We start from the raw sequence: 110,473 nt of genomic DNA, 5'->3' as shown, positions 1-110,473 counted from the left end.
CGTCGACGACGCTCACAGGTGCTACTCGCTCTCGTCGGGCAGCAGCAGCCGTTCGTCGGTGTCGAAACAGGTGTGCGTGCCGGTGTGACAGGCCGGGCCGGTCTGGTCGACGCGCAGCAGGACGGTATCGCCGTCGCAGTCGATCCGCACCTCGCGCACGTGCTGGACGTGGCCGGAGGTCTCGCCTTTGACCCACAGTTCCTCGCGGCTGCGCGAATAGTAGGTCCCGCGCCGGGTGGTGAGGGTGCGTTCGAGTGCCTCGTCGTCCATCCACGCCATCATCAGGACGTCCGAGGTGGAGTGGTCGACGACGACGGCGGCGATCAGCCCGTCGGCGTTGCGCTTCAAGCGGTCCGAGAGGGCGGGATCAAGCGTCATTCGTGGCTCCGAGAAGGTGCCGTTTCACCGGCATCGAGTTGAGCAGGACCGCCGCGTAGATGTACCCGGCGAAAAGCAGGCCGGAGACGATCTTCACCCAGAAGAGTTCCGCCGCCAGCATGGACAGCGCGTGCAGCAACGCGAACAGGAAACTGACACCGAAACCGGCGAACCGCGCCGAAGACATCCTCAGCACCAGCCCTGCCACGACGAGACCGCCGAGCACCAGTGATGTCACCGGCAGCAGGAACGTCCGCGCGGTGGAGTACGGCGCGAACATGAGGATCACGGCCATCCCGACGTACCCGAGCCCGAGGCCGAGCAGCAGCGCGCAGACGACCTTGACCTCGGTGGCGGCCTTCCACTTGTCCACGATCACCGGACCACGACTCCCCCGGCGCGCAGGGCGCTCTTGACCTCGCCGATCTTCAACTGTCCGAAGTGGAACACGCTGGCCGCGAGCACCGCGTCCGCGCCTGCCTCGACGGCGGGCAGGAAGTGTTCGAGCGCGCCGGCGCCGCCGCTGGCGATCACCGGGACGCGGACCGCCTGGCGCACCTTGGTCAGGAGGTCGAGGTCGAAGCCGTTCTTGGTGCCGTCGGCGTCCATCGAGTTGAGCAGGATCTCGCCGACGCCGAGTTCTTCCCCGCGCGCGGCCCATTCGACCGCGTCGATCCCGGTGCCGCGGCGGCCGCCGTGCGTGGTCACCTCGAAGCCGGACGGGGTCGGTTCGGCCCCCGCCGGAACGCGCCGGGCGTCCACCGACAGCACGACGCACTGCGCGCCGAACCGGCGGGACGCCTCGCGCAGGAACTCCGGCCGCGCGATGGCCGCGGTGTTGATGCTCACCTTGTCCGCGCCCGTGCGCAGCAGCCGGTTGACGTCGTCGTTCGTACGGACGCCGCCACCGACGGTGAGTGGAATGAACACCTGCTCGGCGGTCCGGCGGACCACGTCGAAGGTGGTCTCGCGGTCCCCGGAGGACGCCGTGACGTCGAGGAACGTGAGTTCGTCGGCGCCCTCGGCGTCATACAGACGGGCGAGTTCGACGGGGTCGCCGGCGTCGCGCAGGTCGGCGAAGTTGACACCCTTCACCACTCGGCCCGCGTCGACGTCGAGACACGGGATGACCCTGACTGCGACTGACATGGGGACAAGCGTAGTCAAGGGCGTTCGAAGCTCGCGGAATGGCACAGGCGGGCGGCGGCCGGACACCACACGCGGCCAACCCGTGGCGCAGACCAGGGCGTTCGTCGACGACGCGAGCGCGGACCCGGCCAACGCGGACGTCGACGACCCGGCGATCTGGGTCCACCCGGAGAACCCTCCCAGAGCGTCGTGCTCGGCACGCTCAAGGAGGCGGGCTGGCCGCGTTCGATCTGCGGGTCCGGCAGCTTCAGAGGCCGGGACCGCGTACGCGTCCACCGCAGCGATCCTGCCGGTTCCTCCGCCGCACTGGCTTTCTTCTCCGCCTCGGAGTCCCGAACGCCGTCCGGCGGTCACCGGCCCCTCTGGTGAGGAACTGCCGACGACCGGGTTCGCCTTCGTCCGGCTGGAGACCGTCCTGAGGTGATCGTCTTCACCGGGAAAGTTCCGCTCCCGATGCATCAGCCAGGTGGTCTCGTGCGTCACTGGAGCGAGACCACCTGGCTGAGGGGGAGACGTGCCTGCGACCTTCGACGAGTTCGTCGCGGATCGCCTGGACGGGCTCCTGCGCTACGCGACCGTTTTGACCGACGATCCGTACCTGGCGCAGGACATCGTCCAGGAGGTGCTGCTGCGTGCTCAGCAACGCTGGCCGAAGATCGACTCACCCCCCACGTACGTCCGCCGGATGGTGACCAACGAGTACCTGTCGTGGCGACGGCGCCTGGCGGTCCGCCGCGTGACGCCGTCATCGCCGGAAGTACTCGACCTGGTGAGCCCGCCGGTCTCCGATCACACCATCGAGTACGACGAACGCGACGCGATGCTGCACCGGCTCGCGAAGCTCCCGCGTAAACAGCGCGCCGCGATCGTGCTCCGTTACTACGAGAACTACACCGACGAGGAGATCGGCGCGGTACTCCGCTGCGCGACGTCGACCGTGCGCAGCCAGATCTCGCGCGCGCTCGCGACGCTGCGGGAAACCGGCCCGGCCCCGTCCGTTCAGCCCACCACGGGAGCCCGCAAATGACCCGACTGAGTGACGAGCACACCGAGGACCTGATCCGGGAGAGCCTCGAACATCTGGCGACGCGGGCGCCCGACGGGGCCGAGATCCGCGACGCGCTGGCCCAGCATCCGCGAAGCCGTCCGACGATGGCCTTGGCGCTGGTCGCGGCGGCGGTCGCGATCATCGCGCTCGGGGTGCCGCTGGGCCTGCGGGCCTTCACAGCCGTTCCGCCTGCCTCGGCGCGCAACGCCGATTGGTCGGTGCTCCCGTACAAGCCCGGCTGGCTCCCCGACGGTTTCAAGGAGGCGAGCCGGGGCGGGAAGCCTTATCCCGCACCGTTGTCGAGGTCCTGGGCCGCCGGTGAGCTCGGCCAGATCGACCTGCTCATCACGCCGCTGAGCGACCGGTCCGCGCCGTGGACGATCGCGCCCGCGCCGAACCAGATCATCGTGCACGGCAGGGTCGGCATGGCGACCGAGGTCACCGCCTGGTCGACGATGCTGACCTGGTCCCCCGACGACGTCTATCTGCTGAGCATGACGTTGTCCCACCTGAAGGATCCGCGCGCGGTCGGTGAGCGGATCGCCGAAGCGATGGTCCCGGACGGGCGTGCCCGGGTCTCGGGCGAACTGCGGTTCGGCAGGCTGCCCGCCGACCTGGAGTTGTCGGGGGTCAAGACGTTCATGAAAGACAACGGAGGCGTGACCGAACTGGAAGCCACCCGTGCCGGGGAGCCCACCGCGGCGGCGGTCGTCACGGCGTCGCTCAGCGGTGACCGGCCGGTGCCGGACGGCGTGGAACCGGTCCCGATCGAGGTCAGGGGTCTCGACGGCGTCTATCTTCCGGAACGGGAAGGGCCGCTCGGACATCAGGACGGGACGATCGCCGTGCAACTCGAGGGCGGACGATGGCTCACGGTGTCGGGCGAGCGGGACCGGGCCGCCCTCCTCGACGTCGCGAACAGCCTCCAGATCATCCAAGGCGACTACAGCTGGTTCGGGAAACCGCCGGAATAGGCGCGGATGGGCAGGGGTTGTCGACGGCATGACGGACACCTACCGCTCCATCGCCGCGCTGGCCGCCGAAGGAAAGCTCGACCTGCCGATCGCCCGGGTCTACCCGCTCGCCGAAGCGGCCGCCGCCCAGGACGAGAGCGAAGCGGGCCACGTCCGGGGCAAGCTCGTCCTGGTGCCGTGAGCCTGCCCGCGGCGGCGAGCTGGCGGCATCGGGATTCGAGGACGGCCGGCCGAGATCTCCGCGCGGCTACGTTACGACGCCGAACGCCCTAGACTCTCCACATGGGATCGGAGTTCGAGCGGATCGCCGCCGAGAAGTACGTCGTCCTGACCACCTTCCGCAAGAGCGGTGCCCCGGTGCCGACCCCGGTCTGGGCGGCGGGCGACGGCGGCGAACTGGTGCTCTGGTCCGAGCGGAAGGCGGGCAAGGTCAAACGCATCCGCAACAGCGGCCGGGTCGAGGTCCAGGCCTGCGACCTCCGCGGCAACAAGACCCACGGCGACGTCGTCGCTGGCGAGGCACGGCTGCTGGACCTCGACGGGACCGAACGTGTGCGCAAGGTGATCGCGCGGAAGTACGGGATCACCGGGCGGGTGACGATGTTCTTCAGCAAGCTGCGGGGGCCGAAGGACCGGACCGTGGGCATCGCGATCAAGCTGGCCGAGTAACTCAGATCGCCGCACTTGACATTCTCGAACACAAGTTCGATCATTGCTCGCCCGGCGACTCTCAGACGCCCGATTGCGAGACCGCGGCGCGGTAGGATGAAGTGAATCCAGAGGAGGTGGTAGCCATGGCCGGCGTACGTGACGTGGCCGCTGCCGTACTGACCCGCACCGGCCCGATCACGACGATGAAGCTGCAGAAGCTGCTCTACTACGCACAAGCGTGGCATCTGGTGTTCCAGCGGAAACCGATGTTCGATGAGAAGATCGAAGCATGGCCTCAGGGGCCCGTCACGCCGTCGATCTTCGCCGGACACCGAAAGCAGTATCAGGTCACGAGTGGGCCGAGCGGTAATGCCGGAGCGCTGACAGCACCCGAGAACGCGACGTTGACCTGGGTGATGGACAAGTACGCCCACTACTCAGCCGAGACTTTGTCGCGGCTGACTCATATGGAGTCCCCGTGGCGAGTCGCGAGGGGGATCGTCGACGAAAACGAGAAATCTTCGCAGCCGATAGCGCACGACCAGATGCGTCACTTCTACGCACGCAGATCGCCGATGTCGACGTCGCGGTCGCCCAGGCCGCGGCCAGCACGGCCATGGAAGGTATCGATCTCGACGACGACTGGCAACGAACTCTCCGCGACGTCGCGACCAGCACCCGCACTGCCGACGACTTGGTCGCCGAAGAAATAGAGCGAGCCCGTCAGCAGTGACCGATCCGTACGGCTTTCCCGACGGCAAATGCCTTCGCAACAAGCTGGATATCGAAGACCCTGAGGCCTTCAAGCAGGTCGAGGCGCGCATCGTCAGTATTCGAGACGTCGAACTCGCTCGGCAAAGTCTCCCTGGCGATTCGTTGATGAGCGGACATCGGCGGTGCTGGGAACCCTGGAAACCGATGGCTGGCTGCTCGGCCTGAATCGGGAAAACTTCCTTGAACGCCTTGCCTGGTACTACGCCGAACTGAACGCCATGCACCCGTTTCGTGAGGGCAATGGACGGACGTTGCGAGCCTTCTTGCGACAACTGTCGGCAGCGGCGGGCTGGCGACTCGACTGGTCCGCTCTCGACAAGGACGACAACAACGCGTCCAGCCACAGCCTACGGACCACTGAGACGACCGAACTGATCAAGGTTCTCGCGCCCGTGATCGTCCGCATGTGATCAGCCTGATTTCGTGAGTGATGGGGACGGTTCCAACCCGAAACGCCACTCACGACCCGCCGAGCCGAGCCGGTAGTTTCGCGTGATCCGACGGACGACATGCGCATGGCGGGTCCAGCCGCGAGTCGTCCGTGTGGACACGTGTGCCGTCCGTCCAGTCACGTGCGACGTCCAGCCAGTCACGCGAAACCGCCAACTGTAGGTACCTGAGACACGGTCGGCTCTAACCGTCCCCGAGACCGGATCAAGCGGCCTGCATCGCCCGCATCGCCGCCGCCATCGCCGCCGAGTCGTGGTCCGGTCCGCAGCCGTCGACCAGGATCAGGTCACCCGGGATGTGGTCCGCCCGCAGGGGCAGGATCTCCCGGTACGCGGGCGAGTCGTACCACTCCCGCGCGACCTCGACGCTCGGGAACTCGATCATCACGAGCGCACCAGGCCACTCACCCTCCAGCACCTGCACCTCGGCTCCGTGCACGAGGAACTTGCCACCGAAGGGGTCCAGCGTGCCCTGGATCCGCTCCAGGTACTCGAAGACCTCTTCCGCGGTCACGGCGGGCGGGCGAAGGTGCGCGATTCCGTAGGCGGTCATGATGTCCCTCCAGGCTTTCGTTGTCCTGGAAGCAATCCTGACCTAACCGGGTGCGTGGCGTCGATTACCCGGGAGGTAAAGCTCAGAACTCCGCGACGGCCGCGAGCGCCTCGGGCAGGGTGAACGCCCCGGCGTAGAGCGCCTTGCCGACGATGGAACCCTCGACACCGTCGCGTGCCAGGGCGGCCAGTGCGCGGAGATCGTCCACACTGGACACGCCGCCGGAAGCGATGACCGGAGCGTCGGTGCGGGCGGCGACCTCGCGGAGCAGGTCGATGTTCGGGCCCTGGAGGGTGCCGTCCTTGCTCACGTCGGTGACGACATATCGCTGCGCGCCGTCGCGGTCGAGCCGGTCGAGTACCTCCCAGAGGTCACCACCGTCCTGCGTCCAGCCGCGGGCCGACAGCCGGTGCCCGGCCTCGGTGATCCGCACGTCCAGCCCGATGGCGACACGGTCGCCGTAGGAGGAGACGACCTTCGCGGTCCACTCCGGGTCCTCCAGCGCGGCGGTGCCGAGGTTGACCCGGCGGGCGCCGGTGGCCAGCGCGGCCTCCAGCGAGGCGTCGTCGCGGATGCCACCGGACAGCTCCACCTGGACGTCCAGCTTCGCCACGACCTCGGCGAGCAGTTCGCGGTTGGAGCCCTTGCCGAACGCGGCGTCGAGGTCCACCAGGTGGATCCACTCCGCCCCGTCACGCTGCCAGGCGAGCGCCGCCTCCAGCGGGCTGCCATAGGAGGTCTCGGTGCCGGCCTCGCCCTGGACGAGTCGCACGGCCTGGCCATCGGCCACATCAACGGCGGGAAGGAGCGTGAAAGTCACGCGCCCACTCTAAGCGAGGGTCTCGAGCCAGTTGCGCAGCAGGTGCGCCCCGGCGTCCCCGGACTTCTCGGGGTGGAACTGCGTCGCCCACAGCGGCCCGTTCTCGACGGCGGCGACGAAGTCCTGGCCGTGGTTCGCCCAGGTCACCTTGGGTTGCTGCCCGGCGAGGCCGGAGTCCAGTTCCCAGGTCCGCGCGGCATAGGAATGCACGAAGTAGAAGCGGGTTTCCGCGTCGAGCCCGGCGAACAGCTGCGAGTCCTCCGGCGCGCGGACGGTGTTCCAGCCCATGTGGGGCAGGACGTCGGCCTCCAGCCTGTCGACCGTGCCGGGCCACTCACCGGTGCCCGCGGCCTCTTCACCGTGCTCGACACCGCGTTCGAACAGGATCTGCATGCCGACGCAGATGCCCAGCACGGGACGGCCACCGGCGAGGCGCTTGCCGATGATCTTCTCACCCGAAACCGACAGCAACCCCTCCATGCAGGCGGAGAAGGCGCCGACGCCGGGAACGACCAGGCCATCGGCCTCGAGCGCGGCATGGGGGTCGGAGGTGACCTCGACGTCCGCGCCGGCGCGCTGAACAGCGCGTTCGGCGGACCGGAGATTACCGGACCCGTAGTCCAGGATCACCACACGAGAAGTAGCCACACGCTCAGGTTAGCGGACCGGACCTTCTGCCGATTCCCCGTTTGAACCGCCACTCGTCCGGGTAATAAAAACTCCGAGTGGAAGGCCGGCGCGGGACCGCCTGCACTTCTGGAGGAACGATGCGGGACGCCGACGAACTGACCTGCTTGCTACACGCGTGGCGAGAGGACATCGACAGCGTGCCTTTCCCTACCTTCGCGGAACTGCTGATCCCGGAACAGAAGCAGCGCTCCGCTCCCAGCCTGCCGGTCACGGCATCGGTTCAGGTGACGAATACCACCGGATGGCGCGATCTCTGACACCCGACTCCGGTCGTGTGTGTGGTTTTCTTCATGGGTCGTGACCCACCGAGCCGACCAGGAGTGACCGCATGAGCAGCAGCCCGGATCCGCGCGACTTCCTCGATCTCGACGCCGAACTCTCCGAGGAAGACCGGGCCATGAGGGACGCTGTCCGCGCGTTCGCGCAGGACCAGCTCCTCCCGAACGTCGCCGAGTGGTACGAATCGGGCGCCCTGCCCGCCGCCGAACTCGCCAAGGGCTTCGGTCAGCTCGGGCTGCTCGGCATGCACCTGGAGGGTCACGGCTGCGCCGGGACCAGCGCGGTCGCCTACGGCATCGCCTGCCGCGAGCTGGAGGCCGTCGACTCCGGGCTGCGCAGCTTCGTCTCGGTGCAGGGTTCGCTGGCGATGTACGCGATCCACAAGTGGGGCACCGAGGACCACAAGCGGGAGTGGCTCCCGCGGATGGCGGCCGGTGAAGCACTCGGCTGCTTCGGCCTGACCGAACCGGACGCCGGCAGCGACCCTGGCAGCATGCGGACCCGCGCGGTCCGCGACGGCTCGGACTGGCTGCTGAGCGGCACCAAGATGTGGATCACCAACGGCACCGTCGCCGACGTCGCGGTCATCTGGGCGCAGACCGACGAGGGTGTGCGCGGTTTCGTCGTCCCCACGGACACGCCGGGCTTCACCGCGAACGAGGTCAAGCACAAGCTGTCCCTGCGGGCCTCGCTGACCGCGGAACTCGTGCTCGACGGCGTCCGCTTGCCGGAGTCGGCGGCGTTCCCTGAGGTCAGGGGGCTGCGCGGACCGCTGTCCTGCCTGAACGAAGCGCGCTACGGGATCCTGTTCGGTGTCGTCGGCGCCGCTCGCTCCTGCTACGAATCCGCGCTGGAGTACACGCTGAGCCGCGAGCAGTTCGGCAAGCCGCTGGCCGGATTCCAGCTCACCCAGCGCAAACTCGCCGACCTCGTCGTCGAGGTCAACCGCGCCGGGCTGATCGCGCTGCGGATCGGACGGCTCAAGGACGCCGGAACGCTGCACCACAACCACGTCAGCTTCGGCAAACTCGCCAACGTCCGCTCCGCGCTGGAGGTCGCCAGGACCGCGCGGGCCATGCTCGGCGCCAACGGGATCTCGCTGGAGTACCCGGTGATGCGGCATATGTCGAACCTCGAAACCGTGTTGACCTACGAAGGCACCGAAGAGATGCACGCGCTCTCGATCGGCCAGTCGGTCACCGGGCTCGCCGCCTTCCGCTGAGCCGCCGAAACTGTCGGTGCGGGCCTCTAGGGTCCGCCGTATGACCGATTTCGCCGAGTTCCAGTCCGTCGTCGAGCTGCGCCGGTACACCCTGCGCCCCGGCCGCCGGGACGAGCTGATCGAGCTCTTCGAGCGCGAGTTCGTGGAGACGCAGGAAGCCTGCGGCATGCACCTGTTCGGCCTGTTCCGTGCACCCGCCGAGCCGGACAAGTTCGTGTGGCTGCGCGGATTCCGGGACATGGAGAGCAGGCGGGCGGCGCTGGAGTCGTTCTATTACGGACCGGTGTGGCGCGAGCACGGCCCGGCGGCGAACGAGACGATGATCGACGCTTCCGACGTGCTGCTGTTGCGGCCGTCCGGGCCGGGTTTCCCCGCTCCGGACGGCGGCCCGGATTCACGGGTGTTGGTGACGATCTGCCATCCCCTGGGGCCGGTCAAAGAGTTTTCCGAGTACTTCGCGGACACCGTGGCTCCGGCGCTGGGGGCGGCCGGTGTGGACACCTTCGGCCACTTCGAGACCGAACCCGCCGAGAACACCTTCCCCCGCCTTCCCGTGCGAGAGAACGAGACGGTGTTCGTCTGGTTCTCGAAGTCCACCGAGGACTCGGAGGCACAACGGGAAGTCCTCGACCGGGCAGGCGCCGGGCTCGCGGGAAGGCTCGAACGCCCGTGGCAGCGGCTGGAACTCACGCCGACCCCGCGCTCACCCCTGCGCTGAAAGGAGTTCCGCGAGCCCATCCGGATACAGGATCGCTTTGCCGCTCACCACGTCGGCCAGCGGCAGCCAGTGCACGCGCGTGCCCTCCTCGTCGAGCACCACGCCGACCTCGTCGCGTTCGTAGAACGCTTTGTCGGTCAGGTCGGCGGTGAACAGGAACACGATCTCGTGCCCTGGCCTGCCTTCGAAGGTGTACACGTTCTCCAGCACCGCGATCTGCTCGACAGCGGTCAGTTCCGCCGCGAGCTCTTCCTGGAACTCACGGTGCAGTGCCTCGGCGGCGGTCTCCCCGAACTCGATCCCGCCGCCGAGCGGGCGATGGTAGGTCTCCCCCTTCACCTCGTCGCGGCCTTCGAACACCAGAAGGTCTTCGCCGCGGCGGATGACCCCGAGCACGAGCGGGCGGATCTTCGTCATCCTGGTGACGCTAGCGGAGGAATTCCTTGACCGACAAGGCGATGGACCCCGCGTCGAGGCCGTGTGCGAGATCGTGGTCGGCCATCTCGCCGTAGATCCGCACCTCGACGTCACGCCGGACACCCAGTGACAGCAACCGATGCGGCGTTTCGGACAAGGCGTCGGACACCGCATGCGCCGAAGTCCCCGCGAGATAGGGCTCGATCAGCACAACGTCGCGTGCGCCCGCGGCCTCGACGGCCGAGCGCAGACCGGCGGCGTCGAACGGCCGGATCGTCGAGGTGTAGAGCACGGTCACGTCGAGATCGACGGTCGCCTCCATCGCCCGGTCGAGCATCGGCCCGACGGCCACTACGACACCTCGGTCGCCTTCGCGCAGCGTCTGCAGCCCGGCACCCAAATGCGGTTTCGCGTTCTCCTGCGCGGAAAGCCGAAGGTAGACACGTCCGTCACCCGGGATGGACTCCAGCAGCAGCCTCCGTGCTTCTTCGGGGTGACCCGGCACGTGCACGGTCCAGCCCGGCAGTGTGTCGATGAGGGCGACGTCTCCTGGTGCCTGATGTGTCCGCCCTGCGGTCGGCATGTCGTAGGACGCGCCGGACGACACCAGCACGGCACCGACGTCCTGATGCCCGAGGTCGAGTTTGACCTGCTCGAACGCCCGCTCCACGAGGAACGACGAGAAGGTGTGGACGATGGGGCGCATCCCGGCCAGCGCGAGCCCGCCGGCGGCGCTCATCATCAGCTGCTCGCGGATGCCGACGTTGAGCACACGGTCCGGATGCTTCCGGGCGGCGAAGTCCAGCTGCGCCGCGGAGATGTCGGCGAGCACGATGGCGACGTTCGGATCGGTGTCGAGTACCTCGGCGACGGCGCAAAGGAACGTTTCACGCATGTTCACGGTTTCAGGCCTTTCGCTCGACGGTCGCGACCACGGCGAGCGGCCGGTCCGGATGGGGTGCGGTGAAGGCTTCGTAGAGCGTTTCGTGATCGCGCCCGTCGACCGTGCGGGTCTCCCAGCCCTCGACCTCGAACCGGCGCGCGATCCCGCCCGGCCAGCCGTGGGTGGCGGAGGAGTTGTCGACGACGACAGCGGTCAGCTGCGGCATGCCGATGCGGCCCGCCACCGCGATGGCCTCTTGGTTGGAGCCTTCGTCGAGTTCCGCGTCGCCGACGAGGGTGACGACCTTGGCGTCACGAAATCCTTTGGCGCGCAGGCCGAACACGGTGCCGATGGCGAGCGGGAGGCCATGCCCCAGTGACCCGCTGGCGATCTCGGCGCCGGGCAACCTCGCCCGGTCGGGATGGTGCCCGAGCCGTGACTCCGCCGAAGTCCAGTCGGCGAGTTCGTCCTCGCGGATGAAGCCCTTCTCCGTCAGGACGGCGTAGTAGGCCATCGGACCGTGGCCCTTCGACAGCAGAAAGCGATCGCGACCGGGATCACGGAAGGTCTCCGGGGTGATGTCCAGTACGCGGTCGTAGAGCACCCACAGCACGTCCACAGTGGACTCCGCGGCGGCCTGATGCTTCTCGTCCCCGGTCATCAACGAGATCAGCCGCGGCAGATCCTCGTAGCCGGTCATGGTGTCGGTGGTCATGAACCGAGGGTGCAACCTCGACTAAGGTCGAAGTCAAGGCTAGTCTGGCGGCGTGACGAGATTGGCTGAACACCTGAGCATCGGACAGGTCGCCGACCGCAGCGGCGTGCCCCATACGGCTTTGCGCTTCTATGAGGACAAAGGGCTGATCAGCTCCGAGCGTTCGGCGGGTAACCAACGGCGATATCCGCGTTCGGTGCTGCGCCGGATCGCCTTCATCCGCGCCGCGCAGCGTGTCGGTCTCAGCCTGGACGACATCAGCTCGGCACTGGAGACCTTACCCAGGGACCACGCCCCCACCAAAGCCGACTGGGCACGCCTTTCGAAGGGCTGGCAGACCGAACTCGACGCGCGGATCGACGCGCTGCAACGCCTGCGGGACAGGCTGACCGGCTGCGTCGGCTGCGGTTGCCTGTCCCTGCGCAGCTGCGGGCTCTACAACGCCGACGACCAGATGTCCCGATTCGGCCCCGGCGCGGGGAAACTGCGCCCGGCTTCCGAGGGCGGCTTCTGAATTCCGTTGCCACGCGGGTGCCGGATGTGCGTCACTGTGACTCGAAATGGACAAGAAGAACCTCATCCGAGTCTCGAAACGACTCTCCCGGCACCTGCGGCACGCACCCGGTGACATCGGCATCACCCTGACCTCCGACGGCTGGGTCGAAGTCGGCGCGCTCTTGGCCGCCCTGCGGCGCGACGGCTTGGCCCTCACCCGTGCCGAACTCGACGAAGTGGTCGAGGGCAACGACAAACAACGGTTCGCCTTCGACGAGGACGGGCGGCGGATCCGCGCCAGTCAAGGACACAGCGTCGACGTCGATCTCGCGCTGCCCACCGCCACCCCGCCGGACGTGCTCTATCACGGCACCGTGTCCCGGTTCCTCGACGCGATCATGCACGAGGGTCTCCGGCCGATGAAGCGGCACGCCGTGCACCTTTCCGCGAACATCGAGACCGCCCGCACGGTCGGCGGAAGGCGCGGCGTCGCGGTCGTACTCCTCGTCGACGCGGCGGGCATGGCGGTCGCCGGGCACGAGTTCCAAGTGAGCGCGAACGGCGTTTGGCTCACCGCCGCCGTTCCGCCGGGGTTCCTGCGCCGTCTCCCCTAGATCAGGCCGTTGTTCCGCAGCAGCGACAACGTGCTCACGGTGAACAGCCCATTCCATTCCAGCGCGGCCGCGGGCGAATAGCTCGTGTAGTCGACGCGCCACCCGCCGTCTTCGTGCTGCGCCGCGGCCACGCGCCGCAGATCGGCCTCGATGACTTCGGGCCTGAAGAGCTTCCGTGCCGGGCCGTCCGGTTCCGGGGCGAAGTCGAGCGGGCGCATGGCCTCACCCTCGATCCCGCCGCCGACGGCGACCACTCCGTCGTCCGGGATGAACCTCCCGAGCTTCTCGGTCAGGCGCGTGTCGCCGATCCGGTCCACCAGCTTCATCGCGAAAGCGCGCACGAGCGCGTGCGGCGCCTCATCGATCTTCTCGATCGCGTCGAGGCAGTAGCGCGTGGCGTTCGCCAGCCACGGGTGCGCGGCGACCGCCGGATCGTGCACGGCGACGCTGTGCGCGACGACCGCGACGATCGCGGTGATCTGCAGCGAGGAGACCGACGAGTCCGCCTCCGCCCAGAACGGCGCGCTGCCCGCCGGGTCCGGCATCGGCAGGGCGAACGGGATACCGCCGTCGGGCAAGGAGATGGAGGCGAGCCAGTCGCAGAGTTCGGCCGCACGCGGGCTGATCGCCGGGCCGACGCCGGCGAAGACCTCGAAAGCGTGCAGCGCGCCACCGGGTTGGCTGGTCGCCGAACGGCAGTCCGGTTCGAGTCCGTGACCGTAGCCGCCGTCGGGATTGCGGTAGCCCTCCAGTGCCGCGAGCGCCGCCGCCGGGTCGCCGTCGCGGAAGAGGACCTCGAAGCGGCGCCTGTCGAGCAGCCGGGCCTGGGTGGCCATGAAGGTGGCCGCTGACTCCAGATCGATGTTCATACCGACAGCGTCGCGCGGATCGCGGCGCTTGTCTTGAACACATCGGTCACGTGCGGCGGCGCGGGCGGTTGTAGAGCTTGCGGCCGACGCTGAGGAGCGTTTCGCGCAGCGTCTCGTCGTCGAGCGGGGCCACGTCGGGCGAACCGCCGGCGATGGCGATCCCCGCCAGCAGCACCTGCGCGGTCACGATCGCGGTGAGGTCCGGATCGGGGCCGACCAGGACCTCCAGCAACCGGTTTTTGAAGCTTTCCGAGCGGTGGACGGATTTCTCGACCGCCCTGGCGATGCCGGGGTCGCTGGAAAACAGCGCGACCAGCGCGCGATGCCGTACTACGAGGTCGACGAACCCGTCGAGCAAATGGTCGATCTGCGCGCCGCGGGTGCGCTGTGCGCGGGCGTCGTCGACGATGCCCTCCAGCTCTCGCAGCACGGGCTCGGCGACGGATTCGGTGATCTCCGCCTTCGTCTTGAAGTGGTAGTAGACGGCGGCCTTGGTGACGCCGAGGGCGTCGGCGATCATCTGCAGCGAGGTGCCTTCCACGCCGTGTTCGGTGAACAACCGCAACGCCGTGCCCAGAAGTCGCGTGCGGGTGTCCTCCACGTGGACGACGTCCATTTTCCCTCCTTGTTCAGCCGTCGGAGGTTACGTCACGCGCAGCCCTCGAGCCAACCGAGTACTAGCCGTGCGGCTAGTCACATACTTGCCGATCGGCTTGTTGACCCCTAGCCGATCGGCTAGCTTGGAATACACCTGATCGAGTGAACGGGAGACTTCTGTGGCCAGCTTCCTGTACCGACTGGGCCGGTTCTCGTTCCGGCGCCGGGCATTGGTGGCGGCGGTGTGGGCCGTCGTCCTGGTGGCCCTCGGCGCGGGGGCGCTGACCCTGTCCGGCCAGCTTTCGAACTCGGTGACCATCCCCGGCACCGAGTCGCAGAAGGCGATCGACCAGCTCGCGGACCGTTTCCCGGAAGCCGCCGCCGGTGGTGCGACCGCCCGCGTTGTCATTTCCACGCCCGGCGACGTCACCGACGAGGCTGGGCGGGCGGCGATCACGCGCCTCGTCACCGGGCTCAAGGACGCGCCGAAGGTCGCCGGAGTGGTCGACCCGCTGCAGATGCAGGCGATCGCGCCCGACAAACACGTCGCGCTGGCGCAGGTCAGTTACCGCGTGCCGGGCTTCGAGCTCACCGAAACCGATCGCGAGGGCCTGATGGCCGCCGCGGCCCCCGCCAAGGCCGCCGGATACACCGTCGAGTTCGGCGGCGACGCCGTCCAGGCGATGCCCGCCACGAACGCCACCGAAGGCCTTGGTGTCGCCGTCGCGGCCGTCGTCCTGATCATCACCTTCGGCTCGCTGCTCGCGGCCGGTATCCCGCTGCTGACCGCGCTCATCGGCGTCGGCATCGGCATGGCCGGCATCACGACAGCGTCCGGTTTCCTCGAACTGAACACGAACACGCCGGTGCTCGCACTGATGATCGGCCTCGCCGTCGGCATCGACTACGCGCTCTTCATCGTTTCCCGCTATCGGCACGAACTCGGCATCGGACGCGATCCCGAGGAAGCCGCCGGACGCGCCACCGGCACGGCGGGCTCCGCCGTGGTGTTCGCCGGGCTGACCGTGATCATCGCGCTGGCCGGCCTGACCGTCGTCGGCATCCCGTTCCTCGGCGAGATGGGCGTCGCCGCGGCGATCACCGTCGCCATCGCGGTCGTCATCGCGCTGACCCTGCTTCCCGCGATCCTCGGCTTCGCGGGCGGCAAACTGGCGGGCGGCAAAATTCGCTTGCGCCGCAAGGAAGGCGCGACGACGCACGGCGAACGGTGGGCGCGTTTCGTGGCCCGCCACCGGATCCCGGTGCTGATCGCCGCGATCGCCGGGCTCGCGATCGTCGCCGTCCCGGCCGCGAGCATGCAGCTCGGCCTGCCGAACGACAGCACCGCCGCGCCCGACACCACCCAGCGCAAGGCCTACGACACCGTCAGCCGCAGCTTCGGCGAGGGCGCCAACGGCCCGCTGGTGATCGTCGTCGACCTCGGCGGCAGCACCGACCGGCAGGCCGCGCTCCAACAGGCCTCCGCCGGGATCAGCGGACTCGGGGAGCGCCCGATCGTCACGCCGCCGAAGGTCAACCGGAGCGGTGACCTGGCACTGTTGACCGTCATTCCGAAGAGTGGTCCGAGCAGCACCGCGACCGAAGACCTCGTCAGCGACATCCGCGGCCTGAACGCGGGACTGGGCACGGCCACCGGGGCTTCGTTGGCGGTGACCGGCCAGACCGCGGCCAACATCGACGTCTCGGAGAAACTCGCCGACGCGATGCTGCCCTACCTCGCGCTGATCGTCGGGCTCGCGTTCCTGTTGCTGATGCTGGTGTTCCGCTCGGTCGTGGTCCCGCTGAAGGCGACGCTGGGCTTCCTCGGCTCCGTGGTCGCGACGTTCGGCGCCGTGGTCGCGGTGTTCCAGTGGGGCTGGCTCACCGACCTGCTCGGCGTGAAGACGACCGGGCCGATCATGAGCATGCTGCCGATCCTGCTGATCGGCGTACTGTTCGGGCTCGCGATGGACTACCAGGTGTTCCTGGTGACGCGGATGCGGGAGGAGTACGTCCACGGCGCCGACCCGCAGCAGGCGATGGTCACCGGTTTCCGGCACGGCTCCCGCGTCGTGGTCGCCGCGGCGCTGATCATGATCAGCGTGTTCGCCGGGTTCGTCCTCGCGGAGTCCTCGCTGATCCAGTCGATCGGGTTCGCGCTGGCCTTCGGTGTGCTGGTGGACGCGTTCGTGATCCGGATGACCATCGTGCCGGCGTTGATGTCGCTGCTCGGCCGCGGTGCGTGGTGGCTGCCGAAGTGGCTGGACCGCGTGCTGCCGGACGTCGACGTCGAAGGCGAGAAGCTCACGAAGCAGCTTGACGCTCCTGACGAGCGAGAGCTGGCCCGCTCTTCGAGCTGAGATCCGTGAAGGCCTCCTTCCTACCTTGAGAGTCAGGGTCTCGGCAAAGTCGAGGTCTTGCAGATCAGCGGCTATCCGCCGCTGCGTGAGGCTGACGATGTAGGAATTGGGACGTTCAGTGTCCCAATTCCTACATCGTCGCGGGATCACACCGGTCGCGGAGCTTGCTCAACACAGGTTCAGAGACTTGCCCCCGGCACACGCCCGAGCGGGGAGGATTTCGGACCTTGAACGTCCCAAATCCTCCCCGCTCGGCCCCTCGCAGGCACTAGCGATGCCAGCCCGGACTACCACCAGCAGCAGCGCAGACCAACAGCTCCGCGACTTTGCCGAGACCCTGACCCTGCGAGTAGGGAGGAGGTCTTCACGGACTTATGCCAAGAATGTCCTGGCCTCTCCCAGCGCGAAGCCGAGCGGGTTCAGCCCGCGCCAACGGTCGGCGTTCTCGACGTATGGACGGTCGGCCGCGAGCCCGATGCCCCAGACGGCGTCGAGCGGGCTGGCTTCGACCAGCACGCGGTTCTTGGTGCCGAGCAGGAAGTCGCGGAGTTCCGGATGCTTCCCGAACTTCGCGATCGAGGCGTCGCGGACGATTCCGTAACGCTCGGTTTCCCAGGCCACCTGGTCAAACCCGCGGACTTCGCGACCCAAAGCCTTGGCCTCCCGTGGATGCCGGGCCTTGAGAACGCGCGCGGCACTCTCGGCGTCGTCGAACAGGAGCGCCTTGTGCCACATCATGTAGTGCTCGGCCGTCGGAAACGTTTCGTCGTCCACGGTGAACCGGGCTGGCCACCACTGGCTGAAGCATGCGGTCCGATCGTGCCGTCACGCCGAGGCTGATGTCCCCCAAGGACATGCCGGAAAGCATGATCGCCGATGTCCCGGCGCGCACGCCATTTACCGGACGGCGGGCCTCAGGCCAGCCAGGCGATGGCTCCGCCGATCGCCAGCAGCGCACCGATACCCAGCACCACGGCCAGGAACTTGACGCTCTTCCAGGTCGCGTAGACGCCGCCGATCAGGAAGCCGCCGAGTGCGAACAGCAGCACGGCGATGGTCGAGTTACTCACGCCCGCCACCCTGCCACACCCGCACGCGCCCGACCTCCCCGGGTGCACTCCGCAATTCGTCCTCTGGTTGCGGTAGTTGCACGTGCAAGGACCGCAACCAGAGGACTAATTGCGGGAGTCAGAGAACGCCCTTCGTGGAAGGGATCCCACCCGCCCGCGGGTCCGGCTCGGTGGCGGCACGCAAAGCGCGCGCGACGGCCTTGTACTCGGCCTCGGCGATGTGGTGCGGGTCCCGGCCGTGGAGCACCCGCACGTGCAGCGCGATCTGCGCGTGGAACGAAAGCGAGTCGAACACGTGCCGCGTCAGCACGAACGGGTAGTTCCCGCCGATGGTGAAGCTGTTGAACTGCTCCGGCTCACCGAGGTGCACGCAGTACGGCCGCCCGGAGACGTCGATCGCGGCGTGCGCGAGGGTTTCGTCCATCGGGATCCACGCGTCGCCGAAGCGGCGGATGCCGCTCTTGTCGCCGAGCGCCTGCCGCAGCGCCTGGCCGAGCACGATCGCGGTGTCTTCGACGGTGTGGTGCGCGTCGATGTGCACGTCCCCGGTCGCCTGCACCTTGAGGTCGAGCGAGCCGTGCACCCCGAACGCGGTGAGCATGTGGTCGTAGAACGGGACACCGGTGTCGATCTCCACCTGTCCCGTTCCGTCCAGGTCGAGCTGAACGGAAATGGACGATTCCCTGGTGGTGCGGTCCACCTTGCCGACGCGACTCATCGCGGCACCTCCTTGCTGGCCTCGAGAAAGGCGTCGTTCTCTTCCGGCGTCCCGATGGTCACCCGCAGGTGCCCTTCGATGCCGACGTCCCTGATCAGCACACCGTTGTCCAAATAGGACTTCCAGGTCGCGGGCGCGTCCGCGAAGCGTCCGAAAAGGACGAAGTTCGCGTCGCTCGGAACCGGCGTGAATCCCAAGCCCAGCAACGATTCCACCACTCGGTCGCGTTCGGCCGCGAGTTTGGCGACCGACGCCAGGGTGGCGTCGGCGTGCCGCAGCGCCGCCCGCGCGGCGGCTTGCGTGAGCTTCGAGAGGTGGTACGGCAGCCGCACCAGCTGCAGGGCGTCGACGATCGCGGGCGCGGCCGCCAGGTAACCGAGCCGCCCGCCCGCGAAGGCGAACGCCTTGCTCATCGTGCGCGACACGATGAGCCGCGACGGGTACTCCTCGAGCAGCTCGATGGCACTCGGCTGCGACGAGAACTCGGCATACGCCTCGTCGACCACCACGATGCCCGGCGCCGCTTCGAGCAGACCGCGCAGCTCACCGAACGGGATCGACCCGCCCGTCGGGTTGTTCGGGCTGGTCACGAACACGATGTCCGGACGGCGTTCCCGCACCAGCGCGGCCGCCTTCTCGGTGTCGAGCGTGAAATCGTCGCGGCGCGGCACGGGCAGCCAGTCGGTGCGGGTGCCCGCCGAGATGATCGGGTGCATCGAGTACGACGGCTCGAAACCCAGCGCCGACCGGCCTGGGCCGCCGAAGGCCTGCAGGATCTGCTGCAGGATTTCGTTGGACCCGTTGGCGGCCCACACGTTCGACTCCGACACCAGCACACCGGTGGACACCGCGAGATAGTCCGCGAGGTCCTGCCGCAGGGCGACGGCGTCGCGATCCGGGTAGCGGTGCAGCGACGCGGCCTCGACGCGGACGGCCTCGGCGACGGCGACCACCAGCGCGTCCGGCGGCGGGTACGGGTTTTCGTTGGTGTTGAGCCGGATCGGCACGTCGAGCTGCGGCGCGCCGTACGGGGTCTTACCCCGCAGGTCCTCCCGCAGCGGGAGCGCGTCGAGCGTGATCTCCTCGCCGACGCTCATGCCCGGTCTCCCTCGAACCGCGCCGTGATGGCCTCGCCGTGCGCGGGCAGATCCTCGGCGTTGGCCAGCGCGACGACACGGCCGGCGATCTCGCGCAGCGCGTCTTCGCTGTAGTCGACGACGTGCACGCCCTTGAGGAAGCTCTGCACCGAAAGCCCGGACGAGTGCCGCGCGAATCCGCCGGTGGGCAGGACGTGGTTCGAGCCCGCGCAGTAGTCGCCGAGCGAAACCGGCGCGTACGCCCCGACGAAGATCGCGCCCGCGTTGCGTACCCGTGCGGCCACCGAGCGCGCGTCCGCGGTCTGGATCTCCAGGTGTTCCGCGGCGTAGGCGTCGACAACGCGGAGCCCGTCGTCCACAGTGGACACCAGGATGATGCCGGACTGCTTGCCGCTCAAGGCCTCCGTCACACGCTCGGCGTGTTTGGTCGCGGTCACGCGACCGGTCAGTTCCTTGTCCACCGCGTCCGCGAGTTCCTCGGACGTGGTGACCAGCACGCTCGCGGCGAGCGGGTCGTGCTCGGCCTGGCTGATCAGGTCGGCGGTGACGTGCACCGGGTCGGCGGTCTCGTCGGCGAGGATCGCGATCTCGGTCGGTCCCGCCTCGGAGTCGATGCCGATGATGCCGCGCAGCAGCCGCTTGGCCGCGGTGAGGAAGATGTTGCCGGGCCCGGTGACGATGTCGACCGGCTCCAGCGTGGTGCCGTCGGTGTCGGTGCCGCCGTACGCGAGCAGCGCGACGGCCTGCGCTCCGCCGACGGCCCACACCTCGTCGACGCCGAGCAGTTCGGCGGCCGCCAGGATCGTCGGGTGCGGGAGACCGCCGAACGCGGCCTGCGGCGGCGAGCACAGCACGAGCGTGCCGACGCCGGCGATCTGCGCCGGGACGACGTTCATCACCACGGTCGAGGGGTACACCGCGAGCCCGCCCGGCGCGTACAGCCCGACGCGCTCCACCGGGATCCAGCGTTCGGTGACGGTGCCGCCGTCGACGACCTCGGTGGTGACGTCCTGGCGGCGCTGATCACCGTGGACCTTCCTGGTGCGGAGGATGGACTCCTCCAGCGCCTCGCGGACGGCCGGTTCCAGGTTCTCGAGCGCGCTCGTGAGCTCGGCGGCGGCCACGCGGACGCCCTCGGGGCGGACCTTGTCGAACTTCTCGGTGTACTCGAGAACCGCTTCGACGCCGCGATCACGGACCGCCTCGACCACCGGCCGTACACGATGCAGCGCCGCGTCCACGTCGTACTCGGCACGCGGGAGCGTGCTCCTGAGTTCGGCAACGGACGGGACCTGTCCACGCAGGTCGGTACGGTTCAGCATGCCTCAAGGGTACGAGGTGGCCGGATCGCGCCGAGCAGGCACACTGGGGTGGTGACCAGCGATCCCACGATGAGGGAGGCCGCCGTGCCGCGAATCGGGTTGTGCCAGCTCACAGCGGCCGAGGATCCCGAAACGAACCTGAAGCTGATTCGCGAAGGCGTGGTTGCCGCGGCGGCCGACGGCGCGCGGATCGTGGTCTTCCCCGAAGCGACGATGGCGCGCTTCGGTGTGCCGCTGAAATCGCTCGCGCAACCTTTGGACGGGCCATGGGCGTCCACTGTGGCGTCCATCGCGGACGAGCACGGGGTCGTGATCGTCGCGGGCATGTTCACGCCGTCACCCGATGGTCGCGTCAGTAACACACTGCTCGTCACCGGCGGCGGTCATCACCTCGGTTACGACAAGATCCATCTGTACGACGCGTTCGGGTTCGCCGAGTCCGACACGGTCGCCCCCGGAACCGCGCCGGTGACCTTCGAGGTCGACGGGGTCACCTTCGGCGTCGCGACCTGTTACGACATCCGCTTCCCGGAGCTGTTCCGGAAGCTGGCCGACGACGGCGCCGACATCGTTCTCGTGCCGACGTCCTGGGGCGCGGGTGAGGGCAAACGCGAGCAGTGGGAGGTCCTGGTGCGCGCCCGCGCGCTCGACTCCGGCTGCTGGGTCCTCGGCTGCGGACAGGCCGATCCGGCCGCGAGCGGGACACAGGTGAATCCGAAGGCGCCGACCGGGATCGGCCACTCGACGGTGTCCGACGGCTTCGGACGCGTCCACGCCCGGCTGGGCGCCGGGCCGGAGACCCTGGTCGTCGACGTGGATCCGTCGGTCAGCGGGAAGGCTCGGGCGGCGACGGGCGCTTTGGCGAACCGTCGACTCTAACGTCCACCCACCAGCCACACTTCAAGCGTCTCGGTCGGGTCTAGCGCAGCAGGCCCTCGCGGATCGCCACCCGCACGAACCCGGCCCGCCGCCGTTCCCCGGTCTTGTCCCGGATCCGGTCGAGATAGGACCGCACCGTCCGCACGCTGATGTTCAGGATCTCCGCCACGTCGACGTCCCGTTCACCCGCCGCGACCAGCCGCAGGACCTGCTTTTCCCGTTCGGACAGCACGATCTTGGGCCCGGCGTGGCGGTCTTCGCTGTCCTGGATGATCATTCCGGCCAGCGTCGGCGACACGTACGCGTTGTCGTCCGCGATGGTGCGGATGGCGCGCAGGAGTTCGTCGCCGTCGACGTCCTTGGACAGGAATCCCTTCGCCCCGGCCTGCATGGCGCCCAACACTTCGGGCTGTTCGGCGTGCGCGGACACCACGAGCACCTTGTGCCCCATCTGCCCCACTTCGAGTACCGCGGCGGCGTCCTGGACGCCGCGCAGCTTGAGATCGAGGACGACGACGCTGCCCGCGGGTTGTTCCTGGACGGCGAACCGCGCGACGGAGTCGGCGACGGCGCCCAGCGCGATGTCCGGCGCTTCGGTGAGGACACGCGCGACGGCGTCCCGGTACAAGGGATGATCTTCGATCACCCCGACGTTGATCGGTGTGCTGCGTTTCGGCTGCTGCTCGTCTGCGTTCACCGGCGTCCTTCGAATCCGCCCGCGTCGTCGCGGGGCGCGACCGGCCGAGACGGGCCTGGCACCTCCGGCGGAGACGCGAGCCCGAGCTGGATGGCCTTGCGGACCAGACCGGCCCGCCTTCTCTCTCCGAGTTTGTCACGGATCCGGTCCAGGTAACCACGGACCGTCCGGACCCCGATACCCAGGATGCGGGCGATGTCGACGTCGCGTTCGCCCGCCGCGACCAGCCGCAGGACCTGTTTCTCCCGCGCGGACAGCGCGACGTCCGGAGCCCGCACGGGGCGGTCGGCGTTGTCCTTGATGATCATTCCGGCCACCACCGCGGAAACATAGGCCCTGCCCTGCGCGACCGTCCTGATCGCGATCAGCAGTTCGTCGACGTCGACGTCCTTGGACAGGAATCCCTTCGCACCGGCGGCGATCGCGCCGAGCACCTGTTCGGACTCCGCCTGCGCGGACACCACGAGCACGTGATGCCCCAGTTCGCACACCTGGAGCACGGCCGCCGCCCCGGCGATCCCCGGCAGGCCGAGATCGAGCAGCACGACGCTGCCGGGTGGCTGCGGGTGGACGTGGAACCGGGCGACCGAATCGACCACCGCGCCCAGTTCGATCCCCTCCGCCTCGGTGAGGACCCGGACCACGGCGTGCCGGTACAACGGATGGTCCTCGATCACCGCGACGTCGACCCGGTCGGTCTCCGGCTTGTCTTCAGTCATCTGCACGCTTCCGCTCACCCCGTCCCACCCGCCGCGGACACCGCGCGTCCGGCCCGCGCCGGATCCAGCGCGGGCCCTCGCGGCACCAGTGCCAGCAACCCATTCGGAACCGGTTGCCGTTCGGCTTGGCCGTAACCGAGGGAAGCGAGTGCCTCAGTGCTCGCCACCGGGTATTTCAGGCCCGTGTCGGTCACGACGTAAACCGTGCCGGAACCGGATTCCGTCACCACCGCGCCTCCCGACGGAGGCACGAAAACCGCGTCGGCGACCAGCGCGTCCGTCCGCGCCGTCACCGGGATCGCCTTCGCACCTTGCGGCAACGGGACCTGTGCGGAGATAACAATTCGAGAACCCTGCGCGCATACCGTCACGGACTGTCCGGTAACGGGCGCTTTTCGCGGGATCCGGTCCGGATACTCCGCGGGATCGGCCCCGCCCGTCCTCGCCGTGCCGACCTTCGGCACCGCGGCGACGTCGGCCGCGCGCACCGCGACGGGGGCCGGGACGCCGGTGTAGGCGTCCGCGTTCTGCGGCGTGTTGATCAGCAGGCTCGCCGCGGTCTGGCCGATCGGTTCGAGTCCTTCGGGGCGGACGAGGTAGTACGACGTCGCGTCGTTGGGTGACGCCATCGCGTCGACGACACCGAGTACCGAACCGACCTTCGCCGTGGTGCCGCCGACCTGCGGGCCGGACCGTCCGGCGTCCTCGACCGCGCGGTAGGCCAGATCCCGTCCGGCGGCGACCGTGCCGATCCACCGGGAGGACACCGCGATCGCCGGATAGGTGTCGAACTGCAGCGCCGTGGCCGCCTCCGGGGTGAGTTTGTAGCGGCGCCCCGCCGTCACGAGGTAACGCTCGCCCTCGGGGACGCGGACCACGACGGCCTGGTCCTTCGGCAGGTCGACCCCGGCGGCGGGCGCGCCGAAAAGCACCGTTGTCTCGGGTTCGGCCGACGCGGGCGCATCCTGGGTCGTCCGCGAGCAACTCGTCCACGGCGTCTTCACCAGCACGGCGGACGAGGGCAGTGAATCGGGGGCGCCGGGGATGCCGATCTGCGAACCGCGAGGGGCCTTCGCGAGCTTGTCCGAAGGGACGGTCACCGTGGCCTCGCCGTTGCCGCCCGCCATCAGCCGCGCGGAGGCGTAGTTGAGCACGGGATGCAGCGCACCGTCCTTGCCGAGGATGTACCGGGCGCCGGTGCCCTCCTCGACGATGACCTTGCCGCCTGCGAGCCAGTCCTTACCGCCGGAGGGGTTCAGCAGGCCGATCACGCCGAAGACCGCGGTGACCAGCAGCGCCACGCCGAGGCCGCACAGGGTTCCGATCACGAGCCTGCGGCTCGGGGCGACCGGGTGGTTGGCGTCCGCCGAGACCAGTGCCGAAACCAGTCTCCTGCGGAGGAATTGGTAGGCCTGGATCTGGTCCCGCTGCGTCCACACGCTCCCGTCCCCCGCCGTTCGTACCCACCCGTCCGAAGGTCCATCACGTTAGGTTCCGTCAAGCTTCACGGTGAGGGTAATTTTTACGCCCCTCCCCCGCGCGGGACGGGATTACCGTCGGGCGCGTGCACGGAGGAGGGGAATTCCTTGTCGGTTGAAGCCCCGGCGGTGGCCACACCACGCCAGGCCCCGGAACACGGCACCGCGGGTGCGGCGCCGCTGCCCTGGCTGCTGCCGATCCGACCGCTGCAGGCGGCGCTCTGGGAGATCGCCGGGATCGCGATCCTGCTGGCCTTCACCGTCGACGGGTTCCCTCAGCCCGCGCGGATCAGCATTACCGCTGTGGCAGGGGTCCTTGTCCTGACGACGTCGGTCCGCTTCGCCGGGCGCCACGCCGCCGGCTGGCTGCTCACTTGGACCGGATACCGGCTGAAGCGTCGCGACAAGCGCGAAGTCCCCGATCCGCTGCACCGGCTCGCCGGTCCCGTCCGGGTCCGCCAGCACGTCGACCGCGCGGGTAACCGTTTCGGCGTCGCCGAGGTCGGCGACGGCTGGAGCGCTGTCGTGCGGCTGACCAGGGGTGCCGTCGCACCCGATCCGGCCACTTTGGTCGCCATCCTGCGTGACTCCTACGCGAGCACCGGGATCCCGTTGTCCAGCGCACAGCTGCTGACCTGGACCGTCCCCAATGGACAGTCGCTGATCAGGGTCCGCTGGCTCGCCGTCCGGTACCGGCCCGAGGACGCGCCGATCGCCGCGCTCGCCCGGGGTGGCGGAGAACTCGGCGCGCTGCGGAGCACCGCCTGCGCGGCGCTGGCTCTGATGGGCGCGCTGGCCGAAGCCGGGTTCGAGAGCACCGTGCTCGAGGCAGGCGAGGTGGCCGAAGAACTCCGCGTCGCGCTCGGCAGCGGCCAGGACGCGCCGGTGACCGGCTGGCGTTCCTGGGACTGGGGCGGTGCCTCGCAGGTCTGTTACCGGCCGCGGTCGGAGCGAGATCTCGCGCGGACACTGGATCTTCACGTACCCGGCTCGGCGTTCACCGCGACTTCGTACACGCTGCATCGCACCCCTGGCGGGCGCGAGAAGTCCGAAGTGACCATCCGGGTCGGCGGACGACCGGGGGCGGAGACGGTGCGGCCCGAAGGGATCGCGGTGACCCCGCTGCACGGACGGCACGCGGCGGCGGTCCGGCGGACCCTGCCGCTGGCGCTGGAGGACTGAGGGGACTGTCCGTGGAGGGCTCCTTTCCTCTCTGAGGGTAGGGAAGGAACCCTCCACGGACGTAAACGCAATTAGTCCTCTAGTTGCGGTCCTTGCGTGTGCAAGTACCGCAACTAGAGGACTAATTGCGTGGGGGTGGGGCCTAGCCGCGCACGGCCTCGTAGACCCCGGCGATCATGCCGACGAACGGGATCAGCGAGAGCAGCACCAGGAACTCGACGATATCGAGAGTCCGTGCCCAGTAAGGAGAACGGCGTCCCTTCGCGACCCGCGTCGCGTAAGTGAGGCAGACGCCCGCCGCGACGACGACGGCGCAGCCCGCGCCGAACACGAACGAACGCGGCCCGCCCGCGGCGAGCCAGAAACCGGCCGACGCCAGGGCCGCCGCACCGAAACCGATGAGCACGAGCCGCTGCGAACGGCCGGCGAACGCGCGCGAACGCAACATCAGCGCCAGCCCCAGCAACGCGCACAGGCCCGCTTCCCAGGCCCCGCCGGACGACGCCAGGACGATACACGCGGAGACCACGGTGAGCCCGAGCGCGACGAGCAACCCGGTCAGCAACGCCTGCGCGTACGTCGTCCCGCCGACCATGTCCTCGCCCAGCGAAGGGTTCTCGTCGGCGCGGAACGCGTCCATGTCGTCCGGCACCCGGGGCAGCGGCAGCCTGCCGAGCCGCAGCGCCATCATCGGTGCCACCGCGGCCAGTGCCGTCGCCACGACGCCGACCACGGCGGCCGCCGAGACCGCGCGGACGTCGGCAAGTCCGGCGATGGCGGTGGTGATCGCGCCGAGCCCGGCGGCGACCGTGACCGCGACGAACCACGGCAGCCGGTCCGCCACCGAAACGGCCGCGATCACGCCGTACACGGTCACCACGGCGAGCCCGGCGGCCAGCGGCCCGGCCGACAGCGAGAACAGCGGATGCGGCGGCAGGATCGACATCCCGGCCAGCAACGCCGCGCCGACCCCGGCGAGCGCGCCCGCCGCACCGGCCTCCGCGTCGCCGTACGCACGACTCAACGCGCCACCGCCCAGAACGAGGACCAGCGCGAGCAGCCCGGTCCCGATCGGCGCCAGCACACTGCCGGACGCGGCCGCCTGCACCAGCAGGCCACCGGTGAGCAGCAGGACGACCGACGCGACGATACCCGCCTTGCGCGCCACCGAAGGTCCCCAGCGGCCGGTACCCGACTCGGCGACACTGGCGATCGAGTCGACGACGTCGTCGAACAGCAGCGGACCCCGCGGGCGTTCGCGCGGGGTCAGGTGCAGTACTTCTCCGTCACGCACTTGCGCCGCGGCGACCGTGAGGCCGAGCGCGAGCGGAGCGCCGCCGAGCCGCGACAGCACCCAGCCCGGGTGCTCGGCCGACGCCTGCCCTGACGCACCCGCGAGCCGGACGAGCTGCGGGACGAGTTCGGCGAACGTGCTCTGCTGCGGCAGCGCCACATCGACCCGCGCCCGCGGTGTCACCACCGTGACGCGCCGGGTGGAGCCCGCGATCGCGGCCGTCATGCTTCGATCGACTTGGCGGACTCGATGACCGGGGCGAACTTGGCGCTGCTGGCCTCGGCCAGTTTCTGCAGCCCGTTGTTGACCGCCTCCAGGACGATCTCCGAAAGGTTGCGCGCGTCGTACTGACGCAGTGCGCGGGGGTCGATGTCGATCGAGGTGAACCGGCCGTCACCGCGCAGCACGACGGTGACCTCGTTCTGCCGTGAGTGCGCCTTGACCTCCATCGCCTCGACCGAACGCTGGATGCGCTGCACCTCTTCGGTCTGCTTGCGGACCTGGTCCAGCAACTCGTCCATGTCCGGCATGGCATAGGGGTCCGTGGTCACGAGTCTTCTCCTTCATCTGCGGTGAAATCCCGCCGGACGTGGACGCTGGCCACGAACCTGCGGAAGTCGTCGCCGAGCCGGCGTGCCGTCTCGGGCGCTGCGGTACAGGCGATCTGGAGGATCAGCCGGTCGGCCGGGCTCGCGCCTGGCACGGTCAGCTGCACCTGGGTCTGCACGAGTTCCTGCCCTTCGCCGGTGCGGACGCGCAGCATCTGCGTCACGCCGGGGGCGGCCCCGGTGCCGATCACCTTGCGCTGGACCACTTCGAGCGCGGCCATGGACCGGCCGAGGCGTTCGACGGCCTCGTCGGCGATCTCGGTGATCCGCGCCTGATCCGGCCGCTGCCCGACGCTCAGGGTGATGTTGGGGGTGAACTCCCCGTCCGGCACGGAGTGCACGGCCACGAAGACCGCGCCCTCGGCGCCGACGGACGACGGCTCGACCGGCACCCAGCCCTCGGGGATGTCGAAGCCGAGCGGAAGGGAAACCCGGTCCTGCGTCATCGCTTCGCTCATCCCTGTCACCACGTGCCCACGTAGGAGATCGCGTCGTCCCAAGCCTCGCCGACGGCGTCCGCCGCCTGGCCAGCCGCGCCGCTCACCGCGTCGACGGCGGCGCCACCGTACTCGCCGACGGTGTCCGCGATCTTCGGCAGGTCGATGTCGATCTTCGCGCCGATCCCGGCTCCGAGACCGAGTGCGACGCCCGCCTTGAAGTTGACCTTGAGGTGCCCGGCGTCGTAGACGGCCTGGCCGTCGAGCTGGGCGCCGAGTCCATATTGGAGGGTGCCGCTCGCGCCGACGCCCACCCCGGCCACGTCCGCCGCGAGCTCGCCTTCGATCTTGCCGCCGACGAAGGCGTTGGCGTGCACGCCGACGCCGTGCGCGCCCGCCTGGAACGAGCCGTTCACCTCGCCGCCGACGAACGCGGTCCCCTTGGCACTGCCCGAGGCGACGCCCCATTCCTTCTTGCCTTCGAGTTCTTCCTTGAAGGCGGCCAGTTCGGCGTGCCCGGACGCCTTGAGGTCCCAGCCCTGTGAGGAGACCTTGGCGTCCCAGCCCGGGGTGAAACCGTCCTGCTCCTGCTTCCACTTGGCGTAGGTGATCTCGGTGCTGTTCCAGGCTTTGTCGCGCAGGCCTTCCGGCTTCGGCCTGCCGAACGGGGTGTCGCCGGCACGCGGGGCGCGCGTGCCTTCGAGACCGTCCCAGGTGAGCTTCTTCCAGCCGGAATTGCCGAACCAGGAAGGATGCGTGCGCGGTCGCTTGCGGCCGTCGAGTGTTTCGCCGTTGAGCCAGTACAACGGGCCGCGGCCCCATTTGCCGAGTTCGTGTTCGATCCGGCCGGTGCCCTCCGGCGGGAACAGCCGCGCGAGTTCTTCGCTCAGCTCGTCGGCGATCTCCTGTGCCGCCTGCGCGGCGCGCTCGCCGAGCTGGCGGGCGGCGGAGATGAACGCGTTGACCGCGTTCGCGTTCGCCGTGCGCGCCTGGCTGGTGAGCTGCGCGGCGTACTGGTCGAACTGAGCGAGAATCGAGTCCACACAGGACTTCGCGCCCCGCAGTGCCTGCGCGCCCGCTCGCAGCCGGTTCGACTGGTCGCTTAGTTCGGCGCCGAGCTCACCGAGTTCCTGGCTCAGGTTCGCCGCGGCCCTGGCGAACGCGGTGTAGGCATCACCCTCCCAGGACGCGTTGAGCGCCTTCGCCGCCTTGGCGATCTCGTTTGCCCGGCCGGAAACCGTGGACGCCCGCTCGCCACACCGCTGCCCGGCCGCGTTCAGCGCCGCCGGATCACCGGTGACCCGCCGCTGGTACTCGACCACGAGCCGCCGGTAATTCGACAGAATCGAACTGACGACGCCCGACGCGTCGACCACACCGCTCCCCGACACGGTTACCTGCCCTTCGCCGGTGAGTCAGCCCCTGCGTCGATGTCGATGTGCTGCTCGAAGTGCTTGCCGCCGTAGTTCATGTCGATGTCGATATCGATGTCCTGACCGCCCGGCGCCTGGACGGTGGAGCGGCCGGTGTTCAGGTCGGTGGTGATGGTGACCTGGTTCCCGTTGCCCGCGCCCGCCCCCGGCAGGGCGCCGGAACCCGAGCCGCCACCGGAAGGTCTGTCCACCGGGATCCAGGAGTCCGCGCCGCCCGGCCAGTTGCCCTGGGAACCGGTGCCGCCCAGCGCGGGCGGCCGGTACTGGGTGAACGGTGGCGTCTCACCCGGTGTCGTCCCACCGGAGCCGCCGGAGCCGCCGGCACCGCCGCCACCGCCGCCGGAGCCGCCGACCGCGGCCTGTCCCGCGCCGCTGGCGACCGAACCCGGCGCCCGCGGGTCGGTGACCGGGGTGCCGGAGACGGCCGCGTTGCCCGCCGAACCGTTGCCGGAATCGCTGTGCCCGAACAATTTCTGGACCTCGCCGATGATGGTGGCGATCTGCGTGATCTGGTTGGCGAGGTCGACGACGCCGAGCGCCTTCAGCAGCGCGCCGATCGCGGTGATGAACGCGCGCAGCGAAGCACTGGTGGCGGTGGAAAGCGCGACAGCGGCGCCGTAGGTCCACGGATTCGACATCAGGCCCGCGACCGTGGGGTTCACCGCCGAGACCACCGCTTTGTAGGCCGTCTGGGCGGTCTTGATCAGTGTCCCGGCCATGCCGAGCAGCTCCGCGCCCTTCTGCACGACCTGGACGATCTTGGTCAGCGAGTTCAGGGAGTCCGTGATCTTCTTCATCGCGGAGTCCGAAGCGCCGCCGGACCAGATCTTCTTCAGCTGCTCGGCGGCCTTCGTCACCTCGTTGTACATGGTGAGGAATTCGTTGGCCTTCTTGAGCACCTCGAGCACGTGCTTCGCGATCTGCTCCGGCTGGCCGGTGAGGATCTGCGGCAGGATGGTGATCGGCCCGCCCGAGGACGCCGTAGCGTCCATCGCGCTGGAATTGGGGTAAGTCAGCATGTCGCTCCTCAGGCGGGAAGTCAGACGGAAGCCGGGCGGTAGACGCTGACCTTCGCCAAGCCGTTGATGTCCGCTTCGACGAGTCCGTGGTTGTAGAGCTGCCCGCCTTCTCCGGCGATGGCGATGATCGGCTTGCTGTCGGAGAACAGGAGCGGCTCGACCACGACGACGTCGCCGCTGTGCACCCCGCCCGGCACGTCGCCGAAGTTGCGCGCGGTACCGGCGTAGACCTCGATGACGCCGACCCGCGCCTGGTTGTCGGCGTCATCGGCCAGCCAGTCGTTGAAGTCCGAGACGCCATGGAACCGCGCGTCGGTGATCGGGTGGTCGCCGAGCTGCCCCAGCCGCGCGTCCCCCAGGTAGCGCAGGACGTTCCCGACCGACGACGGCTCACCGTTGCCGCCGGCGCTGTCGTTGATGGCCAGCGTCGCCAGTTCGGACGCGTGCGAGTTCCCCCAGATCGACGACGGCCCCGATCCCGCGCCGCCGCCGGGACGGCCGCCGTATCCGCCCGCGACCGCCTCGTCGGCGGCCTGGTAGGCGTCGGCGCTGCTCTTGATGAAGCCGTTGATCTGCTGCAGAAGTTGCAGGAGGGTGCGGACCGCGACCACCTGCTGGCTCTGCATGGCCGTGTTGGCCGCCGCCACCGCGCTGCCGAACGTGGCGAACGACATCGGCTGCAGGACGGTGCGTTCGAGATCGGCGACGACATTGATGCCCTGCATGATGATGCCGCCCAGGTTCCCGACCGCCGAGCGCATGGCCTCGGGCTCCGCCCGGTACTCGCCCGTGCCGACCATGGTTCTCCTTCTCTCGTTCCCCCACGTCGTCTGCGTGACCAGCAGCGTAAGTTCGTCACCAGACGCGAGCGGACGGCAAAAGTACCCACCGTGAGGGCGGCACGAGTGGCCAGAATGATCGGCAGGATTACCCACAAGCGGCCAGAAAGACCCTGATGAGCGCCACTCGCGACCGCCTGCCGTCCCTGGGCGACCAGCCCGGTGAAATCGTGCTGCAGTCCCCGCCGATGCTGCCGAAAGGCTCCTCCGGCGGAGCCATGCAGCTGCTGATGTTCATGCCGATGATGCTGGGCATGGGCGCCATGTCGTTCGTCTACATCGGACGCGACGGCGGGGTGATGACCTACATCTTCGGCGCCTTGTTCCTCACCGCGATGGCGGGCATGGTCGTGATGTCGCTCGGGCGCGGTGGCGCGGCGAAGAAGGCGCAGATCAACGAGGAGCGCCGGGACTACCAGCGGTATCTGACCGGTTTGCGCGGCCAGGTCCGCGAGATCGCGGACGACCAGCGCGCGGCCATGGCGGCGTTGCAGCCCGATCCGGCCGATCTGTGGGCGTACATCGAGACGGGGAAGCTGTGGGACCGCCGCCGGTCCGACTCGCAGTTCGGGCAGGTGCGCGTCGGGACCGGCCCCCAGCGGCTCGCGACACCGTTGAAGGCGCCGCAGACCGTGCCGCTGGAGGACCTCGACCCGGTGTGTTCGACGAACCTCAAGCACTTCATCCGGACTTATTCGACGGTCGAAGGACTCCCGGTCGCGGTCTCGCTGCGGTCGTTCGCGCAGGTCACGCTGTCCGGCCGTCGTCCGGACACCCTCGGGGCCGCACGGGCCATGCTGACCCAGCTCGCGACCTTCCATTCGCCAGGTGACCTGCGGATCGTGCTGTGCGTGAAGGACGACCGGCTGCACGACTGGGAATGGGCGAAGTGGCTGCCGCACGTCGCCTCCACCGCCGCCGACGCCGCCGGTCCGCGACGGCTCGTCGACGCCGACTCCGGGAAGCTCGCCGACCTCCTCGGCCCCGACCTCGGCGACCGGCCCGCGTTCAGCAGGCGCCCGGATTCCCGGCAGGACCTGCCGCATGTCGTCGTGATCGTGGACGGCGGGCACACCCTCGGCGACACGCGGCTCGTCGCCGAAGAGGGCAGGCTCGGCGTCACCGTCGTGGAGGTCGGCACGGAGCAACCTCGGTCGGTGTCGTCCGAACGGTCGTTGAGCCTGCACACGAGCCCCGAGCAGCTGGGGATGGTCGTCGGCGACGGGACCGAGAAGCGGCTCGGCTTCCTCGGCACCCCGGACACTTTGGACCGCGGGGCCGCCGAAGCGCTGGCCCGGATGCTGACGCCGCTGTTCCAGGGCACGGCCGTGGTCAGCGAGGCACCGATGTCGGCGACCTTCGGGCTGGCCGGGCTGCTCGGCATCGGCGACCCGCGTGACACCGACACCGCGGTCACCTGGGCGCCGCGTTCGGCGCGCGACCGGCTGCGGATCCCGCTGGGCATCAACCCCGAGGGCCGATCGGTCGATCTGGACCTCAAGGAGTCGGCGGAAGGCGGGATGGGCCCGCACGGGCTGGTCATCGGCGCGACCGGTTCCGGTAAGAGCGAACTGCTGCGGACGCTGGTCACCGCGCTCGCCGTCACCCATTCGTCGGAGAAGCTCAACCTCGCGCTGATCGACTTCAAGGGTGGTGCGACCTTCGCCGGGATGACCGGGCTGCCGCACACCTGCGCCGTCATCACCAACCTGTCCGACGATCTCGCGCTGGTCGACCGCATGGCGGACGCGCTGAACGGCGAACTGTTGCGGCGTCAGGAGCTTCTGCACGCGGCCGGGAACTACGCGTCGGTGCGGGACTACGAAAAAGCCAGGGAATCCGGCGTCAACCTGCGGCCGATGCCCTCGTTGCTGGTGATCATCGACGAATTCAGCGAGCTGCTGTCGTCGCGGCCGGAGTTCATCGACCTGTTCGTCGCGATCGGGCGGCTGGGACGGAGTCTGGGGATCCACCTGCTGCTGGCGTCCCAGCGGCTGGAGGAAGGACGGCTGCGCGGGCTGGACTCGCACCTGTCGTACCGGATCGGCCTGCGGACGTTCTCCGCGTCGGAGAGCCGCGCGGTGCTCGGCGTGGCGGACGCCTACCAGCTTCCGCCCGTGCCGGGCTCGGCGTATCTGAAGTCCGACAACGACACCCTCATCCGGCTCAAGGCCGCGTACGTCTCCGGGGAACTGCCGCCGCGCAGCAAGATCGTGCGCAAGGACGGCCGGAGTCTCGGGCTCATGCCGTTCACGCTGGCGCCGGTGGAGATCCCGGTGACCGTCGAGGCGGAGGAACCGGTCGAAAAGGGCACCGGCGAGACGATCATCGGCGCGATGCTGTCGCGGCTCGAAGGCAAAGGCCCGGAGGCGCACCAGATCTGGCTGCCGCCGCTGGCCGAACCGCCGACGCTGGACCAGTTGCTGCCGCCGCTCGGCGAGGACCCCGAACGCGGCCTTTGTCCGCTGGGCTGGGGCGGCAACGGCAAGCTGATGATCCCGGTCGCCCTGGTGGACAAGCCGTTCGAGCAGCGGCGCGACATGTTGTGGGCCGATTTCTCCGGTGCCGCCGGGCACGCGCTGATCGTCGGGGCGCCGCAGAGCGGCAAGAGCACCCTGATGCGGGACATCGCCGCGATGCTCGCCCTCACCCACACCCCGGAAGAGGTTCAGCTGTTCGTGCTGGACATGGGCGGTGGCGCGCTGGCGCCGATCGCCGGGCTGCCCCACGTGTCCGGCTACGCGACACGGCGCGACGCCCAGCGTTGCCGCCGGGTCGTCGCGGAACTGACGACCTTGCTCGAACAGCGTGAGGAGTTCTTCTCCGCCAACGGGATCGAGTCGATCACCACGTTCCGCCAGCGGCGTTCGGAGTTCCAGGAAAGCACGGAAGGCCGCGAGTTCGGCGATGTCTTCCTGTTCGTCGACAACTGGACCACGATCCGGCAGGAATACGAACAGCTCGAGGAACAGATCACCAGCCTGGCCTCGCGCGGGCTCGGGTTCGGGATCCACGTCGTCGTCTCGATCAACCAGTGGATGGGCATGCGGGCGCCGCTGCGGGACGCCATCGGCACCAAGTTCGAACTGCGGCTGGGTGAACCGGCGGACTCCCTGATCGACCGCAAGATCGCGCAGAACGTCCCGGCGGACAAGCCTGGTCGCGGGCTGACGGCGGACAAACTGCACTTCCTCGCGGCACTTCCCCGGATCGACTCGGATCAGCGTCCGGACACGGTCGGCGCCGGCGGGCTGGATCTCAACCGGCGAATTTCCGCCGCGTGGAAGGGAAAGCCCGCACCCGCGGTGCGCTTGCTCCCGTCCGAAGTTCCGCTGGACTCGCTGGAGGCCGGGCCGCGCAAGCAGGTCACGCTCGGTATCGCGGAATCGAATCTGCGACCGGTGTACCTCGATTTCGCCACCGAACCGCACTTCGTGGCCTTCGGCGATGTGGAATCCGGTAAGAGTTCGCTGCTGCGCGCGATCGCTCAGGGCATCGTTTCGAAGTACTCACCCACTGAGGCCGCGATCATCGTCGCCGACTACCGGCGAGGGATGCTGGGCGCGGTGCCGGAGTCGCATCTGCTGGGCTACGCGGGTTCCGAGACCGCGCTGACCGGACTGATCGAACAGTGCCGGCAGGCCATGCGGAACCGGCTTCCCGGCTCGGACGTCACGCCGGACCAGTTGCGCAACCGGTCCTGGTGGCGGGGGCCGGAGCTGTTCGTGCTCGTCGACGACTACGAAATGGTCGCGACCGTTGGCCGGAACCCGCTGCAACCGTTGCTGGAGTTCCTGCCGCAGGCACGGGACATCGGCCTGCACCTCGTCGTCGCGCGCGGGAGCGGCGGTGCCGGACGTTCGCTGTTCGAGCCGGTGCTGCAACGGATTCGCGAGCTGGGTTCGCCGGGGATCGTGATGTCCGGTTCGCGGGAAGAGGGCGCGCTGCTCGGAGAAGTGAAGCCGGGGCCTCAGCCCGCGGGCCGGGGTGTGCTGGTCTCGCGGCGGCATGGGACGGGGCTGGTTCAGGTGGCTTGGACGAAGCCTGTGGAGGATTGAGGCGTGCGGTCGTAAGCTGGGACGAATGCAGTGGACGACGCTACTGGCCACACTTGTCGGTGCGGCCATCGCCATGGGAACCGCACTGGTGGTTCAGGCCCGCAAGGACCGAAACGACGTGGCGGCAGATCCGGCGCGAGGTGTACATGACCTTCCGTTCCTTGTTGGCGAAGGCGCGCAGCGAATTGTTGGCGTTGTCCAAGAAAGGCGACCTGACCGGAGCCGAACTCGACGAGACGGCACGTCAGGTGTTCGCGCCGTGCTACGAGCAGCGTCATCATTTGGAACTGGTCGCACCGCCTGAAGTGACCACGGCCGCGCTTACCTACTTCCGGACCGTGCGCGGCTTGCGCAACGTGGTGGCCGGGGGCAAAGGCGTCACCGATCCCGAATGGGAAGCCAACGCCGGAGAGATGAAGCGCACCCGGGAGTCCGTCCAGGAAGCGATGCGGGAGGACTTGCGGCGGAGGTGACGGCCGATGCCCCGCTGGCTCGACTGTCCCGCTGGCTCGACTGAGTTGCTGATGGGCCGACACGGTGCTGCGTAACCGGTCTCTCCGGTAAGCGGCACCGAAGGGTTTCTCCCCCTTGGACCTGTTCTTCAGATGGTCAAGCGGGCGTACAGGGCGGCGGGTTCGGTATCGGACAGACCGTTGCGCGTGGACCATCCGAACGATATGGGTGGCTCACGAGACGATCTATTAGACATTCCATCCGCAGGCGAAGGGCGCCTCGCGGCAGGAGGTCAAGGATGCTTCGCGGAAGGGGCGGATCCAGCGTCGTCCGAGGTCGCGGTTGCCGGACGCGCCTGGCCGCCACAAGGACATGGTGTTGATCTCGGAGCGACCGGCTGAGGTGGAGGACTGGGCGGCGCCTGGCATGGGGAGGGTGATCTCATCATCGGAAAGCACTCTGGGTCGCAGATCGCGACCTTGACGGAGCGCACGACACAGCGGGGCACGAACGAGAACACCGATACCCTGCTTCGTCGATATTTCCCGAAAGGCACTCGACTTGTCGGTGCATACACGAGGCGAGCTGGATGCCGTCGCCGACGAACTCGATGACCGGCCACGGCAAACCCTGGGCTGACCGAAGCCCACGAAAGCCTTTCAGAATCTCGACGTGCACTGACCAATTGGCATCAGGCAACACATTACGTGGCGATCGAACTGATGTTCGAGTATGATTATAGACATGACCACAACTCTTGCTTTTGACCTGAGAGCCGCTCGTTTTCTTGAGGCCGCGTTCGATGAGGAGGTTCTGCTTCGTCAGGCGCAGGGTCGTCAGGTGCGTGCGTTAGCCGAGTTCGCTGCTGTCGGCGGGTCGCGAAGATCGGTGACCGAGGAGGTGGCCTTGCGCTTCTCGGTCTCCCGCAATCAAGCGTTCCTGCTCGTCGAAACCTCCTGTGCTCTGGTCGCCCGTCTGCCGAACACGTTGGCAGCGCTGGAGAAAGGTGACATCGACCTGTACAAGGCGTCGAAGGTCTCCCAGCTGACTCGGGAGGTGTCGGACCAGGTCGCCGAGCAGGTGGATGCGTGGTTGGCCCAGCGGCTGGCCGGTCGTGTCCCATCGGCGATCCGCCGATCGGTGAGCCGTGCGGTGCAGAAGTTCGATCGCGACGGCTATCGGGAACGAGCCGCGAAGAAACGTGCCGCGCGGCAGGTGTCACTGATCCACGACGACGAGACCATGTCCACGCTCTCGGGTCATCTTCCGGCGGAAGTCGCCAGCTCGATCTACGCCTCGCTGTGTCGTACCGCGCAGGCCCTCCGAAACAAGGACAAGTCCCGCACGCTGGATCAGCACCGCGCCGATATCTTCGCCGAACGACTGCTGGCCGAAGACGGCCGCGGGAAACCTCGCGCGCACATTCACGTCTACGTGGATTTCCTGACCCTGACCGGGGCGCGTGACGATCCCGCAACCCTCGCCGGGTACGGGCCTATCCCGGACTGGTTGGTCCGCGAGATCGCCTCCGACCCGAACTCGACATGGTCACGGTTGATCACCGACCCCGCAACCGGTCAACTCCTCGAAGCCGGCGCCGACAAGTATCGATCCCCGGCCTCCCTGGCCCGGTTGATCAAGGCCAGGGATCGGGAATGCACCCACCCCGGCTGCCACCGTCCGGCGGAGCTCTCCGAGATCGATCACATCACCGGCTGGGCACGGAATGGGACCACTGATCACCACAACTGCCGCGGCGCGTGCAAAACCCACAACCTCCTCAAAGAAGAACCCGGCTGGCACACCGAACCCACCGGCAACGGCGGCATGACCATCACCACCCCAAGCGGACACACCTACGACACCGCACCCGAACCACTCCACGACCCACGCCCCGAACCAGAGGGAGACGTCCCACCCTTCTGACCCGGCATTCTGTTGCCCTGTGGTCATTCACTGGACGAAACGTTCCCAGAGCCTCGCCCAGCCGGCACCGGGCCCGCCCATACCACGTCGGGCCGTCGATGAACGCTGTCTCAAAACTGTCCTCTCACGCCAACCCAGACTTCCCCGCATAGCCGAAGGGAGCGAGCGATAGCCTCGGCCACGCGGCGATCCTGGTGGTCTCCGCAAGAACCAAAGTGCAGAGCTACGTCCAAACAGGACCGAAAGACCTCGTCGTCGGGCACTGTCCAGTCGAAGCCGCCGTCCGGCCCGACGACATAGCCGGGAGCGGCCATCGAATAAGTCACGCCGCCGAATAAGTCACGCCGCGCATCAGGAGGTCTCGAAACTCACCCGCGAAGCGATCTCCCGAGCGCAGGCTAGGGCCTCAGCCGACCCCGTATCCACCTCGATGTCATAAGCCAGACCCCGGTGCACGACTTCGGCTTGCGACTCGGCCATTCCCGTGACCCGATCTCCCCGCGCCATCTCCCGACCGGCGGCCACGGCGCCGTCGCACCGGACTCCGACCCAAAGCACCTCGAGCCCGTTCAACACATCCCTCCACCGGCGTTGCGACTCTGCGCCGCCCAGGAACGCGTCGTCGACGATGACCCGCGCACCCGCCCGCACCATCGCCGCGACACCGGCCATCCACGCGTCCTCGATGCGCCGGAAACCGGCCCCGACATCCACCCGCCATCCGAGGCGAAGGAGATCCCGTCGGGCACAGAAGGCATCGCGTCGATCAGCGTGTCCACCCCGAGCGTGAGCCAGGGATTCGGCAGCACCGCCTGAAGGCACCGGGCGATCCCGGACTTGCCCGAACTGGAACCGCCGTTCACCACGATCACCTGAGTCACCGAATCACCCTAAAACAGACGTGACGGAGGCGGCAACGGCTCGCCCCGTTCGGCAGGAATTCCGCCACCGGATCGAACAATGCCGAAACCCTGCAAACCGGATGAAACGGAAAACCGCCACCCGGACGGCCCACTACTTTCCTCGCACCGCTTACCGACTTCGGTAGGTTACCAAAACCCTTATCGCCCCATAACTTGGTGAAACCGTTTCAAGTCGAAACGAACTCCCCGACGCAGGCCGAAGGGCGTATTCATGCGTATGTCCAAAATTGCCGCAACGGTGGCCGGTGCTGCCGCGACGCTCACCCTCGTAGCCACCCCCGCCGCGAACGCGGGCCAGGACATCATCGGCGGCGGCACCGTGAGTTCCGCGCCGTGGGGCGCCCAGATCTACTGGAACGACGCCACCGCGTTCGGCGGTTTCAACTGCTCAGGCACGATCATCGCCCCGCAGTGGGTCCTCACCGCGAAGCACTGCCTCAACAAGCCCGGCATGCACGTCAAGGTCGGCAACGTCAACCTGAACCAGGGCACGTCGGCCGCCGTCGACCAGCAGAAGGCCGCGCCGAGCGGTGACATCGCGCTGCTTCACCTCAAGACCGCGGTCAGCACGACGTACATGAAGCTCGGCACCGCGAACCCGGCCAACGGCACCACGAACCAGATCTACGGCTGGGGCCGCACGCAGGGCAGCAACCCGCCGTCGAGCGTCCTGAAGACGGCCAACGTCCGCATCACCGGCACCAGCGGCGACGCCTACGGCGGGCAGGCCATCGCCAGCGTCGGCGTCAACGGTTCGGCGTGGCACGGCGACTCGGGTGGCCCGCAGCTCTCGGGTGGCGTCCAGGTCGGTGTCTGCTCGACGGGCAGCAACTCCGGCACGAACCCGCGAGGCACCCAGAACTACGCCAGTGTCGCGGCCAGCCGTAGCTGGATCCGCACCACCGCGGGAGTCTGATTCAACAAAGTGTGATTCAAGAAGGGTAAAGGGGCCGTTCGCGACGAACGGCCCTCCACCCTTCTCTGGAACCCGAAAAAATCAGCCGCACTTCGACTTGGCGTTGATCATCGACACCGAGCCGACCTTGTCACCGCTCACGGTGAATTCGTAGACCCAGTCCGGCTTACCGTCGACAGGCACCTGGAAGCGGCCGTTGTCGCCGACCTTCATCCCCTTGGCGTCGTAGGCCGTCTTGAGGTCGGCCAACGGCGAACCGGCGCCGATTCCCTCGGCCGTCTTCGCGTCCGCGGGAGCGGCGAGCTCACGCAGCCCGTCCTTGCCGAAGGAAGCGCCACCGGCCGCGACGAACACCTTGTCGCGTTCCTCCCGCTTGCCGGCCAGATCGGCGGACGCCTGGACGGCGTCGGCGAACAATTGCGCGTCCTCGGCGGACTTCTCCGCCGACTTGGCGCTTTCCTCGGCGGACGCGCCCGGCTTCGGCTCCGGATCGGCCTCGAGTTCGTCGGCCTTCTTGTTCAAGTCCTTGGCCTCGACGTCGGCCTCCGCCTTCATCCGCGCCGGGTCGGGTGCCGGGCCGCCGGGGTAGGAGAAATCGGCACAACCGTCCAAAGTAGACGTCGGCGCCGCGGCGAGCTTCCCGCCGGCCAGCGCCGCGTCCTTGGCCATGCCCAAGGTCAGCCCGCGGTATCCCGCTGGGCCGAACACCTCGGGTGCCGTCGGAACGGCCGCGTCGGGAGAAGATTCCGACGAACAGGCCCCTCCGCCGATCAGTACTACCGCGGCGGCGAGCACGACGCCCGTGCATCTGCCCGAAAACCGCCGAAAAGTTCGCGTTCCCGGCACGCTTACCCTTTCATCGCCCCGAAAGCTATCCGATCTCAAAGGAAGTCCCGAGTGGATTTCGTGGCGGGACGGCGAAGATCACGTCAGCTGGTGCATCGGCCTCGGCACCCGGAGCGAAAGCATCGAACCGGCCGCCACGGCGGCGATGATCCCGGCGCCCGTGATCAGCGTCCAGAAGTCGGGGTGCACGATGGACTGCCCCCGCTGGGCCTGCCAGGTGAGCAGCGCCAGCAACCCCGCGAAGCCCACCGAAGCGGTCCGCACCAGATTCCTCCGCACGAACTCCGATTCGAGCACCGGGTACCGCCGGGCGAGCACGAGCAGTCCGCAGGCGACCAACGGCAGCACCTGGATCGCGTGGATCCCGACGAAATGCGGGATCCGCATGTCCCCGCCCACGGTGCTCCAGCCCACCAGCGGCAGCCCCGGTCCGCCGTCGGGCACACCGACCGCGTGGGCGCCGACGATCGACGGCTTCTCCCCGGCCCGGTACTGGGCCATCTGCTGCTCGTTCGGGGTGAACATCAGCATCGCGATCCCGATGCCGACGACCGACAACGCGGCACCCGCGCGTAACGCGGAATTCATCACTCGGTCGGGAAGACGTTGGAACAGCAAGAGAATCGCGATCGCCGCCGTCGCTCCCCAGCCGGCGAAGGCGCCGTTCGCGACCATGTTGTTGATCCACTGGTCGGCCGGGGTCTCCTGGTTGAAGTGGAGCGTCCTGCCGCGGCCGATGTTCTGCCAGAACAACAGCGCCATGTCCAGGCCGAGGCCGGCCGCGAACACGGTGCCGAGCCACCAGCCGAACCGCCGCCCACGGGTCAGCTGTCCGAGCAGCCAGGCCAGTGTCACCGCGTAGAGCCCCACGGAAATCGTGAACTTGAGCGGCTTGAGCCAGATAGGCGCGTTGACGAGGCTGCGATCGTCGAAAACGAGGCCGCCGAGCGCGATCACCCCGAGTACCGCCATCGCCGCCGCCAAGATCATCAACGGGCGATGTAGTACTGCCCTGGAACCCTTGTCCACCATGGACTCGAGCGTGCCGGTGGGCTCCGATTCGGACACTGGAGTCCTCCCCCGGATCGAAGGTGGGGAGGACCCTACCGCCGACCTGTGGGTAATAGTGCCGTCACCGCAACCGGCAGTTGTGCCGTTTGACCACACTCCCCTGTTTTCTAGCGTGTCCTTCACAAGAGCAGACAGGGCGTCCCCTGGTGCTCACCGGGATTTCCAGCGAGATGAGAGGAGGTGGCCCATCAATGACCGGTACGGGATATCAGGCAGACGCAGCTGCGATGGCGCGCGCCGTCCAGGGGTTCGAGGAAACCGCGTCGAACGCCAAGACCACGATGGCCAGCTTGGAGAGCGAGCTGACCCAGACCCTGCACAACTACAAGGGTGACCAGGCGGTCGCGTTCTGGGACCTGCAGCGCCGTCTGCAGGAGAAGATGACCATCGCCGTGAACGAGCTCAACACGATGTCGCGCCTCGTCCACGAGAGCAACCGGAACTACAACTCGGGTGACGAGCAGGTCCGGGAAAGCCTCACCGGGGTCAGCGGAACCGTCGACCAGACCGTGATCCACCGGCTGAACCCCTGATCCGCGAGAGGACCACCCATCATGGCTGACGTCGTCGAAATCAACTTCGCCGCGCTGCAGCACAGCTCGGCCTCGCTGGCCGCCAAGGCCAAGGCGCTCACCTCACAGCTCGAACAGCTGCACACGAACCTGCAGCCGATCACCCAGACCTGGTACGCCTCCGGCAGCTCCGCCGGTGAGGCCGCTCGCGGGTCTGAGACCCGCCTGCGCCAGGCCACCGCGGACATCGTGGCGATCATCGCGCAGTTCGGTGGCAAGGTCGGCGACGCCCACGATCTCCAGCACAGCTTGGAGAACCGTAACCAGGGCCTGTTCGCCGGCTGAGTCCCCATCCGTCGGCCGGCCGGTGCTTTCACCCCCTCGGCACCGGCCGGCCGGCTTCGCGCGTAGTCGTCCCTTGATGACATGGCCGATCACGAGAGAGCCGGGATCAATGCAAGACCAGTCGTACTACGTCCATCTGGAATCACTGAAGGACTTCGTGCGGGAACTGGAGACCCAGATCCACGCGATGTCCAAGCCGAACGACTTCCTGCTGACCCTGAGCGAGCAGCCGCTGCTGTTCGGCGAATTCGGGGAGGCGGGTTCCCTCGACAAGGCGCACCAGGCCGCGGTCGCCGAGATGCAGGGCCTGCTGGACCAGGTCAAGGGCGCGATCACCTTCGCGCAGGACGTCACCACGACCGTCGCCGACGGCTACGCGGCGGCCGACGACTCCGTGGCAGGCGACATGAACCACTCCAGCCAGCAGACCGGGCTGCTCGATCCGCTGCTCAACGTCCTCGGCGGCGTGCTGGGCGGCAACAGCGGCTCCAACGGCGGGGGGAACAAGGGATGACCGACACCGCGCACACGAACTTCGCCGCCTACTCGCACCAGCAGCTCTACGCGATGCTGCAGGCGGGCGACCCCAACACGGCACGCCACGCGGCCCACAAATGGCAGTCCACCGGCACCGGGCTGTTCGAACAGGCCGAGAACCTGACCGGCGAGCTGAAGGACTTCTCCGGCAACTGGACCGGCGGCGCCGCCGACAAGTACCACACGATGATCTCCGACCTGGTCGGCGGAATCCGCAAGGTCGCCCAGACCGCGCACGCGATGAACAACCTCCTCGAGGACGCGGCGGACGCGCTGGTGAAGGCCAAGAAGGAGATGCCGCCGCCGGTCGCGGTGCCGGACGTCTCCCCCGCCGACGTCTCGCTCGCGGTCAACCCGCCGCTGCTGCCGCCGGATTCCTCGCAGGCGACGATCATCAACGCCGCCCAGCAGCGGCAGCTGGCGATCGCGAACGTCGAGGCGCAGCAGCAGGCAGCCGGTGCGGCCAGCGCGGCGCACAGCAAGGCGATCGTGGTGATGACCCAGCTCGCGGGCGAGTACACCACGACCGAGGAGTCCATTCCCGCCTCGCCGAACGCCGTCACCCCGCCGCCGGTCACCGGTGGCGGCACGGCCCCGGGCGGCGGCTCCGTCGGCAACAACATCGGCAACACCCCCGGCGTCGGCGTGACGCCGGGCGACAACACGCACCCGCTGCCTTCGGACGGCTCCACCCCGCCCACCACCGGGCAACCGGGCCAGGTCCCCCTATCGAACCCGTTGTTCGGCGACATGTTCACCGCCGGTCTCGCCGCGGCCTCGGCCGCCGCGTTCGGCCGGTTCGGCTCGATCATGCCGCGCGTGCCCGGATGGGCCGCCGGCAAGAACCCGAACGACGGCAAGGGCAAGAACGGTGAACCCGTCGGCGGTGGCGCCGGTGCCGGTGCCGGTGGCGCGACCGCGGGTGGCGCCGGTGGCGGTATCCCGATCGGCGGTGGCGGCGCGCCCTCGCTGGCTGGCGGTGCGATCGGTGGCGGCGGGCTCGCGGGCCCCGGTGAGGCACCGGCCGCGTTCTCCGGTCTGGCGGGCGACGGTGCGGCGGGCAGCGCGATGAGCGGGCTGGCAGGCGGAGCCGCCGGTGCCGCGGGCGCGGCGGCGGCCAAGGGCGCGATGCCGATGATGCCCATGATGCCCATGGGCATGGGCGCGGGCGGCGACATGGGCTCCGGCCGTCGTATCCCGCCGTGGCTCGTCGAGACCGAGAACGTCTGGGGCCAGTCGGCCCCGGTCGCTCCGGCCGTGCTCGGCGAAGAACCCGAACAGTACTGATTCCCTGAACAGGAGGCGGCTCGGTGATGGCATCCAGTGCGGGCGGTTACCGAGTCGCTCCCACCAGGCTCGAAGCGGCGGCGGCCGAACTCGAACAGCGCGCCGGCGTGCTCAAGACCGCGCAGACCGCGCTGGCGGGTGAGAACGTCCCCGCCACCGCTTTCGGCCAGGTTTCGGCTTCCAGCGCGGCTTCCGCGACCTACGCCAAGACGATCAAGGACGTCGCGGGCAAACTCGACGGCCAGCTCACCAAAGCGACCGTGATCCACCAGGGACTCACCGCGGCGGCGGGCGGCTACCGGCGCGCCGACGTCCAGGTCGCCGCCTCGTACCGGGCGCTGATGCCGGAGAACCCGTTGCCCAAGGCCGGGAATCCGGCGGGTATCGGCGGCGCGGCCGACACCGGGCAGTGGGCGACCGCCATCGCCGAGAACCGCACCAAGGTCTCCGACGCGCTGACGGCCGAACGCGACAGACTCGCGAACCTTCTGGCACACGGAGGAAGACCCGACGACATCGCGAACGCCCGTAACCGGATCGCGCTGTACGAGGACATCCTCGCCAGCGACCGGCAGATCCTGCGGTTCGACCCGCGCGGGCTCGGCCGCATCGCCGAACTGGCCGGCCGGATCGAACCGGGTACCCGCAACGTCGGCCTGTTCGTCCCCGGCGTGAACACCTCGTTCGACAATTTCCAGAGCTACTCAGACCTCGGCAAGAGCCTGGTCGCCGCGGACGCCACCGGGCGGACCGCGATGGTGGTCTGGGCCGACGGGGTCTTCCCCCAGAACGTCATCACCGAAGGACCGGCCGCGCACTACGCCCAGACGATGGCGCCCGAGCTCAAACGTTTCGGCGACGAGCTGCGTGGCCAGATCGACAGCCACGCCGGCCCTGGCGTCGTGGTCACCGCCGTCGGGCACAGCTACGGCGGGGCGACCGTGGGGCTCGCCGAACAACTCGGGCTCCGGGCCGACCAGGTGCTGCACGTGGAATCCGCGGGCATGGGGCACGGCGTCTGGGGCCCGGACGATCTCCCGGCCAGCCAGGCCGGTGTGCAGCGCTACTCCATGACGGCCCCCTTCGACCCGATCGTGGTCGCACAGGGCAACGCGGGCCTGATCGAAGGGCTCGGCGCCGGGCACGGAGCGGACCCCGACCGCTTCCCCGGCGTCGTCGAACTGGAAACCGGCCGCGGCGCGAACGGCGATCTGCAGTGGGGCATGGACTCCCACAGCGGGGTGCTCAAGCCCGGTTCGGATTCGTGGAACAACATCTACGGTGTGATCACGGGTGGACCGCTCACGCACGAGGGCTTCACCGGCGGCTCGCTGCGTGAGACGGCCGTCGAAGGCGTTGGCCGAGGACTGTGAGGAGTTGGTCATGATCACCAGGAACACCGAACTCGACCCGCTGGCCAAGGACCTGACCGCGGTCATCGACGGCGTCGCGGGCACCTTCGGCACCAGCGCGGAGCGCACCGTGGAAGGCGAGCTGGACTGCGACCCGACGCAGCCGGGACGGCTGATCTGCTGGCAGTACGGCCTCCGTGTGGACGACGCGTCCGACACGGTCCGCAAACTCGTCGACGTCGTCCTGCCCCTGCTGGAAAGCCAGGGCTGGCGGACGCGCGATCGCAGCAACCCGCGTGAGCTGATCGCGCAGTTCAGCCGCGACGGCGCCGACTTCAACGTGCACGTCTCCCGCGTCGGTGACGGCGTGGCCATCGTGGGCTCGACAGCCTGCGTATCCGTCCCCTAAAACCCCGGGGGTCGCGAAAGACCTCGTGAGCGGCAGTGGTGTCCCCCAGTACACCGCTGCCGCTCACGAGGCGCGAAAGCGTGAAGGCCGCCAGCCTCGGCGCTTGCCCCGCCGGACCGCGGCCACCACCACACCCGCCGCGATGGCGGCAGCGACTCCGACGATCGCGAGCACTCCCGAAACCTTGTCCGCTGCCGCGCGGGCCGGGGCGGCCGCGGGGACGACGAAGGTGTCCGGGCCGACGCTCGGCGGCCCTCCCGGACCAGGCGTACCGGCCGGGATCGCGGCGGAAACGGCGGCGTAGGCGTCGATCGCACCCCAGCCCCGCCGGGAATCGTGGCCTCCGCTCGGGCCTCGGTGCGCGGTCAGCGTCAGCCGGGCGACGACCTGGTCCGGCGACAACCCGGGGTGATACGCCCGCACGAGCGCGGCGACACCCGCCACCTGCGCGGCGGCCAGGCTCGGGTCGCTCACCGGCCACCGGTGCGCCACGGTCCCGCCCGCGCCCGCGGACGTGCTGACCAGTTCCGCGCCGGGAGCGGAAACCCCTACATAGGAACCGGATTCCGTCTGGACCGCTTCACCGGCCTGATTGGTCGAGCCGACCGCGAGCACGCCCGGTGTCGCGGTCGGGTAGGACGTCTGGCCCTGCTGTGTCCCCGCGGCGGGAGAGACGATCAGCGCGCCTTTCTCCCTGGCGCGCGAGACGGCGCCGGTCAGCGCGGGACCGTCGGAAGCGGCCGGGACGGCGATCAGGATGATCCCGGCGTCGCGGTTCAGCGCGGTCTCGATGGCGGACGCGAGCTGCGCGGGATCGCCGCCGCCGTTCACCTGGGTGTAGCGGATCGGGAGGATCCTGGCGCCGGGCGCGATCCCGGTGAACGTCGTGGACGGATCCGGTTGCGCGCCGACGATCCCGGCGGCGATCGTGCCCCGGCCGTCGCAGTCGTCTGCCGTGGTGCCCTGGCCGCCGACGAGCTGACCGGGGGCGAACTGGCCGTTTCCGCCGTCCACGCCGGTGCCGATCACCGCGACCAGCTGACCGGTGCCGCGGGAGAGCGGCCAGATCCGCGCGGGATCGATCAGCCGCTGTCCCCACGGGACGGCCGCGGTGTAGGTGCCCGTCGGATTCGCGCACTGCTCGGCGATCGCCGTCGCCGGGACGGGAGCGCCGAGTACGGCCATGAACGCGGCGCATCCCGCGACGGCACTTTTACCGGCAATGCCCACCATTCCTCCAGAATTCCCTTGTCACACAAGGAAATTCTAGTGCTCCAGGTCAGCGTAGGTCCATCCCGAGGTCGAGGGCGGGTGAGGAATGGGTGAGCGCGCCGACGGCGAGGAAGTCCACACCGGACTCCGCGTAGGCCCGCGCGAGGTCCAGCCGCAAACCACCCGAGGATTCCAGGCGGGTCTTCGGTGAGACCTCGTCGCGCCTGTCGACGGCCTTCGCGCACTCGGCGGGCGTGAAGTTGTCCAGCAGTACTTCGTCGGTTCCCGCGGTGAGTGCCTCCTCCAGCTGCGCCAGGTCGTCGACCTCGACCTCACAGTGCAGTTCGGGCGCGTGCTCGCGGGCCGCGGCGAGCGCCGCCGTCACCGAACCGGCGGCGACCACGTGGTTGTCCTTGATCAGCACCGCGTCGCCGAGGCCGAGCCGATGGTTCACCCCGCCACCCGCGCGGACGGCGTACTTCTCCAGCAGCCGCAACCCGGGCAGCGTCTTGCGGGAATCCCTTACCCGGCAGCCGGTTCCGTCCAGCGCGGCCACCCAGGCGGCGGTCGCGGTGGCGATTCCGGACAGATGGCACAGCAAGTTCAGCGCGGTGCGTTCGGCCGTGAGCAGGCCGCGCACCGGGCCGCGGACGACCAGGGCGGGCTCACCGGCGATCAGCCGGTCACCGTCGTCTCGAGCGGCCAGGATCTCCAGGTCCTCGCCGAGGACGAGGTCGAACACCGCGAGCGCCACCGGGATCCCGGCGACCACACCCGACGTCCTCGGCGTGAGTTCGGCCAGCGCGTTGGCGGACTCGGGCACGGTGGCGTTCGTCGTCGCGTCGGGCCCGTACCGCAGATCCTCGGTCAGTGCGGTCGTGACGACGCGATGCACGTCGGCGACGTCGAGGCCGTGATCGGCCAGTGCCTTGATGACCCAAGGGGAGAATTCGCTCATGCCACACCTTCCAAAGCGATCGGATCGGCCAGCACCGGCTGCCCCGACGGGCTGAGCCGGATGAGCTGACCGCGTTGCCAGGTGACGTCGTCCCGCGCGGGGAAATCGGTCCGTACGTGACAGCCACGGGACTCCGTCCGGCGTGCGGCCGCCGCGACCAAGGCCTCCGCCACCACCGTGAGCGCCGCGTCCTCGACGATCCGAGGTGTCCACAAAGGACTTTCGGTCACCGAAAGATCCAGCACCGAACCGACGACCGACAGCCCTTCGGCGTCCCGGCCGATCGCGGCGTAGCGGCTCATCGCCCGCTGCAGCGCGTCCCTGTCGGCCACCGCGACCTTCGCCGGAGGCGCGAGCACACCGCGACGCGGGTCGGCAAGCAGCCCGGCGGCGAGGTCGGCGGCGACCGCGTCGGCCACCCGCCGCCCGACGACCAGGCCTTCGAGCAAACTGTTGGAGGCCAGGCGATTCGCGCCGTGCAGGCCGGTCCTCGCGACCTCACCCGCCGCGTAGAGGCCGCGAACACCGGACCGTCCGTCCACGGTGGTCACCACGCCGCCGCAGGCGAAATGCGCCGCGGGCGTGACCGGGATCGGGTCCTTCGCCGGGTCGAGCCCGATCGTCACGCAGGCCGCGTACACGGTCGGGAATCGCCTCGCGAACCCGGCGATGCCGGTGGCGTCAAGGAAAACGTGATCGTCGATGCCGCCGGGCGCCTGCGTCATCCGGCGCGTGATCGCCGCCGACACGACGTCCCGGGGCGCCAGGTCGCCGAGCGGGTGCACGCCGCGCATGACCGAAGCGCCCGTCGCGTCGTGCAGGGTCGCGCCCTCGCCGCGGACCGCCTCGGTGACCAGCGGGCACCGGCCGCGGGCGCCGGGGGTGAACAGGACCGTCGGGTGGAACTGGACGAACTCGACATCCGCGAGCTGCGCCCCCGCGCGCAACGCGAGCGCGAGCCCGTCACCCGTGGCGATCTCCGGATTCGACGTCGCCTGGTAGAGCTGCCCCAGCCCACCGCTGGCCAGCAAGACCGCCGGCGCCCGGACGGCGCCGGGAACGCCGTTGTGGTCCAGGACGGTCAGCCCGGCGACCTCACCGGCGGGCGTACGGATCGCGTCGACGGCGATGTGGTGCTCCAGCACCGGGATCCGCCGGTCACCGGCCTTCGCGACCAGCGTCCGCTCGACCTCCGCCCCGGTCGCGTCCCCACCGGCGTGGATGACACGGAACGCGCTGTGCCCGCCCTCCCGCGTACGCGCCAGTTCGTTTCCGCTTTCCACCGCCGGGTCGAAGCGGGCACCCTCGGCCCGCAGCCTGGCCACCGCCGCCGGGCCGCCGCCGATGATCGAGCGGACGGCGTCCTCGTCGCAGAGCCCGGCACCGGCGGTGAGTGTGTCCGCGGCGTGCTTGCCGACCGAGTCGCCCGGTTCGTGCTCACCCTCCAGCACGACGGCGACCCCGCCCTGTGCCCAGCGGGTGTTGCCGTCGGAGATCGCCGCCTTGGTGACCACCAGGACGTGCAGACCGAGTTCCCGGGCGCGCAGCGCGGCGGTGAGCCCGGCCACTCCGCTGCCGATCACCACGAGATCGGCGGCGGCCTCCCACGCGGGGCGGGTTTTCGCCTGGAGGGCACTAACCGGGTCGGTCATTCTCCGCCGCCAGGCTGCCCGATCTCGATCATGCGCTGCACGGAAGCACGGGCACGGGCGGCGGTCTCGATGTCGACGTGCACCTCGTCGGCACCCTCACGCAGCGACCGCAGCAGGGCGGCGGGCGTGATCATCTTCATGTACCGGCAGGACGCCCGGTCGTTCACCGCGCGGAAGTCGATCTCCGGCGCGGCCTTGCGCAACTGGTGGATCATCCCGATCTCGGTGGCCACGAGAACCGACTTCGCCGAGGTGGCGCGGGCGGCGTGGACCATGTCGCCGGTCGAGAGGATCTTGACCCGCTCGGGCGCGACGGCACCCTCGCCCGCGAGGTACAGCGCCGACGTCGCGCAGCCGCATTCCGGATGGATGAACAGGTCCGCGTCCGGATTCTCCGCGGCCCGCTCAGCCAGTTCGGCACCGTTGATCCCGGCGTGCACGTGGCACTCCCCGGCCCAGATGTGCATGTTCTCCCGGCCGGTCACCCGCTTGACGTGCGCGCCGAGGAACTGATCCGGCAGGAACAGAACTTCCTGGTCAGCGGGGATCGAGGCGACCACGTCGACGGCGTTCGACGAGGTGCAGCAGATGTCGGTCTCCGCTTTGACCTCGGCCGTGGTGTTTACGTAGGACACGACGACCGCGCCGGGGTGCTCGGCCTTCCAGTCGCGGAGTTGGGCGCCGGTGATCGAGTCCGCGAGCGAGCAGCCGGCCCGCGCGTCCGGGATCAGGACCGTCTTCTCCGGCGCCAGGATCTTCGCCGTCTCGGCCATGAAGTGCACGCCGCAGAAGACGATGGTGGACGCGTCGCTGCTCGCCGCGATGCGGCTGAGCGCGAGGGAATCGCCGGTGAAATCGGCGATGTCCTGGATCTCGGGGACCTGGTAGTTGTGCGCGAGCAGGACGGCGTCGCGTTTGCGAGCGAGGCTTCGCACCTCCTCCGCCCAAGCCGCGTCGGCGACGACGCCACCGTAGGGAGTCAGGTCGTTCTCATACGTGATCGTCATCGTTCTGGGCCTCCGGACCGATTTGTCCACTGTCGGTTTTCGCCTTACAATCGAAAACCGTGCGAAGTCATCTTAACACCCAGACCCCCCTCGCCCACGAGGTTTTGGGAGCGGTACTGCAAGTGCGCTCGGACACACTCCGGGTCCTGCTGTGGCGGCGCGCGCTCGATCCACATCTGGGCCGCTGGTCCCTTCCCGGCGGCAGGCTGCGTCCGGATGAAGACGTCGAGGCGTCCATTCGGCGGCAGCTCGCGGAGAAGGTCGACGTACGCCAGTTGAAGCATGTGGAGCAGTTGGCCGTGTTCAGCGCGCCGGACCGGGTACCGGGTCCACGCGTCGTGGCGACGGCGTTCCTCGGCCTCGTACCGTCCGATGTGGACCCCGAGATCCCGGAAGACACCGAGTGGCACGACGTTTCCGAGTTGCCGCGGACGGCGTTCGACCACGAGTCCATCGTGCTGCGCGCGCGGGACCGGCTCCGGTCGAAGCTCTGCTACACGAATCTCGGGTTCGCGCTCGCCCCGGAAGAGTTCACCGTTTCGGCTTTACGGGGTCTCTACTCGGCTGCGCTGGGTTACCGGGTGTCCGCGACGAACCTGCAGCGTGTGCTCGCCCGGCGAGGGTTGCTCCTCCCCACCGGGCGCACCGCGCCGCCCGGGCGCAGCGGCGGGCGGCCCGCGGCCCTCTTCTCCTTCGCGGGCAAGGGGATGCAGATCACCGACCCGTTCGCGGTGTTCCGCCCGCCCGCCGGAAAGTGACCGTCCTGCGAAGTGCGTGCCGTGCCCGTACCTTGAACGGGTGACCGAGCCGAGCGATGAGTCCACCAGGAAGGCGATCTTGCCGCTGTTCCCGCTACAGACCGTGCTTCTGCCCGGGACACACCTTCCTCTGCACATTTTCGAACCGCGATACCGGCAACTGATGACCGACCTCGTCGGCGACGTCGTCCCGGACCGCGAGTTCGGGGTCATCGCACTGCGGACGGCGATGATCAGGGAGGTGAGCGGGCCCGAGCACGTCCACGAGGTCGGCTGCACCACGGTGCTGCGCGAGGCGAAACGGCTGCCTGACGGCAGATTCGACGTCGTCACCACCGCACGGCGCCGGTTCCGGCTGCTCGAGATCGACCGTGTTTCCGCGCCGTACCTGATCGGCTCGATCGAGTGGGTGCCCGACGTCCGCGTGGCCTCGGTGCACGGCGAAACCGTCGCCAGGCTCGCCGACGTCGCGAAGGCCGCGCACCGGCGCTACTGCGAGTCCGCCTGGCATGCCGACGACTGGACCACACCACCCGATGACGGCGACATCAACGCACTCGCCTACCGCCTCACCGCGGACTGCCTGCTCCCCCTGGAAGACCGGCAGCGCCTGCTGGAGGAGACCAATCCGTTGCGGCGCCTGCGGATCGCGTGCCGTTTGCTGACGCGGGAGGCGGGGTTCCTGAACACCCTCGGCGCGGTGCCGATGCCGCCGGGGGAACTCGGCGAGTTCCCCCGCCCGTCGAACCTGAACTGAAACCCTCGTGAAGTGGTAAGGACAGTTAGAGTTGTCCCTACCACTTCACGAGATCCACTACTTGCCGGACTCTTTCGCTTCCTCGCCGGAACCGTTGCCGAACTTGTTCCACACCTTGCCCGCCGCCCCGGACACCGCCTCGCCGACGTCGCTGAACACCTTCGTCAGCGGGTCGGCCGAGCTGTTCCAGGAATCCTTGTAGGATTTCGCGGCCGACTTCAGATCGTCGGTCCAGGTGGAGGATGGCGCGTCGGCGTCGCGGCGCGGGTACTCGCCCGCCAGGATCGCCCGGTACTCCTCCGAAGCGGCCCACTTCTGCAGTTGCGCGGCGCGCACGACGGCAAGCGGATGCGACATCGTCTCGACGTAGCGCAGCTTCAAGTAGCTGTCACGGATGTCGTCGACCGACTCGTACTCCGCCGCCTGCTGCAGGAACGCCGGGATGTCGATCTTCGAGGGGTCGATGCCGCCCGCGACCAGGATCTGCGACCGCAGGGCCGCGGTCGGGTCCTGCGAGCACAGCAGACCGGCGCGGTCGCAGGACAGTTCGGCCTTGCGGTACCACTCGCGCAGCGCGGCGATGACGACGCGGATGCCGATCGCGCTCACCGGCGTCCACGACATCGACATCTGCAGGCCGATCAGGCGGATCATCATCGTGCGGTACACCGCGTGCCCGGACAGCACGTGCCCCATCTCGTGCCCGATCACGAACCGCAGCGACGCCAGGTCCATCGCCTCGACGGCCGCGGTGTTGAGCACGATGAACGGCTCGTCCATCCCGATCGTCTGCGCGTTGACCTCGGGACTGCGGGCGACGAACAGATTCGGCACGCGGTCGAGGTCGAGTGTCTCGGCGCATTCGTTGCGGATCTTGTCCAGTTCCGGGTACTGCTTCGGACCGACCCGGATCCCGGACGCGAGCGCCATGAGCCGCTCACCGCGTTCGGCGTAGAAGCCCGAGACCGCCTTCACGACCTGCGCGAACCCGGGAACCGCGCGCAGGGTGGCCAGCGCGCCGCGGTCGACGGGATGTTCGTAGGCGCGTGGGCTGATGCCCGGGAAACGGACGGCGTTGTGCCGGGAAACCTCGATGTCGTCAGTCAAGAAATGCCCCCTAGAGAAGTCCCCGTCCACCCTAGAGGAAAACGCTCAGCCGAGGCGGCGACCCAGATCTTCTCTGCCGTTCCACGCGGTGAGCAGCGTGTACGCCAGTGTGGTCATCAACGGCGCGGCGAGCATGATCCAGACCGACTCGATCTGCGGCGCCTTCGTGATGACGTCGCCGACGGCGGGCGCCGCGGCGATCTCGTAGCGGCCGTTGGCGAACGCGACACCCATCGTGGTGCCAAGCCAGCCCGCCAGGGTCGCGCCGCCGGTCGCGGCGATCAGCACGACCGGGCCGCGGCGCTCCCGCAGCATCCAGGTCACGATGCCGATCAGCAGCCCGGCGCCGAGCGCGAGGAATCCGTAGATGGCGAGGTCGTCGAAGCGGTGCCAGCTCTCCAGCTCCAGCGGCGTGAGACCACCGCGGTCGTTGACCACCCGCATGCGCTGCGGCGGCGCGAGCCGCGCCCAGAGCCAGGCCAGCGGGAAACCGAGCAGCCCGGCCGTGGACAGCACACTGATCGCCGGGAGCAGGTCGGCCTTGATCACGACCTTGGGATGCGGGCGGCGCGGCTTCGGCAGCACGGGCACCGACCAGGGGTCGGGCACACTGGAGGACAGGTGTGCCGGTTTGCCCGACGTCTCGCCCAACCCGGACTCCTCCCTCACGCAGCTTGTGCAGAGCGTAACCAATGACGCCCTCAGCGCACACAACCCTGGCACCGAGTCGCGCCCCCGGCCGCAATTCGTCCTCTACTTGCGGTAGATGCACGCGCAACTACCGCAACCAGAGGACGAAACGCGGGAAGGCTCAGCCGGCTACCGTGCCGTGACGGCTGCATCGGGCCGTCCAGCCGACCGGGGTGATCTGGACGACCATCCGCCGCGCGCAGAACGTGCAGTAGCGCGGCGGTTCGAGTGCCGTCCTGGGGTTGTGGCAAGCGGGATGTTCCGCGCCGCCGTCGGATGGCTGTCCACAATGGACACAGAACGCCGGTCGGTCAGAGGACGTCACTGATCGCCTTCACCGGCATCTTCAGCTCGTCGAGCATCTCCAGGTCCGCGGTGGCCGGGCGGCCGAGGTTGGTCAGGTAGTTGCCGACGATGATCGCGTTGATGCCGCCGAGCATGCCCTGCCTGGTGCCCAGATCGCCGAACGTCAGCTCCCGGCCACCGGAGAAGCGGAGCAGCGGGCGGGGCATCGCCAGCCGGAACGCGGCCACGGTGCGCAGCGCGTCCTTGCCTTCGACGACCTCGTATCCCTCGTACGGCGTCCCCGGCTGCGGGATGAGGAAGTTCATCGTGCACTCGTCCGGGTTCAGCTCGGCCAGCTGTGCGGCGAACTCGGCGCGCTGCTCGATGCTCTCCCCCATGCCGATGATGCCGCCGCAGCAGACCTCCATGCCCGCTTCGCGGATCATGCGCAGGGTCTCCCAGCGCTCTTCCCACGTGTGCGTGGTGACGACGTTCGCGAAGTGCGACCGCGCGGTCTCCAGGTTGTGGTTGTAGCGGTGCACGCCCATCTCGACGAGCTCGTCGACCTGCTCCTGGGTGAGCATGCCGAGCGAGCAGGCGATCTGGATGTCGTTGCCGTCCTCGCGGATGGCCTTGATCCCCTCGCGGACCTGCGAGAGCAGCCGCTTGTCGGGGCCGCGGACGGCGGCGACGATGCAGAACTCGGTCGCGCCGGTCTCGGCGGTCTGACGCGCGGCCTTGACCAGGCCGGGGATGTCCAGCCACGCCGAACGCACCGGCGTCGGGAACCGGCCGGACTGCGAGCAGAAGTGGCAGTCCTCCGGGCAGCCGCCGGTCTTGAGGCTGATGATGCCCTCGACCTCGACCTCGGGGCCGCACCAGCGCATCCGGACCTCGTGGGCCAGCGCCAGCAGGTCGGTCAGGTGATCGTCGTCGAGCCGCAGGACGTCGAGGATCTGCTCCTCGCCGAGTCCGACGCCACGCTCGAGGACCTGGTCACGCGCCACGGCGAGGATGTCGACGGTCTCCGGGGCTGTGGTCACGAGGCGGCTCCTGTTCGGGGTGGGGCATCAAAGCGAAGGCACATCATCGTGCACGACGGGACCGCTCGGCCACAGCGACGCAGATCACTTCTGGGCCGACGCGCGGCCGACGAAGCATTCCGGGTCGAACTCCCCGCCGAACCACGGCGAGAGACCCGCCCTGGCCAGCGCGGCGAACTCCTCGGGCTCGGCCGTGCCCAGCCCGGCGGGCAGCACGCCCAGTAGCGGGGCGCCGGCGGCGACCGGCAGGTCCTGCAGATTCGACACCGCCGCGAGGTCCGGGGCCTCCGGCCATGAGCCGATGATCACCCCGGCCACGGTGAGCCCGCGTCTGGTCGCGACCTCGGCGGTCAGTGCGGTCGCGTTGAGCGTGCCCAGCCCGGCCTCGGCCACGACGATGACCAGCGCGCCGAGCGACCACGCCACATCGGCCAGCGTGGCCCCTTCGGCGTCGAACCGGACCAGCAAGCCGCCCGCGCCCTCGATGAGGGTGAGGTCGTGCCCGCCGTTGAGCTCGCTCGCCGAAGCGGCGATCTCACTCGGGGAAAGCGTCGGCAGCCCGGAGAGCCTGGCGGCTGCCTCCGGCGACAGCGGATCCGGGTATCGCCGCAGTTCACGGGTAGTGACCGGACCGGCGAGCCGAAGGACGTCGGCGAGGTCGCCGGGCTCGTCCGGCCCCACTCCGGTCTGCGCCGGTTTCAGCACGGCGACGCGTTGGCCCTGCCCGGCGGCCAGTGCGGCGATGGCGGCGGTGGTGATCGTCTTGCCGACACCCGTACCGGTGCCGGTCATGACCAGCATGCTCACGTGGGTTGAATCTAGTCTGCGGGGCGAAACCCTTCCGTCGAGGGTGGGGGCGGGGCGGGGTCCGGGCTTGGTGGTCTCACTTCATCGGGCTGAAGGAGACCACTCCACCGGGGGCGAAAGCCGGGCTGCCGTCGTTGGTCAGGTAGACCTGAGCTGCCCCGACGTCGAAGTACATCCCGGTCAGGTGCAGTTCACCGCGTTCCTCCGCGTCGGCGATCAACGGGTAGTGACGCAGATGGTCCAGCTGCTGCAGCACGTTCTGCAACGCCAGCCGGTCGACCTCGGTGTCCGGGCGTTCGCCGTCGAGGGTCACCGAGATCCTGCGCTTGGCGCTCGGCTCGGCGTGCCGCAGCCAGGAGGTCAGCATCGGCGCGCCGTCGGGGGCGCCGGTGGCCAGCGCCTGCATGGCACCGCAGCCGGAGTGCCCACAGACCACGATCTCGCGCACCTTCAGCACGCCGACGGCGAACTCGACGGTGGCGCCCATCGACGGGTCGGCCTGCCGGGCGGGCACCAGGTTCCCGATGTTGCGGATGGTGAACAGGTCGCCGGGACCGCTCGTGGTGATCATGTTCGGCACGATCCGCGCGTCACCGCAGGTGATGAACAGGGTGTGCGGTGACTGGCCACCCGCCAGCTTGCTGAGCGCGGGCTGCATGAGCGCGGCCGTGCGCCGCTGGAACTCCGTCGCCCCGCGCAGCGTCGGCCCGCCACGCTGACCGGGCACCTCGACGTCCTTGGCCTGCCAGTCGGACCACGGCGCGAGGAACCTCGGCACCGAACGCACCGCGTCCGTCCTGGTCAGGGTGGGATCGCCGGATTTGCCGTTGGCGAACCACGGATGCCCGACCTCGTCGACGATCACCTCGCCGCCGGTGCGCTCGTGCCCCTGCTGCCAGTTCGAGAGGCTTTCGAAGGCGGCGTGGTCGAGGTAATCGACGATCAGCTCCAAAGTCACCTTCGCACCGTCGGGAACGGTCGCGAGCACCCGGCTGAGCCTCGGCACCGAAAGGAACGTCAGGACACCCTCCACGACGACGCGCCATTCGTCACCATCGCGTTCGGCGCGGATTCCGGACCACACCGTGCGCCGCAGCATCAGCAGCACCGACAGCGCGATGCCGAGCAGTACGCCCGTGAGCAGGTCGAAAACGACGACACCGGCGAGGGTCAGCAGGTACAGCCCCAGATCACCGTGCTTGAAGACCTGCTTCATGTGGCCGGGGTTCACCAGCTTCGCGCCGACGTGGACGAGCAGGCCAGCCAGCGCGGCGAGCGGGATGTTCTGGATCAGCCCGGCGAACGCCGCGACGAACACCAGGATCCAGACCCCGTGCAGGATCGCGGACGTGCGGGTGCGGGCACCCGCGGCGACGTTGGTCGAGCTGCGGACGATCACGCCGGTGACCGGGAGGCCGCCCAGCGCGCCGGAGGTCATGTTCGCGGCGCCCTGGCCGATCAGTTCGCGGTCGAGGTTCGACCGCGGCCCGGTGTGCATCTTGTCGACCGCGACGGCCGACAGCAGGCTTTCCACGCTGGCGATCAAGGCGATGGTGATGACCGCGAGGGCGAACGCGCCCCAGCCGCCGTCCGGGAGTTCGGGGGCGAAACGGATGACGAGCAGGTCACCGGGTAGTTCGACGCGGGGCAGGGTCATCCCGGTGGTCACGGACAGCACGGTCACCAGCGCGATGGCGGCCAACGGGCCCGGGGTCTTCCGGACAGACTTGGGCAGCCGCGGCCACAGCAGCAGGATGCCGATGGTGAGCACGCCGATCAGCGCGGCCGTGTCGTGATGGCCGATGACCTGCGATGGCAGTTCGGCGATGTTCTTGAGCGCGGAACTCTGCGCGGATCCGCCCAGTACGACGTGCAGCTGGCCGAGGACGATGGTGACGCCGATGCCGCCGAGCATGCCGTGCACGATGGCGGGCGAGATCGCGAGCGCCGCACGGGCGATGCGGCTCAGCCCGAGCAGGATCTGGAGCGCCCCCGCGGCGACGGTGATCGCGCAGGTCGTCTTCCAGCCGAAGGTCGCGATCGTTTCGGCCATGATCACCGTCAGGCCGGCGGCCGGGCCGCTGACCTGAAGCGGGGAGCCGCCGAGCGCGCCGGCGACCACACCTCCCACCACGGCCGCGATCAGCCCGCCGACGATCGGCGCTCCGGACGCGAGAGCGATCCCGAGCGAAAGTGGGACGGCGACGAGGAACACCACCAACGAGGCGGGCAGGTCGTGACGAAGCACGGTTAGTGGTCGGCTCATGATCACCATGCAACCGGTGAATTGTCCGATATGCACCACCTGATCGAGTGAACATTACCCATCAAGCGGGTGTCGTAGCCCACTTTTGCGTTCTTTCGTTGCCTGGAGATGTCACACGCGTTGCAAAAAGCCATACAGGCTCCCAAATGCTGGGAAGTGTGCATGACGCGTGCCGCAAGTCCGTGAAGGACTCCTTGAGGGACTCTGGGTCCCTCAAGGAGTCCTTCACGGCGCGTGAAGCGGGCTAGGACTTCACCGGCGAAGCGGCCGAAGTGAACGACCGGTGCGCCGCGTCGAGCAGGTACACGTTCGCCTTCCCGACGTCGAAGTACATGCCGGTGAGCCGGAGTTCACCCCGTGCCAGCGCGGCCTCGACGACCGGGTACGAGCGCAGGTTTTCCAGTTGCTGTACCACGTTGTGCAGGGCGAGCCGATCGGCCTCGTGGTCGGGACGGGCGCCGTCGAGCAGGACCGGGCCTTCGGTTTCCCTGCGCCGCAACGTCTCCTCGCCGTGGCGTAGCCAGCCGCCGAGTCGCGCGAGCCCGGTGGGCGCGTCCCCGAGCAGCGCCTTCATCGCTCCGCAGCCGGAATGCCCGCACACCACCACTTCTCGCACGCGCAACAGGCCGACGGCGTACTCGATCGCCGCCCCCACGGAGAAATCCGCTTCGACGCCGGCGTGCGGGACGAGGTTTCCGATGTTCCGCACCGTGAAAAGGTCCCCCGGCCCGCTGGTGGTGATCAGGTTCGGCACGATCCGCGCGTCGCCGCAGGTGACGAACAGCGTATGCGGCCGTTGGCCGTTCGCCAGCCCGTCCCAGGTCCGCCGCAGCAGCGGCGCGGTCCGTCGTTGGAACTCCGAAGCACCTCGGCACAACGGAACACTGCCGACGCGCTGGCTCGGCAGTTCGAGATGCTCAGCCTGCCATTCCGACCACGGCGCGAGCCAGCGCGGCACCACCTTGAACGCGACACCGCGCCGCACGGTCGGCACGCCCGCCTTGCCGCGTCCGAACCACGGATGCCCGATCTCGTCGACGACCACCACACCCCCGGCCCGCTCATAGGCGCGCTGCCAGCCGCGCAGGCAGTCGACAGCGGCGTGATCGAGGTAGTCGACGAAGAGTTCCAGCGTCACTTCCGAACGCTCGGGGACTTTGGCCAGGACGGTCGTGAGCCTTGGCACGGAAAGGAAAGTGAGCGCGCCTTCGATGACGACACGGGTCCGCGCGCCGTCCGGTTCGATGCGGATACCGGAGAACAGCATCCGGCGCAGCATGAGCACGAGCGCCACCGCGATCCCCGCGGCGACCCCGGTGAGCAGGTTGACGACGACCGCGCCCACCAGGGTCGCGAGGTAGACCGGCAGGTCACCGTGGCGGCGGACCTCACGGAGGCTGGTGACGTTGACCAGTTTGGCGCCGACGTAGACGAGGAGCCCGGCCAGGGCGGCGAGCGGGATCAGCCGCAGCGTGCCCGCCAGGAACAGGCAGCAGCCGAGAATCCAGGCGCTGTGCAGGATCGCCGACATCCGGGTGCGGGCGCCCGCTTCGAAGTTGGTCATGGTGCGCACGACGACGCCGGTGACCGGGAAGCCGCCGAGCGACCCGGCGGCGACGTTCGCCAGGCCCTGGCCGATCAGTTCGCGGTTGAGGTTGGTACGGGGCCCGTCACTCAGCTTGCCGACGGCGAGGGCGGAAAGCAGGCTTTCCAGGCTGGCGATGAGCGCGATGGTGAGTACGGCCGCGGTGATCGCGGCCAAGGACCCGGACGGCGCCTCGGGGACGAAACCCAGCCCTGGCAGGCCGTTCGGGAGGTCGACGCGCGGCAGGTCCATCCCCGCCGCGACGGAAAGCGCGGTGGCCAGCACGACGGCGGCCAGCGGACCGGGGACGCGGCGCACCGAACGCGGCATCCGGGTCCACGCCAGCAGGACGCCGACGGTGACCACACCGATCAGCGCGGCCTGGTCGTGGTGGCCGACGATCTGGCCGGGCAGCGCGAGGACGTTCGCGATCGCGGAACCCCGCGCCGCACCGCCGAGCACGACGTGCAACTGGCCGAGGACGATGATCAGGCCGATCCCGGCGAGCAGGCCGTGCACGATCGCCGGCGAGATCGCCAGCGCGGCCCTGGCGAGGCGGCTGACGCCGAAGAGGATCTGGACCACTCCCGCCGCGGCGGTGATGGCGCAGGTGGCGGCCCAGCCGAAGGTGGCGATGGTCTCCGCGAGGACGACGGTCAACGCGGCGGACGGGCCACTGACCTGGAGGGCGGATCCGCCGAAGAGGCTCGCGACGAGTCCGCCGACGACGGCGGAGACGAGTCCGGCGAGCAAGGGAGCCCCGGCGGCGTGCGCGACGCCGAGGGAGAGAGGGACGGCCACGAGGAAGACGACGACCGAAGCCGGGATGTCGTGGCGGAGATTCTTCAGGAGGGTCAAGGTGGAATTGCGGCGGCCCGGAGGCCCGGTGTCGTGCTCGTCACCAACGATGTCGATCATGGGGGCAGGAAACCGGATCGGCGCGCAAAAGTCCGCTACGCAAAGGTTTCTCAGGTTTGCTTGTGCGCCGGGGAACTAGGGCATACCGCACTTTCGCGACAAACTCGCCGTTAAACGTCCCGTTTGGACTCGCCCGTTCGCCTGACCATGATCAACCCGCGACCACGCTCTGTACCCAGCGTGGCCTTCCAGGTTTCCTGTGGCTACGGTCACACTCTTTGCGGTGAACCTGGCCGTTTTACGCTTTTCGCGCGGCCGCGACCATTGCGGAAGTGATCGCGGCCAGGTCGTCCGCGCCGGAAATGTAGGGCGGCATCGTGTAGATCAGGTTCCGGAACGGCCGCAGCCAGACCCCGTTCGCCGTGAGGACCTCGGTCGCCACCGCCATTTCGACCGGATGGTCCAGTTCCACCACGCCGATGGCGCCGAGCACCCGGACATCGGCGACCGAGGACAGCTCGCGAGCGGGTTCGAGCCCGGCTTTCAGCGCGGCCTCGATCCGCGGGACATCGGACTTCCAGCCGCCTTCGGCGAGGATCCCCAGGGAAGCGTTGGCCACCGCCGAGGCCAGCGGGTTCGCCATGAACGTCGGACCGTGTGCCAGCACCGGCAGCTCCCCGCGCGAAATGCCGTTCGCGATCTCCGGCGTGCACAACGTCGCCGCCATCGTGAGGTAACCGCCGGTCAGCGCCTTGCCGAGGCACAGGACGTCCGGCGTCACGCCGGCGTGCTCGGCGGCGAACATGGTGCCGGTGCGGCCGAAGCCGGTGGCGATCTCGTCGAAGATGAGCAGGACGTCGTTGGCCTCGGTGATCTCGCGCAGCGCGCGCAGGTACGCGGGCGGGTGGAACCGCATGCCACCGGCGCCCTGCACGACCGGCTCGACGATGATCGCGGCCAGTTCTCCCGCGTGCCGCTCGATTTCGGCCGCGAGCAGGTCGAGGTAGGCCTGGTCCGGCTCGTCGCCGAAACCACCGGGAGGCTTGGGCAGGAACAGCTGGTCCGGCAGGATCCCGCGCCACAGCGAATGCATCCCGCCGTCAGGGTCGCAGACGCTCATCGGCGTGAACGTGTCGCCGTGGTAGCCGCCGCGCCAGGTCATCAGGCGCCGCTTTTCCTTACGCCCCACCGACTGCCAGTACTGCAGGCACATCTTGACGGCGACCTCGACCGACACCGACCCGGAGTCGCACAGGAAAACGTGCCGCAGCCCGTCCGGGGCGAGGTCCACCAGGGTTTTGGCCAGGATGATGGCCGGTTCGTGGGTGAGCCCGCCGAACATGACGTGGCTCATCCGGCCCGCCTGATCGGCCAGCGCCGCGTCCAGCACCGGGTTCCGGTAGCCGTGGATCGCCGCCCACCAAGACGACATGCCGTCGACCAGTTCACGGCCGTCGTCGAGGGTGAGCCGGACGCCGCTCGCCGCACGGACCAGCAGGGAATCGATCGGGCTCGGCATCGGCCCGTACGGGTGCCAGACGTGTTCCGCGTCGAGCGCGAGGAGTTCGGCGGCGTCCATGCCGCGACCCTACGACACGCCTTTCTCAGCGCAGCGGCACAGGGAGCGTTTCGCGGCCGTGGACCAGGGCGCTTTCCCGCCAGCGCAAGTTTTCCGGGTCAGCGTTCGGCCAGCGCGGCCACTACCCGCTCGGTCACGTCGGTCCAGTATGCCCGCTGTTCCTCGCGCTCGTCGGTGCCCGTGAGCCACTCCTGTTGAAAACGAAGCGTGCTCTTCTGTTCGGTGCCGCTCACCGTGATCTGCAGGGTCGAATCGTGGTCCCAGTCCTTCGGCCGCCAGGTCAGCCGGAGCTTGTCGCCCTCTGTACGGGCGCGGATCTCTCCGGTCGTCCCGTTCGCCGTCTCGTACGCCGTGCCCAGCGCGTGGCCGAGTTCGGTACCCGGCCCGAGCCAGATCTCCACACCTTCGCGTCCGACCAGGAAGTCCCACACCTGCGCGCCGCTGTACGGCACTGTTTGGGAAACGCCTACCTGCCAACCACTTCCGGCTGTTTTGGCCACTGCTTTCGTCACCGGCCCATCATCCCACCGGGTGTACCGTGCGACAGTCACCGGCCCGGGTGGAGGATCTCTTTCTGTGCGCTACCGTCCGATTTCTCCCGCTCTGCTGGTCTCCGAACTGACCGAACGCGTCACGGCGATCACGGGTCGCCGCCGGATCGCGGTCGCCATCGACGGCGCGGCCGGTGCGACCGACACCACGGCACTCGCCGACGCACTGGTCGATCCCCTGCGGGTCGCCGGTCACGCGGCGTTGCGGATCTCGGCGAACGACTTCCTACGCCCCGCCTCGCTGCGCTTCGAACGCGGCAAGGAGGACCCGGATTCGCGTTACAGCGACTGGCTCGACCTCGGTGCCCTGCGCCGCGAAGTGCTCGACCCGCTCGCCGAGGGCGGCAGCGGCCGGGTCCTCCCCTCGCTGTGGGACCCGGTCCGCGATCGCGCCACCCGCGCCGAACGCGTCGATCTGCCCGAGGGCGGCATCGTCCTGGTGGACGGCGAGTTCCTGTTCGGCGCGGGGCTCGTTTTCGACCTGAGCGTGCACCTGTGGCTCTCGCCCGCCGCGCTCAAGCGCCGGGTACCCGACGCATGGGCTCTGCCCGCCTACGAGCGCTACGAACAGGAAGTGGACCCGGCTGCGCTGTCCGACGTGGTGATCCGCGTCGACGACCCGAACCATCCGGCGCGCTACGAACCCTGACCTCGCTCAGCGCACGGCCGCGACCGGGTCGCCGTCGAGCAGGCCGGAAAGCCTGCTCGCCATGGTGTCCCACCGCCAGTTCTCGCCGACCCATTCACGGCCGGCGGCCCCCATGCGCCGCGCCCGTACCGGATCGGCAAGCAACGCGGCCAGCGTCTCTCTCAACTGTTGTTCGTCACGGCCGTCGACGACGTGCCCGGTGACCTCGTCCAGCACCGTTTCCGGCGCACCGCCGGAATTCCCGGCGACGACCGGCAGCCCGGTCGCCGAAGCCTCCAGGTACACGATGCCGAGGCCCTCGACGTCGAGCCCCTTTCCGCGCGTCCGCGCGGGCATGGCGAAGACGTCGCCCGCGTTGTAGTGGGCGGGCAACTCCTTCCACGGCACCGATCCGGTGATGACCACGTTGTCCTCGACACCCAGCGCGTCGACGAGCCCGTGCAGCGTTTTGCGGTACGGGCCGCCGCCGACGAGCAGCAGCGCCACGTCCGGGATCCGTTTGCGGAGTTCGGGCAGGATCTTGATCAGCATGTCCTGGCCCTTGCGCGGCACCAGCCGCGAAACGCAGACGATCGTCGGACGGTCGCCGAGACCGTGCCGGTCACGGATCTCCTCGCCCGCGGCGGCATCCGGACGGTAGAGCGCGGTGTCGACACCGCACGGGAGCATTTCCAAACCCGCCATCGGGCCGAAAGCGGCCGAAAAACGGGACCGCGTGTACTTGCTGACGTACGTGATCACGTCGACGGTGTCGCCGATCCGCCGCAACGCCTGCCGTGACCCCGGCAGCATCGACCAGCCGACCTCGTGGCCGTGCGTCGACGCCAGCACGCGGCGTGCGCCCGCCGACCGCAGCGGATGCCCCAGCAACGCGAGCGGCGCGGCGGCACCGAACCAGACGGCCTCGCAGTCACGGGCCCGCATGATCTCCTTGGCCCGCTTGAGAACGTCCGGTGTCGGCAGCATCAGAGACGTCGGATGGCGCACCACCTCGAACGGGGCGGCGGCGTCGAACTCGTCGTGCGAGCCGGTGCTCGATTCCCAAGACGGGGCGTAGACGACGAGGTCGTCCGCGGGGAGGCGGGTGGCCAGCGAGTTCAGGTAGTTCTGGATGCCGCCCGGCCGGGGCGGAAAGTCGTTGGTCACCAGCAGGGTCCTCAGCACCCCTGCAAGGCTACTTGGCCCTCCGCGCGCGAAAGGGGCGGCACCGCCAGCGCGGTACCGCCCCTTTTCGTTGTTCGTCAGGCCGTCGGGCGACGGGCCCCGACGTAGTTGTTCTGCAGCGGCGACACCTTGACGACGTCACCGGTGGTCGGCGCGTGCACCATCATGCCGTTGCCGACATACATGCCGACGTGCGAGACCGGTGAGTTGTAGAACACCAGGTCGCCCGGCTGGAGCTGCGAGCGCTCCACCGGGGCGCCGAAGGTGGACTGCTGACGGCTGGACCGCGGCAGGGTGAGTCCCGCCTGCTTGTACGCCCACAGCATCAGACCCGAGCAGTCGAACGACGACGGGCCGACGTCGCCCCAGCCATAGGGGCTGCCGAGCTTGCTCTTCGCGGCCGAGAGGGCCGACGCGGCGGCGGGCCCCGGGGCGGGCAGGTTGGGGAACGCGCCGCCCTTGTCCTTCTGGGCGGCCTTGTCCGCGGTGCTCAGGTTGCCGCTGGCCCGCTCGATCTCCTTGAGCTGGTCGTTCAGCGTCTTCTGGCGCGCCTCGATGTCCGTCGTCAGCTTGGCGGCGGTGTCACGAGCGGCGGTGGCCGTGCCCTGAGCGTCCGACGCCTGCTTCGCGGCGGCCGCGGCCTGGGCGACAGCGCCGCTCAGGTTGTTCAGGGCGGTGTTCTTGTTCGCGGCGAGGACCTCGAGCGCCGAGGAGCGCTCCAGGAAGTCCTGGGTCGACGCGCCCGACAGCAGCGACGACAGCTTGTTCAGCTGTACACCGCTGGTGAACGACGCACCGGCGAACTTGTTGACCTCGGCCTGGAACGTCTTCTCGTCACCGGCCGCCTTGACGCCGGTCTCCTTGGCGGCGGCCGCGTCCGAAGTGGCCTTGTCGAGTTCACCCTGCTTCGCGGCGAGATCGTCCTTCGCCTTGAGGAGGTCTTCGTTTGCCTTCTCGGCCTGTGCCGCGAGATCGCGGTACTTGGCGAGCGCGTCCGATCCGGACGGGGGCTGCTGGGGGGCGGGGGCTGGGGCGGCAGTGGCGGCAGGCTGGGCGACCGTTACGGCTGTGATCACCGCGGCCGCGGCCAAAGCTCCTGACACCACACGCTTGACTGGATGCGACTGCACGGTCGCGCGTGTCTCCTTTGCTGTCGGCCACCTACCGAAACCCGGGACGAAGAGGTCGGGGGCCCTCTTCCGCGGAGCCGCGTCGCCGGCCGTGAGGCCCGCGCGGCTCTCCGCGTCCCCGCCTTGCGCCTGACCGAGTGCTATCGCAACAAGTTTGGCGCACGGCTGGTTCTGGTGCAGCTCCCCGACAAAGCTGCTTCAGTGGCGATCCCGTGTCGTCATCTGGCGACGACTTCCGGCCACGAGATCTCGGACAGGTTACGAAACCTCAGGCACCGCGTCCACCATGGCGGGGGCAAAAACTCTCCGTGATGCGCCGAAACACCTTCGGACCAGCATGAGCGGAAAGTTGTGACGGGCGTTACATCCTGGGGCTGGTCGCGACTACCTACCGTTCACCCGATCGGATCGACCACTCGCCGAACGCCACGGTCGTGGCGTGTCTCAGGCCGACATCCGGCGCTCCTGACCAACGATTTCGACCATCCGGAGGTGGGGGACCAACCCGGCCTCCGCGAGCGCGTCGACCGCCTTCCGCTCGTCGGCGTCCCATTCGAGCGACGGCGGCGCGCCCAAAAGGACACTGACGACGCAGTCATGGCATGCGTCACCGCGGACCGCGCAGCGGTCACAATCGATGACGAACGTCTCTATGTCCGCTATATCGGCGATGGCCTTGTCGTCCATCTCAGGGCTCCTCACTTTCAGTGGTGAGGTGCACATTAAGAGCGACCACCGACAGTTTCGGGCCAGGCGGCCGAAGGGGACTCTCCCCGCGTCTCACGCGGTGAAGGGCGCTTTCCCCGCATGGCACGCGGGGAAAGTCCCCTTCGGCCACGCGCGAGCCGCTACACCCGGCTGAGCCTCGACACCAGAACCGCCGAAGGCACCGGGTGCGCGCCCTTCCGCCGCACCGAGTCCGCCACCGCCCGGTCCGTACTCGCGACCACCATCGGCCGCCCTGGCGGCTCGGCCGCAACCAGGGCCCGGATGACGTCGTCCGCGAGCACGCCGCGGTCGGAGAACAGCACCCGCACCCCGCGCGGCACCGCCGCGGGCACGGAGAGCACACCGGCGCCGTCGAACACCACGGTCACCTCGGCGCCGGTCCGCGCGGCCAGCGCGGAAAGCTGGTGGATCAGCCGGTCGCGCTGGTCGGAGAGCGCCAGCTCCGGATAACCGGTCTTCGTGACGTTGTAGCCGTCGACGATCACGTGCACGTTGGGCAGCGCGAGGTACCTGTCGAGCGCGGTGACGTCCTGGATCCTGCCGCCCGCCCCCAGGCCCGACGTCGCGCCGCGGACCATGTCCGCCGGACGCTGGCCCCGCGCACTCACCGAGAGCTCTCGGCGGAGCCCCCCGACGGCACCCTCGATCGTGTCCAGCAGCAGCCCGAGCCGGACCTCGTCGGCCTGACGCGCCTCGCGCGCGGACTGACGGGCGATCTCGGCGTCCGTGACGGCCTTCTCCGCTCGCGCCCGCTCGGTGGCGACCCGCTGCCGCTCACGGTCCAACTGGGCCTTCAGTGCCTTGAGCTCTTCGGCGCGCTCGGCGCCGCCACTCTCCATTCGAGCGTGGACATCGGCGACCGCGTCCTTGGCCTGTCGAAGCTGGACACCTTGCTCTCGCAGGCGCTTCAACAGCTTCTCGACCTCGGCGTCACGTTCGCCCCGCGCGCCAGCGGCGATCTCCTTGGCCTCGCGCAACTCTTCGCGAAGCTGGGCCAGTTCGGTCTCGAGCCGCTGGTTGCGCGCCAGTGCGGCGTCGCGTTCGGCACGCAACGCCGTTTCTTCGGCGTTCTTCGCCACCAGCCGGACCCGGCCCGCCGCGCCAGCCTCGCCCAGCAGTACCGCGGCGGCCGCGGCGGTGACGGAATCGGAGTCGTTCGGGTCGAGGGCGTCCTTGCGGTGCTCGCGCAGCCATTCGGTGACCGCGACCCGGAACTGCGACGACTCCCCCAGCGCGGCGATCAGCGCCGTCCCGCCGAGTTTCGCGCGTTTCGCCGGGGCGAACTTCGCGACCGGGCGCAGCTGCCTCGGCACGTCGGCGACCGGCAGCTTGCCGACGGCGGCGGCCGCCAGCTCGGCGATCCGCTCCCGCACGGTCTCCGGCAGAGCGGTCCAGCCCTCGGCAGGCACCTCTTCGGACGGCTCCGCCCCACCCGCCGACGCCACGACACCCGAGGGTCCGCCAGTGGCGTCCTCGGGCAGTTCGGGCACTGCGGGCTGCGGTTGCATCGCTCCAGCGTAGGCCCCACCGGCTCGGGGCGCGCTCGACGGGACACCGTGCGCGGATCGTGAGATTGTCGGTGCCCACCCCTACTGTGCCCGATCATGGACACCGGACGGCGGCCGGGGGCGGCACAACTCGCCTTCGACGAACTCGGAACACCCTTGCGGGACACCACTTTCGTCGTATTCGACCTGGAGACCACGGGGACGAAACCCGGCCCGGACGGGATCACCGAGATCGGCGCGGTCAAGGTCCGGGCGGGCGAAATCGTCGGCGAATTCGCCACGTTCGTCAACCCGGGGATGCCGATCCCGCCGCAGATCGTCGAGCTCACCGGCATCACCAGCGCGATGGTCTACGACGCTCCCCGCATCGAACGCGTGCTGCCCGCGTTCCTCGAGTTCATCTCCGGTGCCGTACTGGTGGCGCACAACGCCCCCTTCGACACCGGGTTCATGCGCGCGGCCTGCGAGGGGCACGGCTACCACTGGCCGAAGACGGCCGTCGTCTGCACGGTCCGGCTCGCCCGCCGGGTCATTTCCCGGGACGAGACGCCCAGCTACCGGCTTTCCGCGCTGGCCGCGTTGTTCGGGGCCAGGACGACGCCCAACCACCGCGCGCTCGCGGACGCGCGCGCCACCGTGGACGTCCTGCACGCGCTGCTCGAACGCGTCGGCAACGTCGGTGTCCACACGCTCGAAGAACTGCAGGACTACCTGCCCGAGGTCACCCCGGCCCAGCGGCGCAAACGTTCGCTCGCGGAACACCTGCCGTCGAGGCCCGGCGTGTACCTGTTCCGCGGCCCCAGCGACGAAGTCCTCTATGTCGGGACGTCGTCCGATCTGCGCCGCCGGGTCCGGCAGTACTTCACCGGTTCGGAGAGCCGGGGCCGGATCCGGGAGATGGTCGCGCTCGCCGAACGGGTCGACGCGGTCGAGTGCGCACACGCGCTGGAGGCCGCGGTCCGGGAGTTGCGGCTGATCGCCGCCCACCGTCCGATGTACAACCGCCGTTCCAAGAACCCACGGCACGCCTGGTGGGTCGCGCTGACCGAGGAGGCGTTCCCCCGCCTCTCGGTGGTCCGCATGCCGCGAGACGGGATGCTGGGGCCCTTTCGCAGCCAGACGGACGCCCGCTCCGCGGCGGACACCCTCGCCGGTGCCTCGGGGCTGCGAACGTGCACTCAGCGCATCTCGGCCGCCGCGCCGAGCGGCAAGCCCTGCGTCCTCGCCGAACTCGGCCGCTGCGGAGCGCCGTGCGCGGGACTGCAGACGGTCGAGGCGTACCGGCCCGGTGTGCTGGCGGTGTCCGGCCTCATCGCCGGGACGGACGGCAGGCCGCTGCGGGCCGCCGCCGATCAGCTCGCCCGGCTCGCCTCGGCGGAGCACTTCGAACAGGCGGCCCAGCATCGCGATCAGCTGGCCGGGCTGATCCGCGCGGTCGGCCGGGCGCACCGGCTGTCGGCGCTGGCGGGCATTCCCGAGCTGATCGCCGCCGGACCGGACGGGAAGGGCGGCTGGGAACTGGCGGTGATCCGGTACGGCAGGCTCGCGTCGGCGGGCGTCGCGCGGCGCGGGGTGCCGCCGATGCCGGTGGTCGAGCTGCTGGTGGCCTCGGCCGAGACGGTGCTCCCCGGTCCCGGCCCGCTCTTCGGCGCGATCTCGGAGGAGGTCCGCATCCTGCTGCGCTGGCTGACCCGGCCCGGGGTCCGGCTCGTGCGCACCACCCACCCGTGGGCGGAGGCGGCCGTCGCGGGCGGCTGGCAGGAGTGGCTCGACCTGGCGGCGAGTGCGACGGCACTGGAACGGGTCGCGAGCTAGGATCGCGGCACCGGATTCCCGCAAGTAGGAGGCGCTGTAGTGATCACCGCGATCGTGCTGATCCAGGTCGAAGCCGATGCGATCCCCGAGGCGGCACAGGCGATCGCGGACATCGAGGGCGTCCGCGAGGTCTACTCCTGCGCGGGCGACGTCGACCTGATCGCTTCGGTCCGGGTCGCGGCCCACGAAGACCTCGCGGATCTGATCCCGGCGAAGATCGGCAAGGCCCCCGGTGTGCTGAGCACGGTCACGCACATCGCGTTCCGCTCGTACTCGAAGGCCGACAGCGAGTCCGCGTTCGACATCGGCGTCGAGGGCGCCTGAGCGTCCCCAAGTACAGGAAGGCCCCCTTACTCGCGCCAGGCGCGAGTAAGGGGGCCTTCCTGTACTTCTGACGGGCTAGTGCCCGGAGGTGATCTCCTTGCGCTCCGCCGAGGGCTCGCCGCCGATGTCGTCGACCTTGCCGTTGCCGTGCCCGTTGGACCGGGCGCGCTCCAGCGCGGTCGTCTCCTCGACCGGGTCCGGCGACCAGGTCGAACCCGCGACGGCGTGTCCGGCCGAGCCGAGCTTGTTCATCTTCTTCGGCACCGACGCGCCCTGGTACTCGAGCGGCAGCGGGTGGCCGTGGCCGTCCACCGGGCCGAGCGGCTGGTGGATTTCGATGAACTCACCGTGCGGCAGGCGCTTGATGATGCCGGTCTCGACACCGTGCTCCAGCACCTCGCGGTCGGCCCGCTGGAGACCCAGGCAGATCCGGTAGGTGAGGTAGTACGCGATTGGCGGCAGCAGCAGCACACCGATCCGGCCCGCCCACGTCGTCGCGTTCAGCGAGATGTCGAAGGCGAACGCGATGATGTCGTTGAAGCCCGACAGCATGATGACCGCGAAGAACGTCAGGGCCATGATGCCCAGCGAAGTCCGGACCGGGACGTCGCGCGGACGCTGCAGCAGGTTGTGGTGCGCGGTGTCCTTGGACAGCTTTCGCTCGATCCACGGATACATCACCAGCAACCCGATCAGCAGTGGCATCCCGACCGCGCCGGGGAAGAACACCGCCGGGACCGTGTAGTTCCCGAGGTAGAGCTCCCAAGCCGGCCAGATCCGCAGCATGCCGTCGGCCCAGGCCATGTACCAGTCCGGCTGTGAACCCGCCGAGACCTGCGCCGCGTTGTACGGGCCGATGTTCCAGATCGGGTTGATCTGGAAGAGGCCCGACATCAGCGCGATGATGCCGGTGACCAGCGCGAAGAACGCACCGCCCTTGAGCGCGAAGACCGGCATGATGCGGACGCCGACAACGTTCGTCTCCTTGCGGCGCACGCCGGGGAACTGCGTGTGCTTCTGGTACCAGACCAGCGCGAGGTGCGCGCCCACCAGGGCGAGCATGATGCCCGGCAGCAGCAGGATGTGGATCGTGTACAGGCGCGGGATGATCTCGTTGCCGGGGAACTCCCCGCCGAACAGCGCCCAGTGGATCCAGGTGCCCATGACCGGCACCGAAAGCACGATGCCCGACAGGGTCGCGCGGATACCGGTGCCGGAGAGCAGGTCGTCCGGGAGCGAGTAGCCGAAGAAGCCCTCGAACATGCCCAGGACCAGCAGCAGCGCGCCGATGACCCAGTTCGCCTCACGCGGGCGACGGAACGCGCCGGTGAAGAAGATCCGGAACATGTGCACCATCATCGAGGCCACGAAGATCAGCGCGGCCCAGTGGTGCAGCTGGCGGACGAACAGACCGCCGCGGACGTCGAACGAGATGTCGAGCGTGGTCGCGAAAGCCCGCGACATCTCGACGCCCTGCAGGCCGGTGTAGCTGCCGTTGTAGACGACCTCCTCCATGGAGGGGTCGAAGAACAGCGTGAGGTACACACCCGACAGCAGCAGGATGATGAAGCTGTAGAGCGCGATCTCGCCAAGAAGGAACGACCAGTGGGTCGGGAACACCTTGTTGATCTGGTGCCGCATGCCCTTGGCAAGGTGATACCGGTCGTCGGCCCACTTGGCACCCGCACCCGCGGCCTTCTCGACCGGGTTCGTCCCCTTCGTCGGGGTGGTGAGTGAACTCATGACTTACGCTCCCAAAAGGCCGGTCCGACGGCCTCGTTGAAGTCTCCGCGCGCGATCAGAAAGCCCTCTTCGTCCACTGTAATCGGAAGCTGGGCCAACGGCCGCGTCGCCGGACCGAAAATCGGCTTGGCGTAGTGGAGCGCGTCGAACTGCGACTGGTGACAGGGGCAGAGGATGCGGTTGGTCCGCTGCTCGTACAGGGAGGTCGGGCAGCCGACGTGGCTGCAGATCTTCGTGTACGCGTAGTAGTCGCCGAAGTTGTAATCCTCCTGGTTCGCCCGCTTGACGACCTTGGCGGCGTCGGTGGGGCGAAGGCGGATCAGCATGACGGGGTTGTCGACCCGCTTGAAGGCGGCCGACAGCGCGTGCTCGTCCTCCCGCTCGGACTCGCGGAACGGGAACACCGTCTCCATGGCACCCGCGTCGAGGTCCTCGACCCTGACCAGGGAGACCTCGTGCGGGCGGCCGGTGTTGCGGCGCAGGTAGACGACCTCTTCAGGGAAGTTCTTCTTCCAGCCCGAGTGCCACAGCGAGTCGCGGCCCTCGGTGTCCTTCCACGGGTCCTTGATGAAGGACGCCACCGGCAGGGCGGCCACGGCGAGGCCGAGCACACCGGCGCCGGCGCCCGCGGACCGCTTGATCAGCGACCGGCGCGCGATGGTGCTGTCGCTGCCCGAGTGGGCCAGCTGGGCGAGGATGGTGGCCTTGTCGACCTCTTTCGACCCGCCGTCCCCACGCTCCTGCACCGCGACCTCGGCCGGGATGAACTTCTTGGTGTAGAGGACGGCGCCGATGCCGATGGCGAGCACGGCCAAGCCGAGCGTGACACCGAGCAGCGGCGTGTACAGCGTGTACATGGTGTAGCCGGTCTTGCCCGGCTCCTTGTACTCGAACCAGTGCGGCCACGCGAGGAGGACCACGAACGCGAGACCGGACAACGCGGCCAGCACGAACCAGAAGGCGACGGCACGCTCTGCGCGCTTCTCCGCCCGCGTCCCCTCGACCGGCCACGGCTTCGGGTACTCCACGATCTCGACCCCGTCGAGGGCGGTACCCAGCTTGACGAGCTGGTCGCGATCCATGTCCGCCAACTCCGCCTCTGTCGGCGGCTTCGGCCCTTCGGCGCTCATGCCTTCGATCCAATCCACAACGTCACGCCGATCAGCGCGGCGATCCCGACGATCCACGCGATCGCGCCCTCCGAGGCCGGGCCAAGTCCGCCGAGCGAGCTACCGCCGGGGGAGTTCTTCCCGTCACTCACGGACTTCACGAACGCGATGATGTCCTTCTTCTCCTCCGGCGACAGCTGCCGGTCGGAGAACTTGGGCATGTTCTGCGGCCCGGTGAGCATCGCGGTGTAGATCTGCTCCTCCGTGGCCGGGTCCAGGTTCGGGGCGAACTTGCCCGACGAGAGCGCGCCGCCACGGCCGGTGAAGCCGTGGCAGGAGGCGCAGTTGAGGCGGAAGAGCTCGCTGCCGCGCGCGACGTCCTCGCCGCGCAGCGCGTCACCCTTCTCGGTGGGACGCTGCACGCCACCGCCGTTGGCCTGGATGTAGGCGCCCAGCGCGTTGATCTCGGCCTCGGACAGCTTCGGCGGCTTCCGCTGCGCCTGGGCTTCCTGGCGCACCGCGGGCATGCGACCGGTCGAGGTCTGGAAGTACACGGCCGCGTCGCCGATGCCGATGAGGCTCGGGCCACGGTCGGTGACACCTTCGAGCTTCGGCCCGTGACATTCGATACACGTGTTGTTGTAGAGCTTCTCGCCCTCGCGCAGGAGGGCGGACTCGCCCTGCGCCCGCGCGGTCTGCGGCTCCGGTGCGAAAACGGCGTACAGCCCGCCCACGCTCAACAGCGCGATCCCGAGTGCCAGCGCGCCGGCGAACCGCCGGTGCAGCTTGGACCGCGCGCGAAATCGGCGGCGCTCCGTCTTGTCCTTACTGGAGGTCATCTTGCGGCAACCCTTGCTGTCAGTTCAGGCCGATAGGTCGTGGTGGGGGCTTCGATCACGGAAGGATGTAGATCACCGCGAACAGGCCCACCCACACGATGTCGACGAAGTGCCAGTAGTACGACACGACGATCGCCGAGGTGGCCTGGGCCGGGGTGAACTTGCTCAGCTTGGTGCGGATGAGCAGGTACACGAACGCGACGAGCCCGCCAATGACGTGCAGGCCGTGGAACCCGGTCGCGAGGTAGAAGACCGTTCCATACGCGCCGGACGGGATGGTCAGCCCCTCGTGGATCAGGTTGACGTACTCGTAGCCCTGACCGCCGACGAAGATCGCGCCCATGATCAACGTGATGATGTACCAGCGGCGCAGGCCGAACACATCGCCCTTTTCGGCGGCGAACACGCCGAACTGGCACGTGAACGACGACGCCACGAGGATCACGGTGAACGGGATCGCCAGCGCGATGTTCAGGTGGAAGGGCTCACCGTGCAGCGGCGGCGGCCACTGGCCGGACGCGTTCTGCGCCTTCACGGTGAAGAACATGGCGAACAGTCCGGCGAAGAACATCAGTTCGCTGGACAGCCACACGATGGTGCCGACACTGACCATGTTCGGCCGGTTCAGCGAGTGGACCCGCTGGCTGATGGTGGGAGCTGCCGTTGTCACGCATCGCATTATGTCCTCTCACGCATGGCGCCCGCCGGGTGGGTCCACGGCAAGTCGCGTGCGTGTCGGGTCACATCTGAACGAAAGAGGGAACAGGGCTACTCATGGGTTTACTAGATCGGCTTCGTGACCTGGTCAAGAAGCCGAACCTCCCAGGTCTGACGGTCGACACGCCCGGCGTGGAGGTCGTCGCGGAGGCCTTCGAACCAGCCGAGGCGGACTCTTCGGTGCTGGCGAGATCACCCGCTTGGGTCGCCGAAGCACCGGCGATCCTGCGCCACCACTTGAAACTTCCGCCTGAAAAGGTGGCGGAGGCGACCGTGATCCTCGCTCAGGACGGCTGGGAGCTGCGAGAACAGGGGCCGGACGGCGACCTCACACTGGCGCACGCACTGCGCGTCCAGACCCTCGACGCGCTGCACTGCGCGCAGGAACGGTCGCGGATGGCGGGGCTCGCGCAGCGGCTCGGCGGCGATTCACTGGGCTGGGACGCGCTTCAGCTTCCGAGGCGGTACACGTGATGTCGGTCATGGCGGATAACATCGCGGGGTCGACATGACTAGACGAGGCGGAGGCGCGCTCATGGGCGAGCAGGCGATGCGGATCCTGGTGTTCAGCCACAAGCCGGAGGTGCGCGAGGCGATCATCAACGCCGTCGGCCGCCGTCCCGCCGCCGACCTCGGCCGGGTGGACTACACCGAGGCGTCCGGCATCTCCGAGGTGCTCGTCGAGATGGACGCGGGCAACGTGGACCTGGCCATCCTCGACGGGGAGGCGCAGCCGACCGGCGGTATCGGGCTGACCCGCCAGCTCAAGAACGAGATCGAGAACTGTCCGCCGATCGTGGTGTCGGTGCGGCGCAAGGACGACCGCTGGCTCGCGACCTGGTCACAGGCCGACGCGGTGCTGGTCCACCCGCTCGACCCGCTGACCGCCGCCGAGACGGTCGCCGACGTGCTGCGCGCCCGGCGAGTGCCGGCCGTGCACGGCTGAGCCGATGAGCGCGGCCGCCAAGACCTGGCCGTCCCTGCTCAACCAGCTCATCGCGCGCGCGGACCTCTCCGAAGAGGACACCGCGTGGGCGATGGACCAGATCATGAGCGGGGCGGCGACGCCCTCACAGATCGCCGGATTCGCCGTCGCGCTGCGCGCGAAGGGCGAGACACCGGCGGAGATCTCCGGTATGGCCGACGCCATGCTGGCGCACGCCAAACGGGTGACGATCGACAGGCCGTCGGTGGACATCGTCGGCACCGGCGGCGACCGGTCCAATTCGGTCAACATCTCCACCATGGCCACGGTGGTCACGGCCGCGGCCGGCGCCCCGGTGGCCAAGCACGGCAACCGCAGCGCGTCGTCGAAGTCCGGTGCCGCGGACGTACTGGAGGAGCTGGGCGTCACCATCGACCTGCCGCCGGAGATGGTCCAGCGCAGCGTGAACGAACTGGGGATCGGCTTCTGCTTCGCGCCGAAGTTCCACCCCGCCCTGCGCCACGCCGGCCCGACGCGCGGTGAACTCGGCGTGCCGACGACGTTCAACCTGCTGGGCCCGCTGACCAACCCCGCGCAGCCGCGCAGTTCGCTGATCGGCTGCGCCTACGAGGACAAGACCCGCGTGCTGGCCGAGGTCTTCGCTCGTCGCGGGATGACCGTGCTCCTCGTCCGCGGCGACGACGGGCTCGACGAGATCACCACCACGACCACGAGTTCGGTGTGGGTGGTCTCCGGCGGCGAGATCACCGAGCAGACCTTCGACCCGTCGTCACTGGGCATCCCGCGAGTGACCGCGGAGGACCTGCGCGGCGGCGACGCGGCGTACAACGCCGCGGTGTTCCGCCAGGTGATGGCCGGGAAGACCGGTCCGGTGCGAGACGCGGTGCTGCTCAACTCGGCGGCCGCGCTGGCCGCGTTCACCGGCTTTTCCGGGTCGCTGGAAGACGACCTCGCCGCGGGCCTGGCGCGGGCGGCCTCGGCCGTCGACTCGGGTGCGGCGGCCGACCTGCTGAACCGGTGGATCGCCTTCGCTTAGCTTCGCGCGTGCTATGAAAGGACCGTTCCTTGCAAATTTTGCAAGGAACGGTCCTTTCATAGCGTTGGGGAGCGGAGCGACCGTCCCCGGGAGCGACCCGTGAGCCGGCCGTAGGCGCACCTGCTTCAGCGGAGGTTGCGAAAGTGGCTTTCGCAACACGCGCGCTGCAGTGAAAGTCCCGTTCATCACACCGGGAGCCCCTAGGAAGCGGTACTGAACCGCGCCCGGTAAGCCGAAGGCGTCAGTCCCGTAGCCCGCCGAAGCTGGATCCGCAGGTTCGCCGCGGTACCGAAACCCGAAGCCCGCGCCACCCGGTCCAGCCGCTGCTCCCCGCGCTCGATCAGCCGGCACGCGAGCGCGATTCGTTCCGTCGTGAGCCACGCCAGCGGCGTCGTCCCCAGTTCGGCCCGGAACCGCCGGTGCAGCGTCGCCTGGCTGGCCGCCGCCCGCGCGGCGAGGTCGGCGACGGTGAGCGGCCGGTCCAGCCGTTCGCGCGCCCATTCCAGCACCGGCGCCAGTGAGGTGTCCGGCACCGACGGCACCGGGCGCTCGACGAACTGCCGCTGGCCACCGTCGCGGTGCCCGGCGAAAACCAGCCGCCTGCTCACCGCGTTGGCGATCTCGGCGCCGTGGTCGCGGCTGATCAGGTGCAGCCCCAGATCGAGCGCGGCGGCGCTGCCCGCCGCGGTCAGGACGTCGCCGTCGTCGACGAACAGGACGTCCGGTTCCAGCCGCACTTCGGGGAACAAGGCCCGGAACCGTTCGGCCCATCTCCAGTGCGTCGTCGCGCGCCGTCCGTCCAGAACGCCCGCCTGCGCGAGAATGAACGCGCCGGTGCAGAAGCTCACCAGCCGGGCGCCCCGCGCGGCCGCGTCACGGATGGCCGTCAGTACGGGTTCCCTGGCTGGGTGCTCCGGATCGGGCCGATTGGGCACGATCACCGTATCGGCGGATTCCACGGCTTCGAGCCCGGCGACACCGGTGAGGGTGAACATCCCCAGGTGCATGCGCACGGACGGCTCGGCGGCGCACAGCGTGAAGCCGTACCAGGGCCGGTCCAGTTCCGGCCGCCGCAGGCCGAAGAGCTCGGTCGCGACGCCCAGTTCGAAGGGGTTGGACCCCTCGTCGACCAGAACGGCGACCTCGTGCGAGAAATCATGCGACATATGCGATTCCTAGCACTCACCCCTCGGAGGGTCCAGTGGCCAGGATCGGGTCATGAGCAAGCAGCCGATCGATCTCCAGACCGCCTTGGCCGGATTCGACGAGATCTGGAGCCCGCGGATCGTCGCCAACGTCAACGACTACGACGTCCGCCTCGCCAAGGTCGCGGGCGAGCACGTCTGGCACGTCCACGAGAACACCGACGAGTTCTTCCTCGTCCTCGACGGGAACCTCGACATCACGTTGCGCGAGGAGGCGGGAGAGCGGGTCGTGACGCTGCCTAGCGGCTCGGTGTTCGTCGTCCCGCGCGGCACCTATCACAAACCGTCCTCAGTGGATGGTGCGTCGCTACTGCTCTTCGAACCGACCGGAACCCTTTCGGTCGGCGACAGGCACGAAGAGGTGCCCGACCATGTCACCGTCACCGTCGGACAAAAAATCTCCTTCTAGCCAACGGAAAACGTCCTGCGATAGGCGCTCGGACTTGTTCCGCGGAGCTTGCCGAACTGGTGCCGCAGCGCAGCCGCGGAAGCGTACCCGCAGGCGACCGCGATGTCCTCAATGGACAGACGGCCTTCTTCGAGCAGCGACTGGGCGCGATCGAGCCGGCGTTCGGTGAGCCACCGGTGCGGGGTCGTGCCGGTGGCCGCCGAGAACCTGCGCAGGAACGTGCGCTCCCCCAAGCCGCTGCGGCGGGCGAGTTCCGCGACGGTGAACGGCTGATCCAGCCGCCGCTCGATCCATTCGAGCGCTTCGGCGAGCACGGTGTCGTCCGGCGCGGCGGTCTCGGGGACCGGCGCCTGCACGAATTGCGCTTGCCCGCCGACCCGGTGCGGCGCCGCGACCATCCGCCGAGCCAGCGCGGTGGCCGCGGCGACACCGCGTAGTTCGCGCACCAGATGCAGGCACAGGTCGACGGCGGCGACGGTCCCCGCACTGGTGAGGACGCCGCCGTCGTCGACGTACAACGCCTTCGGGTCGACCTTCGCCGTCGGGAAGCGCGACCGGAATTCCTGCTCGTAGACCCAATGCACAGTGCAGTTGCGCTCGTCGAGAAGCCCCGCGTAGCCGAGTGAGAAGACGCCCGCGCAGAAACCCGCGACCCAGGCGCCCCGGCTCGCCGCGACACGCAAGACTTCGAGGACCGGCTCCGGCGGGCTCGCGCTCCGCGGTGCGCAGGTCGGGACGATCAGCAGGTCGGCGGACGCCGCGAAGTCCAGGCTCTCCAGCCCGTCGAGTCCGAATCCGGACCAGCTCAGGACGTTCTCCCCGCCTGGGGAGCAGACCGCGAAGTCCCAGCCCTCGATGCCGTCGGCGCTGCGATCGGTGCCGAAGACCTCGCACGCGACGCCGAGTTCGAACGGCGAGACCTGGTCGGCGAGCACCACCGCGACCTTCTTCACATCCATCCGAGCAGTGTGTCATAAGTTTTGCAGTCAATGTCATCTCTGACACTGGTCGGACCTTCGCGCGAGAGCGAAAGTGGTCGCCATGACCAAGAACAACCCCCTGCTGCAGTGGACGGCCGCGATGGCACTGTCCGGCACGATCGGCGCCGTCGTCCTCGAAAGCGGTGCCGACGCACCAGCCGTGGCGTTCGCGAGGAGCCTCGTCGGCGGCCTGCTGCTCCTGGTGTGGAGTGCGGCTCGCGGCTGGCTACGCCCGTGGACGCTGACCCGCCGTGACCTGCTGCTCGCCATCCTCGGCGGACTGTTCCTGGTCGGGAACTGGGTCCTGCTCTTCGCTTCTTACGCGCTGTCGTCGATCTCGGTCAGCACCGTCGTCTACCACACGCAGCCGCTGATGCTGGTCGGTCTCGCCGCGGCGTTCCTCGGCGAGAAGATGGTGAAGAGCCAGCTGGTCCGGGCGCTGATCGCGTTCGGCGGGGTGACGCTCATCTCGCTGTCCGCGCACGGTGCCGACGGCGAACCCGTGCGACTGGCGGGAATCGCGCTCGCCCTCGGCGCGGCCGCGCTCTACGCCGGCGCCTCGTTCGTCGCGAAGCAGCTCAAACACCTGCGCCCGCACGTCCTGGCGGCGATCCAGCTGGTGACCGGCACGATCGTGCTCGCACCCGCGCTGCTCGTCACGCCGCTGCCCACGGACACCTCGGGGCTGCTGTGGCTGGTTCTGCTGGGGACCGTGCACACCGCGCTGATGTACGTCCTGATGTACGCGAGCATCGGCAAGCTACCGACCGCGACGGTGGCGCTGCTGTCCTACGTCTATCCGGTGGTCGCGGTAGTGGTGGACATCCTCGCCTACGGGCACCGGCCGACGTGGCTCGAGAGTGTGGGAATGCTGGCCGTCCTGGCGGCGGCGCTGGCGCCGAAGCGAGCGGCCAAGCGGGCATCGGAGTTCGAAGTGAGGGAGGCTGCGGTGACTGGTCGGCACAGTGCCTCGTGAGTCCCGACCCACGCAAAAGCGGCGCCCCACTCCTTTTCCTGGAGCAAGGCGCCGTCTTCACTGCTTTCAAGCGTCACTCGTGGTTCGGACCGGTGTGGTACTCGAACACCAGCCCGCCGATGGCGACGATCACCAAGCCCAGCGCGATGATCAGCAGCCAGATGTGGAAGAACGCGAGCGCGACACCGGTCAGCGCGGCGGCCGCCGCGAGACCGATCGGCCAGTAGCTGCCGGGGCTGAAGAAGCCCAGCTCACCGGCGCCGTCGCTGATCTCGGCGTCTTCCCGGTCCTCCGGCCGCGGCTCGATGCGCCGCGCCACGAACTGCAGGTAGCTCCCGGCCAGGAAGGCCAGGCCACCGGTGAGGATCAGGGCCACCACACCGACCGGCTCGACGCCGTCCCGGGTCATCGTTCCGGTCATGTACGCGTAAACACCCGCCACGACGACGGAGAAGACCGCGACGAGGAAGAAAATCCGTCCTTCGACCTTCATGGACGTTGCCTCACTCCTGTTTCGGGCTCGAACAGCCGGGTCAGTTGGACGCGACCCGCGCGGTGCGGTCGGTGTTGAACGGGGTGGTGGTGACGGCGTAGGGCGCGCACAGGTCGCCGCAGTTCATCGCCGTCAGTGCCTCGGAGGCCGTGTTCGGCTTGCCGCTCTTCGGGTTCACCGCGCCGCGGAGTTGGATGTACTGCGCGTACTTGTCCGGCGACAGGGCCCTGACCTCGAAGTTCATCCCCGAGTGGTAGGTGCCGCACAGTTCGGCGCAGCGGCCGACGAACGAACCTTCCCGGTCGATCGAGTTCTGAAAGGTGAAGTCCTGGTTGTTCTTCTCCGGGTCCGGCATGACGTCCCGCTTGAAGTGGAACTCCGGCACCCAGAACGAGTGGATGACGTCCGCCGACCGCAAGTTGTACTGGATCGTCTTGTTCGTCGGGAGAACGAGCAGCGGGATCTCGGTCGAGCTGCCGACCGTGGTGATCTCGGGGTCGTCGTGGTTCTTGGAGTCGCTCTTGTACTTGAACTCCCAGTTCCACTGGAACGCGACGATGTCGACCTTGACGTCCGGTTTGTCCGTCTCGGCGAGCACGCGGTTCTCGGTGGTCGCGGTGAAGAAGAACAGCACGCAGACCATGATCGTCGGGACGATGACCGTGAAGAGCTCCAGCGGGATGTTGTACTGGAACTGGCGGGGCAGTTCCTCCTCCGCGCCGTCGGCGGTCTTCTTCTTGCGGTGGAAGATCGCGGTCCAGAAGATCAGCGCCCAGACGATGACACCGACGACCAGCGCGGCGACGACCGTCCACGTCCACAGGGTGCGCATGTCGTGCGCCTGCGGGGTCACCCCGACCGGCCAGCCGAAGCGAAGGATCTCGTCCCCGGAACAGCCCGTCGCGGTCAGCATCACCAGCGCGGCGAGCGCTGCGACGCGACCAGACCGCTTAACCGGGATGCGCTCTGGATTTCCCACTGCGCCTTGCCCTTTCACCCAGAGCCTCCTCGACCGATCTTTGTGACATGGCGGAGCCTAGCCGAGTTACGGGGCCGCGCTGACCAAGGGGTGACCACAACACGCGTATCCCCCACCACATCCGGGTGTACGTACGCACGGGCATACTGGGCCCTTCTCCCCCGCTCGGCCAACAAAGAGGTGTGTGAACTAGACGTGTGCGGCCTGCTTGGACTGATCTGTTCGACCGAAGCCGACGCGGCAGGCGCCCGTGAAGCGGTCGACGCCGCCATGCGCTGCCAGCGGCACCGCGGCCCCGACGAGCACGACACCTGGGCCGACGCCGAGGTGGTCTACGGCTTCAACCGGCTGGCCTTCATCGACGTCGACCACTCCCACCAGCCGCTGATCTGGGGCCCGCCGGAGGCTCCCGAGCGCTACACGCTGAACTTCAACGGCGAGATCTACAACTACCGCGAACTGCGTGACGAACTGGCCGCCGAGCACGGTGCGAAATTCACCACAGAGGGCGACGGCGAGGCGATCGTCGCGGCGTACCACTACCTCGGCGACGACGCGGTGAAGAAGCTGCGCGGCATGTTCGCCTTCATGATCTGGGACTCCCAGGAGAAGGTCGTCTTCGGCGCGCGCGACCCGTTCGGCATCAAGCCGCTGTTCTACTCCGCAGGCCCCGGCAAGGTCGCCTTCTCGAGTGAGAAGAAGAGCTTGCTGGAGCTCTCGAGTGTGCTCGGCGTCGAGGACAAGTTGGACCGGACGGCCCTGCAGCACTATCTGGTGCTGCAGTACGTGCCGGAGCCCGAGTCGCTGCACACCGGGATCCGCCGCGTCGAGTCCGGCACGTCGTTCCGGGTGGTCCCCGGCGGCGACGTCGAATTCACCCGCTACTTCCACCCGCAGTTCACCGCGAAGCCGGTCAACGGACAGGCCGAGGCGGAAGAACTGTACGAGCGCATCGCCGACGTGATGCGTGACTCTGTCGGCAAGCACATGATCTCCGACCCGGACGTCACGGTCGGCGCGTTCCTCTCCGGCGGCATCGACTCCACGGCGACCGCGACGCTGGCCAAGGAGCACAACCCGAACCTGATCGCGTTCACCACCGGTTTCGAGCGCGAGGGCTACTCCGAGGTCGACGTCGCCGCGGAATCGGCCGCCGCGATCGGGGTGAAGCACGTGATCCGCACGGTGTCGGCGGACGAGATGATGGAGGCGCTGCCGCTCATCGTCTGGTACCTCGACGACCCGGTGGCGGACCCGGCACTGGTGCCGCTGTGGTTCATCGCCCGCGAAGCACGTAAGCACGTCAAGGCGGTGCTGTCCGGCGAAGGCGCCGACGAGCTGTTCTGCGGTTACACGATCTACAACGAGCCGATCTCGCTGGCGCCGTTCGAGAAGATCCCCGGCGGGATGCGGAAGATCATCGGCAAGGTCTCCACGAAGATCCCCGAGGGCACCCGCGGCAAGGACCTCCTTCGGCGCGGGGCGCTGCCGCTGGAAGACCGCTACTACGGCAACGCCCGCAACTTCCGCGACGACCAGCTCCGCAAGGTGCTGCGCACGTACGAGGAAGGTGTCGGCTTCAAGGACGTCACCGCTCCTTGGTACAAGATCTCCGAGGACTGGGACCCGGTCGCGCGGATGCAGCACGTCGACCTCTACACCTGGCTGCGCGGCGACATCCTGGTCAAGGCCGACAAGGTGACCATGGCGAACTCGCTGGAACTGCGCGTGCCGTTCCTCGACGCCGAGGTGTTCAAGGTCGCCGCGACCATCCCGCTCGACCAGAAGCTCGCGCACGGCACCACGAAGTACGCGCTGCGCCAGGCGCTGGCGAAGATCATCCCGGCGCACGTGCTGAACCGGCGCAAGCTCGGCTTCCCGGTGCCGATCCGGCACTGGCTGCGCAACGAGATGTACGACTGGGCCAAGGGCATCATCTCGGACTCGCAGACCGACGCGCTGCTCGACAAGAAGGCCGTCCTGGCCCTGCTCGACGAGCACAAGGCCGGTCAGCTCGACCGCAGCCGTCAGCTGTGGGCGCTGCTGGTGTTCATGCTGTGGCACGGCATCTTCGTCGAGAACCGCATCAAGCCCGAGGTGCCGGAACCCGTTTACCCGGTGAAGCTCTAGTCAGCGTCCGGTAAGTCTGTTCGATGGCTTCGTGATCCAGACTTGCCGGACACAGCCTAGTCACGACTCGCCCTGACCGGACGCCGCTGAAGGGGCCCTTCACCGCATCTCACGCGGTCAAGGGCCCCTTCGCTGCATTACATGAGGGGAAAGTCCCCTTCAGCTCACTCCGGCAGGATCGCCGCGATCTGCTCGGCGGACTCCGGACCGAAGGCTTCCTTGAGACGGCCCAGGACGTCAGCGCGATCGAAGGCCCACTCCTGCGTCCCCACGGTTTCCAGCACCAGCACGGCGATCAGCGAACCCAGTTGCGCCGCGCGCTCCAGGCTGAGCCCGCCGTCGATACCGGCGATGAACCCGGCGCGGAAGCCGTCGCCGACGCCGGTCGGGTCGACCTTGCCGCGCTCCGGGACCGCACCGACCTGCAGCGCGAGGCCGTCCTTGCCGATGATCTCGACGCCCTTCTCCCCGAGCGTCGTGATCCGCATGCCGACGCGGTCGAGGACGTCGGCCTCGGTCCAGCCGGTCTTCTGGAGCAGCAGTTCCCATTCGTAGTCGTTGCTGAACAGGTACTTCGCGCCCTCGACGAAGTCGCGCACCTGCGCGCCGTCCATCCTCGCCAGCTGCTGTGAGGGATCGACGGCGAAGGTGTAGCCGCGCTGGCGGCACTCCTCGGCGTGGCGGACCATGCCTTCGGGGTCGTCCGGGCTGATCAGCACGAGCGACAGCTCACCGGCGTGCGCGGCGACCGGCTCGAGTTCGATGTTGCGGGATTCGGCCATCGCACCGGCGTAGAAGGTGGCGATCTGGCAGAGGTCCTCATCGGTGGTGCAGACGAAGCGGGCGGTGTGCGCGACCTCGGAGACCAGCACGCCCGTGGTGTCGACGCCGTGCCGCTCGAGCCACGAGCGGTAGTCGGCGAAGTCGGCGCCCACCGCGCCGACCAGGATCGGGTGCTTGCCGAGCACGCCGAGGCCGAAGGCGATGTTCGCGCCGATCCCGCCCCGCCGGACGACGAGGTCATCGGCCAGGAAGCTCAGGGACACGCGGTGCAGCTGCTCGGCGACGAGCTGCTCGGCGAACCTGCCTGGGAAGTGCATGAGGTGGTCGGTTGCGATACTGCCGGATACTACGATCCTGGCGCTGTCTGCCACCGGTTCTCCTTGATCGGTCGGCCTCGCCGAAAACGAGGACGGCTAAGTTACCCGCAGGTCATGCCCCATATGGGTTGCTTCAGGCACGGCCATGAACACTACCGGTTAGTAGTGGTGTCCTAGTCGAACGTGAGTCATTAACTTGTCGTTCGTGACCACTTCCGCGTATGACCTCGAACCGGACTCGATCGGCGAACTCATCGCCGACTGCGCCGGCATCCCGTCGTCCCTCCAGGCCGAGAATCTGCCACTGCCCCGGCAGATCGCTCCGCCCTGGACCGTGGACGAGCGGTGCCTCGCCCAGGTCGCCGATCTGGACGCCTACGTTTGATCTCGCTTCGGGCATGAAAAAGGGCCGCGACCTCGGGGAGGTTCGCGGCCCTTTTTCATGCCCGAAGCGGGTCAGTGGAAGCTGTCGCCGCAGGCGCAGCTGCCGGTCGCGTCCGGGTTGTCGATCGTGAAGCCCTGCTTCTCGATCGAGTCGACGAAGTCGATCACGGCGCGCGAAACGTACGGCGCGCTCATCCGGTCGACGGCCACGCGGAGCCCGTCGAAGTCCCGGAACAGGTCGCCGTCGAGCGTGCGCTCGTCGAAGAACAGCTGGTAACGCAGGCCGGCGCACCCACCGGGCTGGACGGCGATGCGCAGGTGCATGTCGTCACGGCCCTCCTGCTCGAGCAGGGCTTTCGCCTTGACGGCGGCGGCATCGGTCAACGTGACGCCGTGGGTCTCCTCGGCGGCTTCGGCCTGAGCTGCGGCTGCCTGCTCAGCGGTCGTCATGGTTCTCCCTCTGGTCGAACTCGCTGCGGGTACTCGTCTTGGTCCTTGGTCCAACACGGCGGAGTCCCGATCTGTTCCCCTCCATGGTGACATATCGCTCGGCCTGGTGCGTGGCACCGTGACGCCCGCGACTACCCTGGTGAGGTGAGGTTCCTGCGCCGTAGCACCACAGACTCCGCCACGACCGACACCGACACCCTCGACAACGAGGCCGTCGAGGTCCAGGCCAAGGCGTATACGCCCGGAAAGGGCAAGGCCACGCCCAAGCGGCGTGAGGCCGAGGCCAAGCGCCGCGGCCCGGTGGCGCCCCCGCCGACCACCATGCGCGAGGCGATGAAGCGCAACAAGGAACTCCGCAAGTCCGCGAAGTCCGACCCGGAGTACAAGGCGAAGCAGCGCAACGCCGCCAAGGAACGCCGCGAGAAGATGATGGCTGGCGACGACAAGTACCTGCTGCCGCGTGACCGCGGCCCGGTCAAGGCGTACGTCCGCGACCTGGTCGACTCGCGGCGCAACCTGCTCGGTCTCTTCATGCCGCTCGCGATCCTGGTGTTCGTCGCCCTGCTGGTGCCGTACCCGGACGTGCAGCGCTACGCGACGCTGCTGTGCACCGTGATGCTGCTCGGCATGATCGTCGAAGGCGTGCTCAGCGGACGCCGGATCTCGAAGATGGTCCGGCTGAAGTTCCCGAACGAGACGGTCAAGGGCACTTCGATCGGCTGGTACTCCTTCATCCGCGCGAGCCAGATCCGCAAACTGCGCGTCCCCAAGCCGCGGGTCAAGCCCGGCGACAAGGTCTGAGCAGGCGAAACCCAGGTCGTTAGCGTGGCTAACGGACTGGGGTAGAGTCGCGCCCATGGAGTTTCGACGACTAGGCCGCAGCGGCCTCAATGTCAGTGAGATCTCGTACGGCAACTGGCTCACCCACGGGTCCCAGGTGGAAGAAGACCAGGCCCAGGCCTGCATCAAGGCCGCGCTCGACGTCGGCATCACCACCTTCGACACCGCGGACGTCTACGCGAACACGGCCGCCGAATCGGTGCTCGGCCGCGGGCTCCAGGGCCTGCGCCGCGAAAGCCTGGAGATCTTCACCAAGGTCTACTGGCCGACCGGCCCCAAGGGGCCCAACGACCAGGGGCTGGGCCGGAAGCACATCATCGAGTCGGCGAACGCTTCACTGAAGCGGCTCGGCACCGACTACGTCGACCTCTACCAGGCGCACCGGTTCGACCGGACCGTCCCGCTCGAAGAGACCTTCCTCGCCTTCGCCGACCTCGTCCGCCAGGGCAAGGCGCTCTACATCGGCGTCTCGGAGTGGACCGCCGAGCAGATCACCCAGGGCGCGGCGATCGCCCGCGAGCTGCAGGTGCCGCTCGTCTCGAACCAGCCGCAGTACAACGCGCTGTGGCGGGTCATCGAGGCGCAGGTCGTCCCGGCGTCCGAGCGTGAAGGCCTCAGCCAGATCGTCTGGTCGCCGATCGCACAGGGCGTGCTCACCGGCAAGTACAAGCCCGGTCAGCCGCTGCCCGAGGGCTCCCGCGCGACCGACGAGAAGGGCGGCGCCAACATGGTCGCCCGCTTCCTCAACGACGACGTCCTCGAGCGCGTCCAGCGGCTCCAGCCGATCGCGGACAAGGCGGGCCTGACGCTGGCCCAGCTGTCCGTGGCCTGGGTGCTGCAGAACCCGAACGTCGCCTCGGCGATCATCGGCGCTTCGCGGCCGGAGCAGGTGCACGAGAACGTGAAGGCGGCCGGTGTGAAGCTGGACGCGGACCTGCTCGCCGCGATAGACGAGGCCCTCGACGGCGTCACCGAGACCGACCCCACCCTCACCCGCAGCCCCTGATCCACTGCAACTAGTCGACTAAACGCGGACACCTTTCCCGCATTTAGTCGACTAGTTGCTTGAGGTTGTCTTGCGTCTAATCCCCGTGCACACGGGACTGGTACGCGATCTGACCGTCTAGGTCGAGTGCGTCCCCCGGCGCGCGAAGCGGGTCGATTCCCAAGCCTCGCAACAACCTGCTCGCGCCGGCGACCCGGTCACCCGTCTGGCCGTCGAGCCGCTCCGGCCGGTGACCCCGCTGGATCAGCAGGCCCTCGACGTCGTCGATCAACCGGTACGGGTCGTAGACCTGCTGTTCAGGCATGGCCACCGCCGGGAACCCAGGTGTTCCCAGTGATCCTCTCGTAGACCTCGGTGTAGCGCCTGCGGGTCGCTTCGACGATCTCGTCCGGGATCGCGGGGCCGGGCGGCGTCTTGTCCCAGCCGGTGCTCGCGGACCAGTCGCGGACGAACTGCTTGTCGAACGCGTGCTGCGTGCGGCCGGGCCGCCAGTCGTCGGCAGGCCAGAAACGCGAGGAGTCCGATGTGAGAACCTCGTCCCCGAGGGTCAGCACACCGTCGGCGTCGAACCCGAATTCGATCTTGGTGTCGGCGATGATGATGCCGTTCTTCGCCGCGTGCTCCGCGCCCTTGGTATAGACCTCGAGCGTCAGGTCGCGGATGCGATCCGCGGTCTCCTTGCCGATGTCGTTCACGACGTCGGCGAAGGTCATGAACTCGTCGTGGCCGGTGTCGGAGATCTTCGTGGTCGGCGTGAAGATCGGCTCGGGCAGCTTGTCGGCTTCGATGAGACCGGCGGGCAGTTCGACACCCGACACCTTGCCGTCGCGCTGGTACTCGCGCATTCCGAGCCCGGTGAGGTAACCACGCGCGATGCACTCGACCTGGATCATCTTCAGCGGCTTGCACCGCGTGGCGCGGCCGGCGAATTCGACGGGCACGTCGGTCGTGGAGAGCACGTGGTTCGGCACCACGCCGGCCATCTTTTCGAACCACCAGGCGGAAAGCTGGTTCAGCAGCGCGCCCTTGTCCGGGATCGGGGTCGGCAGCGAGACGTCGTAGACCGAAACACGATCCGACGCGACGAGCAGAATGTCGCCGTCGACCTCGTAAAGGTCCCGTACCTTACCCGCGTGAATGTGCTTCATGCCCCGTCCTCGATGTTGTATTCGTAGAAAATCCACTGATTCGGCAACGCCGCGGATTCGCCGTACTCGAGCACGTCGCCCTCCGCGGACAGGAACCTGTTGCGGCTCAACAAGATCGCCGAACCCTCGGCCACTCCGAGTTCTGCCGCGTCCTCGGCACCCGCCAGCCCCGCGGCGTGCTGAGAATGAGTCGACGTCAGAACCCGGCCTGTCCGGTCCGCCACATATTTGACCGTGCCTTCGACTATCCGCACCGGTTCGAACAGCAACGGTGCCTTCGCCGCGATCGCGCCGTCGAACCACGAGACTGACGTCGACACCGGACGGTCTTCGCCCGCGTACGTGGTCCGCCGCCGCCGGATCGCGGGAGCGCCTTCATCGATTCCGAGCGCACCCGCCACCCGCTCCGGTGCCGGGACGAGCCCGGCCGCACGGATTTTCGCGTAGTGGCCCGGTGGATAGACCTTGCCGGTTCGCGCGATCGAGGTCGTCCGATCGTGCGCGGAGCGGTGCAGCGATCTGGTCTGCACCACTGTCCCGACGCCGCGGACCGCACGGACCAGACCTTCGGCCCGAAGCGTGGAGAGCACCTTCATCGCCGTCGCCATCGCGACGTTCCAGTTTCTGGCGATCTCACGCGCGGACGGGACCGCGTCGCCTTCCTTGAGCCTGCCCGAAACGATGTCGTCGCGAATGTTTCCCGCGATCTGGAGATACGGCGGTTCAGGTCGGTCGACGGCGGGCAAGGTGACTCCTCACAAGGTCGCGCGGTGCGCACAAGCGTTCTAGCACACCAATGGGCGAGCACCAAGGATCCTGCTCACACCCCATTATTACGTACTAGTACACATTCTGGACGGTGCTCTAGTACACCTGTTACTCTCCGCAGAGTTCCCAAAACCCGTTGGGGGGCTCGATGAACCATCTGAGCATCGACGAACTGCTCGAGGAGCTTCGAAGACGCCGGTGGGTTGTCTACATCTTCGGTCCCCGGGAGGAACCGGAGGTCTGTGCCGCGGTGTTCCAGTGGGACACCTGCGCCGACGTCCTCGTCCTCCGCGGTGAGGAACGGGCGACCGCCTTCCGGGTCACGACCCTCCCCGACACGGACGTCTTCCGCCCGGCGCTCGTCTCCTGGCAGTACCACTCGACGGCCGCCTGGACGCTGCGCGCGGTGCTCACCATCCCGCCACCCGGCGACGCCGCCGCGCCGATCCAGTTGCTGCAACCACATCCGGACTGCGTGATCCCGATGGAAGCGCGCCAGCCGGTCACCATCCTGCCCGCCAACGGGACCAAGGCCGACCAGGGAGATCCCTAACCTCGGCCGATCACCTGCTCGGCGACAACGAGGTCGTGCGGGTAGGTGATCTTGAGGTTCTCCGCGCTGCCTGGAACCCACCGCACCGGCAGCGCGGAGAACCTTTCCATGCACGAAGACGTGTCCGTGCCGACGAAACCTTCGCGCTCGGCCGTTTCGTACGCCTCCAGCAACGGAGCGGCGCGGAAACCCTGCGGCGTCTGCACCCGGATCGCGCCGGGCAGCGCGCCGGAAACGCTGTCGCCGTCCACGCGCACGATGTCGTCGGCCGCGACCCCTGGCACCGCTCCCCCGTACCGCCGCGTGTCGGCGAGGACGTCCGCGATCAGTTCCGGGGTGACGAGCGGACGGGCCGCGTCGTGCAGCAGCACCGCGTCGATCTCGCCGTCCTCGATGCGGGAAGTCAAGCGGCGCAAGGCGTTCAGCTCCGAACCCTGGCGCGTCGCGCCGCCGTGGACGAGTTCGACCTCACCCGGATGCGAGGCGAGCACCTCTTCGGCGAGTTCGGTGTCCTGCGGCCGGATGACCAGCACGAGCACGTCGACACCGGGCACGCGGGCGAAGGCGTCGAGCGACCACGCGACGACGCGCCTGCCCGCGACCGGCAAGTAGACCTTGTTGAGCTTGGCGCCGACCCGGGTACCCGCTCCGCTCGCGAGCACCACCCCGGCGGCCTTCGTCTGAGCCACAGGCAACTCTGGCACAGTCGGGTCGGTAGGTTGGGCGCGGCCACCAAAGCGATCCGAAGGGCAAGGCGTTGGACGACGAAATCCTCGAGTTCGCCGAAGCAGAACAGCCTGATGAACACGCACGCTCGGCGGCGATCGCCCTGCACTCGAAGCTGATCAAACCCGCGGGGTCACTGGGCAGGCTCGAAGAACTGGGCGTGTGGGTCGCGGCCTGCCAGGGCCAGTCCCCGCCGCGCCCGTTCACGCGGCCGCGGGTCGTGGTGTTCGCCGGAGACCACGGCGTCGCCGCGAAGGGCGTCTCGGCGTACCCGGCCGAGGTCACCGCGCAACTCGTCGGCAGCATGCTGACCGGCAGCGCCGCCATCAACGTGCTCGCGGCCTCGGCGGGAGCGAGCGTGCGCGTCGTCGACATGGCCGTCGACAGCGACGCTCCGGCGACGCGGTCGATCGGCGAGTTCAAGGTACGGCGCGGGTCCGGTTCGATCGACGTCGAGGACGCGCTGACCGACGACGAGGCGCGTGCCGCCGTGCGCGCGGGGCGCGCGATCGCCGACGCCGAGGTCGACGGCGGGGCCGACCTGCTCATCGCGGGCGACCTCGGGATCGGGAACAGCACCCCCGCCTCGGTGCTGGTCGCGGCATTGACCGGCAGCGAACCGGTGGCCGTCGTCGGCCGCGGTTCGGGGATCGACGACAACGCCTGGATGCGCAAGGCCGCTGTGGTCCGTGACGCGCTGCGGCGGGCGAGGACCGTGCTCGCCGACCCGGTCGCGCTGCTGCGTACCGCCGCCGGCGCCGACATCGCCGCGATGGCGGGATTCCTCGCGCAGGCCTCACTCCGGAAGACGCCGGTGATCCTGGACGGCCTGGTCGCCGGGGCGGCCGCGCTGGTCGCCGAGGAACTCGTCCCCGGCGCGCGGCAGTGGTGGGCCGCGGGCCAGCGTGGCGGCGAACCCGCGCACGCGCTGGCGCTGGAGCACCTCGACCTGGACCCGATCCTGGATCTGGATGTGCGCCTCGGTGAGGGGACGGGCGCGGTGGCGGCGCTGCCGCTGGTGTTCATGGCGACGCGCGTGCTCGCGGAGATGGCGACGCACGAGCAGGCCGGGGTGAGCGGGCCGCTGATAGAGGCCCCGGCTTCCTGAGGCTGTTCGGGCCCCGCCTGCCGCAAGTAGTCCTCTAGTTGCGGTTGGCTCGGGTGCCCCGACGTGTGATGAACGGGACTTTCATGGCGAATTTTGCACTGAAAGTCCCGTTCATCACACGCGCGTCAGCCTGACCATGGGAGCGATGCCGAGCACAGGGCTCAGCCCAGCGGGTACATCCAGCCTTCCGGAGCGGGCCGGGTGCCCTCCTGAATCCCGGTCAGCGCGCCGCGCAGCTTCATCGTCAGCTCACCGGGCTGCCCGCCCGCGACGGAGAACTCGCCGCCCGCGTGCTTCACGTGCCCGACCGGCGTGATGACCGCCGCGGTCCCGCAGGCGAACACCTCGGTCAGCTCGCCCGAAGCCGCCGCCTTCTCCCACTCGTCGGTGGAGATGCGCCGCTCCTCGACCTGGTGTCCGAACGACTTCGCCAGCTCCAGCAGCGACTTGCGGGTCACGCCCGGCAGCAGCGAACCGGTCAGTTCCGGGGTCACGACGCGGGCCTCGTCACCGGAGCCGAAGACGAAGAACAGGTTCATCCCGCCCATCTCCTCGACCCAGCGCCGCTCGACGGCGTCGAGCCACACGACCTGGTCGCAGCCCTTCTCGACGGCCTGCGCCTGCGCCACGAACGACGCCGCGTAGTTGCCGGCGCACTTCGCCTCGCCGGTGCCACCGGGGACCGCGCGCACATACTCGGTCGAGAGCCACACACTCACCGGCTTCACGCCGCCGGAGAAGTACGAGCCGGCGGGCGAGCCGATCAGCGCGTAGAGGTACTCGTTCGCGGGCCGGTTGACGCCGAGCCCGGCTTCGGTGGAGATCATGAAGGGCCGCAGGTACAGCGACTCGCCGGGCTTCGTCGGGATCCAGCGCGAGTCGACCGCGATGAGCTCGCGGATCGAGTCGAGGAACACCTCCACCGGCAGCTGCGGCATGGCCAGCCGCTCGGCCGAGTTCCGGAACCGGATCGCGTTCGCGTCGGGTCGGAACGCGGCGAACGTCCCGTCCGGCTGGCGGTACGCTTTGAGGCCTTCGAAGATCGCCTGACCGTAGTGCAGCACGGAGGTCGCCGGGTCGAGCGTCAAGGGCGCGTACGGCCCGACGGTCGCGTCGTGCCAGCCCTGCTCGGCGCTCCATTTCACGGTCACCATGTGGTCGGTGAAGTGCAGCCCGAAACCGGGTGCGGCCAATACGTCCGCGACGCGTTCCGGGCTCGCGGGGCTCGGGTGCGGGAGGTGGGTGAACTGCGTCGAGGTCGTCATGCCTAAGACGATAACGCTTGGTCGGACCCACGTTAGTCGGACGTCCGCATATCTTCACCTCCCGCGATCTGTCTGTCGGGACGACCACGCGGTGGCGCGCGCCCCTAAGATGGGCGGCGTGACGTTAAACCCGATGCAGCCCGCCCACCCGGCCAAGTCGGCCACCCCCGGCGCGGGGCCCGACATCAAGACGTTCGCGACGGCGGTGCTGCTGACCTTCGGCACCGGCGTACTGATGATGGACGGCTGGGCCCTGCTGGACAGCGGGTTCGGCGCGTTCCTCGGTCTGGTCGCCGGCGGTTTCGGCATCTACTGGTGGCGAAGCATCCAAGGCAAGGTGTTCCCGCGTGAGCTGTCCACTAAGTCGGTGGTCATCCTCGCGGTGATCAACATCGCGCTGACGCTGCTGCTGCTCCTCCTCGTGAGCTAGAGCAGCCCTCCCGGCAACCCCGGGGCAGGCCAGCCCGGATCCGGCCGGAAGTCGGTCCACGTCCCGTCGAAGGGGAACCGCCCGGCGTCCGCGAGTGCCCCGATCCGTTCACCCTCGGCGCGCAGCCGCTCGAGCTGCCCTGCCGTGATGCGGCCGGCGAGGACGGCCTCTTCGGCCTCGTCCTCGTCCTTCCACTGCCAGCGTCCGCCGGGCTCGACGGCGACGTCGAGGATGCCGTCGATCCGGTCCGGTCCGGACGCCGTGCGCCCCAGCGGCACCTCGAGGTTGACGTACCAGTTCATGAAGTGGCCGTCGGCGTCGAAGAACCACCAGACCGACGACCATTCGTCGTCGGCGATCCGGCGCAGCGTCGAGGTGTCGCGCCAGAGGTCGGGCACGCGCACCCGCGGCACCCGGAACCGCTCCGCGAGCGGCGCCTCACGGAAGAGCCGCCCGTCGGCGAGCCTGCTGCCGACGATCGGGGTGTCCGCGGGAAGCCAGCCGAGCAGCACGGTGCCGTCGTCGGCGATGACGCGCAGCGGGTGATGCTGGCCGATCGAGCCGTCCGGTCGCAGGAACCGTTCGACGACCGTGTCACCCGGGGTCCAGAAGGGATCACGCACGCCTTGCACGGTACCGACGGGCGCGGACCCGCAGTACCAGTTCGGCGAGCGTTCCCACTCCCGCGAGCCCGAGGGCCACGACCGGCCCAGCGAACCCGGCGGCGACGGCCACGATCAGTCCACAAGCGAGTGTCGCCTTCGGACGTTCCGGGGAAAGCCGCTCCCTGCCTTCGGTGAAGGCGTCCACCGCGACCGGCACGGTCGCCACGGCGACCACCACGGACAGCACCGGCACCAGCGAGACGGCGTCCGCCGCGGCGAGGAGTTCGCGGAACGACGTCGCCGAAAGACCCAGCCGGATCGGCCCCAGCTGGTAGAGGGCGACGGCGATGATCGCCACCGCCACGGCGCCCGCCGCGGCGGCGCGGCCCGCGCCGGGACGACGGGGCAGCAGGAACGGCAGCAGTACCAGCACGGCGAGGCCGAGACCGGGAACGGGCGGCGGGTCCGGCGCGATGAACTGCGCCAAGGGCGGGATGCCGACGCAGATCGCGATCAGGGACGCGGCCGCGGCCAGCAGCAGGCCGGTGACCCAGCGGGCGGCGTAGTCACCGAGGCGGACCCCGGCCAGGTCGGCGACGGCGACCACGACGGCGAACACCGCGGCGGCGACTCCCGGCGCGGACGGGAAGAGATACTGCCCGAACGTCGTCGCGAAGACCAAGACCAGACCCGACTTCGAAACGGAGCCCGCGATCCGCTCGAGTCGGGTGTCCCCCACCGGCGGCAGCAGTGCCTCCGCCGCGACGGCGAGCACGGCCGCGACCACGGCGGCGAGAAGTACCCAATAGTCCGCTCCGGAGGTGCCCACTGCGAGCGCGATGAGCAGGCCGCCAGCCAGCCGCACGCCGTCTCCCTTCCTCCTGCACCGAGTGACCCCGTCGGCCCCACTGTTACCCCAGGTCCCACTGTCATTAGCATGGCTCACGATCCAACCGGGCGGCCGCCCGGTACCACCGCGAACGCGCGAGGAGCCAGAAGTGACCGTGCCGAAGCTTGCCCTGACCGAGAACGCCGAAGCGGCGCTTGCCAAGACGCGCGCCGACGTCGTCGTCATCGGCACCCTGCAGGGCGAGGACGGTTTGGCGCTCGCCGCCGGCTCCTCCGTTGCCGACGCCGCCTTCGACGGCAAGCTCGCCGACGTCCTCGGCACTCTCGGCGCGTCCGGCAAGGCCGACGAGGTGGTCAAGGTCCCGACGCTGGGCAAGCTGTCCGCCGGTGTCGTGCTGGCCGTCGGCCTCGGCAAGGCCGGCGCGGACGGCGTCACCGCCGAGCAGGTCCGCCGGGGCGCCGGTGCCGCCGCGCGGGCGCTGAGCGGGACCGAGCGCGCGTTCGTCACGCTGTCGGCGATCGACCTGCAGGCCGCCGTCGAGGGCACCGCGCTCGGCGCGTACTCCTTCACCGAGTACCGCTCCGAGAAGGGCGACGGCCCGGTCGCCAAGGTGGACTTCGTGAGCCCCGAAGAAGGCACCGCCAAGGACCACAAGGCGACACTGAAGGCCGCCACCCTGATCGCGGAGTCGGTGATCATCGCCCGCGACCTGATCAACACCCCGCCGAACGACCTGTTCCCGGCCTCCTTCGCCGACCGCGCGAAGACCCTGGCCGAGGCCAACAACCTCGAGTTCGAGGTCCTCGACGAGAAAGCGCTCAAGCGCAAGGGCTTCGGCGGCATCCTCGGCGTCGGCGGCGGTTCCTCGCGCCAGCCGCGCCTGCTGCGTCTCGCCTACAAGCCGGCGAAGGCGTCGAGGAAGGTCGCGCTGGTCGGCAAGGGCATCACCTTCGACTCGGGCGGCATCTCGATCAAACCCGCCGCGAACATGGACCACATGACCTCGGACATGTCGGGCGCGGCCGCCGTGCTCGCCTCCGTGGTGCTGGCCGCGAAGCTGAAGTACCCGCTCGAGGTCGTCGCGCACATCCCGCTGGCGGAGAACCTGCCCTCGTCCACCGCTTACCGGCCGGGTGACGTGCTCAGCATGTACGGCGGCAAGACCGTCGAGGTGCTCAACACCGACGCCGAAGGCCGCCTCGTGCTGGCCGACGCGATCGTGCGCGCGGGCGAGGAGAACCCCGACTACCTGATCGAGACCTCGACGCTGACCGGCGCGCAGGTCGTCGCGCTGGGCAACCGCACCGCGGGTGTCATGGGCTCGGACGAGTTCCGTGACCGGGTCGCTTCGATCGCGCAGGCGACCGGTGAGGGCGGCTGGGCCATGCCGCTGCCGGAGGAACTGCGCGCCGACCTCGACTCGCGCCTGGCCGACCTGGCCAACGTCACCGGTCACCGCTGGGGCGGCATGCTCGCCGCGGGCGTCTTCCTGCGCGAGTTCGTCGCCGACGGACTGCCCTGGGCGCATATCGACATCGCGGGCCCGTCGTTCAACACCGCCGGGGTATGGGGTTACACCGGCAAGGGTGGCACCGGTGTCCCGGTCCGCACCATCGCCGCGGTCCTCGCGGACATCGCCGCCAACGGCTGACGGTCACTTTCGGCCAGCACATCCCTTACCGTCCACAAAGGACAATATCGAGTCCGAACTACCCGATGGGCTACCGGTTGCCCTTGTTCACAAGTCCGTGAAGGCCTCCTTGAGAGACTTGGTGACATCGGGGTGCGGAGCTGTGTGGAAATAGGGACGTTGAGTGTCCCCATTCCCACCCAGCCCTGCCGCCCGGCTACCTACGGCGGGGAGGGCCGTGTGGATTTTGGGACATCCAACGTCCCAGAATCCACACGGTCTCGACTCCGAACGCCTCCTTCCCTACTTTGAGAGTCAGGGTCCCGGCAAAGTCGAGTTCTGCGGGTCAGGCGGTTAGTCGTCGCTGCGTAGGCGTCCGATGTGGACGATGGCAGCTCGGCGTACTGGTTCAGGAGCGCGTTCGCGGTGGTGAGCGCGCGGTTCATCCGGGCGGTCACCTCGGCGACGGCGGCGAAACATCGCCCCGCCACAGCGAAAGCTCACCCCAGCCGCTGAACACCGCGGTCCGCCGTTCCCGGCTCAGCGACACGGCGTCGTCGGTCGCAGCGGCCGGGCCGTCGTCAGCAGCGAGCACAGGGAACCGATGAGCGGGGCAGCTCGAAGAAGCTGATCTTGCGGGGAACCCTTACCGTAAAGGACGTCCGTGCGCGGCCGCGCCTTCTCGATGACGACGCCGAGGATCCGGTCGTCGAGGTCGGTCCCTTCCGCCTGCTCCGCCGGAGGCACCGCCCACAGAGTACCTGGGGTACCGACGGATTTCCGGAGATCTCCGCGATCCCGGCGTCACAGAGCAGATCGACCTTCGGATCCGTCGTACGCGGGACCTTGCCCACCGGATGAGAGAAGGTGTTGCGGCAGGAGAGGAGAACTTCTTTCTCGCCGTCCAAGGTTCCGCGATACAACCCAGACTGCCCGCGCCGTCGACGCTGATTCCCCGTTTGGCCAAGACCTGCATTCCGCCGGCGAGTGTCCACTATCTGGTGCTGTCACCCATACGAAGTCTCCCCTCGCACCGCGTGGCCCGAAGAACTGCCCCATGAGGCAGCGCGCCGGGCGGAACCCGGTGTGGCAAGGTCGGTTCCGTGGACAAGGACGCGTATTTGGAAGGCGCGATCAGTGATGTGCTCAGTGGTGACGACGCGACGCTCGACGACCGGATCGGGCGAGCGGCGTTGGTGTTCGCCGCCTCCGGCGCGTTCGCGGAAGCCGACCGGCTGATCACGCATTGGCACGCGCTCACCGAACGTCCCGTCACCGCGCTCGTCACCGGTGCCGTGCCCGCCCGCGCGTGGGCGATGCTCTTCGAAGCACGCGGCGCGCGACCGGACTGGGCGGCGGCGATGACTCCGCTAGACCTCGACGCCGAGGAACGTGCGCACGACGAGTACCTCGCCCGGCGGGTGTCCGATCTCGACGGTCTGCTCGGCGGCTCCCCGATCGGCGAGGCCGTTTCCCATCTCGGGCCGACGCGCCCGGATCGATTGCGCGAGGCCGTCACACAAGGTGACCTCGACGCCTGGGCGGAGATCGCCTCGCGGCAGGTCCGCCCGGACGTCGCCGTCCTCGCCGCGACCCGACGGCTCGCGCCGCGCCTGGTCGCGGGTGCCGACCCGCTCGGACTCGGCGAGTGGACAGGGCTGTGCGCCGGAGCACTGGTCGCGGCGCTGTACAAGCGCTACCCGCCGGACACCGGTTCGTGGCGCGAGATGATCACGGGCATCCTCCGGCTTCGCGGCGCCGGCGCCGCGCCCCCGGCGGCGTCGGCCCGGAACATCGACGCGACCGAAGCACGGCTCGGGATCCAGCTACCTCCTGACTACAGAGAGTTCCTGCAGACCTGCGACGGCCTACCCGCCGACGTCGTCTTCCCGCGCTTGCTCGGGACGGCGGAACTGCGCGCGGAAGGCGGCGTCGTCGTGATCGCCGAGCCCGCCGTGGCACTGCTCACCGCCGCCGGCGAGCAGTGGCGGACGGTCGAGATCGACCCCGCGCTGGGCACGACGGTGCATCCGACGTTCCGGGCGCTGCTGGAGCGGCATCTACTCCTGCTGGCGCAATCCGCCTGAGGCCGGGGCGGCTCCGCGTTCCGGCGCGCCATCGTTGTGACTGGTGGGGGCTAGTGGGGCGACTGGCCGAGTGTCCGCGGTACCGGTCAGACTTCCCCGCGCTTCTTCCGCTCGGTGTACTCCCGCATCCGCTTCGGGTAGCCGACCCGCGCCACCTCGTAGACGGGGATCGACCGTTTGCGACCGAACTGCTGCGCCGCGTCGAAGCTCTCGACCCTACGCCGGGTCCACTCACCATCGTGTGCGATGAGGACGACTGTGGTCTCCGTGACGTTGGTCTTGGGCTCCACATAGGCCTCGACACCCGTCCGTGAAGCAGCCCACTCTTCAAGGTGCTTGAAGTCGTTTGAAGAGGCTTTCCGCAGCGTACCGGGTTTTTGCCCGCCTTTAGAGCGCCGGCGCAGCGAGTCGAACAGACCCACTCCGACCACCTCACTTCCCACTCGCGTCCAGCGTCCATTATCCCGACCGGGGCGTGTGCTCGCCGTCGCATACCCGGCTAGGTCGCAAGCCCGCCGCGCGTAGTGACAAGATGGCAAGTGTCCGCGCGCGCGTATACCGCCGCGAAGCGGCGCCAGAGCACCACCCCTACCGCTTGCCGAGGAGCTATTGAAGTGACCGACACCTCCGCCGACCTTGTGATCCTGGGTGGCGGATCGGGCGGCTACGCCGCCGCGTTCCGCGCGGCCGAGCTGGGCCTTTCCGTCACCCTGATCGAAAAGGACAAGCTTGGCGGGACGTGCCTCCACCGAGGCTGCATCCCGACCAAGGCCCTCCTGCACGCGGCGGAGGTCGCCGACGAGACCCGCGACGCCGAGACCTTCGGCGTCAAGGCCGTGCTGGAAGGCATCGACATCGCCGGGGTCAACAAGTACAAGGACGGGATCGTCTCCCGCCTGTACAAGGGCCTGCAGGGCCTGGCCAAGGCGCACAAGGTGAACCTCGTCGAGGGCACCGGGACGTTCGTCGGCGGCACGACCGTCGAGGTCGACGGCACCCGCTACACGGGCAAGAACGTCATCCTCGCCACCGGCTCGTACTCGAAGACGCTGCCCGGCCTGGAGCTGGGCGGCCGCGTCATCGCGAGCGAGCAGGCCCTTTCGCTGGACTACATCCCCAAGAAGGTCGTCGTCCTCGGCGGGGGTGTCATCGGTGTCGAATTCGCGTCCGTCTGGGCGTCCTTCGGCGTCGACGTCACCATCGTGGAGGCGCTGCCCCGCCTGGTCCCGAACGAGGACGAGTACGCGTCCAAGCAGCTCGAGCGCGCTTTCCGCCGCCGCAAGATCGCCTTCAAGACCGGTGTCCGGTTCACCGGCGCCAAGCAGGACGACAACGGCGTCAGCGTGTCGCTGGAGTCCGGCGAGACACTCGAGGCCGACCTGCTGCTGGTCGCCGTCGGCCGCGGCCCGAACTCGGCCGGGCACGGGTACGAGGAGGCCGGGGTCAAGATGGAGCGCGGCTTCGTCCTCACCGACGACCGCCTGCGCACCAACCTGCCGAACGTCTACGCCGTCGGCGACATCGTCCCTGGACTGCAGCTCGCGCACCGCGGGTTCCAGCAGGGCATCTTCGTCGCCGAGGAGATCGCCGGCCAGGAGCCGCGCGTGATCGACGAGAGCGGCATCCCGCGCGTCACCTACTCGCACCCCGAGGTCGCTTCGGTCGGTCTCACCGAATCGCAGGCGAAGGAGAAGTACGGCTCCGACGTCACCACCTTCACCTACGACCTCGGAGGCAACGGCAAGAGCCAGATCCTCAAGACCTCCGGTGGGGTCAAGCTGATCAAGGCCCCGGAAGGGCCGGTCGTGGGCGTGCACATGGTGGGCGACCGCGTCGGCGAGCTGATCGGCGAAGCGCAGCTGATCTACAGCTGGGAGGCGTTCCCCGAGGACGTTGCCCCGCTCATCCACGCGCACCCTACCCAGACCGAGGCCCTCGGTGAAGCGTTCCTCGCCCTGGCGGGCAAGCCGCTGCACGTCCACAGCTGACGTCTCACCGTCGAAGAACCAGACCAAGCAAGACATATCAAGGGAGTCAGCGAACGATGGCCTACTCCGTCACGTTGCCGGAGCTCGGTGAGAGCGTCACCGAGGGCACCGTCACCCGGTGGTTGAAGCAAGAGGGCGACACCGTCGAGGTCGACGAGCCGTTGCTCGAGATCTCCACGGACAAGGTCGACACCGAGGTCCCGTCCCCGGTCGCAGGCAAGGTCGTGAAGATCAGCGCGCAGGAAGACGAGACCGTCGAGGTCGGCGGCGAGCTCGCCGTCATCGACGACGGGACCGGCGGGGTGCCGGAGTCCTCCGGTTCCGCCGAGCCTGCCGCCGAAGAGGCGCAGCCGGAACCCGAGCCGGAGCCGGAGGCCGCGCAGGAGCAGGCCTCCGCACCGTCCCAGCCGGACACCGCGCCGGCTTCGGGCGGCGAAGGCACCGAGGTGAAGCTGCCCGAGCTGGGCGAGAGCGTCACCGAGGGCACCGTCACCCGGTGGCTCAAGCAGGTCGGCGAGAGCGTCGAGGTCGACGAGCCGCTGCTCGAGATCTCCACGGACAAGGTCGACACCGAGGTCCCGTCCCCGGTCGCAGGCACCGTCCTGGAGATCCGTGCCGGTGAGGACGAGACCGTCGAGGTCGGCGGCGTGCTCGCGGTGATCGGCGCGGCCGGTTCCGCCCCTGCCCCGAAGGCCGAGGCCCCCAAGCAGGAGGCCAAGCCGAAGCCGGAACCGGAGCCGGAACCGAAGCCCGAGCCGAAGCCGGAGCCCAAGCCGGAACCGAAGCCCGAGCCCAAGGCCGAGGCCGCTCCCGCGCCGAAGCCCGCCGAGCAGCCGAAGCCGGCCGCGGCGAGCAGCGACAACGGTTCGGACAGCGGGCCGTACGTGACGCCGCTGGTCCGCAAGCTCGCTTCGGAGAACGGCATCGACCTGTCGTCGCTGACCGGCAGCGGTGTCGGTGGCCGTATCCGCAAGCAGGACGTGCTCGCGGCCGCCGAGGCCAAGCAGAAGCAGGAAGCCCCGGCTCCCGCCGCACAGCCCGCCGCCGCTGCCCCGGCCGCCACGGCGCCGTCGGCTCCGCGGAAGGCCGCGGTCTCGTCGGAGCTCGCGGCTCTGCGCGGCACCGTGCAGAAGGCCAGCCGGATCCGGCAGATCACCGCCGTGAAGACCCGCGAGTCGCTGCAGATTTCCGCGCAGCTCACGCAGGTCCACGAGGTGGACGTCACGAAGATCGCCAAGCTCCGCACGCGGGCGAAGGCGGCCTTCAAGGAGCGCGAGGGCGTCAACCTGACGTTCCTGCCGTTCTTCGCGAAGGCCACCGTCGAGGCGCTCAAGCAGCACCCGAACGTCAACGCGTCCTACAACGAGGACACGAAGGAGATCACCTACCACGGTGCGGTGCACCTGGGGATCGCGGTGGACACCGAAAAGGGTCTGCTGTCGGTGGTCATCCACGACGCGGGTGAGCTCAGCCTCGCCGGTCTCGCGCACCGCATCGCCGACCTGGCGGGCCGCGCGCGTTCGGGCCAGATCAAGCCGGACGAGCTGTCGGGCGGCACCTTCACGATCACGAACATCGGCTCCAACGGCGCCCTGTTCGACACGCCGATCATCGTGCAGCCCCAGTCCGGCATGCTCGGTACCGGCGCGGTCGTGAAGCGCCCGGTCGTGATCGCGGACGCCGACGGCAACGACACGATCGCCGTCCGGTCGATGGCGTTCCTGCCGCTGACCTACGACCACCGCCTGGTGGACGGGGCCGACGCGGGCCGCTTCGTCACGACGATCAAGCAGCGTCTGGAAGAGGGCAACTTCGAGGACGAACTCGGTCTCTGATCCTCCAGTAGCCCGTGAAGGCCCTCGTCCCGCTTCGGCGGGGCGGGGGCCTTCTCCTTCCCCCGCGTTTAGTCCTCTAGTTGCGGTACTTGCGCACGACAACTACCGCAACTAGAGGACTAGTTGCGGGGTTTGACAGCCACCCAGAACTCTAGTATTCCGGAATTACGGAAAACGAGAGGGAGGGTATCCACCATGCTGACCAGACGCCATCTGCTGGCGGGGGCCGCGGCCGGATCGGCGGCGTTGCTGCTGCCGGGGACCGCGAGCGCGACCACGACCACGCCGGACACGTCGACCCAACAGGGCTGGCTCGACTGGATCACCGCGCACCGGCACGACGTCTCCGTCCTGATCGACGACGGCGCGGGCCGCCGCGCCGCGCGCAACGCGGACGTACGCCGGGTCATGGCTTCGTCGATCAAGGTCCTGCATCTCAGCGCGTACGCCACCGCGGTCGCCGAGGGCAGGCTCGACCCGAAGGAACAGATCCGAGTGGGCGACTGGGACGCCCACCACCCCTTCGTCGGCGACGGCCGCGCGCACTTCCAGGCGCTCAACTGGCTGGGAATCCCCTGCGACGACTACGGCATCGCCAAGGACGCCGAGCAGCGCGTCCCGCTGTCCAGGATTCCCGAAGCGATGATCTTCTTCAGCGACAACGCCGCGACCGACTATCTCCGCACCCGGCTCGGCGATCCCGCCCTCCAGTTCGCGGCCGCGCGGGGTGGCTGGATCAGGCCCGACACCCGATCACTTGGCGGCGAGATCCTGATGCTGATCATGCCGGAGTACGCGCCTCCGCCAGGGAGCCCGGCCGCGGTCCGGCGGGCGATGGGCGACGCGGTGGCGCACCGATTCGTGGCCGATCCCGCGTTCCGCGAACAAGCGTTCAACCGGGTCCCGGACAAACCGTGGCCCCCCGAAGTGCAGTGGGCGTGGACCAAGGGCCACGGCCAGGGTTCGGCGTCGGACCTGTTCGCACTCCACCGCAGTCTGGCGTCAGGCCGCTATCGGCCGGGAGGCGCGCTCGCCCGCGAGATTCTCGCTCTGCCACTCTCGGACCGTGTACCGGCTGGAGCGAGCGAAGTGCTCTTCAAGGGCGGGAACCTTCCACGTTCGCTGACGCTCGGTCTCTCCGTACGGTGGCCTGGCGGACGTTCGGGCACGGCGGCCGTCCTGCTCACCGGCGTGAGCGACCAGGACGTGGCGAACGCGTCACCGCTCGTCGACGCCCTGATCGCGGCGCTGGCCGACCCGGCGAAGTTCACCGCCCTGCAGCGTGCGCTCGGCTAGCCGACGGTATAGATAACCGGTATGAACGCTGAGCTCGCCGACCGGATAGCCGCCCTCGAGGAACGGGTCGCCGCGCTCGAAGAACAGAGCCAGGCCTCACCGCCGGCCGGTCCTGGGGGTCTGGTCGGGTATCGCGGCGAGCTCACCGATCCCATCGAACTGCGCTGGGGGATCAACGTCGCGCCGGGACCGATGCTGGCGCTGGCCGACGGGCCGCGGGTCGAGGTGCTCGCGGCCCTGTCCAGCACCGCACGGGTGGCACTCGTGCGGACGCTGGCCGCCAAGGGCGCCCAGTCCGCGCCCGCCTTGCAGGAGGCCGCCGAACTCGGCTCCCCCGGCCAGCTCTACCACCACCTCAAGGCGCTGACCGGCGCCGGGATCGTCGAGCAGGACAAGCGGGGCAGCTATCGCCTCCGTCCCGCCGCGACGATCCCGGTGCTGGTGCTGCTCACCGCCGCGTCGGACGTCGCCGGCCAACTGCCGACCTGAGCGTGCGACCGGATCGCGGATAGGACACGATCGGATCATGCGAGTTCTGATCGCGGGTGCGAGCGGACTGATCGGCACCTCCCTGGCCAAGCGGCTCCGCGCGTCAGGGCACGAGGTGATCCGCCTTGTGCGCCGGGAGGAACGGGCCGCCGACGAACGCCGCTGGGATCCCCCGGCGGGCGAAATCGCCGATGGCGCGCTCGACGGCGTCGACGCGGTGGTGAACCTGGCGGGTGCGCCGCTACTGCCTGGACGCTGGAGCGCGGCCCGCAAGCAGGTACTGCTCGACAGCCGGGTCGAACCGACCGAGGTCCTCGCCGATGCGGTCGCCGAACACGGGATCCCGGTGCTGGTGAACGCTTCCGCGGTCGGTTACTACGGCGATCCCGGACCGTCCCTTGTGGACGAATCGAGTCCGGTCGGCCGCGGTTTCCTCGCCGAACTCTGCACGGCGTGGGAAGGCGCCACCGACACCGCGGCCACCGCCGGCGCCCGTGTCGTGCGGATCCGCACCGGGCTGGTGCTCGCCCGTAAGGGTGGACTTCTCGACGTGCTGCGTCCGCTGTTCCGCCTGGGGCTCGGCGGGAAGCTCGGCGACGGCAAGCAGTACATGCCGTGGATCTCGCTCGACGACGAGGTCGGCGCGATCCTCTTCGCGCTGGAGAACGAGTCCTTGTCCGGCCCGGTGAACCTCAGTGGGCCGCAACCCGCCACGAACGCCGCGTTCACGAGGGCACTCGGCCGCGCCGTCCACCGCCCGGCGATCTGGCAGGTCCCCGGGTTCGCCATGAAGATCGTTCTCGGCCAAGCCGCCGAAGAGATGGCGCTGTTCGGGCAGCGCGCGATGCCCAAAGCGCTGGAGGAGGCGGGGTACGCCTTCCGCCACCCGACCCTCGAGGACGCGCTGGCCGCCGCGACATGACCTTGCGGCGCGGCCTCCACCTCCTCGCCGGAGCCCTTCTGCTGATCGGCTTCGTCACCCTCGGGCTGTTCGTCGACGACCGGCCGCCGCCGGTGGACGTCGCCCTCGCCGACGCGCTCCGCGGGGAGTACACCCGGCCCGCCGGACAGGTGGCCGACCTGATCACGAACGTCCTCGGCCCGGTCCTGCCGTTCGCGCTGGGCGCGTTGCTGGTGGTGATCGCCTGGCGCCGCCGTCAGCTGACCGTGTTGTGCGTCAAGCTGGCCGTCGTCCTGATGCTGTGCCGTCTGACCAGCCTGATCGCCAAACCGCTGTTCTACCGGGAACGACCCCGCGAATTCCCCGATCTGAGTTACCCGAGCGGGCATGTCGTCGCCGTCGCCTGCACCGGATTCGTCGCCGTCCTGCTGTGCGCGTGGACCCGCCCGCGCCTGGTGCGCCTTGCCATCATGATCGCCGTCGCGGCGACGGTGATCGGCGCGCTCTGCCGCGTCGTGCTGGGTGTGCATTGGCTGACCGACACAGCGGGATCCGTACTCGCCGTGGGCGGTGTCGGCCTGATCTCGTCGACCGCGCTGGGTCTGCTGCCCCGGCCACGGGACCCGGCGTAGTGTCGCGGATGTGAGCTCTTCGACCACGTCATGCCGCGCCGCCACCGAGCCCGTCGACGTCCGCGAGATCGGGACGATCGACTACACCGAAGCCTGGGAAATCCAGCGTCGGCACGTGACAGCCCGTGCCGACGGCGAAGGCCCCGACACCATGCTGCTGCTGGAGCACCCGTCGGTGTACACCGCGGGCAAGCGCACCGAAGCCGAGGACCGGCCGACCGACGGCACCCCGGTGCTCGACGTCGACCGCGGCGGCAAGATCACCTGGCACGGGCCCGGCCAGCTGGTCGGCTACCCGATCATCAAACTCGCCGACCCGATCGACGTCGTGCACTACGTCCGGCGTCTCGAAGAGGCCCTGATCACCGTCTGCGATCAGCTCGGCGTGCACACCGGCCGGGTCGAAGGCCGCAGCGGGGTCTGGATCCCGGCCGACGACCGCGGGGTCGAGCGGAAGATCGCCGCGATCGGGATCCGCGTGCAGCGCGGCGTGACCATGCACGGTTTCGAGCTGAACTGCGATCCCGACCTCGGCGCCTTCGACAAGATCGTCCCGTGTGGCATCCGGGACGCGGGCGTGACGTCGCTCTCGTACGAACTCGACCGTGAGGTCACCGTGGCGTCGGTGCTGCCGATGGCGCGCGAAGCCGTCCTCGCGGCGTTGGAGGGCGACCTCCCGGTGAGCGACGAGCGCTGGCTGCCGCGCCCCGAGGCACCCGCCGCCCCTGGTGTCACTTTCGCCTTGCAGAGCTGAAGGGGACTTTCTCCGCATAGGACGCGGTGAAGGGCGCTTTCCCCGCATGAGACGCGGGGAAAGTCCCCTTCAGCCCCCACCTCAGTCCAGCTGAGGAGCGACCTCGGAAGCGACCAGCTCGACCTGGTCCAGATCCGAGAGGTCCAGCAACTGCAGGTAGAGCCGGGTGATGCCGGTCTTCTCCCGCCAGTTCCCGATCTCCTCGACGACCTCCGACGGTGTCCCCGCGAGCCCGTTCTCACGCAGCTCGGAGACCTCACGCCCGATCACCGAAGCGCGCTTTGCGACCTCGGCGTCGTCACGGCCCACGGCGACGACGAGCGCGGCCGAACGGATGATCTCCTTGGGGTCGCGGCCGATCTCGCGTGCGGCGTCGTCGACGCGGCCGAACTGCTCGACGGCGAACTCCGGCCCCACGAACGGCAGGTTGAACTCGTCGGCGTAGCGCGCGGCGAGCGCCGGGGTCCGCTTCTTGCCGCCCCCGCCGATGATCACCGGCGGCCGTGGCCGCTGGGCCGGCTTCGGCAGGCCAGGTGAGTCGACGAGCTTGTAATGCTCGCCATCGAAGGAGAACGTCTCGCCTTCCGGCGTCTCCCACAGCCCGGTGACCACCGCGAGCTGCTCGGCGTAGCGGTCGAAACGCTCCTTGATCGGCGGGAGGTCGAGGCCGTACGCGGTGTGCTCGTCGTCGTACCAGCCGGATCCGAGGCCGAGTTCGACGCGGCCGCCGGACATCTGGTCCACCTGCGCGACCGAGATCGCGAGCACCGACGGATGCCGGAAGGTGGCGGCGGTGACGAGGGTGCCCAGCCGCACACGGCTGGTCTCACGGGCGAGACCCGCGAGGGTGATCCATGCGTCGGTCGGCCCCGGCAGGCCGGAAGCCGAACCCATCTTCAGGTAGTGATCGCTGCGGAAGAAGGCGTCGTAACCCGCGTCCTCGGTGGCCTTGGCCACCCGGAGCAGGTCTTCGTAGCTGGCCCCTTGCTGGGGCTCGGTAAAGATCCTGAGGTCCACGAACGCCAGCCTAACGACGGGTCCGTCAGCTCGCCTTCCCGTGCTCAGCGGGCGGAACGCGGCGGAATCCGACGAGCAGCCGCACCAGGACCTCCTCGACCTGGGCGCTCACCTTCTTCGGCTCCGGTGAAGAAGCGATCTCGATCGCGGCGCTCGACAACGCGCCGAACAGCAGCCGAGCGGTGACGTCCACCGGGACGTCGTCGACCTCGCCGACCTCGATGAGCGACTGGATCCCGGTGCGGACCAGGCCGAAACTGCACCGTTCCTCGGCCTCGCGCCAGCGCTCCCAGCCCATCACGACCGGCGCCTCGTGGATCGCGATGCGCTGGTACGCCGGGTCGAGGCAGCTCTGCAGGAATCCACGCAGCCCGGCGAGCGCCCGCTCCCATGGCGAATCCGGGCCGTTCATGATCTTTTCGAGCCGGTCGAACACCTGGCTCTCGACCGTGTCGAAGGCGGCCTCGAACAGCGCCTGCTTCCCACTGAAATGGTGGTAGAGCGCGCCCTTCGTCACCCTGGCCCGCTTGGCGATCTCGTCGAGAGAAGTGCCCGCGTACCCGCGTTTGGTGAACAGCTCCACGGCACTCTCGACGAGTGCCGACCGGGTGGACTCGGAATAGTCCAGCCGCCTTGACCTCATTGTCGCCACCTTCACAACTTTACGCCGCCGACCCCACTCCATACTCATGGTATGTTGGCTGCTGTCAGGTCCGTACCGGGAGTATGCCGCAAACCTGCGGTATGAACCGGGCCGCGGAGGGGAGCCCACATCATGAGCTGGAACGACTTCTACCAGCGGCGCGACATCCTCGAAGCCGCTCTGCGCCAGGCGGGTCACCACCCGGCCGGCCCCCTGTCACTCGACGAAATCCCGGGGGCCACCAAATACTTCGCGACCGAAGAAGAGCTTCTGGTCGCGCTTCGGTACAAGTGGAACCAGGTGTTCGCCGGCCACCTTCGCGCCGAGATGACCGATCCGGACTACGCCGATCAGGATTTCGCGCTCGACAGGGTCGAGGCCGTCACCCGCGCCTGGAACAGCGCCACAGCCGAACACGAGACCCTCCGCGCCGTCCTCGACGCGGCCCTCGAACGGTGCCCCGCGCTGATCCCGTCCCACGAAGCCGAACTACGCACTCTCGCGCTGACGGCGGGACTGGCCGACGGCAAGGAACCGACGGCGGAGATCACCAAGGTCGGCAGCGCCTTCGCCGCCTTGCTCCGGCACGGACGGCACGCGAAGCCCGCTCGCCGCCGCAACCCGATGGGCCACCTGCTCCGATTGCTCGCGCCGAGCGCGTGATCCCGCGTGGCGGGGCAGGCGACGATGTAGTTAGGTGACCGACATGGCTGCTCGCACGCGCTGGACCGAGGCCGACATCCCGGATCAAACCGGCCGGGCCGCGTTCGTCACCGGGGCCAACTCGGGGCTGGGACTGCGAACGGCCGAAGTGCTCGCGAGCAAGGGGGCCCGCGTGCTGCTCGGCTGCCGGTCGCCGGAACGCGGGGCCAAGGCGCTGGAGCAGGTGCGCGCGGCCGCGACCGGGGACGCACCCGAACTCGTCCGCCTGGACCTGGCCGACCTCGACTCGGTACGTGAAGCCACGAAGAAGGTCCAGGAGCTGTCGGGCGGCAAGCTCGATCTTTTGATCAACAACGCGGGTGTGATGGCGACACCGCGCGGCCACACCAAGGACGGCTTCGAGACCCAGTTCGGCACGAACCACCTCGGGCACGCCGTGCTGACCTGGCTGCTGATGCCGTCGCTGCGCGAGGGCGCGGGTGCCCGCGTGGTGACCGTGTCGAGCGTCGCGGCGACGGGCGCGCGTATCGACGTCGCGGACCCGAACTTCGAGCGGCGCATGTACAACCCGGGCGCGGCCTACGGTCAGTCGAAGCTGTCCAACCAGGTGTTCGCGCTCGAACTCGACCGCAGGCTCCGCGCCACGGGCGACGGCGTCGTCAGTGTGGCGGCCCACCCCGGCTACACCTGGACCGGACTCGGTTCGGGGATGGCCCGCTCCTACCGCAACCCGGTGGTGCGCGCGCTCGTCGGCGCGGGCAACCGGGTCGGCGAGGTGCTGATCGCGCAGAACGCCCGCAAGGGCACGCTCCCTCAACTGTTCGCCGCGACCGCTCCCGAGGTGGTGGGCGGCGACTACATCGGCCCCCACGGCCTCGGCGGATTACGCGGCGACCCGGTCAAGGTGCGGCCCCTGCCCGCCGCGAGGAGCGAATCGCTCGGCGCCGCGTTGTGGGACGTGACCACCAAGTTGACGGGCGTCACCCCCGACCCCGCGTGAGCGGCGACCACTACTACGGCGGGCGTAGGGTGACGGTGTGAGTGCTGCCCCAGATGGCCGCAAGCTGTTGCGGCTCGAGGTCCGGAATTCCCAGACTCCCATCGAGAAGAAGCCTTCGTGGATCAAGACGCGTGCGCGGATGGGGCCGGAGTTCACCGAGCTTAAGGGCCTGGTCAGGCGTGAGGGTCTTCACACTGTGTGTGAGGAGGCTGGTTGTCCCAATATTT

The 110,473-nt window shown here is 68.9% G+C and carries 119 protein-coding genes and 3 pseudogenes; 55 read left to right on the top strand and 67 right to left on the bottom strand.

Features of this window, described 5'->3' with window-relative positions:
- Positions 1 to 21: 21 nt before the first annotated feature.
- Genes hisI through hisF form a run of 3 tightly spaced genes read right to left on the bottom strand, consistent with a single transcriptional unit; the run spans position 22 to position 1,527 of the window.
- Positions 22 to 378 (bottom strand): phosphoribosyl-AMP cyclohydrolase, encoded by a 357-nt coding sequence (gene hisI / locus ACM6LR_RS16665; RefSeq protein ID WP_414938079.1) that lies wholly within the window; start codon positions 376 to 378, stop codon positions 22 to 24.
- Positions 368 to 757 carry a hypothetical protein gene (locus ACM6LR_RS16660; RefSeq protein WP_414938078.1) on the bottom strand — a complete coding sequence of 130 codons (390 nt, stop codon included), beginning with the start codon at positions 755 to 757 and terminating at the stop codon, positions 368 to 370. Before ACM6LR_RS16660 ends, hisI begins: the two co-directional genes overlap by 11 nt.
- On the bottom strand, positions 754 to 1,527 hold the full coding sequence (gene hisF, locus ACM6LR_RS16655) for an imidazole glycerol phosphate synthase subunit HisF (RefSeq protein ID WP_414944064.1): 774 nt from the start codon (positions 1,525 to 1,527) through the stop codon (positions 754 to 756). The genes ACM6LR_RS16660 and hisF overlap by 4 nt, the downstream gene beginning before the upstream one ends.
- Before the next feature lie 514 nt (positions 1,528 to 2,041).
- Between hisF and ACM6LR_RS16650 the strand changes: the two genes are divergently transcribed.
- The 7 genes and pseudogenes from ACM6LR_RS16650 to ACM6LR_RS16620 form a co-directional block, all read left to right on the top strand.
- Complete coding sequence (locus tag ACM6LR_RS16650; protein WP_414938076.1) at positions 2,042 to 2,554, top strand: RNA polymerase sigma factor; 513 nt, start codon at positions 2,042 to 2,044, stop codon at positions 2,552 to 2,554.
- On the top strand, positions 2,551 to 3,549 hold the full coding sequence (locus ACM6LR_RS16645) for a hypothetical protein (RefSeq protein ID WP_414944063.1): 999 nt from the start codon (positions 2,551 to 2,553) through the stop codon (positions 3,547 to 3,549). The genes ACM6LR_RS16650 and ACM6LR_RS16645 overlap by 4 nt, the downstream gene beginning before the upstream one ends.
- A 28-nt stretch (positions 3,550 to 3,577) precedes the next feature.
- Entirely contained in the window at positions 3,578 to 3,730 is a 153-nt protein-coding gene (locus ACM6LR_RS16640; RefSeq protein ID WP_414938074.1) for a zinc-binding dehydrogenase, read from the top strand.
- A gap of 101 nt (positions 3,731 to 3,831) precedes the next feature.
- Positions 3,832 to 4,218, top strand: coding sequence for a PPOX class F420-dependent oxidoreductase (locus tag ACM6LR_RS16635; protein ID WP_414938073.1), 387 nt, complete (start codon positions 3,832 to 3,834; stop codon positions 4,216 to 4,218).
- Positions 4,219 to 4,343: 125 nt separating this feature from the next.
- Positions 4,344 to 4,913 (top strand): Panacea domain-containing protein, encoded by a 570-nt coding sequence (locus ACM6LR_RS16630; protein WP_414944062.1) that lies wholly within the window; start codon positions 4,344 to 4,346, stop codon positions 4,911 to 4,913.
- Between the two features lie 16 nt (positions 4,914 to 4,929).
- A complete protein-coding gene (locus ACM6LR_RS16625; protein WP_414944061.1) occupies positions 4,930 to 5,139 on the top strand; it encodes a hypothetical protein in 210 nt (69 codons plus the stop codon).
- Positions 5,076 to 5,384: pseudogene (locus ACM6LR_RS16620) on the top strand (Fic family protein); the annotation flags it as partial. The gene ACM6LR_RS16625 and the pseudogene ACM6LR_RS16620, both read left to right, overlap by 64 nt.
- A gap of 244 nt (positions 5,385 to 5,628) precedes the next feature.
- Here ACM6LR_RS16620 and ACM6LR_RS16615 read toward each other — a convergent pair.
- From ACM6LR_RS16615 to hisH, 3 genes are all read right to left on the bottom strand, one after another.
- Positions 5,629 to 5,976 (bottom strand): DUF1330 domain-containing protein, encoded by a 348-nt coding sequence (locus tag ACM6LR_RS16615; protein WP_414938070.1) that lies wholly within the window; start codon positions 5,974 to 5,976, stop codon positions 5,629 to 5,631.
- Positions 5,977 to 6,058: 82 nt separating this feature from the next.
- Positions 6,059 to 6,796, bottom strand: coding sequence for a bifunctional 1-(5-phosphoribosyl)-5-((5-phosphoribosylamino)methylideneamino)imidazole-4-carboxamide isomerase/phosphoribosylanthranilate isomerase PriA (gene priA, locus ACM6LR_RS16610; protein ID WP_101609431.1), 738 nt, complete (start codon positions 6,794 to 6,796; stop codon positions 6,059 to 6,061).
- Between the two features lie 9 nt (positions 6,797 to 6,805).
- The gene (hisH, locus tag ACM6LR_RS16605; protein ID WP_414938566.1) at positions 6,806 to 7,429 is read right to left on the bottom strand and encodes an imidazole glycerol phosphate synthase subunit HisH; all 624 of its coding nucleotides are present in this window, start codon (positions 7,427 to 7,429) and stop codon (positions 6,806 to 6,808) included.
- A 134-nt stretch (positions 7,430 to 7,563) separates the two neighbouring features.
- On the opposite strand from hisH, the gene ACM6LR_RS16600 reads away from it, so the two are divergent.
- The 3 genes from ACM6LR_RS16600 (at position 7,564) to ACM6LR_RS16590 (ending at position 9,705) form a co-directional block, all read left to right on the top strand.
- Positions 7,564 to 7,743, top strand: a complete 180-nt coding sequence (locus ACM6LR_RS16600) for a hypothetical protein (RefSeq protein ID WP_414938069.1) — start codon at positions 7,564 to 7,566, stop codon at positions 7,741 to 7,743.
- Between the two features lie 71 nt (positions 7,744 to 7,814).
- Positions 7,815 to 8,987: an acyl-CoA dehydrogenase family protein gene (locus ACM6LR_RS16595; protein ID WP_414938068.1), complete on the top strand. Its 1,173-nt coding sequence runs from the start codon at positions 7,815 to 7,817 to the stop codon at positions 8,985 to 8,987.
- A 40-nt stretch (positions 8,988 to 9,027) separates the two neighbouring features.
- The gene (locus ACM6LR_RS16590) at positions 9,028 to 9,705 is read left to right on the top strand and encodes an NIPSNAP family protein (protein WP_414938067.1); all 678 of its coding nucleotides are present in this window, start codon (positions 9,028 to 9,030) and stop codon (positions 9,703 to 9,705) included.
- Here the strand turns inward: ACM6LR_RS16590 and ACM6LR_RS16585 are convergent.
- From ACM6LR_RS16585 to ACM6LR_RS16575, 3 genes are read right to left on the bottom strand one after another with little or no spacing between them, the layout of a single operon-like run.
- The gene (locus ACM6LR_RS16585; RefSeq protein ID WP_414938066.1) at positions 9,691 to 10,122 is read right to left on the bottom strand and encodes an NUDIX hydrolase; all 432 of its coding nucleotides are present in this window, start codon (positions 10,120 to 10,122) and stop codon (positions 9,691 to 9,693) included. The genes ACM6LR_RS16590 and ACM6LR_RS16585 overlap by 15 nt on opposite strands.
- Positions 10,123 to 10,132: 10 nt before the next feature.
- Entirely contained in the window at positions 10,133 to 11,023 is an 891-nt protein-coding gene (locus ACM6LR_RS16580; protein WP_414938065.1) for a transketolase family protein, read from the bottom strand.
- A gap of 4 nt (positions 11,024 to 11,027) precedes the next feature.
- Positions 11,028 to 11,720 (bottom strand): transketolase, encoded by a 693-nt coding sequence (locus tag ACM6LR_RS16575; RefSeq protein ID WP_414938064.1) that lies wholly within the window; start codon positions 11,718 to 11,720, stop codon positions 11,028 to 11,030.
- Between the two features lie 52 nt (positions 11,721 to 11,772).
- Between ACM6LR_RS16575 and soxR the strand changes: the two genes are divergently transcribed.
- On the top strand, positions 11,773 to 12,234 hold the full coding sequence (gene soxR, locus ACM6LR_RS16570) for a redox-sensitive transcriptional activator SoxR (protein WP_409494210.1): 462 nt from the start codon (positions 11,773 to 11,775) through the stop codon (positions 12,232 to 12,234).
- Between the two features lie 46 nt (positions 12,235 to 12,280).
- Entirely contained in the window at positions 12,281 to 12,829 is a 549-nt protein-coding gene (locus tag ACM6LR_RS16565) for an RNA 2'-phosphotransferase (protein ID WP_414938063.1), read from the top strand.
- Here the strand turns inward: ACM6LR_RS16565 and ACM6LR_RS16560 are convergent.
- Both ACM6LR_RS16560 and ACM6LR_RS16555 read right to left on the bottom strand, forming a co-directional pair.
- The gene (locus ACM6LR_RS16560; protein ID WP_414938062.1) at positions 12,826 to 13,698 is read right to left on the bottom strand and encodes a hypothetical protein; all 873 of its coding nucleotides are present in this window, start codon (positions 13,696 to 13,698) and stop codon (positions 12,826 to 12,828) included. The two genes, ACM6LR_RS16565 and ACM6LR_RS16560, sit on opposite strands and share 4 nt — an antisense overlap.
- A 46-nt stretch (positions 13,699 to 13,744) precedes the next feature.
- Entirely contained in the window at positions 13,745 to 14,314 is a 570-nt protein-coding gene (locus tag ACM6LR_RS16555; RefSeq protein ID WP_414938061.1) for a TetR/AcrR family transcriptional regulator, read from the bottom strand.
- Positions 14,315 to 14,474: 160 nt separating this feature from the next.
- Between ACM6LR_RS16555 and ACM6LR_RS16550 the strand changes: the two genes are divergently transcribed.
- Positions 14,475 to 16,655: an MMPL family transporter gene (locus ACM6LR_RS16550; RefSeq protein WP_414944060.1), complete on the top strand. Its 2,181-nt coding sequence runs from the start codon at positions 14,475 to 14,477 to the stop codon at positions 16,653 to 16,655.
- Positions 16,656 to 17,027: 372 nt separating this feature from the next.
- Here the strand turns inward: ACM6LR_RS16550 and ACM6LR_RS16545 are convergent, their stop codons facing one another.
- The 5 genes from ACM6LR_RS16545 to hisD form a co-directional block, all read right to left on the bottom strand.
- Positions 17,028 to 17,429 (bottom strand): NADAR family protein, encoded by a 402-nt coding sequence (locus tag ACM6LR_RS16545; RefSeq protein ID WP_414938059.1) that lies wholly within the window; start codon positions 17,427 to 17,429, stop codon positions 17,028 to 17,030.
- Between the two features lie 140 nt (positions 17,430 to 17,569).
- On the bottom strand, positions 17,570 to 17,725 hold the full coding sequence (locus ACM6LR_RS16540) for a hypothetical protein (protein WP_414938058.1): 156 nt from the start codon (positions 17,723 to 17,725) through the stop codon (positions 17,570 to 17,572).
- 118 nt (positions 17,726 to 17,843) lie between these two features.
- On the bottom strand, positions 17,844 to 18,443 hold the full coding sequence (hisB, locus tag ACM6LR_RS16535) for an imidazoleglycerol-phosphate dehydratase HisB (protein ID WP_005155296.1): 600 nt from the start codon (positions 18,441 to 18,443) through the stop codon (positions 17,844 to 17,846).
- Entirely contained in the window at positions 18,440 to 19,540 is a 1,101-nt protein-coding gene (locus ACM6LR_RS16530) for a histidinol-phosphate transaminase (protein ID WP_414938057.1), read from the bottom strand. Before ACM6LR_RS16530 ends, hisB begins: the two co-directional genes overlap by 4 nt.
- Positions 19,537 to 20,862 (bottom strand): histidinol dehydrogenase, encoded by a 1,326-nt coding sequence (hisD, locus tag ACM6LR_RS16525; protein ID WP_414938056.1) that lies wholly within the window; start codon positions 20,860 to 20,862, stop codon positions 19,537 to 19,539. The genes ACM6LR_RS16530 and hisD overlap by 4 nt, the downstream gene beginning before the upstream one ends.
- A gap of 84 nt (positions 20,863 to 20,946) precedes the next feature.
- Here hisD and ACM6LR_RS16520 point away from each other — a divergent pair, with 84 nt between their 5' ends.
- Positions 20,947 to 21,741, top strand: coding sequence for a carbon-nitrogen hydrolase family protein (locus ACM6LR_RS16520; RefSeq protein ID WP_414938565.1), 795 nt, complete (start codon positions 20,947 to 20,949; stop codon positions 21,739 to 21,741).
- 40 nt (positions 21,742 to 21,781) lie between these two features.
- Here ACM6LR_RS16520 and ACM6LR_RS16515 read toward each other — a convergent pair whose 3' ends face one another.
- The 3 genes from ACM6LR_RS16515 to eccB are packed head-to-tail and all read right to left on the bottom strand — an operon-like array spanning position 21,782 to position 24,596.
- Complete coding sequence (locus ACM6LR_RS16515; RefSeq protein ID WP_414938055.1) at positions 21,782 to 22,438, bottom strand: response regulator; 657 nt, start codon at positions 22,436 to 22,438, stop codon at positions 21,782 to 21,784.
- Positions 22,435 to 23,157, bottom strand: coding sequence for a response regulator transcription factor (locus ACM6LR_RS16510; protein ID WP_414938054.1), 723 nt, complete (start codon positions 23,155 to 23,157; stop codon positions 22,435 to 22,437). The genes ACM6LR_RS16515 and ACM6LR_RS16510 overlap by 4 nt, the downstream gene beginning before the upstream one ends.
- A 14-nt stretch (positions 23,158 to 23,171) precedes the next feature.
- Complete coding sequence (gene eccB, locus ACM6LR_RS16505) at positions 23,172 to 24,596, bottom strand: type VII secretion protein EccB (protein ID WP_414938053.1); 1,425 nt, start codon at positions 24,594 to 24,596, stop codon at positions 23,172 to 23,174.
- Between the two features lie 147 nt (positions 24,597 to 24,743).
- Between eccB and ACM6LR_RS16500 the strand changes: the two genes are divergently transcribed.
- Positions 24,744 to 25,817, top strand: coding sequence for a type VII secretion protein EccE (locus ACM6LR_RS16500; RefSeq protein ID WP_414938052.1), 1,074 nt, complete (start codon positions 24,744 to 24,746; stop codon positions 25,815 to 25,817).
- Positions 25,818 to 25,959: 142 nt separating this feature from the next.
- Here ACM6LR_RS16500 and eccD read toward each other — a convergent pair whose 3' ends face one another.
- Genes eccD through ACM6LR_RS16470 form a run of 6 tightly spaced genes read right to left on the bottom strand, consistent with a single transcriptional unit; the run spans position 25,960 to position 31,408 of the window.
- Complete coding sequence (gene eccD / locus ACM6LR_RS16495) at positions 25,960 to 27,336, bottom strand: type VII secretion integral membrane protein EccD (protein WP_414944059.1); 1,377 nt, start codon at positions 27,334 to 27,336, stop codon at positions 25,960 to 25,962.
- Positions 27,333 to 27,662, bottom strand: a complete 330-nt coding sequence (locus tag ACM6LR_RS16490; RefSeq protein WP_233223736.1) for a YbaB/EbfC family nucleoid-associated protein — start codon at positions 27,660 to 27,662, stop codon at positions 27,333 to 27,335. Before ACM6LR_RS16490 ends, eccD begins: the two co-directional genes overlap by 4 nt.
- On the bottom strand, positions 27,659 to 28,177 hold the full coding sequence (locus ACM6LR_RS16485; RefSeq protein WP_414944058.1) for a hypothetical protein: 519 nt from the start codon (positions 28,175 to 28,177) through the stop codon (positions 27,659 to 27,661). Before ACM6LR_RS16485 ends, ACM6LR_RS16490 begins: the two co-directional genes overlap by 4 nt.
- Positions 28,178 to 28,182: 5 nt before the next feature.
- Complete coding sequence (locus tag ACM6LR_RS16480) at positions 28,183 to 29,532, bottom strand: WXG100 family type VII secretion target (RefSeq protein WP_414944057.1); 1,350 nt, start codon at positions 29,530 to 29,532, stop codon at positions 28,183 to 28,185.
- Between the two features lie 17 nt (positions 29,533 to 29,549).
- Positions 29,550 to 30,608, bottom strand: a complete 1,059-nt coding sequence (locus tag ACM6LR_RS16475; protein ID WP_414938048.1) for a hypothetical protein — start codon at positions 30,606 to 30,608, stop codon at positions 29,550 to 29,552.
- Between the two features lie 20 nt (positions 30,609 to 30,628).
- Positions 30,629 to 31,408, bottom strand: coding sequence for a WXG100 family type VII secretion target (locus ACM6LR_RS16470; RefSeq protein ID WP_414938047.1), 780 nt, complete (start codon positions 31,406 to 31,408; stop codon positions 30,629 to 30,631).
- A 155-nt stretch (positions 31,409 to 31,563) separates the two neighbouring features.
- Here ACM6LR_RS16470 and eccCa point away from each other — a divergent pair, with 155 nt between their 5' ends.
- The 4 genes and pseudogenes from eccCa to ACM6LR_RS16450 all read left to right on the top strand — a co-directional run bounded on the left by eccCa (position 31,564) and on the right by ACM6LR_RS16450 (position 37,884).
- Positions 31,564 to 35,505 (top strand): type VII secretion protein EccCa, encoded by a 3,942-nt coding sequence (gene eccCa, locus ACM6LR_RS16465; protein ID WP_414944056.1) that lies wholly within the window; start codon positions 31,564 to 31,566, stop codon positions 35,503 to 35,505.
- Positions 35,506 to 35,669: 164 nt separating this feature from the next.
- Positions 35,670 to 35,978: a hypothetical protein gene (locus tag ACM6LR_RS16460; protein WP_414944055.1), complete on the top strand. Its 309-nt coding sequence runs from the start codon at positions 35,670 to 35,672 to the stop codon at positions 35,976 to 35,978.
- A gap of 244 nt (positions 35,979 to 36,222) precedes the next feature.
- A pseudogene (locus ACM6LR_RS16455) lies at positions 36,223 to 36,597 on the top strand (transposase); the annotation flags it as partial.
- Between the two features lie 249 nt (positions 36,598 to 36,846).
- Positions 36,847 to 37,884, top strand: a complete 1,038-nt coding sequence (locus ACM6LR_RS16450; RefSeq protein ID WP_414944258.1) for a DUF222 domain-containing protein — start codon at positions 36,847 to 36,849, stop codon at positions 37,882 to 37,884.
- A gap of 351 nt (positions 37,885 to 38,235) precedes the next feature.
- Here ACM6LR_RS16450 and ACM6LR_RS16445 read toward each other — a convergent pair whose 3' ends face one another.
- On the bottom strand, positions 38,236 to 38,538 hold the full coding sequence (locus tag ACM6LR_RS16445; RefSeq protein WP_414944257.1) for a phosphotransferase-like protein: 303 nt from the start codon (positions 38,536 to 38,538) through the stop codon (positions 38,236 to 38,238).
- Complete coding sequence (locus tag ACM6LR_RS16440; protein WP_414944256.1) at positions 38,454 to 38,747, bottom strand: phosphotransferase-like protein; 294 nt, start codon at positions 38,745 to 38,747, stop codon at positions 38,454 to 38,456. The genes ACM6LR_RS16445 and ACM6LR_RS16440 overlap by 85 nt, the downstream gene beginning before the upstream one ends.
- A 277-nt stretch (positions 38,748 to 39,024) precedes the next feature.
- Here ACM6LR_RS16440 and ACM6LR_RS16435 point away from each other — a divergent pair, with 277 nt between their 5' ends.
- Positions 39,025 to 39,723 (top strand): S1 family peptidase, encoded by a 699-nt coding sequence (locus ACM6LR_RS16435; protein ID WP_414944054.1) that lies wholly within the window; start codon positions 39,025 to 39,027, stop codon positions 39,721 to 39,723.
- 81 nt (positions 39,724 to 39,804) lie between these two features.
- Here ACM6LR_RS16435 and ACM6LR_RS16430 read toward each other — a convergent pair whose 3' ends face one another.
- Together ACM6LR_RS16430 and ACM6LR_RS16425 are read right to left on the bottom strand one after the other, a co-directional pair.
- Positions 39,805 to 40,431, bottom strand: coding sequence for a hypothetical protein (locus ACM6LR_RS16430; protein ID WP_414944053.1), 627 nt, complete (start codon positions 40,429 to 40,431; stop codon positions 39,805 to 39,807).
- Between the two features lie 216 nt (positions 40,432 to 40,647).
- A complete protein-coding gene (locus tag ACM6LR_RS16425; protein ID WP_414944255.1) occupies positions 40,648 to 41,601 on the bottom strand; it encodes a hypothetical protein in 954 nt (317 codons plus the stop codon).
- A 230-nt stretch (positions 41,602 to 41,831) separates the two neighbouring features.
- Here ACM6LR_RS16425 and ACM6LR_RS16420 point away from each other — a divergent pair, with 230 nt between their 5' ends.
- The 6 genes from ACM6LR_RS16420 to ACM6LR_RS16395 all read left to right on the top strand — a co-directional run bounded on the left by ACM6LR_RS16420 (position 41,832) and on the right by ACM6LR_RS16395 (position 46,082).
- Positions 41,832 to 42,173, top strand: a complete 342-nt coding sequence (locus ACM6LR_RS16420; RefSeq protein ID WP_073848466.1) for a WXG100 family type VII secretion target — start codon at positions 41,832 to 41,834, stop codon at positions 42,171 to 42,173.
- Positions 42,174 to 42,194: 21 nt separating this feature from the next.
- Complete coding sequence (locus tag ACM6LR_RS16415) at positions 42,195 to 42,497, top strand: hypothetical protein (protein WP_364023878.1); 303 nt, start codon at positions 42,195 to 42,197, stop codon at positions 42,495 to 42,497.
- A gap of 109 nt (positions 42,498 to 42,606) precedes the next feature.
- Complete coding sequence (locus ACM6LR_RS16410; protein WP_414938041.1) at positions 42,607 to 43,011, top strand: hypothetical protein; 405 nt, start codon at positions 42,607 to 42,609, stop codon at positions 43,009 to 43,011.
- Positions 43,008 to 44,321, top strand: a complete 1,314-nt coding sequence (locus ACM6LR_RS16405) for a WXG100 family type VII secretion target (protein WP_414938040.1) — start codon at positions 43,008 to 43,010, stop codon at positions 44,319 to 44,321. The genes ACM6LR_RS16410 and ACM6LR_RS16405 overlap by 4 nt, the downstream gene beginning before the upstream one ends.
- A gap of 26 nt (positions 44,322 to 44,347) precedes the next feature.
- On the top strand, positions 44,348 to 45,694 hold the full coding sequence (locus ACM6LR_RS16400; protein ID WP_414944254.1) for an alpha/beta hydrolase: 1,347 nt from the start codon (positions 44,348 to 44,350) through the stop codon (positions 45,692 to 45,694).
- Positions 45,695 to 45,704: 10 nt separating this feature from the next.
- Positions 45,705 to 46,082, top strand: coding sequence for a hypothetical protein (locus ACM6LR_RS16395; protein WP_414938038.1), 378 nt, complete (start codon positions 45,705 to 45,707; stop codon positions 46,080 to 46,082).
- 63 nt (positions 46,083 to 46,145) lie between these two features.
- Here ACM6LR_RS16395 and ACM6LR_RS16390 read toward each other — a convergent pair whose 3' ends face one another.
- The 4 genes from ACM6LR_RS16390 to nadA are packed head-to-tail and all read right to left on the bottom strand — an operon-like array spanning position 46,146 to position 50,911.
- The gene (locus tag ACM6LR_RS16390) at positions 46,146 to 47,315 is read right to left on the bottom strand and encodes a S8 family serine peptidase (protein WP_414938037.1); all 1,170 of its coding nucleotides are present in this window, start codon (positions 47,313 to 47,315) and stop codon (positions 46,146 to 46,148) included.
- Between the two features lie 46 nt (positions 47,316 to 47,361).
- Positions 47,362 to 48,252 (bottom strand): carboxylating nicotinate-nucleotide diphosphorylase, encoded by an 891-nt coding sequence (gene nadC, locus ACM6LR_RS16385; protein ID WP_414938036.1) that lies wholly within the window; start codon positions 48,250 to 48,252, stop codon positions 47,362 to 47,364.
- Positions 48,249 to 49,904 carry an L-aspartate oxidase gene (locus ACM6LR_RS16380; protein ID WP_414944052.1) on the bottom strand — a complete coding sequence of 552 codons (1,656 nt, stop codon included), beginning with the start codon at positions 49,902 to 49,904 and terminating at the stop codon, positions 48,249 to 48,251. The genes nadC and ACM6LR_RS16380 overlap by 4 nt, the downstream gene beginning before the upstream one ends.
- A complete protein-coding gene (gene nadA / locus ACM6LR_RS16375) occupies positions 49,901 to 50,911 on the bottom strand; it encodes a quinolinate synthase NadA (RefSeq protein WP_414938034.1) in 1,011 nt (336 codons plus the stop codon). Before nadA ends, ACM6LR_RS16380 begins: the two co-directional genes overlap by 4 nt.
- Positions 50,912 to 51,033: 122 nt before the next feature.
- Between nadA and ACM6LR_RS16370 the strand changes: the two genes are divergently transcribed.
- Both ACM6LR_RS16370 and ACM6LR_RS16365 read left to right on the top strand, forming a co-directional pair.
- Positions 51,034 to 51,669, top strand: coding sequence for an NUDIX hydrolase (locus ACM6LR_RS16370; RefSeq protein ID WP_414944253.1), 636 nt, complete (start codon positions 51,034 to 51,036; stop codon positions 51,667 to 51,669).
- A 40-nt stretch (positions 51,670 to 51,709) separates the two neighbouring features.
- Positions 51,710 to 52,426 carry an LON peptidase substrate-binding domain-containing protein gene (locus ACM6LR_RS16365; protein ID WP_414944051.1) on the top strand — a complete coding sequence of 239 codons (717 nt, stop codon included), beginning with the start codon at positions 51,710 to 51,712 and terminating at the stop codon, positions 52,424 to 52,426.
- Between the two features lie 57 nt (positions 52,427 to 52,483).
- On the opposite strand, the gene ACM6LR_RS16360 is transcribed toward ACM6LR_RS16365, so the two are convergent.
- The 9 genes from ACM6LR_RS16360 to ACM6LR_RS16320 all read right to left on the bottom strand — a co-directional run bounded on the left by ACM6LR_RS16360 (position 52,484) and on the right by ACM6LR_RS16320 (position 63,098).
- Complete coding sequence (locus tag ACM6LR_RS16360) at positions 52,484 to 53,533, bottom strand: M48 family metallopeptidase (RefSeq protein WP_414938032.1); 1,050 nt, start codon at positions 53,531 to 53,533, stop codon at positions 52,484 to 52,486.
- Between the two features lie 45 nt (positions 53,534 to 53,578).
- Complete coding sequence (locus ACM6LR_RS16355; protein WP_414938031.1) at positions 53,579 to 54,184, bottom strand: DUF2567 domain-containing protein; 606 nt, start codon at positions 54,182 to 54,184, stop codon at positions 53,579 to 53,581.
- Between the two features lie 160 nt (positions 54,185 to 54,344).
- A complete protein-coding gene (locus ACM6LR_RS16350) occupies positions 54,345 to 54,548 on the bottom strand; it encodes a hypothetical protein (RefSeq protein WP_414944050.1) in 204 nt (67 codons plus the stop codon).
- Entirely contained in the window at positions 54,535 to 55,551 is a 1,017-nt protein-coding gene (gene bioB, locus ACM6LR_RS16345; RefSeq protein WP_414938029.1) for a biotin synthase BioB, read from the bottom strand. The genes ACM6LR_RS16350 and bioB overlap by 14 nt, the downstream gene beginning before the upstream one ends.
- 84 nt (positions 55,552 to 55,635) lie before the next feature.
- Positions 55,636 to 56,352, bottom strand: a complete 717-nt coding sequence (bioD, locus tag ACM6LR_RS16340) for a dethiobiotin synthase (RefSeq protein ID WP_414938561.1) — start codon at positions 56,350 to 56,352, stop codon at positions 55,636 to 55,638.
- Positions 56,353 to 56,434: 82 nt separating this feature from the next.
- Positions 56,435 to 58,633: a SulP family inorganic anion transporter gene (locus ACM6LR_RS16335; RefSeq protein WP_414938560.1), complete on the bottom strand. Its 2,199-nt coding sequence runs from the start codon at positions 58,631 to 58,633 to the stop codon at positions 56,435 to 56,437.
- Between the two features lie 235 nt (positions 58,634 to 58,868).
- Positions 58,869 to 61,127, bottom strand: coding sequence for a bifunctional SulP family inorganic anion transporter/carbonic anhydrase (locus ACM6LR_RS16330; protein WP_414944049.1), 2,259 nt, complete (start codon positions 61,125 to 61,127; stop codon positions 58,869 to 58,871).
- A gap of 238 nt (positions 61,128 to 61,365) precedes the next feature.
- A complete protein-coding gene (locus ACM6LR_RS16325) occupies positions 61,366 to 62,646 on the bottom strand; it encodes an adenosylmethionine--8-amino-7-oxononanoate transaminase (protein WP_414944048.1) in 1,281 nt (426 codons plus the stop codon).
- A gap of 98 nt (positions 62,647 to 62,744) precedes the next feature.
- Positions 62,745 to 63,098 carry an SRPBCC domain-containing protein gene (locus ACM6LR_RS16320; RefSeq protein ID WP_414938559.1) on the bottom strand — a complete coding sequence of 118 codons (354 nt, stop codon included), beginning with the start codon at positions 63,096 to 63,098 and terminating at the stop codon, positions 62,745 to 62,747.
- Positions 63,099 to 63,222: 124 nt separating this feature from the next.
- Between ACM6LR_RS16320 and ACM6LR_RS16315 the strand changes: the two genes are divergently transcribed.
- A complete protein-coding gene (locus ACM6LR_RS16315; protein ID WP_414938026.1) occupies positions 63,223 to 63,846 on the top strand; it encodes a uridine kinase in 624 nt (207 codons plus the stop codon).
- A gap of 6 nt (positions 63,847 to 63,852) precedes the next feature.
- On the opposite strand, the gene ACM6LR_RS16310 is transcribed toward ACM6LR_RS16315, so the two are convergent.
- The 4 genes from ACM6LR_RS16310 to ACM6LR_RS16295 all read right to left on the bottom strand — a co-directional run bounded on the left by ACM6LR_RS16310 (position 63,853) and on the right by ACM6LR_RS16295 (position 68,377).
- Positions 63,853 to 65,010: a glycosyltransferase family 4 protein gene (locus tag ACM6LR_RS16310; protein ID WP_414938025.1), complete on the bottom strand. Its 1,158-nt coding sequence runs from the start codon at positions 65,008 to 65,010 to the stop codon at positions 63,853 to 63,855.
- 77 nt (positions 65,011 to 65,087) lie between these two features.
- Complete coding sequence (locus tag ACM6LR_RS16305; protein ID WP_414938024.1) at positions 65,088 to 66,140, bottom strand: C40 family peptidase; 1,053 nt, start codon at positions 66,138 to 66,140, stop codon at positions 65,088 to 65,090.
- A 444-nt stretch (positions 66,141 to 66,584) separates the two neighbouring features.
- A complete protein-coding gene (locus ACM6LR_RS16300) occupies positions 66,585 to 66,827 on the bottom strand; it encodes a hypothetical protein (protein ID WP_414938023.1) in 243 nt (80 codons plus the stop codon).
- Positions 66,828 to 66,988: 161 nt separating this feature from the next.
- Positions 66,989 to 68,377, bottom strand: coding sequence for an NYN domain-containing protein (locus ACM6LR_RS16295; protein WP_414938022.1), 1,389 nt, complete (start codon positions 68,375 to 68,377; stop codon positions 66,989 to 66,991).
- 96 nt (positions 68,378 to 68,473) lie between these two features.
- Between ACM6LR_RS16295 and ACM6LR_RS16290 the strand changes: the two genes are divergently transcribed.
- Complete coding sequence (locus tag ACM6LR_RS16290) at positions 68,474 to 70,192, top strand: DEDD exonuclease domain-containing protein (protein WP_414938021.1); 1,719 nt, start codon at positions 68,474 to 68,476, stop codon at positions 70,190 to 70,192.
- A gap of 39 nt (positions 70,193 to 70,231) precedes the next feature.
- On the top strand, positions 70,232 to 70,516 hold the full coding sequence (locus ACM6LR_RS16285) for an Lrp/AsnC family transcriptional regulator (protein ID WP_414938020.1): 285 nt from the start codon (positions 70,232 to 70,234) through the stop codon (positions 70,514 to 70,516).
- Positions 70,517 to 70,591: 75 nt separating this feature from the next.
- Here ACM6LR_RS16285 and ACM6LR_RS16280 read toward each other — a convergent pair whose 3' ends face one another.
- Genes ACM6LR_RS16280 through ACM6LR_RS16265 form a run of 4 tightly spaced genes read right to left on the bottom strand, consistent with a single transcriptional unit; the run spans position 70,592 to position 74,886 of the window.
- Positions 70,592 to 72,259, bottom strand: a complete 1,668-nt coding sequence (locus tag ACM6LR_RS16280) for a cytochrome b (protein WP_414938019.1) — start codon at positions 72,257 to 72,259, stop codon at positions 70,592 to 70,594.
- On the bottom strand, positions 72,256 to 73,389 hold the full coding sequence (locus ACM6LR_RS16275) for a ubiquinol-cytochrome c reductase iron-sulfur subunit (RefSeq protein ID WP_414938018.1): 1,134 nt from the start codon (positions 73,387 to 73,389) through the stop codon (positions 72,256 to 72,258). Before ACM6LR_RS16275 ends, ACM6LR_RS16280 begins: the two co-directional genes overlap by 4 nt.
- A complete protein-coding gene (locus ACM6LR_RS16270; RefSeq protein WP_414938017.1) occupies positions 73,386 to 74,207 on the bottom strand; it encodes a c-type cytochrome in 822 nt (273 codons plus the stop codon). Before ACM6LR_RS16270 ends, ACM6LR_RS16275 begins: the two co-directional genes overlap by 4 nt.
- A 55-nt stretch (positions 74,208 to 74,262) precedes the next feature.
- Complete coding sequence (locus ACM6LR_RS16265; protein WP_414938016.1) at positions 74,263 to 74,886, bottom strand: cytochrome c oxidase subunit 3; 624 nt, start codon at positions 74,884 to 74,886, stop codon at positions 74,263 to 74,265.
- 95 nt (positions 74,887 to 74,981) lie between these two features.
- On the opposite strand from ACM6LR_RS16265, the gene ACM6LR_RS16260 reads away from it, so the two are divergent.
- The 3 genes from ACM6LR_RS16260 to trpD all read left to right on the top strand — a co-directional run bounded on the left by ACM6LR_RS16260 (position 74,982) and on the right by trpD (position 76,906).
- Entirely contained in the window at positions 74,982 to 75,398 is a 417-nt protein-coding gene (locus ACM6LR_RS16260; protein ID WP_414938015.1) for a hypothetical protein, read from the top strand.
- A gap of 61 nt (positions 75,399 to 75,459) precedes the next feature.
- On the top strand, positions 75,460 to 75,870 hold the full coding sequence (locus ACM6LR_RS16255; protein WP_414938558.1) for a hypothetical protein: 411 nt from the start codon (positions 75,460 to 75,462) through the stop codon (positions 75,868 to 75,870).
- A 4-nt stretch (positions 75,871 to 75,874) separates the two neighbouring features.
- Positions 75,875 to 76,906, top strand: coding sequence for an anthranilate phosphoribosyltransferase (trpD, locus tag ACM6LR_RS16250; protein WP_414938014.1), 1,032 nt, complete (start codon positions 75,875 to 75,877; stop codon positions 76,904 to 76,906).
- 200 nt (positions 76,907 to 77,106) lie between these two features.
- Here the strand turns inward: trpD and ACM6LR_RS16245 are convergent, their stop codons facing one another.
- Positions 77,107 to 78,072 (bottom strand): helix-turn-helix domain-containing protein, encoded by a 966-nt coding sequence (locus ACM6LR_RS16245; RefSeq protein ID WP_414944047.1) that lies wholly within the window; start codon positions 78,070 to 78,072, stop codon positions 77,107 to 77,109.
- 52 nt (positions 78,073 to 78,124) lie between these two features.
- On the opposite strand from ACM6LR_RS16245, the gene ACM6LR_RS16240 reads away from it, so the two are divergent.
- On the top strand, positions 78,125 to 78,520 hold the full coding sequence (locus tag ACM6LR_RS16240; protein ID WP_414944046.1) for a cupin domain-containing protein: 396 nt from the start codon (positions 78,125 to 78,127) through the stop codon (positions 78,518 to 78,520).
- Here the strand turns inward: ACM6LR_RS16240 and ACM6LR_RS16235 are convergent.
- The gene (locus ACM6LR_RS16235; protein ID WP_414938011.1) at positions 78,517 to 79,479 is read right to left on the bottom strand and encodes a GlxA family transcriptional regulator; all 963 of its coding nucleotides are present in this window, start codon (positions 79,477 to 79,479) and stop codon (positions 78,517 to 78,519) included. The two genes, ACM6LR_RS16240 and ACM6LR_RS16235, sit on opposite strands and share 4 nt — an antisense overlap.
- Before the next feature lie 82 nt (positions 79,480 to 79,561).
- Here ACM6LR_RS16235 and ACM6LR_RS16230 point away from each other — a divergent pair, with 82 nt between their 5' ends.
- Complete coding sequence (locus tag ACM6LR_RS16230; protein WP_414938010.1) at positions 79,562 to 80,476, top strand: DMT family transporter; 915 nt, start codon at positions 79,562 to 79,564, stop codon at positions 80,474 to 80,476.
- A gap of 73 nt (positions 80,477 to 80,549) precedes the next feature.
- Here ACM6LR_RS16230 and ACM6LR_RS16225 read toward each other — a convergent pair whose 3' ends face one another.
- Together ACM6LR_RS16225 and ACM6LR_RS16220 are read right to left on the bottom strand one after the other, a co-directional pair.
- Entirely contained in the window at positions 80,550 to 80,969 is a 420-nt protein-coding gene (locus ACM6LR_RS16225; protein WP_414938009.1) for a cytochrome c oxidase subunit 4, read from the bottom strand.
- A 40-nt stretch (positions 80,970 to 81,009) separates the two neighbouring features.
- Positions 81,010 to 81,948: a cytochrome c oxidase subunit II gene (locus ACM6LR_RS16220; protein WP_414944045.1), complete on the bottom strand. Its 939-nt coding sequence runs from the start codon at positions 81,946 to 81,948 to the stop codon at positions 81,010 to 81,012.
- A 195-nt stretch (positions 81,949 to 82,143) separates the two neighbouring features.
- On the opposite strand from ACM6LR_RS16220, the gene asnB reads away from it, so the two are divergent.
- Positions 82,144 to 84,078, top strand: a complete 1,935-nt coding sequence (gene asnB / locus ACM6LR_RS16215) for an asparagine synthase (glutamine-hydrolyzing) (protein WP_414938007.1) — start codon at positions 82,144 to 82,146, stop codon at positions 84,076 to 84,078.
- 164 nt (positions 84,079 to 84,242) lie between these two features.
- On the opposite strand, the gene ACM6LR_RS16210 is transcribed toward asnB, so the two are convergent.
- The gene (locus ACM6LR_RS16210) at positions 84,243 to 85,232 is read right to left on the bottom strand and encodes a carbohydrate kinase family protein (protein WP_414938006.1); all 990 of its coding nucleotides are present in this window, start codon (positions 85,230 to 85,232) and stop codon (positions 84,243 to 84,245) included.
- Positions 85,233 to 85,374: 142 nt separating this feature from the next.
- On the opposite strand from ACM6LR_RS16210, the gene ACM6LR_RS16205 reads away from it, so the two are divergent.
- Positions 85,375 to 85,563 carry a hypothetical protein gene (locus tag ACM6LR_RS16205; RefSeq protein ID WP_414938005.1) on the top strand — a complete coding sequence of 63 codons (189 nt, stop codon included), beginning with the start codon at positions 85,375 to 85,377 and terminating at the stop codon, positions 85,561 to 85,563.
- A gap of 71 nt (positions 85,564 to 85,634) precedes the next feature.
- Here the strand turns inward: ACM6LR_RS16205 and ACM6LR_RS16200 are convergent, their stop codons facing one another.
- Complete coding sequence (locus ACM6LR_RS16200; RefSeq protein ID WP_414938004.1) at positions 85,635 to 86,012, bottom strand: HesB/IscA family protein; 378 nt, start codon at positions 86,010 to 86,012, stop codon at positions 85,635 to 85,637.
- A 144-nt stretch (positions 86,013 to 86,156) separates the two neighbouring features.
- Here ACM6LR_RS16200 and ACM6LR_RS16195 point away from each other — a divergent pair, with 144 nt between their 5' ends.
- Together ACM6LR_RS16195 and ACM6LR_RS16190 are read left to right on the top strand one after the other, a co-directional pair.
- Entirely contained in the window at positions 86,157 to 86,813 is a 657-nt protein-coding gene (locus ACM6LR_RS16195; RefSeq protein ID WP_414938003.1) for a DUF3043 domain-containing protein, read from the top strand.
- Between the two features lie 55 nt (positions 86,814 to 86,868).
- Positions 86,869 to 87,858 (top strand): aldo/keto reductase family protein, encoded by a 990-nt coding sequence (locus ACM6LR_RS16190; protein ID WP_414944044.1) that lies wholly within the window; start codon positions 86,869 to 86,871, stop codon positions 87,856 to 87,858.
- Between the two features lie 76 nt (positions 87,859 to 87,934).
- Here the strand turns inward: ACM6LR_RS16190 and ACM6LR_RS16185 are convergent, their stop codons facing one another.
- Genes ACM6LR_RS16185 through ACM6LR_RS16175 form a run of 3 tightly spaced genes read right to left on the bottom strand, consistent with a single transcriptional unit; the run spans position 87,935 to position 89,752 of the window.
- On the bottom strand, positions 87,935 to 88,162 hold the full coding sequence (locus ACM6LR_RS16185; RefSeq protein ID WP_414938001.1) for a hypothetical protein: 228 nt from the start codon (positions 88,160 to 88,162) through the stop codon (positions 87,935 to 87,937).
- Entirely contained in the window at positions 88,155 to 89,006 is an 852-nt protein-coding gene (locus ACM6LR_RS16180; RefSeq protein WP_414938000.1) for a phosphoribosylaminoimidazolesuccinocarboxamide synthase, read from the bottom strand. The genes ACM6LR_RS16185 and ACM6LR_RS16180 overlap by 8 nt, the downstream gene beginning before the upstream one ends.
- A complete protein-coding gene (locus ACM6LR_RS16175; protein WP_414937999.1) occupies positions 89,003 to 89,752 on the bottom strand; it encodes a GntR family transcriptional regulator in 750 nt (249 codons plus the stop codon). The genes ACM6LR_RS16180 and ACM6LR_RS16175 overlap by 4 nt, the downstream gene beginning before the upstream one ends.
- Before the next feature lie 170 nt (positions 89,753 to 89,922).
- Between ACM6LR_RS16175 and ACM6LR_RS16170 the strand changes: the two genes are divergently transcribed.
- Complete coding sequence (locus ACM6LR_RS16170) at positions 89,923 to 90,327, top strand: hypothetical protein (protein WP_414937998.1); 405 nt, start codon at positions 89,923 to 89,925, stop codon at positions 90,325 to 90,327.
- On the opposite strand, the gene ACM6LR_RS16165 is transcribed toward ACM6LR_RS16170, so the two are convergent.
- The gene (locus ACM6LR_RS16165) at positions 90,324 to 90,992 is read right to left on the bottom strand and encodes an IspD/TarI family cytidylyltransferase (RefSeq protein ID WP_414938557.1); all 669 of its coding nucleotides are present in this window, start codon (positions 90,990 to 90,992) and stop codon (positions 90,324 to 90,326) included. The two genes, ACM6LR_RS16170 and ACM6LR_RS16165, sit on opposite strands and share 4 nt — an antisense overlap.
- 92 nt (positions 90,993 to 91,084) lie before the next feature.
- Here ACM6LR_RS16165 and cobT point away from each other — a divergent pair, with 92 nt between their 5' ends.
- Positions 91,085 to 92,161 carry a nicotinate-nucleotide--dimethylbenzimidazole phosphoribosyltransferase gene (cobT, locus tag ACM6LR_RS16160; protein WP_414937997.1) on the top strand — a complete coding sequence of 359 codons (1,077 nt, stop codon included), beginning with the start codon at positions 91,085 to 91,087 and terminating at the stop codon, positions 92,159 to 92,161.
- A gap of 161 nt (positions 92,162 to 92,322) precedes the next feature.
- On the opposite strand, the gene ACM6LR_RS16155 is transcribed toward cobT, so the two are convergent.
- Positions 92,323 to 93,426, bottom strand: coding sequence for a branched-chain amino acid aminotransferase (locus tag ACM6LR_RS16155; RefSeq protein WP_414937996.1), 1,104 nt, complete (start codon positions 93,424 to 93,426; stop codon positions 92,323 to 92,325).
- Between the two features lie 118 nt (positions 93,427 to 93,544).
- On the opposite strand from ACM6LR_RS16155, the gene ACM6LR_RS16150 reads away from it, so the two are divergent.
- On the top strand, positions 93,545 to 93,856 hold the full coding sequence (locus tag ACM6LR_RS16150) for a hypothetical protein (protein WP_414937995.1): 312 nt from the start codon (positions 93,545 to 93,547) through the stop codon (positions 93,854 to 93,856).
- Here ACM6LR_RS16150 and ACM6LR_RS16145 read toward each other — a convergent pair.
- Entirely contained in the window at positions 93,853 to 94,479 is a 627-nt protein-coding gene (locus ACM6LR_RS16145; protein ID WP_414937994.1) for a DUF402 domain-containing protein, read from the bottom strand. The two genes, ACM6LR_RS16150 and ACM6LR_RS16145, sit on opposite strands and share 4 nt — an antisense overlap.
- Positions 94,472 to 95,326: a hypothetical protein gene (locus tag ACM6LR_RS16140; RefSeq protein WP_414937993.1), complete on the bottom strand. Its 855-nt coding sequence runs from the start codon at positions 95,324 to 95,326 to the stop codon at positions 94,472 to 94,474. The genes ACM6LR_RS16145 and ACM6LR_RS16140 overlap by 8 nt, the downstream gene beginning before the upstream one ends.
- Before the next feature lie 133 nt (positions 95,327 to 95,459).
- Between ACM6LR_RS16140 and ACM6LR_RS16135 the strand changes: the two genes are divergently transcribed.
- Positions 95,460 to 96,962 (top strand): leucyl aminopeptidase, encoded by a 1,503-nt coding sequence (locus tag ACM6LR_RS16135; protein WP_414937992.1) that lies wholly within the window; start codon positions 95,460 to 95,462, stop codon positions 96,960 to 96,962.
- Between the two features lie 519 nt (positions 96,963 to 97,481).
- On the opposite strand, the gene ACM6LR_RS16130 is transcribed toward ACM6LR_RS16135, so the two are convergent.
- Complete coding sequence (locus ACM6LR_RS16130) at positions 97,482 to 97,688, bottom strand: hypothetical protein (RefSeq protein WP_414937991.1); 207 nt, start codon at positions 97,686 to 97,688, stop codon at positions 97,482 to 97,484.
- A 356-nt stretch (positions 97,689 to 98,044) separates the two neighbouring features.
- Here ACM6LR_RS16130 and ACM6LR_RS16125 point away from each other — a divergent pair, with 356 nt between their 5' ends.
- The gene (locus ACM6LR_RS16125) at positions 98,045 to 99,028 is read left to right on the top strand and encodes an SMI1/KNR4 family protein (protein WP_414937990.1); all 984 of its coding nucleotides are present in this window, start codon (positions 98,045 to 98,047) and stop codon (positions 99,026 to 99,028) included.
- Between the two features lie 86 nt (positions 99,029 to 99,114).
- On the opposite strand, the gene ACM6LR_RS16120 is transcribed toward ACM6LR_RS16125, so the two are convergent.
- On the bottom strand, positions 99,115 to 99,459 hold the full coding sequence (locus ACM6LR_RS16120; RefSeq protein WP_414938556.1) for an oxidoreductase: 345 nt from the start codon (positions 99,457 to 99,459) through the stop codon (positions 99,115 to 99,117).
- 183 nt (positions 99,460 to 99,642) lie between these two features.
- On the opposite strand from ACM6LR_RS16120, the gene lpdA reads away from it, so the two are divergent.
- The 7 genes from lpdA to lipB all read left to right on the top strand — a co-directional run bounded on the left by lpdA (position 99,643) and on the right by lipB (position 106,923).
- On the top strand, positions 99,643 to 101,016 hold the full coding sequence (lpdA, locus tag ACM6LR_RS16115; RefSeq protein ID WP_414937989.1) for a dihydrolipoyl dehydrogenase: 1,374 nt from the start codon (positions 99,643 to 99,645) through the stop codon (positions 101,014 to 101,016).
- 56 nt (positions 101,017 to 101,072) lie between these two features.
- Positions 101,073 to 102,851, top strand: coding sequence for a 2-oxoglutarate dehydrogenase, E2 component, dihydrolipoamide succinyltransferase (gene sucB / locus ACM6LR_RS16110; protein ID WP_414944043.1), 1,779 nt, complete (start codon positions 101,073 to 101,075; stop codon positions 102,849 to 102,851).
- 195 nt (positions 102,852 to 103,046) lie between these two features.
- Positions 103,047 to 104,147 carry a serine hydrolase gene (locus ACM6LR_RS16105; protein WP_414937987.1) on the top strand — a complete coding sequence of 367 codons (1,101 nt, stop codon included), beginning with the start codon at positions 103,047 to 103,049 and terminating at the stop codon, positions 104,145 to 104,147.
- Positions 104,148 to 104,168: 21 nt separating this feature from the next.
- Positions 104,169 to 104,636: an ArsR/SmtB family transcription factor gene (locus ACM6LR_RS16100; RefSeq protein ID WP_414937986.1), complete on the top strand. Its 468-nt coding sequence runs from the start codon at positions 104,169 to 104,171 to the stop codon at positions 104,634 to 104,636.
- A gap of 37 nt (positions 104,637 to 104,673) precedes the next feature.
- Positions 104,674 to 105,558, top strand: a complete 885-nt coding sequence (locus ACM6LR_RS16095) for a TIGR01777 family oxidoreductase (protein ID WP_414937985.1) — start codon at positions 104,674 to 104,676, stop codon at positions 105,556 to 105,558.
- Positions 105,555 to 106,169, top strand: coding sequence for a phosphatase PAP2 family protein (locus tag ACM6LR_RS16090; protein ID WP_414937984.1), 615 nt, complete (start codon positions 105,555 to 105,557; stop codon positions 106,167 to 106,169). Before ACM6LR_RS16095 ends, ACM6LR_RS16090 begins: the two co-directional genes overlap by 4 nt.
- 10 nt (positions 106,170 to 106,179) lie before the next feature.
- A complete protein-coding gene (lipB, locus tag ACM6LR_RS16085; protein WP_414937983.1) occupies positions 106,180 to 106,923 on the top strand; it encodes a lipoyl(octanoyl) transferase LipB in 744 nt (247 codons plus the stop codon).
- An 81-nt stretch (positions 106,924 to 107,004) separates the two neighbouring features.
- On the opposite strand, the gene ACM6LR_RS16080 is transcribed toward lipB, so the two are convergent.
- Entirely contained in the window at positions 107,005 to 107,940 is a 936-nt protein-coding gene (locus ACM6LR_RS16080) for an LLM class F420-dependent oxidoreductase (protein ID WP_414937982.1), read from the bottom strand.
- A 25-nt stretch (positions 107,941 to 107,965) separates the two neighbouring features.
- The gene (locus ACM6LR_RS16075) at positions 107,966 to 108,583 is read right to left on the bottom strand and encodes a TetR/AcrR family transcriptional regulator (protein WP_093938700.1); all 618 of its coding nucleotides are present in this window, start codon (positions 108,581 to 108,583) and stop codon (positions 107,966 to 107,968) included.
- Positions 108,584 to 108,715: 132 nt separating this feature from the next.
- Here ACM6LR_RS16075 and ACM6LR_RS16070 point away from each other — a divergent pair, with 132 nt between their 5' ends.
- The 3 genes and pseudogenes from ACM6LR_RS16070 to ACM6LR_RS16060 all read left to right on the top strand — a co-directional run.
- Positions 108,716 to 109,246 (top strand): hypothetical protein, encoded by a 531-nt coding sequence (locus ACM6LR_RS16070; RefSeq protein WP_414937981.1) that lies wholly within the window; start codon positions 108,716 to 108,718, stop codon positions 109,244 to 109,246.
- Between the two features lie 43 nt (positions 109,247 to 109,289).
- Positions 109,290 to 110,246 carry an oxidoreductase gene (locus tag ACM6LR_RS16065; RefSeq protein WP_414937980.1) on the top strand — a complete coding sequence of 319 codons (957 nt, stop codon included), beginning with the start codon at positions 109,290 to 109,292 and terminating at the stop codon, positions 110,244 to 110,246.
- 37 nt (positions 110,247 to 110,283) lie between these two features.
- Positions 110,284 to 110,473, top strand: a pseudogene (locus ACM6LR_RS16060) (lipoyl synthase); the annotation flags it as partial.

Source organism: Amycolatopsis sp. cmx-11-32 (genome assembly GCF_047608695.1).
Classification (GTDB): domain Bacteria; phylum Actinomycetota; class Actinomycetes; order Mycobacteriales; family Pseudonocardiaceae; genus Amycolatopsis.
This window is presented reverse-complemented; position numbering and strand designations above follow the sequence as displayed.

Coding starts and splice junctions, on each gene's coding strand:
- bioD (WP_414938561.1), bottom strand. CDS start 56,352: ATGCTGGTCATGACCGGCACCGGTACGGGTGTCGGCAAGACGATCACC.
- ACM6LR_RS16270 (WP_414938017.1), bottom strand. CDS start 74,207: ATGACCTCCAGTAAGGACAAGACGGAGCGCCGCCGATTTCGCGCGCGG.
- ACM6LR_RS16395 (WP_414938038.1), top strand. CDS start 45,705: ATGATCACCAGGAACACCGAACTCGACCCGCTGGCCAAGGACCTGACC.
- ACM6LR_RS16255 (WP_414938558.1), top strand. CDS start 75,460: ATGGGCGAGCAGGCGATGCGGATCCTGGTGTTCAGCCACAAGCCGGAG.
- ACM6LR_RS16615 (WP_414938070.1), bottom strand. CDS start 5,976: ATGACCGCCTACGGAATCGCGCACCTTCGCCCGCCCGCCGTGACCGCG.
- ACM6LR_RS16070 (WP_414937981.1), top strand. CDS start 108,716: ATGAGCTGGAACGACTTCTACCAGCGGCGCGACATCCTCGAAGCCGCT.
- hisD (WP_414938056.1), bottom strand. CDS start 20,862: ATGCTGAACCGTACCGACCTGCGTGGACAGGTCCCGTCCGTTGCCGAA.
- ACM6LR_RS16300 (WP_414938023.1), bottom strand. CDS start 66,827: ATGGACGACAAGGCCATCGCCGATATAGCGGACATAGAGACGTTCGTC.
- ACM6LR_RS16630 (WP_414944062.1), top strand. CDS start 4,344: ATGGCCGGCGTACGTGACGTGGCCGCTGCCGTACTGACCCGCACCGGC.
- ACM6LR_RS16170 (WP_414937998.1), top strand. CDS start 89,923: ATGAACCATCTGAGCATCGACGAACTGCTCGAGGAGCTTCGAAGACGC.
- ACM6LR_RS16400 (WP_414944254.1), top strand. CDS start 44,348: ATGGCATCCAGTGCGGGCGGTTACCGAGTCGCTCCCACCAGGCTCGAA.
- hisF (WP_414944064.1), bottom strand. CDS start 1,527: ATGTCAGTCGCAGTCAGGGTCATCCCGTGTCTCGACGTCGACGCGGGC.
- nadA (WP_414938034.1), bottom strand. CDS start 50,911: ATGACGATCACGTATGAGAACGACCTGACTCCCTACGGTGGCGTCGTC.
- ACM6LR_RS16380 (WP_414944052.1), bottom strand. CDS start 49,904: ATGACCGACCCGGTTAGTGCCCTCCAGGCGAAAACCCGCCCCGCGTGG.
- ACM6LR_RS16065 (WP_414937980.1), top strand. CDS start 109,290: ATGGCTGCTCGCACGCGCTGGACCGAGGCCGACATCCCGGATCAAACC.
- ACM6LR_RS16635 (WP_414938073.1), top strand. CDS start 3,832: ATGGGATCGGAGTTCGAGCGGATCGCCGCCGAGAAGTACGTCGTCCTG.
- eccD (WP_414944059.1), bottom strand. CDS start 27,336: ATGACGGCCGCGATCGCGGGCTCCACCCGGCGCGTCACGGTGGTGACA.
- ACM6LR_RS16405 (WP_414938040.1), top strand. CDS start 43,008: ATGACCGACACCGCGCACACGAACTTCGCCGCCTACTCGCACCAGCAG.
- ACM6LR_RS16600 (WP_414938069.1), top strand. CDS start 7,564: ATGCGGGACGCCGACGAACTGACCTGCTTGCTACACGCGTGGCGAGAG.
- ACM6LR_RS16640 (WP_414938074.1), top strand. CDS start 3,578: ATGACGGACACCTACCGCTCCATCGCCGCGCTGGCCGCCGAAGGAAAG.
- ACM6LR_RS16645 (WP_414944063.1), top strand. CDS start 2,551: ATGACCCGACTGAGTGACGAGCACACCGAGGACCTGATCCGGGAGAGC.
- ACM6LR_RS16445 (WP_414944257.1), bottom strand. CDS start 38,538: ATGGTGCGGGCGGGTGCGCGGGTCATCGTCGACGACGCGTTCCTGGGC.
- ACM6LR_RS16075 (WP_093938700.1), bottom strand. CDS start 108,583: ATGAGGTCAAGGCGGCTGGACTATTCCGAGTCCACCCGGTCGGCACTC.
- ACM6LR_RS16185 (WP_414938001.1), bottom strand. CDS start 88,162: ATGCCTGAACAGCAGGTCTACGACCCGTACCGGTTGATCGACGACGTC.
- ACM6LR_RS16295 (WP_414938022.1), bottom strand. CDS start 68,377: ATGCAACCGCAGCCCGCAGTGCCCGAACTGCCCGAGGACGCCACTGGC.
- sucB (WP_414944043.1), top strand. CDS start 101,073: ATGGCCTACTCCGTCACGTTGCCGGAGCTCGGTGAGAGCGTCACCGAG.
- ACM6LR_RS16575 (WP_414938064.1), bottom strand. CDS start 11,720: ATGACCACCGACACCATGACCGGCTACGAGGATCTGCCGCGGCTGATC.
- ACM6LR_RS16100 (WP_414937986.1), top strand. CDS start 104,169: ATGAACGCTGAGCTCGCCGACCGGATAGCCGCCCTCGAGGAACGGGTC.
- ACM6LR_RS16435 (WP_414944054.1), top strand. CDS start 39,025: ATGTCCAAAATTGCCGCAACGGTGGCCGGTGCTGCCGCGACGCTCACC.
- hisB (WP_005155296.1), bottom strand. CDS start 18,443: ATGAGTCGCGTCGGCAAGGTGGACCGCACCACCAGGGAATCGTCCATT.
- ACM6LR_RS16420 (WP_073848466.1), top strand. CDS start 41,832: ATGACCGGTACGGGATATCAGGCAGACGCAGCTGCGATGGCGCGCGCC.
- ACM6LR_RS16560 (WP_414938062.1), bottom strand. CDS start 13,698: ATGAACATCGATCTGGAGTCAGCGGCCACCTTCATGGCCACCCAGGCC.
- ACM6LR_RS16090 (WP_414937984.1), top strand. CDS start 105,555: ATGACCTTGCGGCGCGGCCTCCACCTCCTCGCCGGAGCCCTTCTGCTG.
- ACM6LR_RS16410 (WP_414938041.1), top strand. CDS start 42,607: ATGCAAGACCAGTCGTACTACGTCCATCTGGAATCACTGAAGGACTTC.
- ACM6LR_RS16565 (WP_414938063.1), top strand. CDS start 12,281: ATGGACAAGAAGAACCTCATCCGAGTCTCGAAACGACTCTCCCGGCAC.
- ACM6LR_RS16470 (WP_414938047.1), bottom strand. CDS start 31,408: ATGGTCGGCACGGGCGAGTACCGGGCGGAGCCCGAGGCCATGCGCTCG.
- ACM6LR_RS16485 (WP_414944058.1), bottom strand. CDS start 28,177: ATGAGCGAAGCGATGACGCAGGACCGGGTTTCCCTTCCGCTCGGCTTC.
- ACM6LR_RS16190 (WP_414944044.1), top strand. CDS start 86,869: ATGGAGTTTCGACGACTAGGCCGCAGCGGCCTCAATGTCAGTGAGATC.
- hisI (WP_414938079.1), bottom strand. CDS start 378: ATGACGCTTGATCCCGCCCTCTCGGACCGCTTGAAGCGCAACGCCGAC.
- ACM6LR_RS16290 (WP_414938021.1), top strand. CDS start 68,474: ATGGACACCGGACGGCGGCCGGGGGCGGCACAACTCGCCTTCGACGAA.
- ACM6LR_RS16245 (WP_414944047.1), bottom strand. CDS start 78,072: ATGTCGCATGATTTCTCGCACGAGGTCGCCGTTCTGGTCGACGAGGGG.
- ACM6LR_RS16555 (WP_414938061.1), bottom strand. CDS start 14,314: ATGGACGTCGTCCACGTGGAGGACACCCGCACGCGACTTCTGGGCACG.
- ACM6LR_RS16225 (WP_414938009.1), bottom strand. CDS start 80,969: ATGAAGGTCGAAGGACGGATTTTCTTCCTCGTCGCGGTCTTCTCCGTC.
- ACM6LR_RS16200 (WP_414938004.1), bottom strand. CDS start 86,012: ATGACGACCGCTGAGCAGGCAGCCGCAGCTCAGGCCGAAGCCGCCGAG.
- ACM6LR_RS16105 (WP_414937987.1), top strand. CDS start 103,047: ATGCTGACCAGACGCCATCTGCTGGCGGGGGCCGCGGCCGGATCGGCG.
- ACM6LR_RS16415 (WP_364023878.1), top strand. CDS start 42,195: ATGGCTGACGTCGTCGAAATCAACTTCGCCGCGCTGCAGCACAGCTCG.
- ACM6LR_RS16260 (WP_414938015.1), top strand. CDS start 74,982: ATGGGTTTACTAGATCGGCTTCGTGACCTGGTCAAGAAGCCGAACCTC.
- ACM6LR_RS16330 (WP_414944049.1), bottom strand. CDS start 61,127: ATGATCGACATCGTTGGTGACGAGCACGACACCGGGCCTCCGGGCCGC.
- ACM6LR_RS16280 (WP_414938019.1), bottom strand. CDS start 72,259: ATGAGTTCACTCACCACCCCGACGAAGGGGACGAACCCGGTCGAGAAG.
- ACM6LR_RS16390 (WP_414938037.1), bottom strand. CDS start 47,315: ATGGTGGGCATTGCCGGTAAAAGTGCCGTCGCGGGATGCGCCGCGTTC.
- trpD (WP_414938014.1), top strand. CDS start 75,875: ATGAGCGCGGCCGCCAAGACCTGGCCGTCCCTGCTCAACCAGCTCATC.
- ACM6LR_RS16335 (WP_414938560.1), bottom strand. CDS start 58,633: ATGGTGATCATGAGCCGACCACTAACCGTGCTTCGTCACGACCTGCCC.
- ACM6LR_RS16155 (WP_414937996.1), bottom strand. CDS start 93,426: ATGACGACCTCGACGCAGTTCACCCACCTCCCGCACCCGAGCCCCGCG.
- ACM6LR_RS16590 (WP_414938067.1), top strand. CDS start 9,028: ATGACCGATTTCGCCGAGTTCCAGTCCGTCGTCGAGCTGCGCCGGTAC.
- ACM6LR_RS16325 (WP_414944048.1), bottom strand. CDS start 62,646: ATGGACGCCGCCGAACTCCTCGCGCTCGACGCGGAACACGTCTGGCAC.
- ACM6LR_RS16530 (WP_414938057.1), bottom strand. CDS start 19,540: ATGAGCGTCGGCGAGGAGATCACGCTCGACGCGCTCCCGCTGCGGGAG.
- ACM6LR_RS16475 (WP_414938048.1), bottom strand. CDS start 30,608: ATGCTGACTTACCCCAATTCCAGCGCGATGGACGCTACGGCGTCCTCG.
- ACM6LR_RS16235 (WP_414938011.1), bottom strand. CDS start 79,479: ATGGATGTGAAGAAGGTCGCGGTGGTGCTCGCCGACCAGGTCTCGCCG.
- ACM6LR_RS16275 (WP_414938018.1), bottom strand. CDS start 73,389: ATGAGCGCCGAAGGGCCGAAGCCGCCGACAGAGGCGGAGTTGGCGGAC.
- ACM6LR_RS16230 (WP_414938010.1), top strand. CDS start 79,562: ATGACCAAGAACAACCCCCTGCTGCAGTGGACGGCCGCGATGGCACTG.
- ACM6LR_RS16510 (WP_414938054.1), bottom strand. CDS start 23,157: ATGACTGAAGACAAGCCGGAGACCGACCGGGTCGACGTCGCGGTGATC.
- ACM6LR_RS16585 (WP_414938066.1), bottom strand. CDS start 10,122: ATGACGAAGATCCGCCCGCTCGTGCTCGGGGTCATCCGCCGCGGCGAA.
- ACM6LR_RS16095 (WP_414937985.1), top strand. CDS start 104,674: ATGCGAGTTCTGATCGCGGGTGCGAGCGGACTGATCGGCACCTCCCTG.
- nadC (WP_414938036.1), bottom strand. CDS start 48,252: ATGAGCGAATTCTCCCCTTGGGTCATCAAGGCACTGGCCGATCACGGC.
- ACM6LR_RS16265 (WP_414938016.1), bottom strand. CDS start 74,886: ATGCGATGCGTGACAACGGCAGCTCCCACCATCAGCCAGCGGGTCCAC.
- ACM6LR_RS16180 (WP_414938000.1), bottom strand. CDS start 89,006: ATGAAGCACATTCACGCGGGTAAGGTACGGGACCTTTACGAGGTCGAC.
- ACM6LR_RS16595 (WP_414938068.1), top strand. CDS start 7,815: ATGAGCAGCAGCCCGGATCCGCGCGACTTCCTCGATCTCGACGCCGAA.
- eccCa (WP_414944056.1), top strand. CDS start 31,564: ATGAGCGCCACTCGCGACCGCCTGCCGTCCCTGGGCGACCAGCCCGGT.
- ACM6LR_RS16425 (WP_414944255.1), bottom strand. CDS start 41,601: ATGGTGGACAAGGGTTCCAGGGCAGTACTACATCGCCCGTTGATGATC.
- ACM6LR_RS16240 (WP_414944046.1), top strand. CDS start 78,125: ATGAGCAAGCAGCCGATCGATCTCCAGACCGCCTTGGCCGGATTCGAC.